Here is a 113,961-nt window from a genome sequence, read left to right on the forward strand (position 1 = left end):
GGGCGGGCGGGGGGGTGGGGGCCCGCTCCCCGGCCACGGCGACCACCCTGCGCTCCAGCGTTGCCGGCCCGCGCGGCGGGGGCACGGCCCCTGGCAAGGGGCGGGGCGCGCCCCGGCAAGAGCGCGCATGCCGAGAGCCTGGTAACGGCCTGTCCGCCGCCTTGGAGCTATATCGCCACGGCGCAAGCCTATGACGACGAGATGCGCCAGCGCATCGCGCTGCACCGCTCGCGCCGCGGCGCCGGCTGGACGACCATCGATGCGCCGCTCGACCTTGCCGGCGCGATCGGAGCGCTGCCTGACGGCCAGCCGGTGCTGATCGACTGCCTGACGCTGTGGCTGACCAACCATATGCTGGCCGACCATGATGTCGAGGCCGAATGCCGGAGGCTGGCCGATGTGCTGTCGCGGCCGCGTGGGCCGTGGTTCGTGGTGTCCAACGAGGTCGGCCAGGGCATCGTGCCGGACAATGCGCTGGCAAGACGGTTTCGCGACGCCGCCGGCCGGCTGAACCAGGACGTCGCGGCCGTCGCGGACATCGTGCTTTTGATGGTGGCGGGGCTGCCGCTCAAGGTGAAATGACATGGCTGATACTATCGATCCCAAGGACGAGGAACGCCACCGCGCCAAGATGGCCAAGCGCAAGGCGGTGCAGGACGCCGAGGTCGCGGCCAAGACGGTCGAGAAGGGGCTGCTGATCGTCAACACCGGACCGGGCAAGGGCAAGACCACGGCCGCCTTTGGGCTGGCGCTCAGGATGCTCGGCTATGGCAAGCGCGTCGGCGTCGTTCAGTTCATCAAGGGCAAATGGCACACCGGCGAGAAAGACGCCTTTGCCGCCTTCGGCGACCGTGTCGTCTGGCACGCCATGGGCGAGGGCTTTACCTGGGAGACACAGGACCTGAAGCGCGACATCGCGGCGGCCGAGGCTGCCTGGGCGAAAGCGCTGGAGCTGATGGCCGAGCCGTCGATCAGCCTCGTGGTGCTCGACGAGCTGAACATCGCGCTGCGCTACGACTACCTCGATCTCGAAAAGGTGGTCGCGGCGCTGGAGGCGCGTCGCGAAGGCCTGCATGTCGTCGTCACCGGCCGCAACGCCAAACCGGTATTGGTCGAGGTTGCCGATCTGGTCACCGAGATGGGCGTGACCAAGCACCACTTCTCCGCCGGCGTGAAGGCGCAGCAGGGGATTGAGTTCTGAGGGGTGTTGCTGGCGCCTCTTCTTCCTTCTCCCCTTGTGGGAGAAGGTGGATTGGCGCGCAGCGCCAAGACGGTTGAGGGGTGCTGGCCGGGGCGCTGTTGGTGCCAAGCTGGAATACCCCTCATCCGGCCGCTTCGCGGCCACCTTCTCCCACAAGGGGAGAAGGGAAAGCCGCACGAAGCGGCTCGCCCCTGGAATGGTAAGGGTGAGGGGCGGCGGCGACCTGACGCGATTATTTGAGGCGTAGCCTTATTTTGTTCTTGCTTTGTGCCGGCAGCTATGCTACTAATTTCGGTATGGTGCTAATTGGCTCCAACGACCCGCCGCATGGTGGGTTTTTTGTTTCGCCTGAGATCGGGCGAAGTTCACATCAGAATAACAACCACCGCGACCACGCCGAACAGCGCGATCAGCAGTAGGTCGGCGACGCGGTAGAGTTTCAGCGCCCGTCGGATGTCGGTGCTCTCGATATCATCGCGCCGGCCGCCTTCGCCCATCAATGCGTCTTCGACCATGACGCCGTCATAGGAGCGGGGGCCGGCGAGCGCCAGGCCGAGCGCGCCGGCCATCGCTGCTTCCGGCCAGCCGGCATTGGGCGAGCGGTGTTTTTTCGCATCGCGCCGCACGGCGTGCCAGGCGCCCTTGGCGTCGGCGCCCTTGACCAGAAAAGCGGCGAGTACGATCAGCAGCGCCGTCAGCCGCGACGCCGGCAGATTGATCCAATCGTCGAAGCGCGCAGCCGCCCAGCCGAAGGCTTCGTGGCGCGGGGTGCGATGGCCGATCATCGAATCGGCGGTGTTGGCGGCCTTGTAGGCGACGCCGCCGGCGAGCCCGCCGATACCGAGCCAGAAGGCCGGAGCGACGACGCCGTCGGAGAAATTCTCGGCCAGGCTTTCGATCGCGGCGCGGCAGACAGCGGCCCTGTCGAGCTTTTCCGGGTCGCGACCGACGATCCGCGAGACGGCAATGCGGCCCATATCCAGTCCGCCGCTGTCGAGGGCGTCGGCGACCGCTTCGACATGCTCGGCCAGGCTCTTCTGCGACAGCAGCGACGTCGCCAGGATTGCGGTGACCAACAAGCCGAGGGGAATGCTCCAAAGCAAGGTTTCGAGCCAGAGGGCGAGGGCGGCCGGCACCAGCACGATCACCAGCAGCGCGAAGACGCCCCAGCCGCGACGGTGGGCGTCGGAATCAGTGGCGCGGTTGAGCCTGCGGTCGAGAAAGGATATCAGCCTGCCGAACCAGGTGACGGGATGGCCAATGGCATCGAAGAGCCGGGCCGGGTAGCCGAGTACAAGTTCGATGGCCAGCGACAGGAAAGTGATCAGGATCGGCATGAAGTCTCTTGATGGAGTGACGGCGGCAGTGGACCACGGCGGAAGCCTTGGCCGGGCGAGGGCGCTTTTCCCTCACGCGCCGCTGCCTTTCGTCGACCTCTCGACCGGGATCAATCCGCACTCCTACCCGCTTTTCGATTTGCCCGCCACCGCCCTGTCGCGATTGCCGGAAACAGCGCGCAGCCGCGACTTGGCTGAACGCGCGGCAAGCGCCTATGGCGCCCCGTCGGCGGCGAATGTCGCAGCGGCGCCCGGCACGCAGATCCTGTTGCCGCGCGTCGCTTCCCTGGTCAGCCCGGGCACGGCGCTGGTGCTCGGGCCGACTTATGCAGAGCATCGGCGGTCAGCGGCGATCGCCGGCCATGCGGCGGCTGAAGTCGAGGATTTCGAAGCCTTGGCGGCGGCCGACCTTGCCGTCGTCGTCAACCCCAACAATCCGGACGGGCGCGTCGTCGAGCGCGAAAGATTGCTTCGACTTGCCGCAAAGTTGCGCGCCAGAGGCGGGCTGCTGGTCGTCGACGAGGCCTTCATGGATGTCGGTCCGCGCAGCGAAAGCCTGGCCGGCGACGTCGACCAGGGTGGCATCGTCGTGCTGCGCTCGTTCGGCAAATTCTTCGGCCTGGCCGGCCTGCGGCTTGGCTTTGCACTGGCCGATGCGCTGACGGTCGAGCGGCTGGAGGCGCAATTCGGGCCATGGGCGGTTGCCGGGCCGGCGCTCGAATATGGCATAAGGGCGCTTGCCGATACCGGCTGGCAGGCCGGGATGCGGCGCCGTCTGGCCGAGGATGCCGCGCGGCTCGATACGCTGTTCGGCCGCTTCGGCGTGCCTGTCGCCGGTGGCACCGCGTTGTTCCGCTATATCAGGCTGGCGGGCGCCGCCGGCCTGTTTTCGGTGCTCGGCCAGCGCGGCATCCTGCTTCGGCATTTCGCCGATCGTCCGGATGTGCTGCGCGCCGGCCTACCGGGAGCCGACGAAGAATGGCGGCGGCTCGAATCGGCGCTTGCCGGCTAGGCCTCGCGGCGCGACGATGATGCCAAGGGAGAAACTACCCAATGATCCACGTCTGTTCGCTGTCCAAAGTCGAGGAAACGGTAACGAAGACCGGCGCCGAGCGGCTGCTATCGCTGCTTGCCGCCGGAACGGAAGTGGTGCGCCCGGCCTCGATCACCAGGGAAAACCATCTGCATCTGGTCATGCACGACATTGCGGTAGCGCAGGAGGGCATGACGATGCCGGGCGAGGAGCATGTCCTGAACCTGCTCGATTTCGCCCGCCAATGGGATCGCTCGCGGCCGCTGGTGGTGCATTGCTATGCCGGCATCAGCCGCTCGACCGCCTCGGCCTATATCATCGCGGCAGCGCTGGCGCCGAAGCGCGACGAGGCCGAGTTGGCCGAGACGCTGCGCGCGCTGTCGCCCACGGCGACACCCAATCCGCGGCTGATCGCAATTGCCGACGCACTGCTCGATCGCAGGGGCCGGATGATCGAAGCGATCCAGGCGATCGGGCGCGGCGCGGATGCTTTCGAAGGCACGCCGTTCGAATTGAAAATCTGAGCCTAAAAACAAATTCCAGGAAAAGTGCGCAGGAGTTCTAGGACACGGCCAAGGGGCGAATGATGATCGGGAGAATTTTGGCCATCGTTGTTGGCGTGGTCTGCGCGACAGGCAGCGCCATGGCCGCGTCCATTCCGGCTCTCAAGTCGATCGACCTGGCAGCGCTCCAAGCCACTGTCGAGGGTTTGGCCAAGGAACTTATGCTGCCCGGTGCCATGGTTTTGCTCAAGACTCCGCGGGGCAACCTCGTCTTCGGCTACGGTACGACTGAACTGGGTGCCACGAACCCGCCGCGCGCCGATACCCACTTCCGTGCGGCCTCGAACACCAAGACGATGACCGCCGCTGTCATCGTGCAACTGGTGCAGGAAGGGAAACTGAGCTTCGCCGATCTGATCTCGAAATACGTCCAGCGCGTTCCCAACGGCGACGAGATAACCATTCGGCAGCTCATAACAATGCGGAGCGGCCTCCCTAACTTCACCAATGCGCCGGAACTTGCCGAAAGCCTGGACAAGTATCCTTACAAGGTATGGACCGCTGATGAAGTACTCGGCATGGCGTTCAAACGGCCGCCGGACTTCGCGCCGGGTGCCGAATTCGAGTACAACAACACCAACTACTATCTGCTCGGCCTTGTTGCCGAGAAGATCGACGGCAAGCCGCTCTCGACCATCTTCCGGGACCGCCTGTTCGGGCCGCTCGGCATGAAGAACACGGCGTTGCCGCCGAGCACGTCGAACGCCATCCCCGAGCCATACTCAAACGGATATCTCTACGGCAGTACTTCGTACGCCCTGGCTGATGCGCCCTATCCGGACGACCTCCAGGCTGCGGCCAGGGCGGGAACGCTCAAGCCCAACGACGACACATGGCAGAACCCGTCCGCCTACTTTGCGGCTGGCGGAGTCATCTCCACCGCGGATGACCTCGCGACCTGGATGCGCGCGCTGGTCGGGGGCAAGCTCTTCAATGCCGACTTCCAGCGGCAGTGGCTTGCAAGCCCTGAGGCGCCGGAGCCGGGCGAACCCGCCATGCAAAAATACGGCTATGGCATCCTAACGCTGACCTTCGGGCCTAACGAAATCTACTATCACGAAGGCGAGATGCCCGGTTACCAGTCCTTCATGGGCTACGATCCGGCCAATGACGTCACCCTGGTCATATGGACCAACCTGACTCTCGCGCTCGACGGCCAGGCGACCGCCAACACCTTGATGGTGAAGATACTGGACGAAATCTACACGGTGTCGCCGCTTCAAGAGGTGAAGTGAGGATCCTCGCGCGCGAATGGAATCGCCCCTCGTGAGCGAGGCCTGAGCTGGTGGGATCAAACACCTACGCCAACCAATCCGCCAGCTTTGCCTTGCCCACGTCCCTCAGCAGGCCGATGAAGCCGTCGGCCTGATGTTCGGCGGTGAGCCTGCCTTTTTCGGCGGTGGCAATGCTGGCGTCGCCGACCACGCCATTCGGGTTGAGATCGCTGGCGATCCAGGCGAAGGCGTGCGTTCCGGTGTGGCGCAGCAGCGAAAATTCCTTTTCGGCGCGGGCGACCTTGGACACGAAATTGTCGGCCTTCCCCATATCGACGAGGTCGGGCCGGAAGTGCAGCATCAGCGAGGTCTCGACGTCGCCGCCATGGATGCCGTGGCGGTCCTCGAGCTCGGTGTACATGCCGGCCGGCCGGCCAAAGCGCTGCCAGCTGGTCTTTACCGCCAGCATCTTTGCCCGCACACGCAATTCGCGGGTGACGATGCCCATGATCTCCTCATTGCCGCCATGCGAGTTGACGACAATCAGTTTTCGGACGCCGGCGCGCGCGACCGACAGGCCAAGTTCGGTCCACGCCTCGACCAAGGTCGTCGCCGGCAAAGTGAGGGTGCCCGGCGCATGCAAATGCTCGTTCGACTTGCCTACCGCCTGGACCGGCAGGATGCGGATGTCGAGATCGCCGGGCAGGCGCGCGATCACCGTGTCGAGCATGCCGTTCATGATCGAGGTGTCGGTCGAGACCGGCAGATGCGGCCCGTGCTGCTCGATCGCCGCCAGCGGCAGAACGGCAATGGTCGCCTCAGGATCGACGGTCGCGTATTCGGTGGTCCGGTAGTCACCCCACCATACGCGTTTTTTTGCAGCGGTCATGTCATGCCTCTTGAACCGACAAGCCCAGACCTAACGCGGGAACGATCGGCTGTCGATCATCCCGCCGCAATGACCTCGATCTCGACCTTGAATTCCGGCCGGGCAAAACCGGACACGATCATCAGCGTCGAGGCCGGCGCCGGGCTGGCGAACAGCCGGTCGCGAACCTCCATATAGGGGCGCAGGAAGGCGCGGTCGGTGACATAGGTGTTGATGCGGACGATGTCGGACAGGCCGAGCCCGGCCTCGCCGAGAATCGCCGATATGTTCCGGAAACAAAGCTCGGCCTGTGCGGCGGCCTCCTCGGGGATCTGGTCGTCCGGGGTGATTGCGACCTGGCCCGAACACAGCACCAGCCGCTTGCCGGGCGGCAGTTCGACGCCATGGCTGTAGCGGGCGAAGGGCGGCTTGATCGACTTCGGCGTGAGAAATTTGAACATGGCAATCTCCGTTCACGGCAGCCTAAAGCGGGATCGATGCGGGCATCAAGATGGCGGTGCATGTCACGAGGGCGATTGTGGACAGGCGATCAAAAAATAGGCACGATGCCTTTCGTACAGCATGACCCGTCCGGCCTTCGCGCCGCCATTGCTCAGGCGGGCATTGCACAAGCGGGCGGTCCCGGCGCAACGCGCCGGTGGCATGTGTCTTGCTTCTTGAAACAATGGTGTCGAGCCCGGCGCGTGACGCGCCGGAGCGAACAAAGGGTGGTGTGGATGTACGGAAAACTCAAGATTTCGGCGGGCGCGATCGTGCTGCTTGGCGCAGGCACGCTTGCCGCGGCAGCGAACGAAAAAGTCACCTTCGGCACCAACTGGCTGGCTGAGCCGGAGCATGGGGGTTACTACCAGGCCGTGGCGGACGGCACCTATGCGGCCTGCGGCATCGACGTGACGATCATGCAGGGCGGCCCACAGGTCAGCGGCCGGCCGCTGCTGCTGGCCGGCAAGATCGATTTTTACATGGGCGGCAATCTGCTGTCGGCCTTCGATGCCGTGCAGCAAGGCATACCGATGCGCGTCGTGGCGGCCGACTTCCAGAAGGACCCGCAGGTCATCATGTCCCATCCCGGGCAGGGGCTGGACAAATGGGAAGACCTGAAGAACGCCGAGCAGTACATCCTTGGCGATGAAGGTGCGCAGACCTTCTTCCAGTGGATGGTCACCGACCTCGGCTTCGACGCCGCCAAGCGCGCGCCCTACACCTTCAATCCGGCGCCGTTCATCGCCAACAAGAAGTCGATCCAGCAGGGTTACGTCACCTCGGAGCCATTCGCCGTCCAGAAGCAGGGCGGTTTCACGCCGAACCAGTTCCTGCTGGCCGACTATGGCTGGGACACATATGCAACGACGGTCGAGACCATGCAGGAGACGGTCGACAAGCGGCCCGAGGTGGTCCAGTGCTTCGTCGATGGCTCGGCTAAAGGCTGGTACAATTATCTCTACGGCGACAACAAGGCCGCCAACGAGATGATCAAGAAGGAAAATCCGGACATGACGGATGAGCAGATCGCCTTCTCGATCGAGCAGCTGAAGAAGTTCGGCGTGGTCGATTCCGGCGACAGCGAAAAGCTCGGCATCGGCGCCATGACCGATGCGCGCATCCAGAGTTTCTACGACAAGATGGTCAAGGCCAAGGTCACGCCGGCGGGCATCGACATCAAGAAGGCCTACACGCTGGCCTTCGTCAACAAGAGCGTCGGGCTCGACCTGAAGAAGTAGGCCGTGAAGCTGGAGAAAGTGGCGCAACAGCCAGGAAGTATACCAGGGCCGACGCTGTTGGCGCTGCGCGGTGTCGGCAAGGTGTTTTCCAACGGCGTCACCGCGCTCAGCAATGTCGAGCTGACGATCCGGGAAGGCGATTTCCTCAGCCTGCTCGGGCCGTCGGGCTGCGGCAAATCGACGGCGCTGCGGCTGATTGCCGGCCTGTCGACGCCGACCTCGGGCGTGCTCGACTGGCGCGGCAGCGGCGCCCTCGAGCGGTTGAATATCGGCGACCGTTCAAATATCGGCTTCGTCTTCCAGGAGCCGACGCTGCTGCCCTGGGCCGACGTCTTCGACAATGTCTGGCTGCCGCTGCGGCTGAAGGGCGTGTCGCGTGCCAAGGCGGCGCCGGCGGTGATGGAGATGCTGGCGCGGGTTCACCTGACCGGCTTCGAGAAGGCGGTGCCGCGCGAACTGTCGGGCGGCATGAAGATGCGCGTCTCTATCGCCCGCGCCATGGTAACCAAGCCGCGCATTCTGTTGATGGACGAGCCGTTCGCCGCACTCGACGAGATCACCCGCTTCAAGCTCAACAACGACCTTCTCGAGCTATGGCAGGATGAGCGTTTTACCGTCGTTTTCGTCACCCACAGCGTCTTCGAAAGCGTATTCCTCTCCAACCGGATCGTCGTCATGGCGGCGCGGCCGGGCCGGGTGTTTGCCGAGCTTGCCGTCGATGCATCCTATCCGCGCGACGAGGCGTTTCGCACCTCGCCCGACTATGCCGCGCTCTGCCGCCAGGCATCCGACGTGCTGATCGGCGCCATCAACTCAACTGCCGGACCGCATCATGACGGCCATTGAAGAACAGATCCCGGCGCTCGACCCGGAGGAGGCGCGCCGCGTCCGCCAGGAGCGCTTCGAGCGCATCGGCAGATGGCTGCTGCCGCTGGCGATCATGATCCTGGCCATCTGGCTGTGGGACCGCATTTGTGTCTGGAACGACATTCCGAAATACATCCTGCCGCGCCCCGGCGTGGTGCTGCAAACGCTGCACGACGATGCCGGGCTGCTGTTCTCCTCGCTGCTGGTGACACTCAGGATCACCTTCTTGAGCCTGCTTCTCGCCGTGGTCGGCGGTGTCGGGCTGGCAGTGCTGTTCGCTCAGTCGAAATGGGTGGAGATGTCGTTCTTTCCCTTCGCCATCGTGCTGCAGGTGACGCCGATCGTCGCGATCTTTCCGCTGATCAATATCTATGTCGACAACCAGACGACGAAGCTTTTGCTTTGCGCCTGGATCGTCGCCTTCTTCCCGATCCTCTCCAACACCACGCTCGGCCTCAATTCCGTCGACCGCAATTTGCGCGACATGTTCAAGCTCAACGGTGCGACCCGCTGGCAGCAATTGCGCTATCTGCGGCTGCCGGCGGCGATGCCTTATTTCCTCGGCGGGCTGAAGATCGCCGGCGGCCTGTCGCTGATCGGCGCGGTGGTGGCCGAGTTCGTCGCCGGCGCCACCGGCCAGTCGTCCGGCCTCGCCTCGCGCATCATCGAGGCCGGCTACAGGCTCAACGCACCAAGACTGTTCGCGGCGCTGATCCTGATCTCGCTCACCGGCATCCTGATCTTCCTGGTGCTGTCGCTGATTTCGCATCTTATTTTGCGGCGCTGGCACGAGAGCGCGCTGAGGCAGGAGCGGTGATGGTGGGCAGCGCCAGCACCCCCCTCTGTCCTGCCGGACATCTCCCCCTCAAGGGGGGAGATTGGATGCTATCCAGGATTTCGCTAATCGCCAACGTTGCAAGACGAGCGCCATGGGCGAGGCTGCCAATCTCCCCCCTTGAGGGGGAGATGCCAAGTAGTGGTAAAGAGGGCAGGACAGAGGGGGGTACGCCTTGATACCAGCTTCTGGTTCCTACCATCTCGCCAAGGTTCGGCTTCACGCCTCCCTGACGCCCGGCCTTGCCGCTCCTTCCGACGCCGACGGTTTTGCACTCGCAGATATCGCGGTCGCCGACGGCAGGATTTCCAGCATTGCGGCGCATCGATCCAACGCACCGGCGGACGCCCTCGATCTCGGCGGCCGCATCGTGCTGCCGTGCTTCGTCGATTGCCACACCCATATCGACAAGGGCCATATCTGGCCTCGAAAGCCCAACCCGGACGGCACCTTCATGGGCGCGCTGAACGCAACGGGCGCCGACCGCGCGGCGCGCTGGAGCGCCGACGACGTTGCCCGCCGCATGGATTTTTCGCTGCGCTGCGCCTACGCGCACGGCACCAGGGCGCTGCGCACGCATCTCGACAGCGTCGCGCCGCAGGAAGAGATCTCCTGGCCGGTGTTCGAGACGATGCGGGAGAAATGGCGCGGCCGCATCGAGCTGCAGGCGGCCTGCCTGCTCGGCATCGAAGGCGTGCGCGACAGGAAATGGTTTGAGAGGCTGGCCAAGCGGGTGGCTGCCGCCAAGGGCGTGCTCGGCGTCGTCACCTATATGGTGCCGGACCTCGAAGAACTGCTCGACCAGGTGTTTGCGCAGGCGATCAAGCATGGCCTCGACCTCGATTTCCATGCCGACGAGACCGACGATGTCTCGGCGATCTCGCTGAAGAAAATCGCCGAAGCCGCCCTTTGGAACGGTTTTGACGGGAACATCCTGATCGGCCATTGCTGCTCGCTGGCACGCCAGCCCGATCTCGACGTGCTCGACACGCTGGATAAGGTCGCCAAGGCCGGCTTGGCGGTGGTGTCGCTGCCGATGTGCAATCTCTATCTGCAGGACCGGCGAGGCGACAGGACAACGCCGCGCTGGCGCGGGGTGACGCTGCTGCACGAGATGAAGGCGCGCGGCATTGCCGTCGCCGTCGCCTCCGACAATACGCGCGACCCGTTCTACGCCTATGGCGATCTCGACATGCTGGAGGTCTATCGCATGGCGACGCGCGTCCTGCATCTCGACCATCCCGTCGCGGACTGGCCGCAAGCTGTCACCGCAACGCCGGCCAAGGTGATGCGGCTCGATAATTTCGGCACGCTTGCCGCCGGAGCGCCGGCCGATTTCGTCGTCTTCAGGGGGCGAAGCTGGACGGAATTGCTGTCGCGGCCCGAATCGGATCGCATCGTCGTGCGCGACGGGCATGCGATCGAGCGCCAGCTGCCCGATTATGCCGAACTCGATGATCTGATGGTGGAATGATGGATATTGCGGCGCTCAAGCGCGACCTGGACGGCCTCAAGGTCGATGACCATCCGGCCATCGTCCAGCAGAAGAGCCGCGACTTCTACTGGTACAGCCCGGTGCTGAAGCAGCAGCTCGAGCACGTCACCGGTGACCTGATCGTGACGCCGAAAACCGAAGACGAGGTCGTCCGCATTCTCGCCGCCTGCCACCGGCACGGCGTCCCGGTGACGCCGCGCGGCAGTGGCACCGGCAATTACGGGCAGGCGATGCCACTGTCCGGCGGCGTGGTGCTCAATCTCGCCGAGATGAACGCGGTCAAGATGATCGCGCCGGGCCGTGTCGTCACCGGCCCCGGCGCCGTGCTCGCCGACATCGACAGAGCGACGCGGGCGCATTCCGGCCAGGAGCTCCGCATGTCGCCGTCGACCTACAACACCGCATCGATCGGCGGCTTCGTCGCCGGCGGCTCCGGCGGCATCGGTTCGATCCGCTGGGGCGGACTGCGCGACCTCGGCAACGTCATCCGGCTGAGGACCGTGACGATGGAGGCTGAGCCGCGGGTCATGGAGCTCACCGGCGAGGACGTGCTGAAGGTGATGCACGCCTACGGCACCAACGGCATCATCACCGAAGTCGAGATGCCTCTGACCGCCAGCTATGACTGGATCGACGTCATCGTCGGCTTCGACGATTTCATGGATGCGGCTGGCTTCGGCAACGATCTCGCCATCCAGGACGGCATATTGGCGAAACTGATCACGCCGATCGCAGCACCCATCCCCTACGATTACTTCAAGCGCCACCAGCGGTTTTTCCGGCGCGGCCAAAGCATCGTCGTCTTGATGATTGCGCCGCATGCGATGGATGCCTTCCTCGCCTTCACGGCGCGCAGCAAGGGCGAGATCGTCTTTCGCGCCGACAAGGAGGCCGATCTCAAAGGGCTGCCGCCGGCCTATGAGCTGACCTGGAACCACACGACGCTGCGTGCCATCCGGGTCGATCCGACGATCACCTATCTGCAGACCCGCTATCCGTCGCCGGACCACCTCGGCCACGTCAAGGCGATGGTCGACCGCTTCGGCGACGAGGTGCCGGCGCATCTCGAGTTCATCCGCTTCGACGGCGCCATCGGCATCGCCGGGCTGCCGCTGGTCCGCTTCACCACGGCGGAGCGGCTCGACGAGATCATCCGCATCCACGAGGACAATGGCTGCTGGATCTTCAACCCGCACCGCTACACGCTGGAAGAAGGCGGCATGAAGCGCACCGACGAGGTGCAGCTCGCCTTCAAGCGCGAAACCGACCCGCAAGGGCTGCTCAATCCAGGCAAGATGATCGCCTGGGAAAACCCGGACTATGATTATCGCTCCGGCAAGTCGTTCCTGTTCAAGGGGCTGGAGAAGGCGGGTTGAGACGATGACGGGCGAGTGGCGCTGTACCCCCCTCTGGCCTGCCGGCCATCTCCTCAAGGGGGGAGATTGGCAGTTCCATCGTCTCGACCATCTTCCAACGTCGTCAACTGGCGAAAGCGATACTGACAGCCGATCTCCCCACTTGGGGGGGAGATGCCCGGCAGGGCAGAGGGGGGTGCTTGGTGCCGACTTGCGAGATGTTCTCCTGTGAACGTCTTCGTCCTCTACGCTCATCCTGTGGAGACCAGCTTCAACGCCGATCTGCACCGGACGATCATCGAGCGGCTGAAGGCCGCCGGCCATGTCGTCGACGACTGCGATCTCTATGCGGAGGGTTTCGATCCCAGGCTGACGCGGGCCGAACGGCTGTCCTATCACGACGAACGCAGCGACGGCGATCCGGCGTCAGCCTATGTCGAGCGCTTACTGCGGGCCGAGGCGCTGGTGCTGTCGTTTCCGGTGTGGAACTTCGGCTATCCGGCCATTTTGAAAGGCTTTTTCGATCGCGTCTTCCTGCCCGGCGTGTCGTTCAAGCTGGTCAACGGCAAGGTGCAGCCGTCGCTGCACAACATTCACAAGGTCGCGGCGGTCACCACCTATGGCGGCAGCCGGTTCCGCGCCATGCTGATGGGCGACCCGCCGCGCAAGCTGGTCAATCGGGTGCTGCGCGCCACCATCAAGCCTGGCGGGTCGGTCTCCTATCTCGCGCATTACTCGATGAACCTGTCGACGAACGAGACGCGGACGAAATTCATCGCGAAGGTCGCTGCCAAGATGGACGCGTTCTGACGCGGGAGGGGACTTTTCCTTCTCCCCTTGTGGGAGAAGGTGGATCGGCGCGTAGCGCCGAGCCGGATGAGGGGTGCTGGAAGAAACGCGGCGTGGGAAGATTGGGACGGGACCGCTAAACGCTAATTCCGTTGAGGTAGCGATCCTTCCAACACCCCTCATCCGACCGAGCTTCGCTCGGCCACCTTCTCCCACAAGGGGAGAAGGAAAAGAGTTACATCCGCACCCGTTCCGATTTTGGATCGTACATCGGCTTGAGCGAGGCCTTGGCGGCAAAGCGCTCGCCGGCGATCTCGATCTCGTAGGACGACGCCAGCACGTCCGCCTCGCTCTCGCCCTTGCAAGGCACGTAACCAAGCCCGATTGCGCCGCCGAGATGATGGCCGTAATTGCCCGAGGTGATCGGGCCGACGATCGTGCCGTCGCGCAGGATCGCCTCATTGTGGAAGAGCAGGGGCTCGGGGTCGTTCAGGCGGAACTGCACCAGCCGGCGTGACAGGCCGGTTTCTTTCTTCTTCAGCACCGCATCGCGGCCAAGGAAATCGCCCTTGGCCGTTTTCACCGCGAAACCCAGCCCGGCCTCCAGCACATTGTCCTCGTCGGTGATGTCGTGGCCGAAATGCCTGAAGGCCTTTTCGATGCGGCAGGAATCCAGTGTGTGCAGGCCGCATAGCTTCAGGCCGACGTCGGTGCCGGCCTCCACGGTCGCCTCGAAGGCATGGGCAGCCTGGTCGGTCGAGACATAAAGCTCCCAGCCGAGTTCGCCGACATAGGTGACGCGGTGAGCGCGGGCCAGCCCCATGCCGATTTCGATCTCCTGAAACGTCCCGAACGGGTTGTTCTCGTTGGAGAAATCGTTCGGGCTCAGCTTTTGGATCAGCTTTCTCGAATCCGGGCCCATCAGGCAAAGCACCGCTTCGGCAGCGGTCACATCGATGATGACGACGAACTCGTCGGCAAGGTGTTTTCTCAGCCAGGCCAGGTCGCGTTGCAGCGTGGCGCCGGGCACGACGAGGAAGAAGGCGGTTTCGGACAATCGCGAGACGGTGAGGTCGCTCTCGATGCCGCCGCGCTGGTTGAGCATCTGGGTGTAGACGATCTTGCCCGGCGTCACGTCCATGTCGTTGGCGCAGAGCCTTTGCAGGAAGGCGCAGGCGTCGCGGCCTTCGACACGGATCTTGCCGAACGAAGTCATGTCGAACAGGCCGACGCCGTTCCTGACCGCAAGATGTTCCTCGCGCTGGTTGTCGAACCAGTTCTGCCGCTTCCAGGAATAGCGGTATTCGCGCTCCTGGCCGGGTCTAGCGAACCAGTTGGCGCGCTCCCAGCCGGCGACCTCGCCGAACACGGCGCCGCGCGCCTTCAGATGTTCGTGCAGCGGCGAGCGCCTGACATTTCGCGAGGTTGCCATCTGGCGGTAGGGGAAATGATCGGCGTAGAGCAGGCCGAGCGTTTCGGAGACGCGCTCCTTGAGATAGCGGCGGTTCTTCTGGAACGGCTGGGCGCGGCGGATGTCGACCTCCCAGAGGTCGAAAGGCGCTTCGCCATCATTGATCCATTGCGCCAGCGCCATGCCGGCGCCGCCGGAGGAGACGATGCCGATCGAATTGTAGCCGGTCGCCATCCAGTAGCCGGAAAGCTCCGGCGCCTCGCCGAGATAGTAGCGGTCGTCGGGCGTAAAACTCTCGGGACCGTTGAAGAAGGTGTGGATGCCGGCGGTGGCCAGCATCGGCATGCGGTTGACGCCCATTTCGAGGATCGGCTCGAAATGGTCCATGTCCTCCGGCAACTGGTCGAAGCAGAAATCCTCGCTTATGCCGTTCATGCCCCAAGGCTTGGCCACCGGCTCGAAAGCGCCGAGCATCATCTTGCCGGCATCTTCCTTGTAGTAGGCACACTCGTCCGGCACGCGCAGCACCGGCAACCGGGAAAGCTCGGGGATCGGCTCGGTGACGAGATAGAAATGTTCGCAGGCGTGCAACGGGATGGTGACGCCGTTCTGGGTGCCAAGTTCGCGTGCCCACATGCCGGCGCAGTTTACGACGATATCGGCCTCGATCAGGCCTTGCTCGTCGCCCTGCGCCCAGGAAACCCCGGTGACGCGGCCGGCCCTGGTATGGACCTTGGTCACCTTGACGTTCTCGACGATCGTTGCACCGCGCTGGCGCGCGCCCTTGGCCAACGCCATGGCGATATTGGCCGGATCGCACTGGCCGTCGAGCGGCAGATGCACGGCGCCGACCACATCGGATACATTGAGATGCGGATACATCTGTTTGACTTCATCAGGCGAAATCTCGCGCACATCGACATCGAAGGCGCGGGCGAGAGACGCCTGCCGATAGATCTCGTGCTTGCGCTCCTCGGTCAGCGCCACGGTGATCGATCCGACCTGGCGCATGCCGGTGCCGACATCGGTCTCTGCCTCAAGCTTGACGTAGAGGTCGGCCGAGTACTTCGCCAGCCGCGTCATGTTCTGCGAGCCGCGCAATTGGCCGATCAGGCCGGCGGCGTGCCATGTCGTGCCCGAGGTCAGCTGCTTGCGCTCGAGCAGGACGATGTCGGTCCAGCCGAGCTTGGCCAGATGATAGGCGACCGAGCAGCCGGAGACGCCCCCACCGATGATGACCGCCCGCGCTTTGGGAGGAATGGCCTTGGTCGGAATGGTTTTGGTGGGCGGGGCGTTCATGCGGCCTCGCGACCATAGCTGGAGGCGAAGCGGCGCAGGCGCGTGGCAGCCTCCATCAGTACCGGCTCAGGCTGGCAGAGGCTGAAGCGGATGTGGCCGGCTGCAGCCTCGCCGAAGCTCGAGCCGGGCATGACGCCGACCTTCTCCTGGTCGAGGAAGGCCCAGGCGAATTTCTCGTCGTCCGGCTCGATCGCCGATATGTCGAGCATGACGTACATGCCGCCTTCGGAGCCGCGCACGGTGATGTTGTTCATACCGCGCATGGCATCGAGGACGACGGTGCGCCTTGCGGAATAGCGCTCGGCGATCTCCTTGACGCCGTAACCATTTTCGAGCGCCTCAGCGCAGGCGAGGCTGATGAAGGCCGGCAGGCCGTAGGTCATCACCAGATTGAGGTCGGTCAGCAGCGAGACCATCTCCTCGGGCCCGGTCAGCCAGCCCATGCGCCAGCCGGTCATGCCGTGGCTCTTGGACATCGAATTGACGACCAGCGTGCGTTCGGCCATGCCGGGCAGCGAGCGCGGCGAGACGTGCTCGCCACCACCCAGCGTCCAGTAGACCTCGTCCGACAGCAGCCATAGGTCATGCTCGCGGCAGATATGCGCCAGATCTTCCAGGCGCTCTCGCGAATAGACGGCGCCTGTCGGGTTGTTCGGCGTGTTGATCAGGATGGCGCGGGTGTTCGGCCGGAGAGCGGCGCGGACGTCGGCGGCGCGCGGCTGAAAGCCATCCTCGGCGGCGGTCTCGACGACGCTGAACTCGGCGCCCGCCGCACTGAAGGTGTTGGGATAGGTGGCGTAATAGGGCGCGACGACGATGGCATGGTCGCCCTGGTCGAGAACCGCTTGAATGGCCGCGTAAAGCGCGGCCTGCCCGCCCGGCGTGGCGATGACCTGGTCGGGATTTGTCGCAACGCCGGTGCACAGCGTCGAAGCCGCCGCCATCGCCTTGCGCAGGCGCGGAACGCCGGCAAGCGGGGTGTAGTGGTGATTGCTGGCGCGAACCGCCGTCACGCAGGCTTCGATCGTCTCGCTCGGCGTGTCGAAATCGTGGTCGCCGACCGACAGCATGATGATGTCCTCGCCGGCCTGCTTGCGCGCCCAGGCAGCGGAATGAACCTCCCAGCCATCCTTGCCCGAAGGCACGATGCCGGAAATGCGCGATGATGGCCTGGGCATTATGCTGCTCCCGAAATTTCATAACCGGCCTGTTCGAGCCGGTCGCGCAGCGCGGCGATGTGGGCCGGTCCGACTTCGCAGCAGCCGCCGACGATGCCGGCGCCGGCCTCGACCCAACCGACCGCCTGGCCGGCATAGGCATCCGGATCAAGGTCGTGGCGGGCGTGCAGCACTTCCACGGTACCGCCATGCTTGAGCGCCTCAATCGAGGTGAAGCCGTTGGCATAAGCGCCGACCGGACCGCCGAGAGCGATCAGTTCGGGCAGCGCTGCAGCGATCGCTTCGGGCCGGCAGCAATTGATCAGCCGGGCCGCGACGGGCAGGCCGGCAAGAGCGCCCGACGCCGCCGCAATGGCTTCGCCGCTGCGCAGGCGCGGCGTGCCGTGGTCGGCAAGCGTCCACGACACCCATACCGGCTTGCCGCTTTCCGACGCCGCGGTGACGGCGGCGCGCGCCTCTTCGGCCGACGCCATGGTTTCGCACAGAAACAGATCGACGCCGTCCGCCTGCTCGGCAACGATACGGCGATAGATGTCGAGCGTATCCTGGAAGGATATCGTCAGCGCCGGCGCATAGCTGCCGAACAGCGGCGACAGGCAGCCGGCGATCGCCGCGTCGCCGGCCTGGTCGCGGGCTTGCCTTGCCAGTTCGATGCCGCGCTTCTGCAGCGGCTTGAACAGGTCTTGCGCGCCTTCGCGTGCCAGCCGCTCCGGCGTGGCTGAATAGGTGTTGATGGTGATGACGCGGGCGCCGGCGCGGATGAATTCGGCATGCAGGTCGCGCACCAGATCCGGTTCGTCGATCAGCACCCTGGCCGACCACAGCGGCGTCGGCTCGGAACTGCTACGGCGGACCAGCTCCTGGCCCATGCCGCCATCGGTGAGGATCACTTTCTTCATGCTCTGAGCCTCTCGTTCTTTGGATCCCATAACGGCTCATCCTTCTGCACGACCGCCCGAAAATGTTCGCCGAAGATCTCGATCTCGACCGCGGTTCCCGGCTCGGTGAGGTCGGCGCGCAGCATGCCGAGCGCGATCGACCTGTCGATGCGATGACCCCAACCGCCGGATGTCGTCTCGCCGACGATCCGGCCGTCATGCCACAGCGTCGACATGGTGGGCGCATCGCAGTCGCCGGGGTTTTCGACAACCAGCGTGACGAAGCGCTTCTTGATGCCCTGCTGCTTCTCGTTCTGCAGCGCCGCCTTGCCGCGGAAGTCGGGCTTATCCCATCTGGCGAAGCGCTCCAGCCCGCCCTGCAGGATCGAGTAGTCGGTCGACAGGTCGCCCTTCCAGGTTCGGTAGCCTTTTTCGAGCCGCAGCGAATCCAGCGCGTACATGCCGAACGGTTTTAGTCTATGCCTCTTCCCGGCCGCCCAGACGGCGTCGAAGATGGCTGCGGTATCGTCGACCTTGCTGTGGATTTCCCAGCCGAGCTCGCCCGCGAAGGACACGCGCACCAGCTTTGCCCAACGTCCGGCGATACTGGTCTCCTGATGCGTCAGCCAGGGCAGGGTGAGGTCGGCCGCGCAGAGTTCGGCGAGGATTTTTCGCGAGTTGGGGCCGGCGAGGATCTGGGTGGAGTATTCCTCCGTCCGGTCGACCAGCTTGAATGTGGCGTCCTTCGGGATGCGCGATTTCAGCCATTCGAAATCATGCCACTGAGCCACAGCGGCGGTGATCAGCGTCATCAGGTTCTCGTCGTGGCGGACCACCGACATTTCGGTGACGATGCGGCCCTTGTCGTCGGCAAAATAGACGAGGCCGATGCGGCCGGGTTTCGGAACCAGGCCTGTCACCTGGAGGCTCAGCCATTCGGCGGCACCCGGACCGTCGAGATTGAAACGGGAAAACCCCGGCAGGTCCAGAATGCCGGCGGCATCGCGGACGGCGAGGCATTCCTCGCGCACACGATGCTGCCACGGCCCGTCGCGGCGGAAAGTCAGCGTGGATTGTTCGGAGATGTCGTCGCCTGGCTTCGCATACCAGGTGGCGCGTTCCCAGCCATTATAGGCGTCGAACCGGGCGCCGAGTGCCTTGATGCGGTCGTGGAGCGGCGACAGCTTGCGGTCGCGCCCGGCCGGCCAGGCATGGCGCGGGAACTGGATGGCATATTCGTTGCCATAGATCTCCATGCCCTTGGCGACGCAATAATCCGGGGCCGAGGCAAAGGCGGTGAAACGGCGCGGATCGCACGACCACATGTCCCATTCGGTCTGGCCCTCGGTCACCCATTCGGCCAGCACCTTGCCGGCGCCGCCGCCCTGGGCGATGCCGAAGGTGAAGACGCAGGCCTCGAAGGCGTTGGGCACGCCGGGCATCGGGCCGATCAGCGGGTTGCCGTCCGGCGCATAGGGGATCGGCCCGTTGATGACCTTGGACAGGCCGGCGGTGCCGAGGATCGGCACGCGGGCGACAGCATCGGCCAGGTAATGTTCCAGCCGGTCGAGATCGTCGGGAAACAGCTGGAACGAAAAGTCGTCGGGCATTGGGTCGTTGTGGCCGACCCAGTGGGCGCGGCAATTGCGCTCATAGGGGCCGAGATTCATGCCGTTCTTTTCCTGGCGCAGATAATAGGACGTATCGACGTCGCGCAGCAGCGGCAGCTTCTTGCCCTGTTCCTTCGACCATGCGGCCAGTTCGGGGATTTCCTCGAACAGGATATATTGATGGCTCATCACCATCATTGGCACCTCGCGGCCGAACATCCTGCCGACTTCGGCGGCGCGGTAGCCGGCGGCGTTGACGACGATCTCGCAGCGGATCTCGCCTTGCGCCGTCTCGACTACCCACTCGTGATTGTCTCGGCTCACGCCGGTGACCGGACAGAAGCGGATGATCTTCGCGCCCATGTCGCGCGCGCCCTTGGCCAGTGCCTGGGTCAGCTGCGCGGGGTCGATATCGCCATCATTCGGATCGTAGAGCGCGCCTTTCAGCTCATGCGTCTCGATGAAGGGGTAACGGCGCTTGATCTCGTCGAGCCCGACCACGTCGATATCCATGCCCTGGTAGCGGCCCATGCCCTTGGCGCGCTGGAATTCCTGCATGCGCTCCGCGCTATGGGCCAGCCTGAGCGAGCCGGTGACGTGGTAGTTCATGGGATAGCCGACCTCGTCGGCCAACCGGCGATAGAGCTCGGTCGAATAACGCTGCATGTTCATCAGCGACCATGACGAGGAGAAAGTCGGCACGTTGCCGGCGGCATGCCAGGTCGAGCCGGAAGTCAGCTCGTTCTTCTCCAGAAGCACGCAGTCGGTCCAGCCCGCCTTGGCGAGATGGTAGAGCGAGGAGGCGCCGACGGCACCGCCTCCGATGATCACAACGCGTGCCGTGGTCGGCAAACCGGCCATGTTCTTCTCCGACTATTTGTTTTGATGCATGTCGTTGTCCCAAAACCGCCACGCACTTTGGGCGACATGCATTCGTTCAATAGACAGGCGGCGAAACCACCCAGATGACGACAGCCGGCTCGGCTCCAGGATTGCGCCAGCGGAACGGCTTGCCGTCGAAGCGGAAGGAATCGCCTTCGCCAAGCCGGTGCCAGACGCCGGCAATCTCGATATCGAAGCTACCGGAAGCGACGTAGCCGGCTTCCTCGGTCGGCCGGCGCGACTCGGTCTTCATCTCGGCACCCGGGGCGAAGACCGAACGCAGCATCTCGAAGCTACCGCCGAGATCGGGCGACAGAAGCTCCTCCACCAGGCCAGAATCGCTTGTGCCAAGCGTGCGCCGGCTGCCGGCGCGCACGACCACGCCGCGTTCGGTCTCGACAGGCACGTCATGGCTGAAGAACAGGCTGACCGGCACGCCGAACAATTCGGCGAAGGCCCTGAGATCGCCGAGCGACGGGACCGACAGACCGCGCTCGACCTGGCTGACCCAGCCGACGGAACGGCCGAGCTTCAGTGCGATTTCAGCAAGCGTCAAGCCGCGCGCCTTGCGCAACGCGCGAATGTCGCCGGCCAGCAGCCGTTCGCCGCTGTCCTGTTCCGATCTGGCGGCGGTTGAGGGCAAAGCCATCCCTGTCTCGGTGAAAAATTCCCAGTAAATTTCATTTGATGGCGGGTTCATGAAAAAATCAAGAGGATTTTCACGCAACCACAAGATTTACTTGCGCCATTTTGACGGTTCGGGCAAAGGCTCGGCGCACGAGCGGCGAGTGGGGCGTCCGGTCGAGGCGGGTAGGCTATCGGGCGTTCAAAAAGACGCGCAAGGATGCTCCATCACTTCTAGTCGGCGCATGATCCTTCCGGAATATCGGGTTCGGGATCATACGCAAAAGGACGGCCCATGCTGGAAAACAACTCCCGGATTGCGGCGGCGATCGTCGATGACGCGATCACCTCGCGGCGGTCGGTACGCGCCTTCTTGCCCGATATGGTCGACGACGAGACCATCCGCGATATTCTCGCCGTTGCCGCGCGCGCGCCCTCAGGCACCAATATGCAACCCTGGAAAGTCTATGTGACCAAGGGCGAGGTCAAGCAGCGCATCACCGACGCCATCCTCAGCTCGGGCATCCGCGCCGAAAAGGCCGAGTGGGACGAGTACCGCTACTATCCCGACCAGTTCTTCGAACCCTATCTGACGCGACGGCGGGCCAACGGCTTCGGCCTCTACGGCGTGCTCGGCATCGGCCGGCGCGAGGTCGACAGGATGCGTGCGCAGCACGACCGCAACTTCGTCTTCTTCGACGCGCCGGTCGGCATGATCTTCACCGTCGACCGGCGGCTGAACAAGGGGTCGTGGATCGACTACGGCATGTTCCTGCAAAACATCATGGTCGCCGCGCGGGGCAGGGGCCTGCACACCTGTCCGCAAGCCGCCTTCGCGCCCTATCACCGGCAGATCAGGCCGGTGCTCAACATTCCCGACGAGGAGATCGTCGTCTGCGGCATGGCGCTCGGCCATGAGGATACGTCCAAGCCCGAAAATGCCTTCCGCACCGACCGCGCGCCGCTGGAAGAGTGGGTGACGTTCGCGGAGTGACGTGAAGCGCCGTCCGGCTCTACTGCACTTCGTAGCCGACTTCCTCGCTCGCATGGCAGAGCGCTTTCCAGAACGAGCGGGCAAACGAGCGGAACACATAGATGTCGAACTGATCGGCGCCGGTGCGCTGGATCTGCGCGAAGATGTCGTGATGCATGGTCGAGCGGCCGGCGCCGATCGGGAAGGCAGGCAGCGCGAAGTCGATGGCGAAGAATTTCGCCAGCACCCACTCGGCCTTCGGCCCGGCGATACGGATCGCGGTGCGGCCGTGCGAAAGGTCGGTCACCGTACCGATGGCCGAAGTGACGACATCGGCAAAGGCCGGCGCCAATCCCTCGGCTTCATCGACCACAGTGAACTTTCCCGGCGCAAAGCCGAACACCGACCTGGCGCCGTTCGTCACACCGCCACCGGCGCCGTCGGGCAAAGCCAGGCCGGTGACCGTATGGATGCCGGCCATCAACTTCTTCTCCTCGCCGGGCCAGGCGGCGAGCTGCAGGATCGAACCCGGCCTGGTTTCGGAGAGGATGATTTCGACACCGTGCTCGAAATTGCCATGCGAGCCTGGATGCAGCACCGGCTCAAGTGGTGATTGGCGCTCAACCATGCATGCGGCTCCCGTCCGGATCGAAGAAATGGTTGGAGACGATCTCGACCGGCCCGAACCGGTTGCGCAGCGGGTCCGAGACATAAGCGCGTGAGCCTCGCCGCGCCTTGCCGCCCTTGACCAGGGCAAGCGCGATATATTTGCCCAGCGCCGGCGAATAGCAGCAGGCGGTGATGTGGCCAAGCGAGCCGTGCGGATTGGCTTCGTCAAGCTCCTCGACGATGTGCGCGCCGCCGTTGAGCGGCTGGTTGTCGAGCGAAACAATACCGACGAGTTCCAGGCGGTCGGGCGCGATCAGCCCCTCGCGGTCCATCATCGCCGAGCCGATGAACGGCTTCTTCTTCGACAGCATCCAGTCGAGATGCAGGTCGCGTGCCGTGGTACGGCCGTCGATCTCGGCACCGGTGACGTGGCCTTTCTCGATGCGCATGGTGCCCAGCGCCTCCAGCCCGTAGGTCACCAGCCCGAACGGCTTGCCGGCTTCGATCAGCGCCTCCCAGACATGGGTGCCGTAGCCGGCGCCGGAATAGACCTCGAAGGCCATTTCGCCGGAGAAGGACAGCCGGCAGATCATCACCGGCACGCCGGCGATTTCGCCGTGGACGATGCCCATGAAGGGCAGGGCGGCATTGTCGACGGCAGTGCCGCTGACGCAAGCAGCCAGTATCTGCCTTGCCTTCGGCCCGCCGATGGCGGCACCGGCCCATTGGTCGGTCACCGAGGTGACGTGGACCTTCAGCGCCGGCCAGATCACGTCGAGGAAATATTCCAGATGCTGCATCACCTTGCCGGCATTGGCGGTGGTGGTGGTCATCAGGAAATCCTGCTCGCCGAGGCGCCACGTGGTGCCGTCGTCAAAGGCGAGACCGTCCTCGCGCAGCATCAGCCCGTAGCGCGCCTTGCCGACGGCCAGCGTCGAAAACATGTTGGTGTATACGCGGTCGAGGAATTCCGCCGCGTCGGGGCCTTGCACCGCGATCTTGCCCAATGTCGAGACATCGACGATGCCGGCGCTCTCGCGCGTGGCTCTCGCTTCGCGCACATAGGCCTGCTCGATCGTCTCGCCGGGATGGCCGTAGATCATCGGCCGATACCACAGGCCGGCGGAATACATGGTGGCGCCGTTGGCGACGTGCCAGTCATGCATCGGCGTCAGCCGCTCGGGCTTCAGATCGCCGAAGCGTTCGGCGGCTAGCGAGCCGATCGACACCGCCGAAAAGGGCGGGCGAAAGCGCGTCGTGCCGACCTGCGGGATCGGCTTGCCGAGCGCCTCGGCCATGATGGCGAGGCCGGGTATGTTGGAGCTCTTGCCCTGGTCGGTTGCCATGCCGAGCGTGGTGTAGCGCTTCAGATGCTCGACCGAGACGAAGCCTTCGCGATGCGCCAGCCGCACGTCATCCGCCGTCACGTCATGCTGGAAGTCGACGAAGCTTTTTCCTTCGGCCTTGATCTCGAACACCGGCGCCGGATCGGGATCGCCAGGTGCTGCCTCGACGGCAGGCAAGGCCGCCGGCGTGGCGGTTGCGCCCGCAGCGGAAAGACCGGCGGCGCGACCTTCGGCGATCGCCTCGGCGGTGGAGAAACTGCCGGTGAAGGCGCCGGCGCCGATCCATTGCCATGTCGTCGGCTTGGGCGGCAGGAACGCTTGCAATGCTTCGTTCCATTCCGCTTTGGCTCCAGCCTGGCTGGCCAGATGAATGGTCGGCGACCAGCCGCCCGACATCAATAGGCAATCGGCGTGGATGCTGCGCGCATCGCCGGAAAGCGCGCCGTTGACCATGTCGAAGCGCTGCACCTTGAAGCCGGAAAGCGCCTTGCCGCCCTCGGTGGCGATCACCGCGTGGCCAGAAAGGATCTCGGCCTCGGTCTCGCCGGCCAGCTTGCGCATTTCGCTCGAAAGCTCAGGGCGCACGTCGATGATGGCGACGACTACGGCGCCGGCCTTCTTCAGCGCCAGGGCCGCGCGATAGGCGCTGTCATTGTTGGTGAACAGCCCGATCCTGTCGCCGGGCAGCACGCCATATTCAATGGCATAACGCTCGGCAGCATGCGCCAGCATTACGCCTGGCCGATCATTGCCTGGAAAGACCAGCGGACGCTCCAGGGATCCGGTGGCCAGCACCACCGACTTGGCGCGGATCGTCCAGTAGCGATGGCGCGATTCGCCCTTGCCGGGCGTTTCCTTGTGGTCGGTGACACGTTCGAGCGCGGCAAGCGTGTTGCCGTCATAATAGCCCCAGACGGTGGTGCGCGGCAGCAGGCGGACATTGTCACGGCCTTCGAGCTGGCCAGCGGCGCGCGCCGCCCAGTCGGCGGCCGGCATGCCATCGATCGTCTCGCCCGACCAATTGGCCGAGCCGCCGAAATGCGGCTCGAGCTCGGCCAGGATGACGCGTGCACCCTGATCGGCAGCCGCCCTGGCGGCCATCAGCCCCGCCGGGCCGGAGCCGACTACCAGCACATCGCAAAACGCGTTCATGCGTTCGTAGCGCGCCGTATCGGGAGCCGTGCCTGCCTTGCCCAGGCCGGCGGCACGGCGGATGAAATGCTCACAGAACATCCAGAAGCGAGTGCCCTTCAGCGGACCGATCACTGGTCCCATGAAGGTCTTGTAGTAGAAGCCGGCCGACAAAAGCTTGCCGCCGAGCTGGTTCACGGCACTGACGTCCCAGGCAAGCGAAGGGAAGCGGTTCTGGCTGATTGCGGCCAGTCCGTCATAAATCTCGACCATTGTGGCGGGGATGTTCGGCTCGCGAATCTCGCCCCTCAACACTGTGACCAGCGCGTTCGGTTCCTCGACGCTGGCGGTCAGCACGCCGCGCGGGCGGTGATATTTGAACGAACGCCCAAACAGGGTGACGCCGTTGGCCAGCAGCGCCGAAGCCAGCGTGTCGCCGGCATGGCCGGTATAGAGGGCGCCGTCGAAGGTGAAACGGATGGTCCGCAGCCGGTCGATGCGGCCGCCGGCCTCGGTACGGCGCGGGCTCATGGCTTGTCCTCGGCCCGGTGCCGCGCAACCGAGTTGTGGTCGCCGCGCGCGAACGCGGTGCTGGAGATCTCGTGCGTCAGCGTGTTGCGCACGACTCTGAGATGGGCGCGGCAGCCGCCGGAATGCTGCCAGATCTCATTGTGGTCGCCGGCCGGGTTGAGTCGGTCGTAGACATAGGCGTTCCAGGCGTCGAGGTTCTGCGAGGCGGGCTGTGGGCGCTGGCGATTGCCGTCGCCCTGATAGGTGAATTCGATCACGTCGCGCGGGCCGCAATAGGGGCAGGTGATGAGCATGGATCTCTAACCTAATGCAGCCGGGGCGTGGCGCCCTGGCCCTTGTCGTCGATCACCAGGCCACGGTAGAAGCGGTCGAGCGTGAAGGCCGCGTTGAGACCGTGCGGCTCGTCCTTGGCAATGGTCCAGGCAAAGCACCAGCCGGAAGCCGGCGTCGCCTTGAAGCCGCCATAGCACCAGCCGCAGTTGAGATACATGCCCGGCAGCGGACCGGTGGTGATGATTGGCGAGCCGTCCATCGACATGTCGCAGACGCCGCCCCATGAGCGCAGCATGCGGACACGGGCCAGCCCAGGGAACAGCGCCAGCATCTCGCTCATCACCTCATCGACGATCGGCAGGCTGCCGCGTTGGGCGTAGCTGTTGTAGCCGTCGAGATCGCCGCCATAGACAAGGCCGCCCTTGTCCGATTGCGACATATAGAAATGGCCCATGCCGAAGGTCAGGACCGTATCGATGAACGGCTTTAGCGATTCCGTGACGAAGGCCTGCAGCACATGGCTCTCGATCGGCATCGTCTCGATGCCGGCAAGCCGCATGACCCGCCCGGTGCTGCCGGCAACCGCGACCGCTACCTTTTTTGCGCGGATTTCGCCGCGCGTTGTCGTGACGCCGGTGATGCGGTCGCCGTCGCGCAGGAAGCCGGTGACCTCGCAATTTTCGATGATGTCGACGCCGCGGCGATCTGCGCCGCGCGCATAGCCCCACGCGACGGCGTCGTGGCGGGCGGTGCCGGCGCGCCGCTGCATCAGGCCACCGACGATCGGGAAACGCGCCGTGGCTGAGACGTCGAGCGCCGGCACCAGGCGCGCGATTTCGGCCGTGGTCATCAGTTCGGCGTCAACGCCGAGATGGCGCATGGCGTTGCCGCGCCGGGCATAGTCGTCGAGCTGAGCAGGTGTGTGGGCGAGGTTCAGGCAGCCGCGCTGCGAGAACATTACGTTGTAGTTGAGGTCATGGGCCAGGTTCTCCCACAGCTTCATCGAATGCTCGTAAAAGCGCGTGTTGGCCGGCAAGAGATAGTTGGAACGGACCGCCGTGGTGTTGCGGCCGACATTGCCGGAACCGAGCCAGCCCTTCTCCAGCACCGCGACATTGGTGATGCCGTGCTCCTTGGCGAGATAGTAAGCGGTCGACAGGCCATGGCCGCCGCCGCCGATGACGATCACGTCGTAGGACGCCTTCGGGTCGGGCTTGCGCCAGGCCGGCTTCCAGTCCTTGTTTCCGGTCAGCGCGTTCTTGAGAAGCGAAAAGGCCGAATATTCCGCCATTCTTATTGTCATCCATTTCAGGCTTTGCGGCAGACTATAGAGCAGGCCGCCAACGCAAAGCCAAGATTGCGCCATCGCTTTTCGACTCCCCGACTTCGACCGGATTGGCCGACTTCGACTGGATTGGCCGACTTCGACTGGATTGGCCGACTTCGATTGGCGGACTTCGAAAACGAGCCGCCTGGCATGACTTGCCCCGTGATATGAGCGTCTTTATCAAGGACGTGCTTCAAAACTGCCTCTGCCGCCCGCGAGTCGCCAAAAAAATCATGTTCTTTCGTTTACTCCGCCTGGTCCTGATCGCTGCACTTGTTGTCTCGGCGCCGCCGTCGTTCGACGCGATGGCGCAGGCGCTCGGGCAGGGTGCCGCCGGGCTGGTCACAGACCAGCAGAAGGTCATCCAGAGCCTGACGGCCAAAACCGACGATCTCGAGAAGAAGATACAGCAGGACGGCCAAGACGATGCCACCCTGGTGGAAATCCGCCTGCAATTGGAGGATCTGTCGCGGGCGGCGCTCACCAGCGCGCTGGCGTTCCGCTCGCGTCTCGGCGATATCAACGATCGGATCGAGACGCTGGGACCTCCGCCGGCCGCGGGCCAGCCGGCCGAGCCCGACATCGTGACCGGTGAACGCCAGGCGCTGGCTTCCGAAAAAGCCGAGATTAACGCCGTCATTGCCAGCGCGCAGAACCTGTCGATCCGCATCAGCGGGCTGATCGAGAAGATCGGCAACATGCGCAGCGAGCTGTTCCGCAATCAGCTCACCAAGCGCTACGTGCTGTCCGATGCATTGAGCCCGGAGGTCATTTCCGACGCCAACGACGAATTTACCAGTTTCTACAAGGCGGTGTCGTCCTGGCTGAGCTTCGCCTTCAAGTTCAAGTTCCAGGCAATTCTTGCCGCGACGTTGATGGCGCTTGCGCTGGCCGCTGTGCTTTTTGTCGGCGGGCGGCGCCTGTTCGGCCGCGTCTTCGAAGCCGATCCTTCCGTCGAAGATCCATCCTATCTCAGCCGCCTGTCGGTGGCGTTCTGGTCGACATTGCTGCCGTCGCTGGCGGTTGGCGCCTTCCTTATCTCGACGGTCTTCTTCTTCAATTATTACAATGTCTTGCGCGGCGACATCGGCATCTTCCTGAATTCGCTGGTTGCCGTTATCGCGGTGGTGTTCTGCGTCAACCGGCTGACCAATGCGGCGCTGGAACCGCGATTGCCGAACTGGCGTCTGATCCCTGTCGAAACCGGCCCGGCGCGCTGGCTGGTGCGGCTGACGACTGCCATGGCCGTCGCCATCGGCATCAATTATTTCCTGTCGGTCGTCAACGACAAGATGGGCTCGCCGCTATCGCTGACCATCGCCAGAAGCTTTGTCGCCACCATCAGCGTCGGCGTCATCCTGATCCTGATGGGGCTGCTGAAGCCGTTCAAGGCTGCCGACGGGAGCTGGCGCCCGTGGCCGGCATGGCTGCGCTACACCGCCGTCGCGCTAGGGCTATTCACCATAGCGTCGGCGCTGCTCGGCTTTATCGGCCTTGCTATTTTCGTCTCGGTGCAGGTCGTGGTTACCGGCACTATCCTGGTCACCGCCTATATCGGCTTCCTGTCGGCGCGGGCGATCGGCATGGAAGGTGGTTTCGCCAACACTTCAATCGGGCGCTGGCTAGCGGCCAATTCAAGCTACGAAGAGACCGCGCTCGACCAGCTCGGGCTTGTCGTCAGCGCCGCCATAAACATCATGATCGTGCTGGTGTTCCTGCCGCTGATCCTGTTGATGTGGGGCTTCCAGCCCGGCGACATCCAGGCCTGGGCCTACAAGCTGGCGACGGGCCTCACCATCGGCTCGGTGACGATCTCGGTCACCGGCATCCTCACCGGCGTCGTCGTCTTCATCATCGGCTATTTCCTGACGCGCTGGTTCCAGGGCTGGCTCGACGGTTCGGTGATGGCGCGCGGCCGGGTCGACACCGGTGTGCGCAATTCGATCCGGCTGGCGGTCGGCTATGCCGGCGTCGCGGTCGCGGCACTGGTCGGCATCTCGGCGGCCGGTATCGACCTCTCCAATCTCGCGTTGGTCGCAGGCGCCCTGTCTCTCGGCATCGGTTTCGGCCTGCAGAATGTCGTCTCCAACTTCGTCTCGGGCCTGATCCTTTTGGCCGAGCGGCCGTTCAAGGTCGGCGACTGGATCGTTGCCGGTGACATCAGCGGCACCGTCAAGAAGATCAGCGTGCGCGCCACCGAGATCGAAACGTTCCAGCGGCAGTCGGTGATCCTGCCCAATTCAAACCTGATCAACAATGCGGTCGGCAACTGGACACACCGCAACAAGCTCGGCCGCATCGATATCAAGGTCGGCGTTGCCTATGGCAGCGACATCAAGCACGTGCATGGCGTCCTGTTGGAGATCGCGCGCAGTCATCCGCTGGTGCTGAAAAACCCCGAACCCTTCGTGCTGTTTTCCAATTTCGGCCCGGCCGCGCTCGAATTCGAGATTCGCGTGTTCCTGGCAGACGTTCTTAGTGGCAATATCGTCCAGAACGACATCCGCTTTGCAATCTTCGATGTGTTCGCCGACCAGCATATCGAAATTCCGTCGACGCCGCGCGCCGTCGTCGAGACCAAGAAGCACGAAGCGTGGCCGATCGACGACGACAAGATCGAAGTCGAATTCGCCGAGCGGGAACAAGCAAAAGCCTTGGCGGCGGTCGAGGCGAAACGTCTCGCCAAATCAGCACGCAAGGTGCGGAAGCCCGATCCTGACTAGCTGTTTGGAGCTTGCCTTCAAGCCTTCGGAAACCAATTGCGGCATGAATGCGGCATTCAGTTGCCGTTCAGCTTGCATTGCATATAAGCTCACCTGCAAACGGCGAGAATGCCTTGCGAAATGCAACAGAGGCGGTGGCAACACCGATACTACAAAATGTGGAAGTCTCTCGTCGCCGCCGTCGCTTTTCTGGCCGTGGGCGGTTCGGCCCATGCCGCCAGCGCGGTCAACAAGGACGCCGAGACCCGCACGCTGATCGTGACGGAAGGCGGCGGCAAGACCGAGCTGGCGCTGGCCGCTGGCGAAACCGTGGAATTTTGCCCGAGCGGCTGTTTTGTTACCTTGCCGAATGGCGACCTCGAGGCGCTGACCGGTTCGGAGACGATTGAGATCTCGGGCGGCGTCGCGCGCATCAAGTAAAGTCGACGCCTGATTTTTGAAGGCCGGGCAAACGCCCGGCCTTTTATTTGCTTCCGGTAATCGGCGATGAAGGTATGCACTTTTCTTCGAAGCTGCGCAGGACGGGCTCTAGCAGCGCCTTCATACCGAGCAGGGCGAAGGCGTAGGTCTAACTGCATTCGACGGGCTGGTGGCGCGGGCTTTTTTGGCGATGTCGCAAACAGGCTGCAAGCGCGGCGCCGCGCCGCCCTATAGTCTGCTCGCAATAGCATCTTGGAGTCGCGGGCAATGGCAGGGTTTCCGGAAAAGGCGAAGGTCGTCATCGTCGGGCTGGGCGGCATCGTCGGCGCATCGGTCGCCCATCACCTGATCGAGCGCGGATGGGACGATATTGTCGGCATCGACAAATCGGGCATCCCGACCGATATCGGCTCGACGGCACACGCTTCCGATTTCTGCTACACGACCAGCCATGACTTCCTGTCGTGCTGGACGACGCTCTACTCCATCGATTTCTACGAAAAGATGGGTCACTATGCGCGCATCGGCGGCCTCGAGGTTGCCCGCGTCGGCGACGACGCCCGCATGGCGGAGATCAAGCGCAAGATCGCCTCGGCGAAGGCCTTCGGCACACGCGCCCGCCTGATCGATCCCGCCGAGATCAAGGAAAAATTCCCGCTGATCGAAGAACAGATGGTACAGGGCGGCCTGTGGGACCCCGACGCCGGCCTCGTCATCCCGCGCTCGCAGACCGTCGCCGGCAAGCTTGTCGACCAGGCGGAAGCTTCCGGCAAACTCAGGGCGTTTGCCAATACGTCGGCCAGGTCGCTCGTCATCGAGAACGGCCGCATCAAGGGCGTGGTGACCGACCGCGGCACCATCGAGGCCGACTATGTCGTGGTCTGCACCGGCATCTGGGGACGGCTGATCGCGGAAATGGCGGGCGAGGACCTGCCAGTCATGCCGATTGACCATCCGCTTACCTTCTTCGGGCCGTACACCGAGTTCGCCGGCACCGGCAAAGAGATCGGCTGGCCGCTGCTGCGCGACCAGGGCAACTCGGCTTACATGCGCGATACCGGCGACCCCAAGACCGCCGAAGGCGGGCAGATCGAATGGGGTTATTACGAAGAGACCAATCCGCGCCTTTGCCATCCGCGCGATATTCTCGAGAAAAACCAGGCACGGCTTTCGCCGTCGCAACGCGATCTCGACATGGAACAAATCCTGGCGCCGCTCGAGCGCGCCATGGAACTGACGCCGATCCTGGGCGAGCTGGGCTACAATGAGAGCCATTCCTTCAACGGCCTATTGCAGGTGACGGCGGACGGCGGCCCCTCGATGGGCGAAAGCCAGAAGGTCAGGGGCCTCTGGTATACCGTGGCCATCTGGGTCAAGGACGGCCCCGGCATGGGCAAGCTCATCGCCGACTGGATGACGGACGGCCGCACGGCGATCGACCACCACGCCATCGACTATTCGCGCTTCTATCCGCACCAGACGAAAGAACAGTTCATCTGGGACCGCTGCACCGAAACGGCGATGAAGGTCTACAACCCGGCGGTGCATCCGCGCGAGCCCTTCTCCAAGGCCCGCAATGTCCGCCGCTCGCCCTTCTGGGAGCGCGAAAAGGAACTCGGCGGTTATTTCATGGAGCTCGGCGGCTGGGAGCGCGCCCACGGCTACGCCGCCAACGAGCATCTGCTCGAGAAATACGGCAACCGGGTGCCGGTGCGCCAAAACGAATGGGATAACCGCCACTTCTGGCGCGTCTCGAACGCCGAGCATCTCGCGATGAGCGAGGATTGCGGCATCGTCAACCTGTCGCATTTCGCCATGTACGACGTGGAAGGCCCGGACCATGTCGCGCTGATGGAATGGCTGTGCGCGGCAAAGATCGGCGGTGACGGCAATATCGGCAAGGGCATCTATACCCATTTCCTCGACGAGGAAGGCATGGTGCGCGCCGACCTGACCGTCATCCGCATGGCCGACCGCTGCCGCGTCATCGACGGCGCTGATGCCGGGCCGCGCGACTTCCAGTACATGCGCCGGACGGCAGAGGACAAAGGCTTCGACGTTACCGTCACCGATGTGACCGAGAAATATGTGACCGTCGGCATCTGGGGTCCGAACGCGCGGGCAACATTGGGCGAGGTCGTGGAAAACCGCGACGGACTGACGTCTGAGAATTTTCCCTTTGCCGCGATCAAGCCCGTCAGGATCGCCGGCAAGGACGTGACCGCCTTCCGCATCTCCTATGTCGGCGAGCAAGGCTGGGAACTGCATATGCGCTACGAGGACGGCCTGGCTGTCTGGGACGCGCTGCGGTCGACCGGCGTGATGGCCTTTGGCGTCGAGACCTATGCCAACAGCCGCCGCATGGAGAAGAGCCTGCGCCTGCAGAATGCGGACCTCTTGACCGAATACAATCTGCTGGAAGCCGACCTTGCCCGTCCGAAAGTCAAGGAGGCCGATTTCTGCGGCAAGGCAAAGCATCTGGAATATCGCGCCCGGGTGCATCAGCCGGCCATGCTTTGCACGCTTATCATGACGGACAATACAGATTCGAATGGTGTTCCCCGCTATCCGGTCGGCACGATGCCGGTGGTGGACCCGCAAACCGGTGAGACGCTCGTCGACGAGCTCGGCCGCCGCTCCTTCACGACCTCGGTGGCCTATGGTCCGACCCTCGGCAAGAACATCGCGCTCGCCTACCTGCCCTGGGCGTATTGCCAGGAGGGCCGCAAGCTGAGCGTCGAATATTTCGGCGAGAAGTACCCGGTCGAAGTGGCCGCCGTCGGCTACAGGCCGCTCTACGACCCGGAGAACCTCAATCCGCGCAGCTAAGCGTTGCTTGCCTGCCGATTCTCCACACAGGCAAGCAGAGCAGTGCCAGCAGGACCTGAATGCAGAAGCCCGATTCATCGTCGGGCTTTTCGCTTTGTGGAGCGATGATTCTCGCTTACCGTCGCGCTGCGATTGGGGGGTGCCTTTGCGGCGGATCGGCTGGGACAGAAAAAACGATGCGCTAGTGTTTCAGCTGAACCGGAATATCCCGGTTCGCGTCAGCTGGACCTTCGCAATTCCCATTGTGCTGCCCTTCCTGAACGAGTGGGCGAGCCGACCCAAGGATGCACTGATCCATACCTCTATCTTTGCAGCGCTTCTGTTTGCGTCGATATTTCTGCACGAACTGGCACACGCCTGGATCGGACGCCGACAAGGCGTCGCCACCGACAGGATAGAATTATATCTCTTCGGCGGGCTCACGCGTTTCAAACGCGCCGCAGCGCCATCGCCTGCCTGGGCGCGGATTGCGATAGCGGGTCCCCTGGCGAACGTCGCGCTCGCCGCGTTTTTCGATGCGGCCTTTTATCTGGTTTTTGGAGAACTCATCCCAGTTGCGCCCGAAACGCCATTCGGGTGGCTGCCGTCAAGGTCGGCCGGTCCTCTGGAATGGACGCTTTGGATTGGCGCATTGTTGAACGTGTCACTTATCGTTCTCAACATCCTGCCCGCCTACGATCTGGATGGCGGCGTGATTGCAAGACATTTGTTCCTGAGACGCTTCGGCGTCCGCCGGGCCGCGCAGATCGTCGGCATCTGCGGCATCGTACTTTCAATTCTGCGTTTTGCGATCATCTTGCCTGCCGCGGTTGCAGGTATTCTGTTGTGGCTTCCGCCGTCATTCAAGCCGAACTGGAGGGCAGCGCGCGGGGTCGGTGCTAGAAAACCGAAGCCGGACCCATCCTCCGAGACGGATGTCGAGAAGGCCGTGGAGTGGCGGGGACGGGGCGGGCACCGCATCCACAAATGAAATTCGTTTTCCGGCGGTTCGCAAAAATGTGACCGAATGAGCCCGGCTCTCCACCAGGCTTTTCTCTTTGTCGATCGGCGATTTTCGCTTACCGTGCGGCATGTCTGGTTTTGCCCGTGCAAGACATCTCGTCTCGGGTGCCGCCGCGCTGGCGTCGGTGCTATGGCTGACTGCAAACTCCCGCGCCGCCGAGCCGGTCGACGTCGAACTGGTGCTGGCAGTCGACGTTTCGCTGTCCATGTCGCCGGACGAGCTCGAAATCCAGCGTCATGGCTATGCGGCGGCGCTGACGCATGACGATGTCCTGCAGGCAATCGGCGAAGGCGCTCATGGCAAGATTGCCGTCACCTATGTCGAATGGGCTGGCGCGACCTGGCAGCAGGTCGTCGTGCCGTGGACGGTGATCGCCAATCGTGCCGACGCCGAGCGGCTGGCAGCGCAGCTTTCCGCTCATCCGCCGGCCAGTGCCAGGCGCACCTCGATCTCCGGCGCGCTGGAATTCGCCAGCGATCTCTTTGCTGAAAGCGGCTTCCAGGGCGTCAAGCGGGTGATCGACATTTCGGGTGACGGCCCCAACAACCAGGGCGCACCTGTCGATATCACCCGCGACGCCGTGATCAAGCAAGGCATCACCGTCAACGGCCTGCCGCTGATGACCAGGGGCGGGTTCAGCAGCGCTTACGATGTCAACAATCTCGACCGCTACTACAGCGACTGCGTCATCGGCGGGCCGGGCTCCTTCATGATCCCGGTCAATGACTGGACGCAGTTTCCGGAGGCCATCCGCCGCAAGCTGGTGCTGGAGCTTGCCGGTCCGGCCTCGCCGCAGCGAGCGGCGGAAGGGGCGGCGCATCCGCCATTGGTGCTGGCACAGGACATCCCCGTCACCGACTGCCTGGTCGGCGAAAAAATGTGGCGCGACCGCAGCTGGATGTACAACAGCCGCTGATGGCGGAGTTTGCTGTCGATGGTGACATACCGCAGTGCAGCATCTGCTTCATTGACAAGCCTGCGGGCGTCTGTGACACAATTCCCCATCCGAACACATAAAAGGGGAACCGACATGAACAGGATCGGAATTCTTGCCGCAAGCTTGACGCTTGCCGTCGGATTGTCCGCGCCGGCGATGGCCGCCACATCGGTCAGCATCGGCATCAGTGGATGGACCGGCTTTGCGCCGCTGACGCTCGCCAAGCAGGCCGGCATCTTCGAAAAGCACGGCCTCGACGTCACCTTGAAGAAGGTGCCGCAAGCCAGCCGGCCGCTCGCCATCGCCAGCGGCGACCTGCAATGCGCCGCCACCACGGTCGAGACCTGGCTGGTCTGGAACGCCAATGGCGTGACCACCAAGCAGATATTCCAGCTCGACAAATCCTACGGCGCCGACGGCATCGTCGCCCGCAACGACATAAAGACCGTCGCCGATCTCAAAGGTAAGTCGGTCGCGTCTTCGGCGCCGGGCACCTCGCCCTATTTCATGCTGGCCTGGGTGCTCAACAAGAACGGCATGTCGACCAAGGACGTGACGGTCGTTAACCTGGAGCCGGATGCGGCGGCGCAGGCGTTTCTCGCCGGCCAGAACGATGCGGCGGTCACCTATGAGCCGTTCATCTCGGCGGTGCGCGAAAAGTCCGACCAGGGCCATATCCTTGTGACCACTCTCGACTATCCGATGGTGCTCGATACGGTCGGCTGCACGCCGGAGTTCCTCAAGGCCAATCCGGATGCGGGCAAGGCGCTTGCCGACAGCTATTTCGAGGCACTCGACCTGATCAAGAGCGATCCGGCGAAATCCTATGAGACGATGGGTGCCGACGTGAAGCAGTCGGCCAAGGAATTCGAAGAGTCGGCCAAATACCTGAAATGGGCCGACAAGGCTGAAAACAAGCAGTTCTTCACCAAGGAATTCCAGGACTTTTCCAAGACCGCCGGCGAGCTTCTGCTGCAGATGGGTTTGATCAAGGAAGCGCCTGACGTCTCGACATTGGCCGACACCAGCGCCGTCGCCGACTAACCGGCAGGATTGTCGCCCGGCGGCGGCGCGTGCGCCGCCGCTTTTTCATTCAGATCAGAGGACGGTCGAAGATGCCGCGCCCCTTGCATCCGGTCTCGCCGGGCATTCGAACCGTGCTCGGCATTTCGTTCTTCGTGCTGTTCGTGGCGTTCTGGGCGTGGATCACGCTTGGCGGCCACGTCAATCGCATTTTCCTTGCCGATCCGCTGTCGATGGTGAGAGACGGTTGGCGGCTGCTGGTCGAGGACCGCTTCTGGCTCGACATCCTTATCACCATCTGGCGCGTCTTCGGCGGGTTCCTGATGGCGGCCATCGTTGCCGTGCCGCTCGGCATCGTGATGGGTGCCTGGAAGCCCGTGGAGGCGTTCCTGGAGCCGTTCGTCTCCTTCGCCCGCTATCTGCCGGCATCGGCCTTCATCCCGCTGCTCATACTGTGGGCGGGCGTTGGCGAGCTCGAAAAACTGCTGGTGATCTTCGTCGGCTCGGTGTTCCAGATCATCCTGATCATCGCGGTCAAGGTCGGCGGCACACGGCGCGACCTGGTCGAGGCGGCCTACACGCTTGGCTCGTCCGACAACGGCATCGTGCGGCGCGTGATCATGCCGGCCAATGCGCCGGAGATTGCCGAGACCCTGCGGCTGGTGCTCGGCTGGGCCTGGACCTATGTCATCGTCGCCGAGCTGATCGGCTCGTCGTCGGGCATCGGCTACATGATCATCAACAGCCAGTCGCGGCTGGCGACAGGGCAGATCATCTTCGGCATCATCGTCATCGGCCTGATCGGGCTGTTGTCCGATTTCGCCTTCAAGGCGCTCAACCGTTGGCTGTTTCCATGGAGCCTGGCGTGAGCAAGCTGCTCATCGAAGGCGTCTCGCGCACCTTCGCCGGTGTCGGCGGTGGGCAGCCGGTCAAGGCGCTGATGCCGATCGATCTGGCGGTCGCCGCCAACGACTTCATCACCATCCTGGGGCCATCCGGCTGTGGAAAGTCGACGCTGCTCAGGATCGTCGCCGGCCTCGAAGCGCCGAGTGGGGGACGTGTTCTGCTCGACGGCAGGGTGGTGGACCGGCCCGGTCCAGACCGCGGCATGGTTTTCCAGTCCTATACGCTGTTTCCGTGGCTGACGGTCGCCGAGAACATCGCCTTCGGCCTGCGCGAACGTGGAATGGCCGAGCACGAGCGCAGCGAAATCGTCGCTTCTTACGTCGATCTCGTCGGGCTGAGAGGTTTTGAAAACCATTGGCCGAAGCAGCTTTCCGGCGGCATGCAGCAGCGCACCGCGATTGCCCGGGCACTGGCCAACGATCCGGAGATCCTGCTGCTCGACGAGCCGTTCGGCGCACTCGACAACCAGACCCGCGGGCTGATGCAGGAACTGCTTCTCGGCATCTGGGAGCGCCGGCAAAAAACGGTGCTGTTCGTCACCCACGACATCGAGGAGGCGATCTTCATGGCGTCGCGCGTGGTCGTGATGACGGCACGGCCGGGCTGCATCAAATCGGACGTTGCCGTCGACCTGCCGCATCCGCGCCACTACACGCTGAAGACCAGCCCGGAGTTTTCGGCACTGAAGGCGCGGCTGACAGAAGATATCCGCGTCGAGGCGATGCGCACGGCGCAGATATAGTCGGGTCAGCAAGGCGCCTGAACGGCTCAGAGACTTCGTAAGTCCTTGATAAGCACGTAAAGATGCAGCGGGTCCGTCGGCGATTGCGCGAATCCGTAGCGCTCGTAAAACGTGCGGGCGCCGTCGTTCTTGGCGTGGACGACGACCGCGCGGATACCTGCAATATCGGCCGCCTGCAAACTGCGCAGGACGGCATCGCGCAACAGTCCGCCGCCGACGCCTTTGCCTTGCCAGTCCAGACCGACCGCAAGACGCGCCAGCAGCATTGCAGGCACCGGATGGCGTGCGAGCCCTTTCGTCGATCGCTCGGGCGCACCCTCATATTTAACTTCATCAACGACCAGGGTATAAAAGCCGATCACATCTTCGCCAGAGAGACCAATGTAGGTCTGCGAAGCATTGGCTTGCTGGTTTTGGAATGCATAGCGTACGAGAAAGTGATTGAGCGGTTCTTCACCGCAGTCGAACATGTCCAGCAAATGCTTGCGGGCCAGTTTCTCGATCTGGAATTCGCTCACGCTGGATCGCGACCGGAAAAGATGCTTGGTTCGTTCAATAGGCGCTTGAGGCGGGGGAGATCACGCGTTGGCGCGTCGAGCGCTGCCATGAACGCGACCCATTTTTCGGCGTCGAGATGAAAGCTGCGCCGGTCACATTTCGCCAGACAATGTCATGACAATTTCGGCCGCGCCCGCGAAACGTGCTGGATCAAGCCGCCAGAAGCTGCTTGCGGTCGACGCGTTCCTGTTGCGGCGAGCGGGCGTACAACTCGCGATAGCATTTGGAGAAATGCGAGGCGGAAACAAAGCCGCAGGCGACCGCCACTTCGACCACCGGCAACGACGACTGGATCAGCAGGTGCCGGGCGCGGTCGAGGCGGATCTCCAGATAGTAACGGGCAGGGGAGCGCCCCATCTCGGTGCGGAACAGGCGCTCAATCTGCCGGCGCGACAGGTCGACATGGTCAGCGACCTCGATCAGCGAGAGCGGCTCGGAGAGATTGGCTTCCATCAGCTCGATAATGGTCAGAACCTTGGAATTCTGCACGCCAAGGCGGGCGCGCAGCGGCAGGCGCTGGCGGTCGGTCGGGCTGCGCACGCGATCAGTCAGCACCTGCTCGCAGACGCGGTTGACGAGGCTTTCGTCGAAATCGTCGCCGATCAGCTTCAGCATCATGTCGAGCGCGGCGGTGCCGCCGGCGCAGGTGTAGATGTTCTGGTCGATCTCGAAGAGGTCGGCGAAGACATTGGCCTTGGGGAACGCCTCGGAAAAGCCCGGCAGGTTCTCCCAATGGATGGCGCAGCGCTTGTTGGACAGCAGGCCTGCGGCGGCCAGGATATGCGCGCCGGTGCACAGGCCGCCGACGGCAACGCCGCGATTGTACTCCTCGCGCAACCAGGCAAAGGCCGATTTGTTCTGGTAGCGCTCGACATTGATGCCGCTGCAGACGATGGCCATGTTCGGCCGGTCCGGTCCGGACATTTTCTTGCGCTCTTCCTCCAGCGAGGTGTTGACGGCGCATTCGACGCCGTTCGAGGCGCGCACCGGCTTGCCGTCGATGCTGGCGAGCCGCCAGCGATAGGCTTCATAGCCGAGCATGCGGTTGGCCGAACGCAACGGATCGAGCGCCGTCGCGAAGGCGATCATGGTGAAATCGGGGACCAGGAAGAATACGAACGATCGCCGGATCGGGTGCTTTACGACGTTCACGGGTAGATCCTCACGCTGCAATGGCGCGAACAGGATGTCGCGATTAGCATAGCGACATCAGGAAAGACGTTTCCTGTCAATTGGCTAGATCGCAACGGAACGACTTTATTTGCGACACGGGTCGCAAATGGGCGATCGCTATGCGGCGAAGGACGCGACATGCCGCCGGATCGACCAAACGAGCCTACGCAGGCTGCGCACACGAAAACGCCGCCTCGGCAAAACCGAAGCGGCGCTGGATCGACTTCGAAGCAGCGCTAGGCTGCTTCCGCCGGGATTGCCGCGTCTCAGGCGACGAAGCCGAGGCGCGCGGCAGCCATGGCACCGGTCTGGCCAGGCATGGTGTTGGCCAGGCGCTGGCGCTCGAGCGCGGTCGTCAGGTTCATTTCGCGACGGGCAAAGAGGCGGGCAAAAAGCTTCATGATCATCTCCATTCGGTTGCTCAGACGGGTCGCCTTCGCTTGATGGAGTGGGGCAGCTCGTTTGTTGATGATGATATAGGCTTACGTGAGGGGAAACTAAATCGCAAAAGCGAAGCACTTGATATGAAAAGCGACACGGAATGCGACAAATTTGGGCATTCTGCCCAGGATTTTCGATTATTTACAATGTGTTGATTGCCAGTGCGGGCTGCTATGCGACTTGCTCATATGCGGCATGCGAAGGCAACATGGCTCGGGAAAATCATTGGAGTACAAACAAAAAGGCCTGCCGGGCTGATCTGCGCGGCAGGCCTTCAGCTGTTGATACACACGGTTTACTTTGCTCCAGCCCAGGATCCCACACCATGGCGAGTGCCGGCCTTGGCATCGGCAGCTTCGGGCCAGCCGATATCCTTCTGCAGTTCAATCGGCAGCGCGCGGATGGCGCGTTCCGTCTGGTAGCGGGCACGGGCCTCGCTGAACTCGGTCGCGATCCGACCGATGGATGACAGGATAGACATCTCATTCTCCTTCGCGTTGGGCCGGGTTGTCCCGGCGCTTGCAGCGTCAGGCGGTACACCGGGTTTGTTTCAGCTTCATTTCGTGTCGATTGCAGGTCCGTGTCATGGTTGTTTCGGGACCACTTCGATGCGTCCTGCCTTCGATGGAGTTGACTATCCTCCCAAACTGATGTTCAATCAAACGAAATGGAATGATGGTTTGCATCAGAAAAATTGAAGGTCGCTTGCCATGAACGCCCCACTCAATCATCCGCTGCCGCTGCTCGATCTCGATGTTCTGCGCACTTTCGTCGCAATCGCCGAGACCGGCAGCTTCACCACTGCGGCCAATGCGGTCTTCCGCACGCCGTCGGCCGTCTCCATGCAGATCAAGAAGCTGGAGGACATTCTCGGCCGCTCGGTGTTCGCGCGCGACGCCCGTTCGGTGACGCTGACCACCGATGGCGAGATGCTGCTCGGCTATGCGCGCCGGCTGCTGTCGATCAATCGCGAGGTGGTGTCGAAGTTCATCATTCCAGACATTGTCGGGGTGGTGCGGCTCGGCTCGCCGGACGATTACGGCGAACGTGTGCTGCCGCATGTGCTGAAGCGGTTCGCACAGTCGCATCCATCGATCGCGGTCGACGTCACCATCGACCAGAGCGTCAATCTGCGCCGGCGCATGGACGACCGGGCGCTCGACATCACGTTGCTCACCAACTCCTACAAGACCAGCGCGATCGGCGCCGAAGTGCTGCTCACCGAGCCGATCGTCTGGGCCGGTGCCAAGGGCGGTTGCGCGCATCTGCGTGAGCCGCTGCCGGTCTCATTGTGGGAAGAGGGGTGTGCCTGGCGGGCAGGGGCATTGGAGGCGCTTGGCCGCGAGGGCCGCAACTACCGTATCGCCTATATGAGCGCACACACGGCCGGCCAGCGCGCCGCGATCATGGCGGATCTTGCGGTGGCGCCGCTGCCGAAATCCTTCCTCGGCAGCGACATGGTCGAGCTGTGCCCGAAGGACGGCATGCCTGACATCGGCACCTACAATCTGGCCATGGTGGTGACGCCGGACGCCAGCGCGCCGGTGAAGGCAGTCGCCGATCATATCCGCGCGACGTTTGAGATGTTCAGGGAAACTGGGAAGTTCTGACCCAAACTACGACCTGAGCGGCGCAACCAGATCGCGAGGGGTTCCGTCGCGGTCTGTCCTCTGCAGCGACAACTCTCCTGCCTTGGCATGGTAACTGTCAGTTTCGTTGGTCAAGAAGGCCACTATACTGTCCCGCGCGCGTCGCGCCTCCGGCATGTCGATCAACGGCCAGACATGGAACATGCCTTGCTCGTGGACGATCTCAATTTCGACGCCGGCCGCGCGCGCCTTTTCCGCGAAGATCAGATTGTCGGGGGTGAGCAGATCGCGTGAACCGGTCAGCAGCAGCGTTTTGGGCAGCACCGACAGGTCGCCGTAAACCGGGCTGATCCGCCAGTCGGTGGGATCTATGCCGGCGCTGTAAAGTCGGATCGCCTCGCGGCCGCCGGCAATGCCCAGCCACGGATCGTTGCGTTCGGCCTCATACATTTCTGGGTTGGCGAGCGACACGTCGAGACCGGGCGAAATCAGCACGTGGCGTGATGGCAAGGGCAGGCCATTTTGCGCAGCCATCATCGTCAGCACGACGGCCATGTTTCCGCCGGCGGAATCGCCCATGAAGATGATGTCATTCGCGCTGGTTTCGCCGAACATCAGGCGGTAGACGGCGCCGACCATACCAAACATGGCGTGGAAATCGTGTTCGGGAGCAATGGGATAGATCGGCACAGTGATACCGAACCCGAGACGGTCGGCCATGTCGGCGATCAGCCGCCAATGATAGGGGGTGATTTCGAAGACGTAAGCGCCGCCGTGCAGGTAGAGAATCCGCTTCCGCTCGCCAGCCTTGGGCGCGATCTCGTAGACGGGAAAGCCGTTGATCGTGCGGGTTGTGATCTCCAGGCGTGACCGCAGCGACGCAGGCGGCTGATGGTTTTCCGTCTTGCGCGCATAGGCGATCCAGCGCTGCAGGTTCTCGGGGCTGGAAAACGCCTTCTTGCGGCTGTACCTGAGGACGAACGACACGACGTGGCTTTTGAGACTGGGCATGCAGATACACGGACTTCGGCTGAGCCGATTAAGAGAACCCCCGACTATTTCGAAGATTGTGTCGCCACCAAAAAAGTCAAGATTGATGCAATCTCAACACGGTCGTTTGATCCCAGCTGTCGACAAAGCGTCCGGCCATGAAGTCTCTGGCCTACCGGCGCAGCTCAACGCCGCGGCAGCAACGCGGCGCGCAGCCAATTGCTGGGTGCAGCCGGAGCCGCATTGCGGCTCCGGCGAATACCGAGCAGCTTGCATTTGTCGATGAATTTCATCCGCGCTGCATGTCCCATCCGACCGAAAGCTGCCTTTCGCTCGAACGCGGCGACACCGGCCAGCCAATGTCCTTTTGGATCTCAGGCGGCAAGCTGTTGAGGATGCGCAGCGACTTGCGCGCTTCGCGTGTTTTCTTGAAGGCCGCACCATAGCGGCCGAGGCTTTCGAACATCGACATCTTGATCTCCTTGGAGCGTTGCGGTGGCCGAAAACTGTTTCCGCCTGCCGTTCGATGTCGGTTAAATGCTCCGCCTATGTATCTGGCGGATTTCACGAAAACGCGATTTCGTTTCCAGATCGGCGCGATCTGGAAACATTTGCATACAAATGAAAATGGAAGGTCTGACAGCCTAGCGGAGGCGAGTCATCCCCGCCCGCGCCGCGCGGCGTGGCCTTCGCGCGAACGCCGCCGCGGGGCTGCGTCGCCGGCAATGCCGTCTTCGCTCACCGTCTTGCGCGGCGGCAGTTTCACCGCCGCCGACAGCTTGGGAAACGGGTCGATCTTGTTCGGGAGCGCCATGGCATAAACGAAATGTTCCTGGAATTTCGGCTCCAGCGCCGTCTCGATCTTCTCGATCTTGCTAACGGTTTCCTCGATCTCGCGGCGATAGCCACGGTTCAACAGCGCCATGCGGGCGCCGGCGCCGGCCGCATTGCCAACGGCCGAGACCTTGTCGAGGTCGCAATCCGGAATCAGGCCCAGCACCATTGCGTATTTCGGGTCGATGAACGAGCCGAATGCGCCGGCGAAGTGGATGCGGTCGATATGATCGGTGTGCTGCTTTTCCATCAAAAGCTTGGTGCCGGCATAAAGGGCGGCCTTGGCAAGCTGGATAGCGCGCACATCTGTCTGGGTGATGGTGATCTTGGGCTCGCCTTCCTTCAGCACATAGGAGAAGGTGCGGCCATTGGCGACGACGCGAGGCGAGTGGTCGCTCAGCGATCCATCGACGACGCCGTCCTCGGAGATGATGCCGGCGAGATACATCTCGGCGACCACCTCGATGATGCCGGAGCCGCAAATACCGGTGACGCCGGTCGCCTGCACGCTGTCGAGGAAGCCCGGCTCGTCGGACCAGAGTTCCGAGCCGATGACGCGGTATTTCGGTTCGAGCGTTTCAGGATCGATGCGGACGCGCTCGATGGCACCCGGTGCGGCGCGCTGGCCACCGGAGATTTCCGCACCTTCGAAGGCCGGGCCAGTTGGCGATGAGGCCGCCACGACCCGCTGGCGATTGCCGAGCACGATCTCGGCATTGGTGCCGACATCGACGATCAGCATCATCTCGTCCTGGCGGTGCGGCCCTTCCGACAGCGTCACTGCGGCAGCGTCCGCGCCGACATGGCCGGCAATGCAAGGAAGCATATAGAGCCTGGCGCCCTGGTTGAGCTTCAAACCGATATCCGATGCCTTGATGTGCACGGCGCCGGAGACGGCTAGCGCGAAGGGGGCGCCGCCGAGCTCGGTCGGATCGATGCCGAGGAACAGATGGTGCATGATCGGATTGCCGACGAACACGGAATCCAGGATGTCGTTGCGTTGGACGTTGCCATCGGTGCAGACCTTGTCCACAAGCCCCGAAATGGCCTCGCGCACGGCGACCGTCATGCCCTCGCGGCCGTCCGGGTTCATCATCACGTACGAGACACGGCTCATCAGATCCTCGCCGAAGCGGATCTGCGGATTGGATGTGCCCGACGAGGCGGCGACGCGGCCCGACAGCAACGACACCAGATGCATGGCGATCGTGGTCGAGCCGATATCGCAGGCAAGTCCGTACGCCTCGTTCTTGAGGCCGGGCCACAAAGCGATGACTCGTGCGGTCTCGCTGTCGGTGTCCTTGTGGATGGCGGCGGTCGCGGTCCAGTTGCCTTTGCGCAAAATGCCTTGCACCTGCGGCAACAGATGGAAATCGAAATCGAGGCTCTTGAGGCCCCAGTCCTTCATCAGCGCGATCTTCAGACGGTCGAGGTCGCCGAGCGGCTTGTGCATGTCGGGTTCTTCGATCTCGACATAGCACATGCGGATTGCCGCATCGCGGGCGATGACCCTGGTGTCGGCGTCCTTGCGGATGGTCTGCGCGTTGATGACGGTGTCCTGCGGCACGTCGACGACGAGATCGCCGAGAATCTGCGCCGAGCAGGACAGCCGGCGGCGCTCGGGCAGGCCGCGTACGCGTTCGTAGCGCTCTTCCTTAGCGCCCTTGGGCGAGAGGTGATCGTTGGAGGAAACGATCTTGTGCTTGGCGAAATTACCTTCCTGCACCTCGATCTGGCAACGCCCGCAAGTGGCACGCCCGCCGCACACGCTCTCGACATAGACACCGAGCTGGCGCGCGGCGTCCAGAACCGGCGTGCCGACCGGAAACCGCCCGCGCTTGCCCGACGGCATGAACAGCACGAGCGGATCGGTGATGTTGACGGGAGAGTTCATACGTTCCAGACTTTACTTTCTACGCAGCTCGGGTCTTGGCTACGGCAGCGATGCCCCTATGTCTCGGTTCCTCCCCAGTCCTAGGCCCCATATCGTGTCGGCCAAGACCTGGCTCAACCCCGGGCCATACGCGCTTCACGGCCGCCGCGCCTGCGTCCGCCATTGCCATTGCCATCGCCCGGCGCGTTGACCTGCGTCCGGGCGGCAACGGCCTGGCCGCCTTCAGCAGGCTTGTAGTCCTTGTAGGTCCTGATCCAGTTGGTGCAGTTCTCGTCGGTGCCGTTCAGCACGTTGGCGCCACGCACCGCTTCCATTTCCTGCGGCCGCACCGGGTTCATGATCGCCGAGGTCATGCCGGCGCCGATCACCATCGGGATGAAGGCGGCGTTGATGCCATGACGGTGCGGCAGGCCGAATGAGATGTTGGAGAGGCCGCAGGTGGTGTTGACCTTGAGCTCCTCGCGCAGCCGGCGTAGCAGGGCAAATACCTGGCGGCCGGCATCGCCCAGCGCGCCGATCGGCATGACCAGCGGGTCGACGACCACATCATGCGCCGGAATGCCGAAGTCGGCACAGCGCTGAACGATCTTCTTGGCGACGGCGAAGCGCACATCGGGGTCCATCGAAATACCGGTCTCGTCGTTGGAAATGGCGACGACGGGAACGTTGTATTTCTTGATCAACGGCAGGATGGCTTCGAGCTTTTCCTCCTCGCCGGTGACGGAATTGACCAGCGGCCGGCCTTTGGCGACCTTCAGCGCCGCTTCGATTGCCGCAGTCACGGAGGAGTCGATCGACAACGGCAGGTCGACTAGGCCTTGCACGATCTCCAGCGTCTGCACCAGCAGCGCCGGCTCGGTGGCGTTGGGATCAACTGCAGTGACGCCGGCATTGACGTCGAGCATGGTCGCCCCACAGGCGGCCTGTTCCAGCGCATCCTTGATGACGGTCTCAAAATTGCCGGCGATCATTTCGGCGGCCAGTTTCTTACGGCCGGTCGGGTTGATGCGCTCGCCGATCACGCAGAAGGGCTGATCGAAGCCGATGATGATTTCTCGTGTCGCCGAGGCGACGATGGTGCGGGTCATGAAATCTCTCCATCGTGATATAAAGAGTTCTTTATATCGTTATCTGTTTCTGATCAAGCGAATGCTGACGATTCGCGCTGTCAATGCGCGGTCTTGACCATGTCGACCTGGGTTTCGGTGAGGTCGTCATGCAGTATGTGGTCGAGCCGGTCGGCAACGAGCTGGTCGTCGCGGCGGATTTCGCGTTTCCACGGCCGGCGACCCTTCAGCACGCCAGATTCGTCGACGATCTCAGCGACGTATTCTTCCTGGCGATAGGCCATCACATGGACGCCGGACACACCGGGAATTTCCTTCACCTCATTGATGATGTCGATGCAGAGCTGCTTGCCTTCCTTCTTCTGATCCTGAGCGCCTTCCAGGCGCTTGACGATCTGATCGGGAATGTGAATGCCCGGTACGTTGGAGCGGATCCATTTGGCCGTCTTGGCCGAGGCCAGCGGCCCGACGCCGCACAGGATGAAACATTTCTCGGTATAGCCGAGATCGCGGACCTTCTGCATGTAGGTGCGGAACATCGGTACGTCGAAGCAGTACTGGCTCTGCACGAACTGTGCCCCGGCGGCGATCTTCTTGCCCAGCCGATAGGGCCGGAAATCGATCGGCGGCGCAAACGGGTTGATCGCCGCGCCAAGGAAAAGCTGCGGCGGAGTCGTGAGTTTGCGGCCGGACAGGAATTTGCCGTTATCGCGCATAACGCGGCAGGTTTCGAGCAGCGACATGCAGTCGAGATCGAACACCGGCTTGGCGCCGGGCTGGTCGCCGGCCTGCACGCCGTCGCCGGTCAGGCACAGCATGTTGGCGACGCCCATCGCAGCACCCCCAAGCACGTCGCCCTGGATGGCGATGCGGTTCCGGTCGCGGCAGGCGATCTGCATGATCGGGGCATAGCCCATGCGGGTCAGCAGCGCGCAGATGCCGACCGACGACATGTGGCAGTTGGCGCCGGAAGCGTCGACGGCATTGATGGCGTCGACCCAGCCGTCGAAAATCCTGGCGCGGTTGTAGACGTCTTCCGGATCGGCGCTGTCGGGCGGATTGAGCTCGGTCGTCACTGCGAACTCGCCGCGCCTGAGGACGCGTTCCAGCCGGCCACGCGAGGTGTGGCCGGGCAGGGGATCGAGCGGCAAATGGATGCCGGCCGGATTCTCGTCTGGCTGACGGCCGATCATGCCGATGCTCCGGTCTTCGTAGTATTCCGGGCCGCATTGCGGGCGGCCGCGGCCTGCGCGGTGACCCGCAGCCAGGCGGAAGTTTCGCGCAAGGACTGATCCACCGGCTTCTGCACTTCCAAAATCTTGTCGCCATGCACCATGTTCCGCGAGCCTTCCCAGGCTTTGACCCAGACGCAAGGCATGTCAGGCTCGACCTCGCAATTGCCGTTGGCGCGGACACCGCCACAAGGGCCGTTGCGCAATTGCTTGGGGCAGTTCATTGGGCACGACATGCCGGTCGAGGAAAGGATGCACTGGCCGCACATGCGGCAGTCGAACATGAATCCCTTGACGCGCTTTTCGACGAATTTCACAGGCCCTTCGACACGGCTGTAGCCGATGCCCTTCCACAGCGGATGGAGGAGCAGGAACATGTCGGCGAATTTGCCGTAGAACCATTCGAGCAGCCGCGAATGCCGCACAGACCAAAGGCGCACCGCGAAAGAGCGCTGCACACGCCGCTGCGGCGACACGTCGGCCGGCTTGTAGTCGGATTTCGGCGCCGCCTTCTTGACGATGGTCGCCTGGGTCACGCCGGCTTGAGCCGTCGTCGCCGGCATTGATTGGGGATCAGACATTCTCTTTGCCCCCCGCCTTGACCAGAGCGACCAGCCGCTCACGGTCGTATTTCGCATCAAGTTCCTGAAGAGCCTTCTCGGCCTCGGCTTCAAGATCGTCACTGACCGGGAGGGGTTCTGCCTTGTGCCATTCGGCAAGATAGTCGTCGGTGCCGCCAGCGCCGGTGCGCATGGCGCACATGTCGATCGCCTCGGTGAAGCGCAGCGGCAGTTCGCGCTTGGCGTTCTGCCGGCCCTTCTTGACGATGACCTGGGCGGGGATGTCGCGCCAGTAGACGACGATCAGATCGGCCACAATTTCCTGCTCCTGCAGAGCGCCGTGCGTCCAATCGGACGCACAAACGATGCTCTACCATTTAACTCCGCTGCATCGTGCTCTCCGAAGATCGATTCCGATCTTTTGGCCAATGCAGTGGTTTCGAGCATTGCCGGAAGCGCTGTTGGGCTGCTTGTTATGGGACGACGCGGGGGCCTTCAAAAGCGACGCAATCGACGGCCGCGGTTGAAAGCGGAGTTTCTTCCAGCACTGGTCAGCCGGCGCGGCCATCGTAGCTGCCGACCAGCTTCCTGTGGAAGCGCACGTAACCTCGTTCGGTCGTGCGTAAATGCTCCGCGACGATGTCATGGAAGCGCGGCAGGCGGTGGAAGGGAACGGCCGGATAGGAATGGTGCTCGGAATGGTACGGCATATTCCAAGCCACGAAGCGCACCAGCCTTGTGGTGAAGGTGGTGCGGGTGTTCTCGAGCATGTTGGCGACATGTGGGCACAACGCGTGCTCGGCCAGCAGGTAGGCACGCAAAAACGGCTGTCCGACCAGCACCGGCACGATCCAGACCCACAACAGCAGCGCCGACTGCGCGGCGAGCGATGCGGCCAGCAATGCCGCATAGCCGATCAGGAACTGCCGTGCTTCGGCAACCACCTTGCCGCGGCGCTTTTCCGGCACAAAGCCGTCGCGGTTGCGGCCCGCCGCATTGGTTGCGATCACACGGCCCATGGCGATCCAATAGGGGCCGCCTGACAGATAGCGCAGATATTGGCTGATGGTCTCCGGCTTCGGGGCCATCAGTTCGGGGTCGTTGTCCGGGTCGTGCGTATGGCGGTGATGGGCGAAATGGAAATAGCGGAACCATGCCGGCGGCAGCAGGATAAGGAAGCCGGCCACGGCGGCGATGGTGCGATTGAGCCGCGCCGTTCTGAACGCAGTTTCATGGATGGTCTCGTGCAACGGCGTGAAGAAGAAGACGATCAGGATTCCCTGCGGCAAGACGAGCGCGGGCCAGAACGGGATGCGAGCGGCGATCAGCGCGCCTAGCAGGATAACCAGCCCGGCATGGACCGCCAGCCGGACAATGCCTGGCCGGTCAACCCTGGCGGTGAGGTCGCGACGGTCCTCGACCGAAAGGCCGGCAATGATGGTGCGGTGGTCGATGTCGCTCATGATGCAATGTTAGTGGCGGGTGGCTGTCCGGTAAATCGGCGCGTCACCAGACGCCGTTCCTTATCCCCGTCCAGAGATAAAACCATATCGTCGGATGATACCATTGTGTCGAAGGTAGGCCGGGATCCACCGTGCCGAGCTTGCCGGCCAGCGCATCCCTGACCGCTTCGACGCAGATGTCGCGCGAGAAGGCCGCCTGCCGCAACGCGTAGCTCGAAACTGTGTCGCCCGGCTGCGGTTTGCCACGCGTCTGCCGCAGCACGCCGCCAGTGTCGACGCCGGCGTCGACCAGATGCACGGTGGTGCCGAAGTTCTCCGCATCGCCTGAAGCCAGCGCCCAGTAACCGCCGTTCATACCACGATATTTCGGGGCGATGCCGGCATGGTAGTTGAGGACCGGGCAAGGGATTTTCGCCAGCGTCTGCCGCGACAGCAAGCGGCAGCCGGCGAGCAGCACCACACCCGGCTGGATTTCCGCAATCGCCTGCAGGCACTCCGGCGCGTTGGCCGACGAGACATAAATGATCTTTTGCCCAGGCTTCGGTTCGGTTTGCAGCTTCTGCCCGGCGGCAAGCCGTGCTGCGTGGCCGGCGAAGAAGCGCTTGCCGAGGCGCGTCAGCACCATCGTGCCGAGTTGACCGATGGCCGAGGTCCAGCCTTGCCGCCGCGCCCGCGCGAGGAGCAATTGCTTTTTGGATTCAGGAGCTTCGAGGATGACGCTGACCGGGCCGAGTTGATCGGCGAGGGCGTTGACGATCGCCCAGATATGCGGGCCGCCTTCGGTGACGACGACGATCGGCCGTTGGTTTGTTTTCGACAGTGCCATGCTCTGCGACTCCCCGCAAAGAACCTGTTCTTTGCGCGCGAATGCTAGGCTGACCGGGTTAACCCCTGGTGATCGGGCTCAGCGCTTGAATTCGAGGATATCGAGCTTCGATTCGTAATAGGGCGCCGGGAACTCGATGCGCCATTCACTGGCGCTGTTGCGGAAGGCATAGCCGACCTGATCGCTTTCCGGGCCGCTGCCGTAGGGCTTTGCCGGATCGTCGTTGACGTGGAAGGAACCGAGATAGATCGCGCGTTTCTCGCCATCGTCGAAGAAGCGGCCCTTGGTGCGTTGCGAGCCGGTGATCTTTTCCAGTCTCCAGCCAGAACCGTCGTCGCTCACCTCGCATTTGAACCAGCCATAGATGACGAGCGGGCTCAATCCGCCGGCCTTGATGGTGCGGCATTGCCATTTGCCGGTCAGGTCCCTGTCAGAGAAGGGAACCAGCGGCTTTGCCAGCAAAGCGTCGAGCTGCTTGACCTCGGCGGGATCGCCGGCCTTCGCCTCGTCAAGCGCTGCCTTGCGCGTCTCGCCATATTTGTTGAGCCGCGCCTTGTCGGCAGCCGTTATCAGCGTCTGCACCTCGCCATCGGCGAACGCGGGCATGGTCAAGCAGAGGACAGTTGCTGCGGCGAACATGAGGCGAGCGATCATCGGTGGCGTTTCCTTTTTGATGGCTGGAGCAGGCTGTTTTCTTGTCTGGCGCATACCTTAATGTTTCGCCGCGTTCTGTCATCCGTGCCTGAGCATCGACAGCAGAAACGAGGTGGAAAGAATGCGGATCTTGCTGACGGGATCGTCCGGTTGGCTGGGCAGCGCCTTGGCGCCGCGCCTGCGGGCTCTTGGCCATGACGTCACCGGCCTCGATCCCGTTCCGTCTTCGGAAACGCCGATCGTCGGCTCAGTGGCCGATCGCGACCTGGTCATGAGGGCGGTCGAGGGGAACCGCGTCGAGGCCATCATCCATAGCGGCGCGCTGCACAAGCCTGACATCGAACGTTATCGCAACGAGGATTTCGTCGAGACGAATGTGCGCGGCACGCTCAACCTGCTCGACGCGGCGGCAGCATTCGGCGTTCAGCGTTTCGTGTTCACGTCGACGACGTCGCTGATGATTTCCCAAACCATTCGCGCCGGCTTCACCGGCGGGACGCGCAAGGCGGCATGGCTGACGGAAGACATGTCGCCTGAACCGCGCAACATCTACGGCGTCACCAAGCTTTCAGCCGAACAGCTCTGCCGGCTCTATCATTTGCAGTTCGGCCTGCCGGTGATCGTGTTGCGCACCGCCCGGTTTTTTCCCGAGGCGGACGACATGGCGCACGTGATCGAACAGTCGGATGCCAACACCAAGGCCAATGAGCTGTTGTTCCGCCGGCTGACGGTGGAGGACGCAGCCGACGCCCACATCGCTGCCCTGGAGAAAGCGCCGCAATTGGGCTTCGACACTTTCATCATCCCGGCACCGACGCCTTTCCAGCCCGAAGATTGCGCGGCCTTGATCGCCGACGCGCCGTCGGTCGTGGCGCGCTATTTTCCGGATTATCCGGCGCTCTACGCGAAGAAAGGCTGGACGATGTTTTCGTCGATCGACCGGGTCTATGATGCGTCGCGGGCGCAGGAAGCGGCTGGGTTTCATCTGCAAGACGAGCTTTGCCGATGTGCTCGCCCGGCTTGTGGCGGAATAAGAGCGCGGGTATTCGTCAGGAATGCGCGTCACTGGGAGAGGTAGTTGGGAGTAACAATCTACTTTGAAGGACAGTTACGGGGTCACGAGCAATATGCTGCTTTGCTGCACGAAGCCAAGGCGTTCGCCATTGCGCGAGACTGGCCGGTGCGCGAGATCGATGAGCGCGAGAAGACGCTCAATCGAGTCATTGATGAACGAAACGTGGACTATATTGGCCCTGTGTTTGGAATAGAGCTTCAACCGCATCCCAATTCGGAACCGCTGCGGCTTGAGTTCGACAAGCACCTCTTCGTTCAACAACACTGTAAAACTCAGTTTTCAGGTGCAGGCGCTCATATCGAGATCATCAGCTTTCTTCGCGAAATTACTCGCTTGTTCTCCAGTCTCAATGTCGTCGATGAAGGGGAGTATTGGGAGCTAAGTGATCCGTCAATTCTGCAAAGTAATTTTGACAATGTCGATGCAATGCTTGCCGAAATATTGCTTAAAGATCCAACCGCGCGGGGACCGATCCGCCTTGAAACCGGGCGCATTATCGATGTCATATCGGATCGGTGAATCGGTGGGCGAAAATGAACGGCAGCCTCCGGCAAACGCTTAGAGGACGCTATTTCTTTTACGAATGTGCTGAGGCGCTGGCCAGTTCCTTCGTCAGGTCACCATAGCCGGTCGAGCGGCGCTCATAGGCGAGGCCGAGCATTTTCGCCGCCTTTTCGGCGACCTTGTCGAGTTCCGGGTCGTTGGTCTGAGCGATATAGATCAGCTTCTCGTAGTTGCCGAAATAGTCCTTGATCAGCTCCGGGTGCTTGTCGAGGCCGAGCGGCTTCATGAAGAAGGCATCGAATTGCCGGCAGAGGAAGTCGGTCATGTAGAACGACATCATGTCGTCATCGACGACCTTCGCATAGGCATCCATGCCCTGGTAGAAAGCAAAGCAATGCGGCCCGGCCATGCGCTCGACGCCATGCTTCTCGCAGATCCGATCGAGCAGGCCACCCGTGCCGCAATCGGCATAGCCGACGAAGATGTGTCTGTAGCCGTCGGTCTTGGCCTTCTCGATAGCCTTGTCCATGGCCGGCGCGATGCGGTCCGGATAGAAATGGAACTCCGCCGGCAGGCAGGTCAGGTCGAGATGGTCGAGCCCGAGCTGCTCCTTGACCGCCAAAACTTCGCGCGCGATCATCCCGCAGGCGATGACGAGCAGCCTGTCGCCTTGATCGGATTGTTGTTTTCGCGCGGTAGTCATGGAACCAGTCTAATCGATCTTCGTTGCTGTCCAGCGAATTTATATGCTGAGGGAGACACCATTCATGAAATTGTTCCGCGTCGCGCCAATCGCTATTCTCGCCTGCGCCTTGGCTGTTTCGGCCTGCGCCAACACGGTGCGCGGCGTCGGTAAGGATCTCAAATCCACCGCGAAGGCAGTTGACGATACCGTCAAGAAACCCTGATCTGCACGGCTCTAAACATTTGGGAATAAAAAAGCCGCACTGCAAGGCGCGGCTTTTCTCGTTCGTGCCGGACTTATTGGCTCAGGCCGAAGCGCGCACGTTGTGCTTGCGCTTCATGAAGTCCTTGGCGGTCTCGACTGCCACCGCGGCGTCGCGGCAATAGGCGTCGGCGCCGACGGCTTTGCCGAATTCCTCGTTGAGCGGCGCACCGCCGACCAGCACGACATAGTCGTCGCGAATGCCCTTTTCCTTCATCGTATCGATGACGACTTTCATGTAAGGCATGGTCGTCGTCAGTAGCGCTGACATGCCGATGATGTCGGGCTGGTGCTTTTCGATGGCATCGAGATATTTTTCGACCGCATTGTTGATGCCGAGGTCGATGACATCGAAGCCGGCGCCTTCCATCATCATGCCGACTAGGTTCTTGCCGATGTCGTGGATGTCGCCCTTGACGGTGCCGATCACCATTTTGCCCTGCTTCGGCGCGCCTGTGGCGACAAGCAGCGGACGCAGGATGAACATGCCGGCCTTCATCGCGTTGGCCGACAGCAGCACTTCGGGAACGAACAGGATGCCGTCGCGGAAATCCTCGCCGACGATACGCATGCCCTCGACCAGAGCCTCGGTCAACACCTTGTAAGGCGCCCAGCCGCGCTCGAGAAGGATATTGGTGCCTTCCTCGATTTCTTCCTTCAACCCGTCATAAAGATCGTCGTGCATCTGCTGCACCAACTCGTCGTCGGAGAGTTCCGAAAGGATGATCTCGTCGTCGGCCATTTTTTCTCAGGCTCCTTGCCGGCTACAACTATCGCGGCAGCTTAAAAATATCGCGTCAATACCTAACCCGCACGGGCCGGTTGTCCATAGCTGATTTGCGACTTCCCGCAAAACGAAAGCGACCGTAAATCTCTTGGAATTCTTGTCGATTTTGCGACAGGCGTTGGCGCTGGCGGGCCGTTTCGAATAGGGTGCATGGCTACGATCCGGCCAGAGACCGCAATATGCGGCCGCAAACGGATTTCAGGCCGGTACAACAGCCCGGCCGGAGTAAATCAGGCCAGAACGAAAGCCAGGGAAGAACGATTATGAGTGAGAACGCGCCGGTCGATCAGGAAGCGTCAAACGCACGGCGCGGGCGCGCTGCCAGCGGTGGCGCCGCAGCCCGACGGGCCGCGCGTTCGGGCGGCGGCCCCGGCACACAGCTCACCTATATCAAGCGCAAGATCAACGTCTATGAAGTGCTGGACGAGGAAGGGCTGGCGCTGATCGAAAAGAACACCGACACGGTGCTGGAGGAGATCGGCATCATCTTCCGCGACGACGCCGAGGCGCTGCAGCTTTGGAAAGAGGCGGGCGCCGACGTCAAGGGCGAGCGGGTGCATTTCCCCAAGGGCCTCTGCCGCTCGCTGTTGAAGACCGCTCCGTCCGTCTATACCCAGCACGCCCGCAACGGCGAGCGCTCGGTGCAGATCGGCGGCAACGCGACAGTGTTCGCGCCGGTCTATGGACCGCCCTTCGTGCGCGATCTCGACGGCGTCAGGCGCTATGCGACGATCGAGGATTTCCGGAATTTCGTGAAACTCGCCTATATGGCGCCGTCGATCCACCATTCGGGCGGCACGGTTTGCGAGCCGGTCGACGTGCCGGTCAACAAACGGCATCTCGACATGGTCTACAGCCATATCAAATATTCGGACAAGCCGTTCATGGGCTCGGTGACCGCGCCCGAGCGCGCGGAAGATACGGTGGTGATGGCCAAGATCGTGTTCGGTGACGATTTCGTCGAGAACAACACGGTGCTGACCAGCCTGATCAACGCCAACTCGCCGATGGTCTTCGACGAGACCATGCTGGGAGCGCTGAAGGTCTATTCGCGCCACAATCAGGCCTGTATCGTCACGCCGTTCATCCTTGCCGGTGCGATGAGCCCGGTGACGGTCGCCGGCACGCTGACCCAGGTTTTAGCCGAGGTTCTGGCGGGAGCGTCGTTCACCCAGCTGATCCGGCCGGGTGCGCCGGTGCTGTTCGGCACCTTCGCCTCGTCGATCTCGATGCAGTCGGGCGCGCCGACCTTCGGCACGCCGGAGCCGTCGCTGGTCTCGTATGGCGCCGCACAGCTTGCCCGTCGGCTCGGCCTGCCGTTTCGCACCGGCGGTTCGCTCTGTGCTTCAAAAATCCCCGATGCGCAGGCCGCCTACGAGAGCGCCAACACGCTGAACTCGACGATCCTCGCCGGCACCAACTTCGTGCTGCATTCGGCTGGCTGGCTCGAGGGCGGTCTCGCCTCCTGCTACGAAAAGTTCATGATGGATATCGACCAGCTCGGCATGACGCAGAAGTTCTCTGAGGGTGTCGACCTGTCGGAAAACGGCCAGGCAATGGACGCCATCCGCCAGGTCGGCCCGGGCAGCCACTATCTCGGCTGCGATCACACCCAGGCCAATTTCCAGACCGCGTTCTACCGTTCCAACATCGCCGATAACAATTCCTACGAGCAATGGCTGGCCGAAGGCGAAAAGACCGCGCCGCAGCGCGCCAACGAGCTCGCCCGCCGCTGGCTGGAGAGCTACGAGGCGCCGTATCTCGACCCGGGCATCGACGACGGGCTGAAGGACTTCATCGCCAGGAAGAAGGCGTCGATGGCCGACGCCTTCACCTGAAAGGAGCCCGAATCAGGCGGGGCTAAAGTCGCCAACATCATCCACAAGGAAGTCTGGCGGAGCGCCTTCTCCGACCCGGACAAGAAGGGGTGATCCCGAGCGCGGCATGACTCAAACAATCGCGGCGGCACTTTCCGTCCATGGCCTTATGCTTCGCGGCGGCTTCAATTTTGCAGGTGCTGAGGAGACACCTTCCGGTCTCTCCGGCGCTGCCGCCAGATCCGTTCTGCTGGTGGGGCAGGCGGGTGCCGCACCTTGGCCGCACTTCCTGCGCTGGCTGGAGAGACAGTCACAGCCGATCGACGATCCGCTCGACAGATGGTCTCGCGAAGTGATCGGCGCGGTGGCCGAAAGATTCGGGGCACGCGCGGTGTCGCCGTCCGACAGGCCTTATCTGCCATTCCAGCAATGGGCGATGCGTGCGGAGGGGCTGAAGCCGTCGCCGCTCGGCGTTCTCATGCATCCGCAATATGGGCTCTGGCATGCCTATCGCGGCGCGCTGCTGTTCGAAGACGAAATTGCGCTCCAAGAACCCCGCGACGTGATTCACCTTTGCGACACATGTGCCGAAAAACCTTGCCTGAAATCCTGTCCGGTCGAGGCTTATTCTGCGAATGGTTTTGCACATGAAACCTGTCTGGCCCATGTGCGCGGGCAAAACGGCGCGCCCTGCCGGACCGGCGGCTGCCTTGATCGCAACGCCTGTCCTTACGGCACCGATTATCGCTATCCGGCCGAGGTTCAGGCCTTTCACATGGCAGCATTCGCGCGTCTGTAGCGTCGCCGAATGCCGCACGAAATCTTGAAGCAGATCGCCTCATTACAGCTTGCGGCGACGGTCAGCGCGGATATCTATCGCACGACACGTCAACGGAGCGGGCGATGGCCAAGCAAGCGATCCAGATCAAGACGAGTGACGGCATGGCCAAAGCCGGGCTGTTCCGCTCGGCAGCCCCAGCCAAGGCAGCGATCATCCTCTACATGGACGCTTTTGGCCCGCGACCGGCGCTCGACCAGATGGCGGAAAGGCTTACCGACGAAGGCTATGCGGTGCTGGTGCCGGACCTTTTTTACCGCAACGCGCCCTACGGCCCTTTCGAAGCCAAGACTGCGTTCAGTGACGAGAGGAGCAAGGCCGCAATCACAGGTCTCGTCGGCGGCACGACCCAGGAGATGACGATCCGCGACAGCGGCGCGTTCCTCGATGCGCTCGCTGCGCAAGGCCTGACCGGGCCGGTCGGCATTGTCGGCTACTGCATGGGCGGAGCGCGGGCGCTGAACGCGGCGGCCAGCTATTCCGACCGCATCGCCGCTGCTGCCAGTTTCCACGGTGGCAATCTGGCCGGTGACGCCGCCGACAGTCCGCACCGGAAGGCCGCCTCACTCAAGGCAAGGGTCTATATCGGCACCGCCGGTGTCGACCGCAGCTTTCCGCCGGAGCAATCGGCGCGGCTGGCCGAAACACTGCGCGCCGCCGAGGTCGATCATGTCATAGAGAACTATGCCGGCATGGCGCATGGCTGGTGCATGCCGGACCATAGTGCCTTCGATGCAGCCGGCGCCGAACGCCACTGGAAGCGGCTGACGATGCTGTTTGCGGAGACGCTCGGCCAAGGCACGCCAACCATTACGACGTGACCGCCCGCCAAAAAATTCTTTCCATCGCCCCAAGGAACCGCCATTAGCCTTCGTCCAACAGGCAAATGATGGCGATGATGCTGGACGAAAGCGAAGCCTCCGACGCCGAACTGATCGGACGGGCGAAGGGCGGAGACCGGGGTGCTTTCGGCAAGTTGCTCGAAAGGCACTATGGTTTCGTCTATCGCGCCGCCTATCGCTGGTGCGGGAAAAAGGCCGACGCCGAGGATATCGCCCAGGAAGTCTGCGTCCGGCTCGGGCGGGCGATCCGCGACTATCACGGCAGCGGTGCCTTCACGACGTGGCTCTACACCATGACGCTGAATGCGGCGCGCGACATGATGCGCAAGACCGCCCGCGAGACGGTCAAGACCGAGGCCTATGGCGCCTATGCGCTGATTTCGGGGGAAATCTCGGCCGAGCCGGAAGACCCGGCCGAGGCGCTCTGGGCAGCGGTACGCAAGCTGCCGGACAAGCAGCGCGACGCGGTGCTGCTGGTCTATGGCGAAGGGCTGAGCCACGCAGCCGCCGCCGAGGCGATGGCGATCTCGGAGACGACGGTTTCCTGGCACATCCATGAAGCGAAGAAACGGTTGAAGACGCTGATGCGTTCAGCCGGGGAAGTGTGACCATGGTCGACGACAACGAACTGAACAGACTGCGCGACATCGCAGCACCGGCGCCGGACGCGGACGCAAAGGCGCGTGCCCTCCAGGCCGCGCTGCGCGCCTATGACATGGAAGAAAAAACTTTGCCTGCCGCCCAAGGATCGGCAGGCGGGGTTCGTCTCACAGAGCGAGCACAAAGGCTCTGGAGCGAAATCATGCAAAAGAAACTCTTCGCCACGCCGGCCATTGCCGGGCTCGTTGCCCTGCCGATCGCCGGATACGCTACCATTTACATGCTGGGGGAATCCAAATTCGGCGGGCCCGAATTCGGCAGGGATAAGATCACCGAAACGCTGGCTGACAAGCCGACGACCGTCAAACCGCCGGTCGTTGCCGAAGCGGACAAGCAGAAGAAGGCGGACGCCGACAGTGAAAGCCGCGACACCGGCGAGGCGCTTGTGGCGCCGACATCGCCGCCGAAGGCGGAATCGACCGCAGTCGGCGGGCTGACGCAGCAGGATGTGCTCAGCCGCAATGCACCCGAACCGCAGCCGAGCAGCGAGCTTGCGTTGAACGGCGACGCAAGCTCCGCGGCCCCTTCAGCCGATGGCGGCGCGCGGGTCGGCCGCATGCCTGGCACGGTTGCCGAGCCCAAGCTGATGGCACAGCAGCCCGCCGCTGCGCCGGCCGACCAGATGCTGCCGCAAGAGGAAAACCGCGACCGCGTCGAGAATTTCAAGACCAACCCGGTGCATGCCGCACTTGAAGACCCGGTCTCGACCTTCTCGATCGATGTCGACACCGCTTCCTATTCCTTCGTCCGGCGCTCGCTGAAGGAAGGCTTTATCCCGCAGGCCGACACGGTTCGCGTCGAGGAGATGGTCAACTACTTCCCCTATGACTGGAAAGGCCCGGACTCCGCCTCGACGCCGTTCAACTCGACCGTCAGCGTCATGCCGACGCCGTGGAACGAACACACCAGGCTGATGCATGTCGCCATCAAGGGTTTCGACGTGAAGCCGGCCGAGCAGCCCAGGGCCAATCTGGTCTTCCTGATCGATGTGTCGGGGTCGATGAACGAGCAGGACAAGCTTCCGCTCCTGCAGTCGGCCTTCCGACTGCTGGTCAACAAGCTGAGACCTGACGACACCGTCTCGATCGTCACCTATGCGGGCGATGCCGGTACCGTGCTGGAGCCCACCAAGGCTTCGGAAAAGGACAAGATCCTCGCTGCCATCGACAATCTGACATCCGGCGGCTCGACGGCAGGCGAGGCCGGCATCAAGGAAGCCTACAGGCTGGCGCAGAAATCCTTCGTCAAGGACGGCATCAATCGGGTGATGCTCGCCACCGATGGCGACTTCAATGTCGGCCAGACCGACGACGACGACCTGAAGCGGCTGATCGAAAAGGAGCGCAAGACAGGCGTATTCCTGTCGGTGTTCGGCTTCGGCCGCGACAATCTGAACGACCAGATGATGCAGACCATCGCCCAGAACGGCAATGGCACTGCTGCCTACATCGATACATTGGCGGAGGCCGAGAAGGTGCTGGTCGAGGATGCCTCCTCGACACTGTTCACCATCGCCAAGGACGTGAAGATCCAGGTCGAGTTCAACCCGAACAAGGTCTCGGAGTACCGGCTGATTGGCTACGAAACCCGCGCCTTGAATCGAGAGGATTTCAACAATGACCGGGTCGATGCCGGCGAGATCGGCTCAGGTCATTCAGTCACCGCGATCTACGAGATCACGCCTAAGGGCAGCGGCGGCGAACAGATCGACCAGTTGCGCTACGGCCAGGCCTCGGTGAACAATGGCGGTGTCGCCAATGCCGACGAATATGCTTTCGTCAAGATCCGCTACAAGCTGCCGAACGAGGACACCTCGAAGCTGATCACCACGCCGGTAACGTCAGCCAATGAGGTGGCGTCGTTCGACCAGGCCAGCACCGACCAGCGTTTCTCTGTTGCCGTTGCTGCCTTCGGCCAGAAGCTGCGCGACGAGGATGCTACCGCGAAGTTCGGCTACGACAAGATCATGCAGATTGCCACCGCCGCCAGAGGAGCCGATCCGTTTGGATACCGGTCCGAGTTCCTCTCGCTTGTGCGCCTTGCCTCGGCGCTCGGCGGTAACCGGTAGTGGCAATGACGGCCGGTTTCTTTCAGATGGGATCGTTCTGATAGGGGGAGCCGGCCTACGGGCGAGTGAGGCAGGCCGGCGAGGGAAACCTTGCCGGCCTTTTTTCGCGGCCGCACCGCTTCGCGCGGACCATGTCGCAGACGAAAGCGTCAGGCGCGTCCGCGGCGCCGCTCGCGGCGGGCTTCGCTGGTCTCGGCGACATTGACCGTAGCCTGCTTGTTGCGCATCGGGCCGATGCGTTCGACGATCTGCTCGACGGTCGGGCGATCCGACTTGGTGTGCGCATCGAGCGCCTTGCGCATTGCGGCGAGGTGCTGGAACGAGGTGCCGCAGCAGCCGCCGACGATTTTGGCGCCTGCATCGACGGCGAGGCGCACATAGTCGGCCATCAGCTCGGGTGTGCCGGAATAGTAGATCTCGGCACCGCGAAATTCGGGAATGCCGCAATTGCCCTTGACGATCACCGTTGCTTCCGGCTTCGCCTCGGTCATGTCGAGCAGCGACGCGAGAATGTCGGAGGCGCCGACACCGCAATTGGCGCCGACACCGAGCGGTGTCTGCGACAGGCCATCGACGACGCCGTGGATGTCCTTCGGCAGCAGTCCCATCATGGTGCGGCCGGCGGTGTCGAAGGAGCCGGTATAGGTATAGGGCAGGCCGACGCGGATGGCGGCTTCGGCGGCGGCGCGGATTTCGTCAGGCGCCGACATGGTTTCGATCCAGGCGACTTCGGCGCCGCCGGCCTTCAGCCCCTCAATCTGCTCGGCAAAGGCTTCGACCGCCTCGTCATAGGTCATGGCGCCGAGCGGCACCAGCAGCTCGCCGGTCGGGCCGACGGAGCCGGCCACGATCACCTTGCGGCCGGCGTTGCCGGCGACGGCGCTTGCGATCTCGGCCGCGCGCTTGTTCAGCGCATAGACCCGGTCCTGCGCGTGGTGCAGCTTGAGCCGATGGCGGGTGCCGCCAAAAGAGTTGGTCAGGATGATGTCGGCGCCGGCATCGACAAAGTTCTGGTGCAGGCTGGTGATGGTGTCGGGCGCGGTCTCGTTCAAGAGCTCGGGAGCCTCTCCGGCCTCAAGGCCCATGGCGAACAGATTCGTGCCGGTGGCGCCATCGGCGAGCAGGACGCCCTTTTCGGCAAGCAGAGCGTTGATCGGATTGGTCATGTGAAATACGCCTTCCCGGAAGAATAACTGAGATAAGGATATAAAGAATTCTTTATGTGCCGTCAATGTCGGCACGTAGAGCAACCGGTCAAAATCGCATCTCCGCCAGCTTTCGTGTGAAGCTGGCCGCTTCATGCGCGTTGACGTCCGCGGCACGGATCAGATTGTCGAAATGGCTGGTCAGGATGCGGATCGGCTGCGTGGCGTTCAGAACCAGATACATGTCGCCGACGTAAATGGCGGCGCGATAGGGCCCGAAGATGGTGTAGGGGATCGAATAGCGCATCCGCCCGTCATAGAGAAACAGGCGGAAGGTGGGATAGAGGTCGTCGAGCAGCGTCGCCATGTGCAGGAGCTGCTGGTGGCGGTCGGCCTCCGGAAAGCGGTCCCACACGCCCAGCCCGCGCGCGAAGATCTCCAGCGTGTGGCGCGGCATACAGACTTCCATGTCGGTTTCGGGCCGTCGGTTGTAGTCGATGCGGTACTGCGTTTCGCCGGCCTGTGCCTCGCGGCTCTTGTTGGCGATGACGGCTTCGTAGTCGACAAGCGCCTCGGTGCGCAGAAGATCGGGAATGCCGGCCGGCACGTAGCGGATTTTCGTTCCCGCCGCCTCGGCATGCCAGCGAGCCAGCAGCGTGCGGTCGAAGCCGTCCGGCGCCTCCTCGATCTCAAGGCTCTCGCGGATTTCGCCGGTAACACCCTCGTCGTGGCTGAGGCCGAGCAGCCAGTCGAGCGAGACTTTGAATTCGGCGGCGATGTTGAGCAGCGTTTCGGCGCGGGGAAGGCGGGTCGAGGCGCCGGAGAGCAGCTGCGACAGTGCCGAACGGTCGATGCCAACCGCGGCGGCGAAGGCTGATTGGTTCAAATCGGACCTTGTCAAGAGCATTTTCAGGCGCTCGCGAAAGATCGTCGACAGGTTGCGCTTGTCCAAATCGCCGCCCCATTCAATAGGAGGAAAAATTTGCGCTGAAAGCCGCGAACGCGGGCTTCAGGCGTAAATGAATCCTGTTGGTTGTTTACAATACATAACATATGCAGCTGAAAATGCGCAATCGCAACAGGTTGTGCGCTTTATCGCGTTGCGCCGACGCAACGCTCCTGACACAATGTTGTCAGGAATCAAACGGGTTCCGGCGACTGGAAGGCAGTGGTCGATAGCATGACGAGCATGGGCAACAGGCGACACGGCGCAGCGACCATCGAATGGCCGACCGTATTTCTCGCACTTCTCTGCTACGGCGGCTGGCTCGCTACCGGCTTCCTGCTCTGGCCCTCTTACCCGCTGCTGGCACTCGCCTTTCTGACCCTGATTGCGGCGCTGCAATCCTCGCTGATGCACGAGGTCCTGCACGGCCACCCAACCCGGAATGCGCGGCTCAACGAAGCCTTTGTGTTCCTGCCGATTGGCCTTGTCTGGCCGTTTCGCCGGTTCAAGACCATTCACCTGCGCCACCATGCAGACGAGCGCCTGACCGATCCGCTCGATGATCCCGAAAGCTATTACAAGGCTCTCTGGCAGCACGAGGAGCTGCCGTCGGCGATGAAATTCCTGCTGAAGGTCAACAACACGATGATCGGGCGTTTGGTGCTAGGCCCGTGGCTTTCCTGCATCGGCTTTTTCATCGACGACGCCAGGCAGGTTGCCGCGGGCGACAAGTCCATCCGCAAGGCATGGCTGCTGCATGCGATCGGCCTCGTCGTGGTGCTGCCTGTCGTGCAGTTCGGCTTCGGCATGCCGTTATGGCTCTACATACTGGTGCCGGTGTGGCTTGGGCAGTCGCTGATTTCGATCCGCACCTACGCCGAGCACCAATGGTCTGAACATCCGGAAGGCCGCACGATCATCGTCGAGCGCTCGCCGCTGTCCTTCCTGTTCCTCAACAACAATCTGCATTTCGTCCATCACAAGAGCCCGACGGTGGCCTGGTACAGGCTGCCGAAGGTGTTTCGCGACCGCCGCGACGAATGGCTGCGGATGAACAATGGCTACGCCTATCCGAACTATTTCGCGCTGCTCAAGGCCTATGCCTTCAAGGCGAAGGAGCCGGTCGTCCATCCCGTGCTGCGGCGCATGCCGGAACCAGGACGCGCATTCAAGCCGCGCGTCAGGGCACGCAGCCTCAATGGGCTTGGCAGCGCACCGGTACCCGCCGAGCCGCCGAAAGAATGATTCTTGCGTTGTTGCAGGCGGTGCCGCGCGGACGACGCTTTCCTGACCTTGCCAATTTCCCCGCATAACGGTCAAATCCCGGCATGAGCGAATTCATTGCGGCTTTGCCGATGTACGACTGGCCGGAAGCGCGGGACGATGTCGACGCGCAATGGGCGCGGCTGCGCGATGCTTTCAGACAAAAAGGCATCGATGCGCCGGAGACGATCATCCGCCGCACCGGCGATTTGCCCCCCGTGCCTGGCGGTATTCGCGACGATCAGGGAAAACCCATCGCGCCCGATCCGGCGACATTGCCGCCGGACGAACTGGATTTTCACCAGCTCTGGCTGCATCCGGCGCTGCTCTTTGCGCAAACCTGCTGGGGACCGATGGAACTCGGCCTGTCGCAGCGTGTCCAACTCGTCGGCCAGCCGCGTTACGACGCCTTCGAAGGTGGACAGGGCGAACTCTATTCGAGCGCCATCGTCATGAGGGCGGGCGAGGCACCGCCGGCAAGGGCGCCGGCCGACGGCGGTGCCGTCATTCCGCTCGATCAGCTTCGCAGCAAGCGCTTCACCTTCAACAGCCTCGATTCCATGTCGGGCATCATCGCGCCAGCCCGCGACCTGCAAGCATTGGGCGAGAGTCTGGATATCTTTTCCGCGCTGAGCGAAAGCTGTGGGCACCGTGCTTCGATCGTTGCCGTTGCCGAGGGCAGGGCGGACGTCGCGGCGATCGATTGCGAGAGCTGGGCGCTGGCGCAGAGTTTCGAGCCGGCGGCGCAGAAGGTGACGGTCGTCGGCTGGACAAGGCGGCGCAAAGGCTTGCCGTTCATCACGGCCAGGACGACGCCGGAAACGATCGTCGCTGCGATGCGCGAGGCGATCGCGGCGCTCACGTAAAGCGCGTCGCGTTCGGTCGGCCTCATGCGACGCGCTTTAGATTCTTGTTTTATGCATGTCGTTATCGCAAAGCCGCTGCACACTTTTGCGCGACATGCATTAGCGTCGCTCAGCCGCCAAGCAGCCGATTGTCGAGCGGGTAGGTCGAAAGCTTCTCGTTGCCGGTTTCAGTGATCAGGATCTGTTCTTCGATCTTGACGCCTTCGTAGCCGCCAAGCCGACCGATATAGCTCTCGACGCACAGCACCATGCCAGGTTCGAGCACTCCGTCCGGTGTGTCGTCGGTCCAGTCGCTAGCATGCGGCAAAGTCGGGTATTCGTCGGCAAGGCCGACGCCGTGATAGAGCACCCCGTAACGGGCCGGGAAGCAGTCTCCCGGTGGCACTGACGAGCCCTCGACGAGGTCGCGGAACGATATGCCCGGCCGCATCAGCTCGGTGTTGTGGGCGATCTGGTCGGCGGCGATGCGGAACAGGTCGCGCTGCTCCTGCGACGGCGGCGCATCACCGCAAAGCCAGGTGCGCGAAAGGTCGGCGCAGAAGCCGTAAGGACCGATCAGGTCGGTGTCGAAAGCGACGAGCTCGCCGGCCTCGATCGTCCGCGACGAACACTCCTGGAACCATGGATTGGTGCGCGGGCCCGACGACAGGAGCCGGGTTTCGATCCATTCGCCGCCGCGCGCGATGTTGCCGCGATGGAGTTCGGCCCACAATTCGTTCTCGGAGATGCCAGGCCTCAGCGCCTTCTCCATCTCGCCCATTGCCGCCTCGCAAGCGGCGATCGCCCGGCGCATGGCAAGGATTTCGTCGGGCGATTTGATCAGCCGCGCATTTTCCATCACCGCCTCGCCATTGCCGGTCGAGATGCCGAGGCGGGCGAGCTCTTCGATGCCCTCGGGATTGATGTGGTCGACGGCGATGCGGCGATTGCCGCCGCCATGTTTCAATACCAGGTCGGCGATGCCGGCTGCCCAGCGGCGGACTTTTTGACCGGTCAGCTCGCCGCTGTACAGATAAGCCCACGACACCGCCGGCCGCACCTCGTCGACGACGCCGGAATGATCGGAAAGGTGCTCGCAGGAGAAATAGTCGAACAGCACCACCGGGCCATCGGTGGCAACGAAACAATGCCTGGTCCGATTGTGTGCGACCCAGAGCTGCATGTTGGTTGCGTCGGTGGCATAGCGGATGTTGACCGGATCGTAGAGCAGGGCTCCCGCATAGTCGCGGCGCTTCAGCTCGGCGCGGATGCGCTCGAGCCGGTATCGGCGCATGGCGGGCAGGTCAGGAGCAGCAATGCCCGCCGCCTGCCATTCGGCTTCCGCCAGCGCTCCATAGCCCAGCGCATGCTGGTTGAGTTCAGCGGCCTTCAGCCGCGATTTTTTGTGCAGCACATCATTCGAGCCGTCGGGCTCGAACGGCATGATCTTGCGGTGATGACGGGGCCGGTCAGTCGGGTTCCTGTCCACCCTCGGGTCCTCCGCTAACGCCTTCCTTAGGCGCCGTGGCTTCTCCCACCGCCATTCTCTTCAATCTTACATAGGCGCCGGCCCGGGCGGACTTGCCGGTGCCGCGCAACAGCGGAACCATCATTTGCCGTGGTTGGCCGTCCGGCTCATAGCCGGCCGCTTTGAGCTGCTCCAAAATGACCGGCCGCGGATCGTCGCGGTCAAGCCAGACGAGTACGGCCGGCTCCTTCATCAGCGTTTCGAAATTAGGCACTTCCTGGTCAAGTGCGACCAGTTTTTCGTCGACCAGCCGCAGGTTTCCGACCCATGCACCATCAGATATTGCGGTTTTGACCGGTCCGTCCGCAGTCAGTTGGCGATAGAGGGCGGGGTAATCCACGCGGATCATCCGCGAGAGGCCACTGGTCCCGTTTACCTGGACGTACCAGGTGGCGGGCGCGAGCAGCACGGCGATGATCGCTCCAGCCGCGATCACCAGGAGCTGCGCATTCCTGCCGCGCGGCGCCAGCCGTTCCATAGTGGCGACGATGGCCAGCGGCAACATGAACAGGACGGGCAGCAGCCAGCGGTCCTTGACCACCGTCACGCCGGTGGCAAGTACAAGTATTGCCAGCATGGCCAAGCCGAGCGCCAAGGTACGCCACAACAGAATTTCCCGGGCCGGACCTTCCGGATGCCGCTCCGAGAAACGGAACTTCGCCAGCCAGAAAGCCAGGGCGGAAACGAGCACGGGCAAGACCGCGAAATTGAAGGTGCCCATGATAAACTTGCCGGCGCCGACAAAGGCCGCCGCCACGCGCCCTTGTTGCGCGTCTATTCCGAACTTTTCGCCTCTCGACAATAAATCGGCGGGATGCATGAGGCTCCAATAGGTGGTTGGCGCCAGCACCAATATCGCGACCGCTATGCTGATGGCGAACTTCGGATCGAGGATCGCGCTGCGCCATTCGCGCAGCGACAGCACGGCCGCAACAAGGGCCACCACGAGGAAGACATCATTATATTTGGCAAGAATTGCCGCCGCGGTGGCCAGGCCAAACGCCGCATAGGCGATCATGCTTCGCCGCTCGAGAAGATAGGCCATGGCCAGCAGGAGCAGCGAGCAGAAGCCGACGACGGCGACGGAATGCGACAAGGCGCGCTGCGATTCCCAGACGATCTGCGGGATCGTAAACAGGCCGAACATGGCCGCCGCCGCTGTCGCTTTGGTGTAGCCGAACCGCCGCATGGCGGCGAACACGCTGCAGGCGGCAAGGAACAGCACGGAGTATTTGACGAGCTTCAGCGTGAAGATACTGGTGCCGAAAACATGCGCGGCCAGCCAGTTGATCCAGGTGTACAGGGGTGGTTGCGAGCCGCCATATCCAGCCCAGAGATACGGAACATAGATCAGCTGCTCCGCATCATCGATGCCGACGCCGGTTCCCGCCCAAGAGCTCAACAGGGACAGTATGATGGTCTGCAAGGCAAAGTAAGCCGCGACCATGACGATCGCCGCCGGGAAGGGGCCGATCCGTCCCTCGGCCAGCCACTCGGCCCATCTCAGATTGTACTTCAATGAAATCTCATCGCCCTTGCCAGCAGAGTGTTGCCGGCTGCGCTAGCATGAAGAGTATGCTCCGCACAATGCGACCGGCTGGCTGCGCCTACGTCCTCATCTTTTCGCCGCTCGGGTCGAAGGGCGGCTCGACATTGATGCGTGCCGGCCGCCGTTGCCCGAGGATTTCGATCTCGAACAGCCCGGCGCTCTCGTTCTCGGCAAGCGCTGCCGGTACATAGCCTTGCGCCATCGACTTCTCGACATAATGCGCATAGCCGCCGGAGGTGACCCAGCCGACCACCCGCCAGTCGCCGTCGACAATGCCGCGCACGGCAGACGCGCCTCCTTCGGCGGCGTTCGAGCCGCGCACTTCCTTGCCGCCCGCGTCGAAGCGCGGCGCGCCATAGCCATGCGGCTTTTCCACGGTGCCGTAATCCTTGCCGCCGACCTTGGCCCAGATCGGCTCGTCGCCCATGACGTCTGCATCTGCGGCATCGACGATGAAGGAGACACGGCGCAGTTTCGGCCCTTCTGCCTGTTCCTTGGCCGCTGCTTCCCGGCCGATGAAGTCGTTCTTCTCTAGCTTGATGAAGCGGTTCATCGAGCCTTCGAACGGTCCGTAGATCGGACGTAACTCGCGGAACCAGGTCGGGAAGTTCTTCTCAAGGCGCATAGAGAGCAAAGCCCGCATGCCGAAATCGACAAGCCCAAACTCTTCGCCAGCCTCCTTGATTGCCTTGTAGACCAGGCGCTGGTAGGCAGGCGCCATCCAGATCTCGTAGCCGAGGTCGCCGGTGTAGGTGATGCGATTGACCATGCAAGGCGCGCCGCCGACCGCCATCTCGCGGAAATCCATGAAGCGGAAGGCCTTGGTCGAGATGTCGACATCGACCAGTTTCTGCAGCAGGTCGCGGGATTTCGGCCCGGCGATCGACAACCCGACCAGCGTCTGGTCGAAGCGGTGGATGCGGATGCTTCCATCCTTTGGCAGATGCTTCTCGAACCAGCGCATGTGGTATTTTTGCGCTGCCGAAGAACCCCAGATCATGAAGCGTTCTTCCCCACCCCTTGGGCCCGCCTTGGCGATGGTGAAGTCGCCGATCAGCCGGCCGAACTCGTTCAGCATGGGCGTCAGCACGATGCGGCCGGTCTTCGGCATGCGATTGGTCATCAGACGGTTGAGGAAGTCCTCGGCCCCTGGCCCGGAGACTTCGTATTTGGCGAAGTTGGCGATCTCGGTGATGCCGACCCTCTCGCGGGTGGCGCGCACCTCCTCGCCGATCGGGCGGAAATCATTGGAGCGGTGGAAGGACACGACGTCCTTCGGCTCCGAGCCTCTCGGCGCGAACCAGAGCGGGGTTTCGAGACCCCAGCTGTCGCCCATGACGGCGTTGTTGGCGAGCATGGTGTCGTAAAGCGGGGTCGTCTGCGCTGGTCTTGCCGCCGGTAATTCCTCGTTGGGAAAGCGGATGGAGAAACGGCGCGAATAATTTTCGCGGACCTTTGCGTTGGTATAGCGCAGCGTTGCCCATTCGCCGAAGCGCGCAACGTCCATGCCCCAGACGTCGAAGCCGGGGTCGCCATGGACCATCCAGTTCGACAGCGCCAGGCCGACGCCGCCGCCCTGGCTGAAGCCGGCCATGACGGCGCAGGCGCACCAGAAATTGGTCAGGCCCTGCACCGGGCCGACCAGCGGGTTGCCGTCCAGCGCGAAGGTGAAGGGGCCGTTGATGATCTGCTTGATGCCGGCCTTTTCGATGCCGGGGAAATGCTTGAAGCCGATCTCGAGCGACGGCGCGATGCGGTCGATGTCGGGCTGCAGCAGCTCGTGGCCGAAATCCCACGGCGTGTTGACCGGCGACCACGGCTTGCAGGCCTTTTCATAGGTGCCGAGCAGGATGCCGTTGCGTTCCTGGCGGGTATAGATCTCGCCCTTGAAATCGAGCACGCCAATCATCTCGCGGCCGGTCGACTTGTTGAATTCCTCGACCTCCGGCATCGGCTCGGTCAGGAGATACATGTGCTCCATGGCCAGCACCGGCAGTTCGACGCCGACCATGCGGCCGATCTCGCGCGCCCACAGGCCGCCGCAGTTGACCACATGCTCGGCTTTGACCGTGCCTTGCTCAGTGACGACGTTCCAGGTGCCGTCGACCTCCTGCGTCAGTTCCACGACGCGGTTGCGCAGTACGATCTCGGCGCCTAGCTTCCTGGCGGCCTTGGCATACGCATGGGTGGTGCCGGAAGGGTCGAGATGGCCCTCGACTGGATCCCACATGGCGCCGACGAAATTCGTCTCGTCCATCAGCGGGAACATCGCCTTGGCTTCGGACGGCGTGATCAGTTCGGTGTCCATGCCGAGATAGCGGCCCTTGGCGTGGGCGAGCCGCAAAAAGTCCATGCGCTCGGGCGTGTCGGCCATCATCACGCCGCCGGTCAGGTGCAGCGAGCAGGATTGGCCGGAAATCTCCTCGATCTCCTTGTAAAGCTGCACCGTATAGGCCTGCAGCTTGGCGACGTTGGGATCGCCGTTCAGCGTATGGAAGCCGCCCGCCGCATGCCAGGACGAGCCGGAAGTGAGCTCCGAACGCTCGATCAGCATGATGTCGGTCCAGCCAGCCTTGGCCAGATGATAGAGCACCGAGCAGCCAACGACCCCGCCGCCGATGACAACCGCTTTTGAATGAGATTTCATGAAGATAGATCCGTTTTTGAAGAGATTGAATCGAGTGAGCGGGGCGCGAAAACAAAGCGGAGATCGGATACAGCGATGTTTCCGGCCAGCCTGCCATCAAGACGGAGTGGGGGTCGACTACTCATCAGATGATCAGAAATCGGTCGGCGCGCCGCCTTCGGCCCGGCGCTTGTCGACGAAGGCGTTGAGCTCCTCCCGGATTGCCGGATCCATGTAAGGCTCTTCATAGGAGGCCAGCCGTTCCTTCCAGACGCGATTGGCCTTTTCGAGCGCCGTCGGCGACCCGGCCTCCGCCCAACTCTCGAAATTGCGCCAGTCCGAGATAATAGGCGCATAGAACGCGGTCTTGTAGCGGTCCTGCGTGTGCTGGGTGCCGAAGAAATGGCCGCCGGGGCCGACCGACTGTATGGCGTCGAAACCGAGCGCTTCCTCGGAAAGATCGAGCGGCGTCAGGAACTCGGCGACCATCTGCAACAGGTCTATATCGAGGATGGTCTTCTCGTAGGAGCAGCGCAGGCCGCCTTCGAGCCAGCCGGCCGCATGCATCATCAGATTGCCGCCGCCCTGGATGGCGCCCCACAGTGAGAACACGCTTTCATAGGCGGCCTGCGCATCCACCGTGTTGGCGGCGCAGGTGTTGGAGGTGCGGTAGGGGATATTGTAGCGGCGGGCGAGCTGCCCGCCGACCAGCTGCGCCTTCATATATTCCGGCGTGCCGAAGGCCGGCGCGCCGGACTTCATGTCGACATTCGAGGTGAAGCCGCCGTAGCCGACAGGCGCGCCCTTGCGCACCATCTGCGCGAAGGCGATGCCTGACAGCGCCTCGGCATTCTGTTGCACCAGCGCGCCGGCAATCGTCACCGGCGCCATAGCGCCGGACAGGGTGAACGGCGTCACGATGACCACCTGGCCCTTGCTCGACATCTGGATGATGCCTTCCATCATCGGCACGTCGAGCTTGAGCGGCGAATTGGTGTTGATGATGGTGAATACCGACGGCTCTGCAAGCAACTGCTCATGGCTGATGCCACGTGCGATCCTGGTGATCTCGATGCCGTCGACGTTGCGCTCCTTGCCGAGCGAATAGATGTGGAACATCTTGTCGGTCAGCGTGGCGAGGTCACGAATGCATTCAAGGTGGCGGACGGACGGATGGATGTCGATCGGCTCGACCGGATAGCCGCCCGTGCAGTTCAATATGTTGTGCATCTGCGCAAGCTTGAGGAAGTTGCGGTAGTCCTGCTGGTTGCCCGGCCGGCGGCCGCGGTCGACGTCGGAGCAATTGGGCGCCGACGCCATCATCGAGATGATCAGATTATCGCCGCCGAAGCGCACGTTGTGCGCCGGGTTGCGGGCGTGGATGGTGAATTCCGGCGGGCAGTGCGCAACCAGTTCCAGGATCATGTCACTGTCGAAGCGCACCCGCTCGCTGCCTTCGCGGACATCGGCGCCATGCGCCTTCATAATGCGCCGGGCTTCGTCATGCAGCACGTCGACGCCGATTTCCCGCAGCACGCGCAGAGAGGCGAGGTGGATAGATTCCAGCTCGTCGTCGGAAACCAGCCGGGTCGGCGCCAGCGGGTTCTTCAACTGCCGAAACGGCGGCTGCTCGAACGCCGCCGATCCGCCGGCACGCTTTCCCGCGCGGCCGCCGCGACGGGCGCGGTCGTTTGCCAATGCAGGTTCGGCGGGCTGAAGGGCGGCGGTCATGATAGTCCTCGTACGCTGCGGCAATGCGGCGGCATAATGGACTGCCGGCCGGCCAGCCATTGCGGAGGCGGCGACCACTAGGACGAGGGAAGCGACATGCCTGAAGGGCAGCCGGAGGGATCGTCAGGCTCTTATCTCTTCCGGCTGGCGCAAGCGGTTTTCGTTGCCGGTGCTTACCGCGATGAAAGCGAAACGCTAGTCCTGCATCATGGACCGGGCGAAACAGGACAGCGGCGAGACAGTGCAATGGGCGGCGATCACCGGCGTGATCGCCACCGTCTCGGTGTTCGCCATCGCGCAAGGGCTGAGCTATCCGCTGTTGAGCTTCATCCTGCAGCGCCAGGGCGTCTCGCCGGCCATGATCGGCCTGTCGGCGGCAATGACGCCGATCGGCTTCATCGTCTCGTCGCCGCTGGTTCCGGCGCTGGCACGGCGTTTCGGGGCAGGGCGCACCGCGCTTACTTGCGCGGCACTTTCCGCGCTGGTGCTGGCGCTGATCGGCTGGACGCAAAATGTCTATCTGTGGTTTCCTCTGCGCTTTTTGATCGGCGCCGTCACCAACCCGCTCTACGTGCTGAGCGAAGTCTGGGTGATCGCACTGGCGCCGGCGGCACGCCGCGGCCGCGTCATGGGCATCTATTCGACCATCATTTCGGCGGGCTTTGCGGCGGGGCCGCTGTGCCTGCTTGCGGTCGGCACCGAGGGATGGCCGCCGTTTCTCGTCGGCATCGCCGCATTCCTGTTTTGCGGCGCCTGCCTCGCCTCGGTGCTGGCACGGCTGCCCAAGGTCGACGAGAGCGGGCACCGCGTTTCGGTGCTGGGGTTCGTGCCGCAGGCGTGGCTGCTGTTATCGGCGGTGATCGTGGCCGCCGGTTTCGAACAGGCGGTGCTCGCCTTGCTGCCGGTCTACGGAACACATTATGGCATTGCGGAAGCGCGCATGTCGGCGCTGCTGTCGGTGATGATCGCCGGCAACATCGCTATGCAGGTGCCGCTCGGCCTGCTGGCGGAACGGCTGACGGCGCGGCTGGTGCGGTTCATCTGTGTTTCGATGACGGTGCTCGGATGCGTTCTGTTGCCGGTTCTCATCGAGACGCCGCTGATCTGGCCGTGCGTCTTCATCTGGGGCGCGGTTTCCTACGGCATTTACACGATGTCGATCATTGAACTCGGCGAGCGGTTCACCGGCTCGGCACTGGTCGCCGGCAACGCCGCCTTCTCGCTGATGTGGGGCGTCGGCGGCATCGCCGTGCCGCCGCTGGCGGGCAGCGCCATGGGTGTTGTTGGCGCCGGCGGCCTGCCAATGACGCTCGGTGCCATTTGCCTGGCGCTGGCAGTTGTAACGGTCATTCGAAGACGGATGGTGTGAATGCCAGAAAGCCGCCGTTTCTGACGAATGACTTGAATGTAAGCGGCCCCATGTCGATCTTGGCTATGTCGCCACCCGAGTCAACCGGAGACCTCATGACCAAATCGAATACCAAGGGCCAGCCGGGTTCGGCGGCCGAAGACCCGTTTCTCTGGCTTGAGGACAGGAGGGGCAAGCAGGCGCTCGACTGGGTGCATCACCAAAATGCAGTTACGGTCGGGGAGCTGCAGGGTGATCCGTCCTATCAGATGTCGTTCGAGACCGCGCTCGACCTGATGACAGCCGAGGATAACATCGCCGTCGGGGCCGCTATCAACGGCTATGTCTATAATTTCTGGCAGGACCGGACGAACGTACTCGGCCTTTGGCGGCGCACCACCGTCGCCTCCTACAAGACCGACAAGCCGGAATGGCAGACGATCATCGACTTCGACAGTCTGGCGGCGAAAGAGGGGGTGAAATGGGTGTTCAGCGGCGCCAGCCGGCTCTACCCCGACTTCAGCCGCTGCCTGCTCAACCTGTCGCCGGATGGCGGCGATGCCAGCGAGATGCGCGAATTCGATATCGAAAGCAGATCGTTCGTCGATGGCGGCTTTCGCGCTCCTGCCTCGAAATCGAGCTTTAGCTGGCTGGACGAGGACACGGTTACCGTTTCCGCCGCCTTCGAGGAGGACGACAAGACCCAGTCCGGTTATCCGCGCGTGGTCAAGCTTTGGCGGCGCGGCACGCCACTGGAAGCGGCGATGCCGATCTTCGAGGCGCTGAAGCAGGATCTTGCCGCCGGCGGGTCCGTCGAATTCGACAGCGACAAGCGTCATGTCTTCCTCGCCCGGACCATCGACTTCTTCGCCTCGCACAGTTTCCTGCGGCTGCCTTCCGGCGAGAACAGGCGCATCCCGTTGCCGGACGACGTCACCGATACAGCGCTGTTCAAGGGCCAGCTCGTCTTCGGCGTGCGTACCCCGTGGACTGCGCCGGACGGCACGCTGTGTAAGCCCGACGGGCTCTCTTCACTCGATTTCGAGCGCTGGATCGAAACCGGGCTATTCGGACCCCTCGATACCGTGCTCGAGCCGGCGCACCGCGTCTCGATCGCCGGCATTGCCCGCACGCAGGACCGGCTGTTCATCAATTTGATGGACAATGTGCGCGGCAAGGTCATCGCCGGCGAGCGCAGCGACAGCGGCTGGGAGTTCAAGCCCGTGGCGTTGCCCGAAAACGGCAATGTCGGCATCAGCCATGCCGAGCATTTCGGTTCCAGCGTCTCCTTCTCCTTCACCGATTTCCTGACGCCGAGCTCGATCATCTGGTCGGACGACAACGCCGCGGGGCTGGCAACGGTGAAGTCGCAGCCGGCGCGTTTCGATGCATCGTCCCTGGTCTCCGAACAGTTCGAGGCGCGCTCGAAGGATGGCACGATGATCCCGTACTTCGTCGTCAGGAGGCGCGACTTGCATGGACCCGTGCCGACATTGCTTTACGGCTATGGCGGCTTCGAAGTGCCGCTGCTGCCCGGCTATGCCGGCGTGCGCGGCAGGCTGTGGCTGGAGAAGGGCAATGCCTATGTGCAGGCCAACATCCGCGGCGGCGGCGAGTTCGGCCCGAACTGGCATCAGGCGGCGCTCAAGGCCAATCGCCAGAATGCCTTCGACGATTTCGCCGCGGTCGCGCAAGATCTGGTCAAACGCGGCATCGCTACGCCCGCCACGCTGGGCATCCAGGGCGGATCGAATGGTGGCTTGCTGACCGGCGTCTCGCTGACCCAGCACCCGGAATTGTTCGGTGCAGTGATCATCGACGTGCCGCTGCTCGATATGCTGCGCTACACCGAACTGCCGCCCGGCGCGTCGTGGATGGCCGAGTATGGCGATCCGGCGAAGCCGGAAGAGGCAGCCTGGCTCGCCGCCTATTCGCCCTACCAGCATGTAGACACGGATGCAGCCTATCCGCCGGTGTTGCTGACGACCTCGACCGCCGACGATCGCGTCCATCCCGGGCATGCCCGCAAGATGGCGGCACGGCTGCAGGCGGCCGGCCACGGCAAGACGCTGTTCTTTGAGGAGACCGAGGGCGGCCATGGCGGACGCGGCGATCGGCGGCCGCAGGCCGCACAGGCGGCGATGAAGTACGTCTTCCTGCAGCGGGCCCTGACTGGCACCAATTGACCGGCGTCGCTTGACCGGCACCGCTTGAACTGAGGGCTCGAGGCAGCCTAAGGTGCATGCATGGCTCGGCTGGCGAAATCGGGTTGCGCATTTGGGGTGGCGGTGACGCCGTCGTCGCGCACGCTACGCGCCGAGCTGTTGCGGCTCTGCGCTCGCATCGGCTATTCGCCGCCCGCTGTCCTCTGACGAATCCGCCCCGGCGCGAAAGCTGCCGGATTGGTTCAAGAGGAAAGACCAGACATGACCTACCAGAATTATTCGCTGAAGCAGCTTCAGCAGATCGATGCCGCGCATCACCTTCATCCGTTCACCGACCACAAAGAGATGCGCGAGACCGGCTCGCGCATCATCACCCACGCCAACGGGCCGTTCATCTATGATGCCGAAGGGACGGAAATCCTCGACGGCATGGCTGGGCTGTGGTGCGTCAATGTCGGCTATGGCCGCGACGAGCTGGCCGACGCCGCCTACGCCCAGATGAAGGAATTGCCCTACTACAACTCTTTCTTCAAATGCTCGACGCCGACGCCGGTTCTGCTGTCGAAAAAGCTGGCGGAGATCGCGCCAAGGCACATCAACCAGGTGTTCTACGGCTCGTCCGGTTCGGAGGCCAACGACACGGCGCTGCGCCTGGTCCGTCACTATTGGGTGCTGGAAGGCAGGCCCGAGAAGAACCGCATCATCTCACGCAAGATGGGCTACCACGGCTCGACCATCGCCGGCGCCTCGCTCGGCGGCATGGATTTGATGCACAAGCAGCTCGGCGGCGCCGTGCCCAACATCGTCCATGTGATGATGCCCTATGCCTATGAGCTCGCACTGCCCGGCGAAAGCGACCATGATTTCGGCCTGCGCGCGGCAAAAGCGGTCGAGGACGCGATCCTCGAAGCCGGCGCCGACAAGGTGGCCGCCTTCATCGGCGAGCCGGTGATGGGGGCAGGCGGGGTGAAGATCCCGCCGATGAGCTATTGGCCGGAGGTGCAGCGCATCTGCCGCAAATACGATGTCCTGCTGATGCTGGACGAGGTCATCACCGGATATGGCCGCACAGGCGAGTGGTTCGCCGCACAAGCCTTCGATGTCGAGCCCGACACCATCACCACGGCCAAGGCGCTGACCTCTGGCTATCAGCCGCTGTCGGCGCTGCTGGTCGGCGACCGCATCGCGGCGACGCTGGTCGAAAAGGGCGGCGAATTCTATCACGGCTACACCTATGCCGGGCATCCTGTGGCCTGCGCGGTGGCGCTAAAGAACCTCGAGATCATCGAGCGGGAAGGCCTGGTCGAGCGCGTGAGGAACGACACCGGGCCTTACTTCGCCAGGGCGCTGCAGGAACGCCTCGGCGGCCACGATCTGGTCGGCGAGGTGCGCTCGTTCGGGCTGATGGGGGCGATCGAGATCGTCAAGGACAAGGTGACCAAGGAGCGCTTCCTGCCGGCCGGCAGCGCGGCGGTGATGGTTCGCGACCACGCGATTGCCCAGGGCATGATGCTGCGCGCCACCGGCGACACGATGATCCTGTCGCCGCCGCTGATCTGGACGCGCGAGACGATCGACATGGCCTGCGACCGCATCGCCACGGCGCTCGACCTGGCGCAAGCAGATTTGCGCAAGCATTAGGGAGGCGATCGCCGGGCGCTCCATGTCGGGCGGGCGCCCGGCGTTTGAATGGGCGCTCGCCAGGCGAGGATGCGAAACGCAAAAACCGCGCTCCATCGGAACGCGGCTTTGCCAGATACGCATGGCGCTTCGCCAACAATACACTTGCGAAACTAACGGCGAAACTTACGGGCTCCGGTACGCGAGACCTGATCCGGAGCGCCGGGCGGATGTCCGCCTCGCAATCCGTTTTAAACGCATATCGTTACTGCAGGGTTAGCAAGAGCTTAAGCAAACCTAAATTTGCCGACTTTCCGCTTTGGGCAGATCGAAAACCTGTGAACTTGGAGCTTACGCCGGGTTACCACGGAGGAAATCAATGATGCCGGAAAAATCCGCGCCGGCATTCCCTTGTGCGTTGAACAGCGCATAGAGCTGGGCTGCCTCGGCGCCGAGCGGCGTTGCTGCACCGACGCTCTGTGCGGCCTCCTGCGACAGTTTCAGGTCCTTCAGCATCAGTGCCGCCGCGAAGCCAGGCTTATAGCCATTGTTGGCGGGCGATGTCGGCACCGGGCCGGGCACCGGGCAATAGGTGGTCAGCGACCAGCACTGGCCGGACGAGGTCGAGGCGACGTCGAACAGCGCCTGGTGCGACAGGCCGAGCTTTTCCGCCAGCACGAAGGCCTCGGCAACGCCGATCATCGAAATGCCCAAAATCATGTTGTTGCAGATCTTCGCCGCCTGTCCGGCGCCGTCGTCGCCGCAATGAACGATGCGGCCGGCCATCGGCTTGAGGATTGGTTCGGCCTTGGCGAAGGCATCCTTCGAACCGCCGGCCATGAAGGTCAGCGTGCCGGCCGCCGCACCGCCCGTGCCGCCGGAGACCGGCGCGTCGATCGACAGCAACCCGTGCTTGGCGGCGATGGCATGGGCCTTTCGAGCCGACTCGACATCGATGGTCGAGGAATCGATGAACAGCGCGCCTTTTTTTGCCTTGGACACTATGTCTGCGTAAACCGACAGAACATGCTTGCCGGCTGGCAGCATGGTGATGACCGCATCGGCGTCCTTCACCGCTGCAACGGCGTTGGCCATAATGACGACGCCGTGTTCCCTAGCGATGACGAGGTTCTCCGGCACCAGGTCGAAGCCGTGCACGGCATACCCGGCCTTGACCAGGTTGGCGGCCATCGGATTGCCCATATTGCCGAGGCCGATGAAGGCGATGGTGGTCATAATGGCGCTCCGTGGTTTGGGTAGGCAGTAGGCAGTAGGCAGTAGGCAGTAGGCAGTAAGCGACCTATTCGGGCGCAAGTTTGCTAATAAGTTGGCGAAGCATTTTCCCGATGCCCTCGGTCGCTAAAAGCACGTGATAAGCTTGATCATGCGTAGCAAGGCCAATGCGTTCAGCGATCTGGAGGTGTGTCTCGAACTCCTTCAGCGATCCCTGGGCAATCCTGAGAAATTGCTGATAGGAGCCTCTGTTGTCTCGGCCGTAACCTTCCGCGATGTTTGCAGGAATAGAGGTTGCTGAGCGGCGGATTTGGCTGGTCAACCCATACAATTCCTCTTTTGGCCATGCCTTGGTCAGGGAGTAGGTGGTGACGGCCAGATCCATCGCCTGCTGCCATACGATAAGATCCTTGTACGAATTGATCTTGCCGGTCATCTTTCTGCCTACTGCCTACTGCCTACTGCCTACTGCCTACTGCCTACTGCCTACTGCCTTCTGCCTACTGCCTTACCGTCCGATCAGCCCGCGTGCGATGATGACGCGCATGATCTCGTTGGTGCCTTCGAGGATCTGGTGGACGCGCAGGTCGCGCACCAGCTTCTCGATGCCGTAATCGTGCAGATAACCATAGCCGCCGTGCAGCTGCAGGGCGTCGTTGGCGACATTGAAGCCGGTGTCGGTGACAAAGCGCTTCGCCATCGCCGACCATTTCGAGGCATCCGGCGCGTTGCGGTCGAGCTTCGAGGCGGCGGTGTAGAGGAAGATGCGTGCTGCCTGCAATTCGGTCTCCATGTCGGCAAGCTTGAACTGCAGCGCCTGGAACTGGTTGATCTTCGAGCCGAAAGCCTTGCGCTCGGCCGTGTAAGCGAGCGCCTTGTCGAACGCCGATTGCGCGCCGCCGAGCGAACAGGCGGCGATGTTCAACCGGCCGCCGTCGAGCCCGGCCATGGCGATGCCGAAACCGGCGCCTTCAGCCGACAAAAGATTTTCGGCCGGCACCTTGCAATCCTCGAAGACGACCTGGCGGGTCGACTGCATGTGCCAGCCCATCTTGTGCTCGTTGGCGCCGAAGGAAAGACCGGGCGCATCGTTCGGCACGACGAAGGTGGAAATGCCCTTCGGCCCGTCGGCGCCGGTGCGCGCCATGACGACATAGAGGTCGCTGTCGCCGGCACCGGAGATAAACTGCTTGGCGCCGTTCAGCACATAGTCGCCGCCGCTTTTGACCGCGCGCGTCTTCAGCGCCGCGGCATCGGATCCCGAACCCGGCTCGGTCAGGCAGTAGCTGGCCAGCCATTCCATCGAGGTCAGCTTCGGCAGGAAGCGCCGGCGCTGCTCGTCGCTGCCGAAGCGGTCGATCATCGATGCCGCCATGTTGTGGATCGAGATGAAGGCGGAAAACGCCGGATCGGCCCGCGAAAGCGCCTCGAAGATCAGCACGGCGTCGAGCCGGCCGAGCCCTGAGCCGCCGACGTCGTCGCGGACATAGATGCCGCCAAGGCCGAGCGGGCCCGTCTCGCGGATCACATCGGCGGGGAAATATTTGTTGCGATCCCAGTCGAGTGCGTTCGGCGCCACACGGTCGGCGGCGAAGGCCTCGGCCATCTCCTGGATGGCGCGCTGGTCTTCGTTGAGTTCGAACTGGCTGGTGCCCGCATCGACAGCGGCGTCCATGGCGTGCTCCCTGATGTTTCCGGCCTGCTGGCCTGTCGTTTTTGGCTTTGCGCGCAGTCCAATCTAGACCAATGATGCCGCCGCGCAACCCGATCGTCTCCATCCAACCATCTGGGCAGCGGCTGTGTGCGAATGCGCTTTGGAGCAAAGTGTGACGACAAATTTCGACGAACTGCTTGGACGCTTCCATGCCTATCTCCAGACGTTCGACGATGCGCTGGTGCGCGACGCCGTGGCCCGGATCGGCTGGGACATGCCAGGCCGGCCGCTCGAACCGCATGCACTGCCGTGTCTTGTCCAGCTCGACCGTGTCGTAGAACTCGCTCCCGCTGCCGCCAAGCCGCTGGCGCGGCTGGTTGCGGAGTGTCGCGGCGATCTGCGCTGGGGGCAGACCTATAGCGAGGCGGATTTCGGCAAGGTTTTCATCGACAATTACGGCTGGCTGGAGGTGTTCGGCACGCGCGGCCATTTCGTCAATGAAGAGGTCGCGGCCGGCCTGCTGATCCTTGGGCCCGACATCGTCTACCCCGATCACCACCATGTCGCGGAGGAGATCTACATCCCGCTGACCGGCGGCACCGAATGGCGCATGGGCGACGGCGGTTTTCGCCTTCGAGCGGCGGGCGAGGTGATCCATCATGCCCCTGATATCAGCCACGCCATGCGCACCGGCAGGGAGCCGCTGCTGGCGCTCTACATCTGGCGTGGTGGGCCACTGGCGGCCAAGTCGACGATCACCGGAACCGTTGCGCAGGGCAGGGGCTGATATGGCCAAAGCGATCATGCTGCAGGGCACGGGTTCCGATGTCGGCAAGACGGTGCTGGTTGCCGGCCTCTGCCGCGCGGCGAAGAAGCGCGGCTTGAAAGTGCGGCCGTTCAAGCCGCAGAACATGTCGAACAACGCCGCTGTCGCCGATATTCCAGGCGATTCAGGCGGCGGCGAGATCGGCCGCGCCCAATGGCTGCAGGCGATCGCCTGCGGCGCAGCGCCGACCGTCCACATGAACCCGGTGCTGCTCAAGCCGCAGACCGATGTCGGCGCTCAAGTCGTCGTGCAGGGCAAGGTGTTCGGCGAGGCGCGGGCGCGCGACTACCAGGCGCTGAAGGGCCGGCTGATGGATGCGGTGCTGGACTCCTGGTCAAAGGTCGGCGAGGGCGCCGATCTGGTCATTGTCGAGGGCGCCGGGTCGCCGGCCGAGATCAATCTCAGGAGCCGCGACATTGCCAATATGGGCTTTGCGACGCGCGCCGGCGTGCCGGTGATCCTGGTCGGCGATATCGATCGCGGCGGCGTTATCGCCTCGGTCGCCGGCACCCATCTGATCCTGCCGGAGGAGGACCGGCGCATGATCGTCGGCTACCTCATCAACAAGTTCCGCGGCGATGTCTCGCTGTTCGAAGACGGCATCGAGGCGATCGAAAAATTCACCGGCTGGCGCTGTTTTGGCGTCGTGCCGTGGCTGAAGGCGGCGGCGCGGCTGCCATCGGAAGATTCCGTCGTGCTCGAGCGACTGGCGTCCGGCGAGAAGCGAGCGCTGAAGATCGCCGTGCCGGTGCTCTCGCGCATCGCCAATTTCGACGATCTCGACCCGCTCAAGGCCGAACCGCAGGTTGAGGTGGTGTTCGTGCCGCCTGGTGAGCGCTTGCCCGAAGATGCGGGTCTGGTGGTCATTCCCGGCTCGAAGTCGACGATCGGCGATCTCCTGAAATTTCGCGAGAACGGCTGGGACCGCGACCTTGCCGCGCATAGGAAACGCGGTGGTCATATCGTCGGCATTTGCGGCGGCTTCCAGATGCTTGGTCATATCGTGCGCGATCCCGACGGCATCGAGGGCAGCGTTACAGAAACGCAAGGCCTCGGGCTGCTCGACGTCGAAACGGTGATGGAGCCGGGTAAGACGGTGCGCAACGTCAGCGCGCGCTCGGTGCCGTTCGACCTGCCGCTCGAGGGCTACGAGATCCATCTCGGCCGCACCACAGGTCCGGACACGCTGCGGCCGTCCGCCGTTATCAACGGTATCGATGACGGCGCTATCTCGGCCGACGGCAAGGTGGTGGGCACCTATATGCACGGGCTGTTTTCCGCCGATGCCTTCCGGGCGAAATTCCTCGAAAGCCTCGGCGTCAAGGGCGGCGGCATCGACTACCGCGCCGAGGTCGAACGGGCACTGGACGAGATCGCAGCCGAACTGGAAACCCACCTCGACTGCGACACGATTTTTGGGCTGGCGCGTTAGATACTTTGCCTGAGCATGATCTTGTCCGAAAACCGGTCTCCACTTTTCGGGATCATGCTTTCTCGTCAGCCTTCGGCCAGTAGGTGCCGAACGACCAGACGTTGCCTTCCGGATCGCGGCAGATGAATTCGCGGCTGCCATAGTCGCGGTCGGTGAGTTCTTCCAGAATCTCGGCGCCGGCGGTCTTTGCCCGCGCGTATGCCGCGTCTGCGTCAGCGACCGCAACGTAGATCGACTTGCCGCCACCCGAACCCGGCGCGCCGACCATCTTGCCATAGGCGTCGTCGCGCGCCGTGCCGAGCATGACGATCGAAGAGCCGAAAGCGAGTTCGGCGTGGTGCACCACGTCGCCTTCGCCATAGCGGGCGCGAACGCTGAAGCCGAAGGCCTCGCACAGCCAATCGATCATCTTGCCGGCATTCCTGTAGCGCAGCGCCGGATAAAGCCGCGGTGGTTCGGGGGTGTTCGGCATGGCTGATCTCCTTCAGCGGGTTGGTCGATCAACCCAGTCTGCGCGATGGCCGGTTGCGCGTCTTGAAGAAATGTTACCTCGCGGCAAGCGCCGTCGGCGCGACGCCTGCCAGGTCGCGAAACTCGCGTACCAGATGCGCCTGGTCGGCATAGCCGCAGTCGGCGGCGATGTCGGCCCAAGCGCTGTTCGCCTGTCTCGACAGGCCAAGCGCATGATTGAAGCGGACGATGCGCGAGAGCGTTTTTGGGCCGGTGCCGATAGCGTCCGAAAATTTTCCGGTAAGATGCTTGCGGCTCCAGCCAAGCTTTTCGGCCAGCGTCGAGATGCGGGTCCGCCCACGCGTCGAGACGATCGTCTCATAGGCCCAGACCATTTCGGCCTGGGTGCGGTCCGCGGTTGCCAACCGATCGCCAACGAAGGCTTCGGCGATGGCAAAGCGTGAGCTCCAATCCGGTGCATTGCCGAGCCTTTCGCGCAGCGCGATGCCTTCTACGCCGAGCACGTCATCCAGGCCGACCATGCGGTCGGTCAGTTCGATCATCGGGCGGCCGAAGAAGCGACGAGCGCCGAGCGGGCTGAAATTGATCTGCACACAGCAGGCGCCGCCGAAGGATTCGATCACTACCGGCCCGGCATAAAGGCCGGCGGCAAAACTGGCGAAGCGGTCATTGTCGCCCGGGTCATGGCCGAGCCCGATGGCAAAGGGTTCGGCAAAGCTGATGACCAGCGGCACGGTCAGCGAGGCATATTCGACGGCGCGGAAATGGCCTGGCATGGTTTCGCGAAAGCCGCATATGTCGGTGACGGCGCCCTGAAGCCGATGGCTCGGCGCGCGCCGCACCATCTCGAACCGATCGAGGCCTGGGCTTTCGTGGCGGCTGCCGTCTTCGCTGTCGGGCATGCGCTTTCCTTCCGCCACGCGACTTTAACAGACCATTCGTCGGAATCAAAAGCGCCCGGCTTTTGGCCGGGCGCTCCGAGTTGCCTGAGATTCTGAATTGTCTGGACGTGTTTAGGCGCCGCGCATCAGGCAGCCGGCGGCCAGCACGATGTAAGCGATGACGACAATCCACACAGCAGCCAAAGGGATGAACGCAAGGACGCCAAGCGCGGCGAGAACGCCGATAATGGCGATAACAAGGGATATAATGAAAATAAGCTGGGTAGGCGCACTGAGATTCATGTTCGGTCCCTCCTCAACATGATTCGTACAACGGCATACTATCAGTCGCGCGGTCACACACCAATGAGTGCACGCAGGCGGCTTTTCCACCATCGCACCCCGTTTGCGCCAAGCCGATTCCGCGCTACCTTCCCGACGAATCGGAAGGGGCTGATGGCGATGGGATTGCTGGACCAGATACGCTCGATCTTCGACGGCGACCCCGGCGTGCGCAAGGTCGCGGACGATCCGGTGCTGTCGGCGGAATTGCTGATGCTGTTCCGTATGATCCTGGCCGACGGTTCGGTCAGCGAAAGCGAAATGACCGCCTTCAGGCGTATCTGCCGCGACGCCTTCGGCATACCCGAAACCAGCGTCGACAGCGTCATCGAATATCTCAACGATTTCGGCTACGAGACCAACAGCTCGCAGGCCGTCGCCCAATTCCGCGACCTCGACGTCGAACGGCGCAAGCTGCTCGCCCGCCACATGGCCGAGATCGCCAAGGCCGATTCGCAACTTGCCGGGAGCGAGATGCAGCTGTTGCGCCGCACGCTCGACCTGCTCGACATCAGCCCGGCCGATGTGGTCAAGCCGCAAGGCTGAGGCATCGGCAGGATTGTTGAGTTACAGCAATTCAAGGTCAATCTGAGATGAATTCAGTATAAACTTGTGGTAAAATAAAATAACTGTGCATTGGTAAAACATATATATCGCAATCGGATCTTGATGATCCGGTTTTTCCTTATATTCTTCGGTGTCGTATACTACGTCGAAATATTTTCCAAATAAATCGTCGTCAGACCAAAGATCGTATTGCTTGACCATATTTGGTTCATCGGGCTTACCGAGATAGGCCCAAATCCGACTTCTTCTAATAGTTTTTATGTCACCAAATTGTGCGGTCAACTTTTCACGCGATAGCGCGTCCTCCCATCTGGGCGAAGGGCCAGTGATTTGCTGATAGAATATAAGCAAGACCAATACGGCAGTCGCAGCACTCAGCACAGCGGCCGAAAGTAGGCACTGCTTACTAATTTTCATTTCAGCCACCTATTTCTGATATCAATATCAATCGGGATCAAGCGACCGGAGAGAGGGCGCCCCGGTGGCGTCATCGAATTTTGCACTCGACTAAACAACATCACCGACTTTAGCTTCTTTTTGGGAAACAATCTTGGAACCGGGAAGATCCTTCATTGGCACTCAAGCGGATGCTCAAAGTACTATCATAGCGCTACCTGTTTCTCTTATGCAGTGTAAAAGAAACTGAAATCAAAGAGAATGCAGCCATAATTGCGAGATACGCGACAGCCAATCCGCTTTCACTTAAGGCGCCCGAAATCATAAAATGAATGGCAGTAATTAAAAGTAATATATAGTGATACTTTTGGATAATACTCAAATTATATATCATTTTTATGCTTGATTTTGTATACTTCCATCCGGTCCAGTCATTTTTGAAATTCCTCTCCAGATAACCGATGGGGTGTTCGAAACGATTGAGAAGCTCCGCTAACCTTCTTGGAAAGGCAAAGGAGGCAGCAACTATCGCGCCAATAAAAACCGCCATCCAGGCGGATTCACCCCAAATCAGCGAAACAGGGATGGTCGCGGCCGATGTCCATATGGCTGTTACTGAGAATATCTTCTCAAGGGTTCCGTCCATATCCATAATCTCTGCACCTCCGATCTTCCGGGGCATTTCCAACTACCGAAAGAATCCTCCTCTTCCGGGGCGGCGATGCCGCCTGCCAGGAGCCGGTCGATGCTTGATCCTGATCTGGCGCGGTGCGAACGCAGCTGTCAACCGAGAACGGGTGCGGTTCAAATGCTGGGCACTGAATTGGATTGGCAGTTCGCGCTGCCAAAAAAAATGCTCTGCACTCTTGACGCGCGGCCGGCTAATGAGTGTCACCGTAATTCCACAATTCCTCCAACGGATCGGAAAATTTGTATGCCTTGCTGCTATTGGTAGTATCCTTTCTGAAAGATTAGCACTGTCTCGACAGGCGCCATGGAATCTTCTTTTGCCAACGGGGCATAAATACTGACCCCAAGGCCAAAAGCGATTGCCCCATCAATTTCTTCTTCGATTTCTTGGCCCAATGAAATAAGTGCACGTTTTGCGGATTCAAATCCTGTTCCTAGAAATCGAACCCCATTCAGAGAAGGAGCGGCAGGACTCGTGAATTCGACCGCGTTCAATTTTCCTGATTTACTATAGTAACAAAATACCCCAATATTTTCGAAATAGTCGCAAGGAAACGTATCCCTGATAGATCGTTTGAATGTTCGAAAATTTGTCCCAAGACGCCGTCTAATCTGATTCAGGGACATTCCAAACTCTATTTCCCCGGCGCCAGTGAAAGGTATGATCTTGAACTCAGTCATCAAAAACCGTGCCCTACGGCTTCGTGCTCTTGACGAGCCGCCGGCTAATGGGTGTCACCGTAATTCGTAATGCGACCGTAGTGCGTAATTCCGGATCATGTCGTAATTCGGAGAGGAGATATGGAAAAGAGTGCGCTGTAATTCCTTACACAGCAATCAGTACGAACTGGTTTGGAAGTAAGGCTAATTGAGCGATGGTCTTCCCATTTTCGCTACTGAATTCAATCTCGTATGCCTCCTCGGGATAAGAATGCTCTTCAACAACGACTCCTAAAGCTCCGGCCTGAAGGGATTCTCCCAGCATATCACAAATCAATCTCACAACGTCGTTGATCTTTGGTTTCATAGCGGGACTCTACTTCACGAATAGTGCCATCAGCGACGGGACGTTTGAACCGGGGGCTAAAAATCCCCCCGGTGCGAACCTCAACGGTGGCGGCCGGACCTGTAACAGTTACGTCCACCGTATATCGAGCTCCGTATTTATCAACAACCCGTCTGGCCGGAGGCATCGCGCACGCTGGTCGTGGTGTGGGTCAGCGTGCCCAGCGTGACGTCCCGGCGGGCGAGCTTGCCAAAGCCGTCATACTTGTTGCCTTGCGTTGCCCCAGGGTTGGTGGAGGTGAGCTGGCCGATGTTGTAGAAGCCGGACGCCGCTATGCGGGCAAGGCGGGCCATGTGGTCAATCTACGTGCAATGATAGCCGGGCGAACGCGATAAAAGTGCACCGAAATTGCGAAATTCTCTCCAGTTCCTGCCGCACAATAGCGGCCACTAAGTAATGAGCCGCGTCATAATTAGGATCTGTGAATGGCAACTAACGACCTTGTGCACTGGCCCGATAATCCAACAACTCTTGCATTTCTACAATCTCTTCCCCGTATTGTCCCGTGACCTTAATGGTGTTGGTGTCAAGATCAACCAGACTCTTCAGGAACAAAATGGTGGGCCGCGCGTGCTCAATTGGAACTAAACCTAAAAGCCTTATCGCATAGAGCGAATTCGCATCCCCGCCTCCTTTTTGGGCCAAAGACATTTTCAATTCTTCCTGCAATTTTTCAATATCGTCGTAAATGCCAACATAAGAGTCCGTAAGCGATCGAGTTACTTGATCAAAATCTTTCGTTCTCTCGTCCAATTGCAATGGAGTCGCAAGATTCTTATCAATCAATCTCGTCCATATAAAAAGGTAAAGTGCACCAGTATCCTCATTAAATTCTTCATACTTCGTATTCCAGTCCATGAACTCCTTCGCAATTTGCGAGGTTACGCGTGATATACATTTCTCCTCAACTGCTCGCCAAGTGAACGGCCAATTATCGGCAAAGATTCCATTTGAACAGTTCAGTATCTCAGGAGTTGATGGCACAGTACAGGCCGATCCTCCGAAAACAAAAATTGCAACAAATCCGGCAAGTTTCAATGCTATTTTAAAATGCATGATGGCAACTCCTCACGAACCAATTGGGAAATCATTTACCTGTAAACTCGCACTACCCAGCTTATTCGGGCCGATTACATTCATAAGCGAGTTATAGTCTTTATTGTTATCCACCAAACAACCCAGTGACATCCCTCCTTCACCAGTCGTGGGGCTCCTCCCCGGATGAATAGTCCGCCCGATGCAAATTAGCCGCTGACGCCGCCAAAAAAGTCCGCGCGGCATTGACGAGAGGCCGGCTAGTGGGAGTCACCGTAATTCGTAATTCACATCGTTACCGTCATTCCTTGATCAATGGGGTTTCAGCTGCTCGATCAGAATCAATTCGACGGCTTGATATCCGTGTAAACCGTCCTGCTCCAAATCGCCCGCCGAAGCTACGCTAGTTTGGCTCTCTAGCTTCGATGGGTCAGACTCTGAGTATTTTCGAATAAGAATTCGGTTGGAAAGGCTTTCTTTGTGAACGAAGGTTGGCATAGGCCATTTGTCTTCTGCCCAGCTCTTCATTTGGCCAATAATTGGCCAAGTTCCATTTATTAAACCGAGATCGCCACACCGTAGGCACCTGACTGCATTATCTGGACTAAGGTCATTTAATTCATCCGCCTTTGGCAATTCCAGACGCATTGGTCCAAATAGATATGCTAGAATAATCTTTCCCATTGGGGCCATATGAGCTACCAAGCCAAGCCCGTAGCCACCTGATCTCAACGGAATGGCAAATAGGGTGCCTTCCTTGTAGGGTAGTTGTCTCACTTTAAGGTTCCCTTTACTACAGATGCCGGCGTGATGCGGAAGGCGCGAGTGGTGATTAGTTACGGCTTTGTTGGAGCGCCAAGCTCTCGTGTGTTTGGGGGCTATCCGTTGCTGCCAGTCGTTTTGCTTAGCTTAAGCGCGACGATGCGGAGAATACGCGGCAGGACAAAGCCGAACGGGCGAGGCAGAAAACATACATTAATACCGTAATTTCCAAACCTAAGTTCGCTAAATCTCCTTCGCGCGCAAAGGGACGATCAGGTCCGGGTTGCGCGATCGGCGATCGGCCCAATGGCCCCATATTTTTTCTACTTTCATAGGCTGGCCACAAACAGTCGTCTCCACCACGTCGCCAACCACCGGAGCCTCCTCGTGGGGCGAGCCACCGGTCTCGCCCCGTCCTTCGGACCCCACAGTGGGAGAACGGAAGGCCCGTGCCCCTTGCCGCTCAGCCCTGTTCGCGCAGCCGTTTTGCAATCGTCCGGTGCAGGTCTGGAGCAGCAGTGACCAGCGCTTTGGCCGCCTCGGACTGCGGGTGGTCGAGCACTTCGCTCGTCCTGCCGCGCTCGACGATCTTGCCGTCATGCATGACCATCACCTCGTCGGTGATGGCGCGGGCGACGGTCAGATCATGGGTGATGAACAGATAGGCGATGCCGAGCTTCTGGTTGAGGTCGGCGAACAGATCGAGGATCTGCGCGCGGATCGAGACATCGAGCGCCGAGACCGGCTCGTCGGCGACGACCAGTTTCGGCCGCGTGATGATGGCGCGGGCGATCGAAAGGCGCTGGCGCTGGCCGCCCGAAAACTCATGCGGATACTTGTCCATGTCGCCTGGTGAGAGGCCGACCTCGTGCAGCGCATACGCCACCATCTCGCGCCGCGCGGCGGGCGCCGGCTTCTTCTCCAGCACATGCAGCGGCTCGGCCACCAATCTCTCGACCTTCTGGCGTGGGTCGAACGAGCCGTACGGGTCCTGGAACACGACCTGCATGTCGCGCCGTGCCGGCTTCAGCTCCGCCTCGCTCTTGTCGGTGAGGATATCGCCGCGGAAGCGGATGGTTCCCGATGTCGGCTTGTCGAGTGCCAGAACCATGCGGGCAAGCGTCGACTTGCCGCAGCCGGAACGGCCGACGAGCGCCACCGACCGGCCGGGCGCCATCGAGAAGGAGACATCGTCGACGGCGCGGATGGCAGCCGCGCGTTTAAACAGGGATATGCGCCGTCCCGGATAATCCCGCGTTACGCTCTCTACCTGAAGCAGCGGTTTGGCCGATCCGCTGTCGTGTGTGCGGGCCCGCGCCGGCACATGCATCGAGGCCTGCGCCAGCTGTCGCGTGTAGGGATGAAGCTGTTCGGACAGCGTGCGCGCGGTATCGCCGGCCTCCATCACCTCGCCATGGCGCAGGATGGTGATGCGGTCCGCCATCTCGGTCACCACGGCGAGTTCGTGCGAGATGAGCAGAAGACCCATGCGGTTTTCCGCTACGAGGTCGCGCAGCAGGTCGAGGATCTGCGCCTGCAGCACCACGTCGAGCGCCGTCGTCGGCTCGTCGGCAATCAGCAGCTTGGGTTTCAGCGCACAGGCAATGGCAATGACGACGCGTTGGCGCTGACCGCCGGAGAGTTCGTGCGGATAACGCGACAGCGGGAATTGTGCCGCCGGCAGGCCGACCCGGTCGAGCATCTTTCGCGTCCGTTCCTCGGCGTCGGCGCGGCTCGCCCTGGTGTGCCAGCGAATACCCTCGGCGACCTGCTCGCCGATGGTCTTGACCGGATTGAGCGCCGTCATCGGCTCCTGGAAAACCATCCCGATGTCGTCGCCGCGCAGTGCGCACATCTGGTCCTCGCTGGCGGCAAGGATGTCGATGCCGTCGAAGGTGATGCGTCCGCTGGTATGCGCCGCCCAGGGCAGAAGCTGCATCACCGTAAGCGCCGTCATCGATTTGCCGGAGCCGGATTCGCCAACCAGCCCCATCACCTCGCCCGGCGCCACGGAAAGCTCGATGTCTCTGAGGATACGGGTGCTGCCGATGGTTAGTGACAGCTTGTCGATCTCGAGCAGGCTCATCGCTGCCGCCGCGATTTCGGATCGAGGATGTCGGCAATGCCGTCGCCAAGCAGGTTCAGGCCAAGCACGGTGACGACGATCGCCATGCCCGGGAAGATCGCCATCCACGGCGCCACCACCATGCGGGTCTGGGCGTCGAACAGCATGCGGCCCCAACTCGGCATCGGCGGCTGCGTGCCGAGCCCGACATAGGACAAGCCCGCTTCGGCCAGTATGCCCAGCGCGAACTGGATGGTGCCTTGCACCAGCAGCAGCGTGGCGATGTTGGGCAGCACATGTTCGATGCTGATCAGCGTCCTGCTTTTGCCGGCGGCGCGGGCGGCGAGGATGAATTCGCGCGGCCAGATCGCCAGGGCGCCGGCGCGGGCGACGCGCGCGAACACCGGGATGTTGAAGATGCCGATGGCAATGATGGCGTTGAACGCGCCGGGCCCGAAGATGGCGGTGATCATGATTGCCGAAAGCAGCGCCGGAAAGGCGAAGACCAGGTCGTTCAGCCGCATCAGCACGTCATCGGCGATGCCGCCGCGCGCCGCAGCGAAGGCGCCGAGCGGCACGCCGACGCCCATGCCGATGCCGACCGCCACCAGCGCCACGGCGATCGAGTTGCGGGCGCCGACCATGATCATCGACAGGATGTCGCGACCGAAATGGTCGGTGCCGAACCAGTGCGCCAACGATGGCGCCTGGGTCTTGTCGGAAATGACCAGCCTGGTGACGTCGTAAGGCGTCCACACGAAGGAGAGGATCGCGACCGCAGCCACCAGTGCGGTGACGACGAAGCCGGCGAGGAACGAACGGTTTCGAAACGCCTTGGCCAGGATGCCGGCAAGGTTCTCGTCGGGGATGTCGATGTGCAGCGTCATTGCCTGCCTCTCAGGCGCGGATCGACCACCGCATAGGAGAGATCGACAACGAAATTGACGATGATGACGGCGGCAACCAGCAGCATGACGACGCTCTCGACCACGATCAGGTCACGCTGGTTGATTGCCTGGAACACCAGCCGGCCGAGGCCGGGCAAATAGAAGACGTTCTCGATGATGATGGTGCCGGCAAGCAGGAAGGCGAATTGCAGGCCTAGAATGGTGACCACCGGGATCAAGGCGTTGCGCAGCGCATGCCGCCACAAGACAAGACGATAGGGCAGGCCCTTGGCGCGGGCGGTGCGGATGTAGTCCTCATTCAGCACTTCAATCAGCGCCGAGCGGGTGACCCGGGCGAGGATCGCCGCCTGCGGCAGAGCGAGGGCGACCGCCGGCAGGAGCAGCGACTTCAGCGCCGGCCAGACGCCGGCGCCCCAGCCGGGAAAACCGCCGCCCGGCACCAGCCGCAGCCAGACGGCGAACAGATAGATCAGCATCAGCGCAAACCAGAAATTGGGCACGGCGACGCCAAGCTGGGCGGCGCCCATCGCAATCGTGTCGCCGGCGCGGCCGCGTCTGCTGGCGGAAAACAGCCCGACCGGAATGGCAATGACTGTGGACACCGCCAGCGCCATCAGTGCCAGCGGCAGCGAGACGACGAGGCGCTCGCGGACCAGATCGATGACCGGCACCGAATAGGTGTAGGAACGGCCGAAATCGAGGCTCAGCAAGCCGCCGGCCCAATGCAGGTAGCGCAGCACGACGGGAGCGTTGAGACCCATCTGGTTGCGCAGCAATTCGATCTGGTCGGCACTGGCGTTCAGGCCAAGCATCAGCCGCGCCGGGTCGCCGGGAATGATCTCCAGCACGGCAAAGACCACCATCGAGGCCAGAATCAGCGTGACGACGGCGATGGCGAGCCGCTTGAGGAGAAAGGCGGTCATGAGGGGACCGGTGCGGACGCAAAGATCGGGCTAGGGTATCGTTCCCGCCCACCCCCCTCTGCCCTGCCGGACATCTCCCCCTCAAGGGGGGAGATTGGCAGTTTCCACGCCGGCACTGTCCCTGCAACGCTAGTGGTTAGCGAAAGCGGCGGTGAGGGCTCAATCTCCCCCCTTGAGGGGGAGATGTCCGGCAGGACAGAGGGGGGTGTGACGGAGTGCAACTTTCGCCTTTCTGTCAGCGATCAATCCGTCCACTTCACCTTGGTCAGGTCGTTGGCCTGGATGGGGGCGTTTTCCCATAGGCCCTGCAGTTTGGCGTCCCAGACGCCGACCTTCGGCAATTCGTAGAGGAAGCCGACCACGGCGTCGTCTGCCAGGACCTTCTGCGCCTCGCCGAGCAGCGTCATGCGCTTGGCCTCGTCGGAGGTAAGGTTCAGCTCGTCGATGATCTTGTCGAAGGCCGGATTGTCGTAGTTGAAGTAATAGTCCTTGCGCGAATAGATATCGATGTCGTTGGGCTCGGTATGGGAAACGATGGTCAGGTCGTAATCCTTCTTGGTGAAGACCTGGTCCAGCCACTGCGCCCATTCGACCGGGATGATCTCGAGATCGATGCCGATTTCGCGAAGCTCGGAGGCGATGATCTCGCCGCCAAGCCGCGCATAGGAGGGCGGCGGCAGCTTGAGCGTCGCCTTGAAGCCATTCTCCAGGCCGGCTTCCTTCAGCAACTCCTTGGCCTTCTCCACATTGTGCGGATAGAGGCCGGTGAGGTCGACATAGGCCTTGCTGGCGGGCGACATGTGCGAGCCGATCGGCACGCCTAGGCCGGCCGAGGCGCCGTCGATGATCGCCTTGCGATCGAGCGCAAAGGAAATCGCCTGCCTGACCTGCAGCTTGTCGAAGGGCGGCTTCTTGTTGTTGATCGACAGGATGGTTTCACCCTCGGTCGAGCCGATCACCACCTTGAAGCGCGGATCGTCCTTGACCTGGGCGACGCTGTCGGGGTCGAAGAACGGAAAGGCCTGAACGTCGCCGGAAAGCAGCGCCGGAACGGCGGCGGCGGCATCCGGAATGATGCGGAACTCGGCCTTGTCGAGAAATACCGGGGCGCCCCAGTAATTATCCGACTTGACCAGCGTGATCGATGAGCCCTTGGCCCAGTTCTGGAACTTGAACGGGCCGGTGCCGATCGGTTTTTCCTTGTTGGTGTCGGCTGTCTCAGGCGCCACGATCACCGCGTCGCCCCAGCCCATATTGTAGAGGAACGAGCCTTGCGGGTTCTTCAGCGTGACCTTCACCGTCGCGGGATCGACGACCTCGACCTTGTCGATGGCGGCAAACAGGGCCTTTTGCGCGTTGACGGAATTGTCGGCGCGGGCACGGTCGAGCGAGAATTTCACGTCGTCGGCGTTGAAGTCGGTGCCGTCATGGAATTTCACGCCTGTATGCAGCTTGAAAGTGTAGACCTTGCCGTCGTCGGAAATGCTCCAGCTTTGCGCGAGATCGGGCAGCACCTCGCCGTTCGGGCCGATGCGGGTCAGGCCCTCGAAGACATTGGCATAGAGTACCTCGTCGATTGCCGCGGCGGCACCCGCGGTCGGGTCGAGATGCGGGGGTTCGAGCGTAATGCCGATGACCAGGTCGGTGCGCGCGGCCATCGCTGAGGTCCCGGCGGCCAACGCCAGCGCCGCGGCGGCCAGAATGGTTTTCCACAATTTCATCGTGCAACTCCCCATGTCTAAAACACGTGCTCAAACCCGGGCGGATAGAAGCGTGAATTCGCCGCCGAGTAAATTGCGTTTCGTACCGTGTGCCGACGCCGGGAGGAATGTTTTTCCGCCCATGGCCGGATCATGGCGGGCCGGCGCCCCTCAGCAGCACGCCGAGGCCAATCGCCATCACCTTTGCCGAGTCCAGCATGTCGGCAATGCCGACCCATTCGTCGGGCCGATGGGCGAGATCGAGGATGCCCGGGCCATAGGCGATGCAGTCATAGATGTGGCCGATACGGGCGATGTGCTTCTGGTCGTAGGTGCCGGGCGAAATCACGTAATCCGGTTCGCGGTCGAATATCTCCATGATGCCTTGCGCGACCGCCTTAACCACCGGCGCGTCGCGCTCGGTCATCAGCGGCAGCACCTCTACCAGATCGCGGATTTCGTAGTCGAACTTTTTGCGCTCGCGCTTCAGCCGTTCGAGGATATCGGTCACCTCGCTCTTGACCGCAGCGAGATCCTCTTCGAGCAGGAAGCGGCGGTCGATGGTCAGCCGGCAGGAATCGGGCACGTTGGGCGAGGGCAGGCCGGGCCGGAAATCCTCCGTCTGGCCGCCATGGATCGAGTTGATGTTCATGGTCGAGCGTTTTGCGCCTTCGGGCACGACCGGCATGCGCGTCATCTTGCGGTCGAGCGCCGGAAACAATTCGTCTTCGAAGGCCCGCAGCACGGCGCCCATATGGCGCACCGCATTGTCGCCGAGGAACGGCATCGAGCCGTGCGCGATCTCGCCCTTGGTCTCGATCTCGGCCCACCAGACGCCGCGATGGCCAAGGCAGATGCGGTCCTTGTTGAGCGGCTCGGGAATGATGACGTGGTCGACCTTCGGCCTCGAGAAATAGCCGAGCTTGGCCAGATGCGCGACGCCGCCAAAGCCGCCGGACTCCTCGTCGACCGTGCCTGAAATCTCGATGGCGCCGGGAAAATCGGGAAACACCTCCATGAAGGCTTCAGCGGCGATGATCGAGGCGGCAAGCCCGCCTTTCATGTCGCATGCGCCGCGGCCATAGACCTTGCCATCCCTGACGATGCCGGCGAACGGATCGAGGCTCCAGCCGTCGCCGGGCTCGACGACGTCGATATGCGAATTGAAGTGCACGCAAGCACCCGGCGCCCGGCCATCGAAGCGGGCGACGACGTTGACGCGCGGGTAACGGTCAGTGTCGCCGGGCGTGCCCTCGGCACGGATGAATTCGATCTCAAAACCACGCTTCTTCAGCCGCGCGCCGATATATTCGGCACATGGCCGATAGGCTTCGCCGGGCGGATTGATGGTTGGAAAGCGGATTAGATCCGCAGTCAGTGCAACCAGATCATCGGCTCGGTCATCGATAGCCTTGAGGAGCCGTTCGTTCGGTTCGTTCATTCGGCGAATTGAGCAGCGGATGAGGGGGTTTTGCAAGCCCGATGGCGAATTGCGAGGCGATTGCGTGTCGTTACGGCAACTATTGCGGGAAATCGTTCAAATTCGCTGCTTTGGATTGGTGAAATCGTCAGGGAGTAGGTGTTAGCTCGCTGGCTTGCCATCAAAACGCTGGAGAACAGCGTGAGGGCAGGCAAGCAAGGGGCATCAAAGGGGTTTGATTGCATGAAAAACACTGTTCTCATGGCAGCGGCATTGATGGCGATGCTGTTCGGTTCGTCGTTCGAGAGCCGGGCGGCCAGCCTGGTCGCGAACATCGATATTTCCTCACAGACGATGACGGTAAGATACGGGCTTTCGTATTACCGGTGGAGCGTTTCCACCGCCCGCAAAGGCTACATCACGCCGCGCGGCAGCTATCGGCCACAGCGGACGGCCCGGATGTGGTATTCGCGCAAATACGACATGTCGCCGATGCCCTATTCGGTGTTCTTCCGCGGCGGCTATGCTATCCACGGCACCGGCGCGATCCGGCAATTGGGGCGCCCGGCATCGCATGGCTGTGTGCGCCTCCACCCCAGCAACGCCGCCGCGTTCTATTCGATGGTGCGCAAAGCCGGCTTCGGTAATACGCGGATCCTCGTGACGAATTAGGGCCTGCTCGTCGGCCCGCAATAAAAAACCCGCCGGAGCGGCGGGTTCGTCGGGGCCAAATAGCACCATACCGAAATTAGTAGCATAGCTGCCGGCACAAAGCAAGAACAAAATAGGGCCGGTGCCCCAAAAAGATCGTTCCGCTCAGGCGGGTTTGTCGCGCATTGTCGCCGGCCGACGCTTTTTGCGGCCGCTGATCTCCCAGCGCTTGTGGAACCACATCCACTGGCCGGGGTCTTCGCGCACCCAGCGCTCGACCACGTCGTTGAGAAGCTGGGTGGTGGCGCGGACGTCGACACTGCCGCCGGCGGTGCGCGGCAAGGTGAGCTTGTCCTCGATCTCGAGCCGGAAACGGTTGTTCGGCAGGCGTACGCAGCGCGCCGGGTAGACATCGCAATCGTAGTGCCGCGCCAGGGTGCCGAGAACCCGGTTGCTCTCGCAGGGGCGGCCGAAGAATGTCGTCTCGAGCCCGGCGGTGAATTTTTGGTCGACCAGCACGCCGATATTGCCGCCTTTCTCGAGGATGGCCGCAAGTGCGAACGAGGCACCGGTCGAAGACGGCAGCAGCGATCCCATGCTCGAGCGGCGGGTCGAGAGGATGTACTCGGCGAGGTAAGGGTTGTTGGGCGGGCGAAACAGCGCCGTGATGTTCATGCCGAAGGTCGCCGCAGCCACCGGCAGCAGCTCGAAATTGCCGAGATGCCCGGTGAAGACGATATGCGGCTTGTCCTCGCCAGCGATGCGCACGAAATGCTCCACGCCCTTGACCTCGACACGGCCCGGCTTCGTCGCAGCGGGATCGTAGTCGAACAAAGCATCGAGAAAGATGTATTCGGTGGCCAGGCGGGCCATGTTGCCCCACATATCGGAAGCGATCGCCTCGATCTCGGCATCGCTTTTTTCCGGATAGGCCTTGCGCAGATTGTCGACCGCAACCTGATGGCGCGCCACCCAGGGGCCGATGCGGCGGGCAGCGCGGTCGGCGAAATTGAGCGCCCTGTCGGGCGGCAGCAGGCGCAGCGCGGAGATGATGATCATCGCGACGCGCGCGACCAGCCAGTAGTTGAACTGGCGAAGCCGCCTGCCATAGCGGAATCCCACGTCCCTGCGGATCTTCCTGAAGGCGTTGCCGATCATTTCAGCCGACGCGCAGGATGATCTTGCCGAAGACGTCGCGGCCTTCCATGCGCTTCAGCGCCGCATCGATGCCGTCGAAGCCGACCTCGGTGTCTATCACCGGCGCGACCAGGCCCGCCGCCATCTTCTGCATGGCGTCGGCCATGTTTTCCATGCGGCAGCCGAACGAGCCTAGCAGCTTCAGCTGCTGCTGGAACAACTGCATCAAATTGATCTGCGTCGACACGCCGGAGGTCGAGCCGCAGGTGACCAGCCGACCGCCGCGTTTGAGGCACAGCATCGAGGCGGCAAATGTGTCGGCGCCGACATGCTCGAACACCACGTCGACGCCCTTCTTCTTGGTCAGCTTGCGCACGACGCCTTCGAAGCGGTCGTCGCGGTAATTGATGACGTGGTCGGCGCCGAGCGCCTTGGCCTTGTCGATCTTGTCGTTCGAGCCGACGGTGGTGATGACCGTGCAGCCCATCTTCTTGGCCAGCTGAATCGCGGCGGAGCCGATGCCGGAGCCGCCGGCATGGACCAGTATCGTCTCGCCGGGCTGCAGCCGGGCATTGTCGAACAGCATGTGCTCGACCGTGCCGAAGGTGACAGGCGCCACCGCCGCCCCGATTTCGCTCACGCCGGGCGGAGCTGGGACCAGAAGGCGCGCCGGCAGGTTGATCTTTTCCTGCGCAAAGCCGTCGAGATGGAAGCCGTGCACGCCCGAAACATGCTCGCAGAGATTGTCGCGGCCTTCGCGGCAGGCGCGGCAAAGACCGCAGGTGCGGGCGCCATAGATCGACACCAATTGCCCGGTCACAAGGCTGGAAACGCCTGGGCCGACCGCCTCGACCTCGCCCGAGGCCTCGGCGCCGACGACCAGCGGCAGCTTGCGCTTGGCGAAGGCCATGCCGCGCCAGCCCCAGACGTCGATATGGTTCAGCGCCACGGCCTTGATGCGCAGCGTCACCTCGCCGAGCAAAGGCGGTGGCGGCGGCGGCAGGTCCACCGTTTCAAGGCGGCGGTCCTCGATAAGTTGCAATGCGCGCATGGTGCCTGTCGGTTCAGTCTGGCTGAAAAAGGTCGCTTAGACCGGTTCCCGCGCCATGACAAGGCAGGTGTTCTGGCCGCCAAAGCCGAAGGAGTTCGACAGGACGGTGCCGACCTCGGCATTGCGCTTGGTGTTCGGCACCACGTCGAGGACGATTGCCGGGTCGGGATTGTCGTAGTTGATGGTCGGCGGAATGACGCTTTCGCGCATCGTCATCAGCGAAAATGCTGCCTCGACGGCACCGGCAGCCGATAGGGTATGGCCGATCATCGACTTGTTCGACGAGACCGGCATTGACGAGATCCGCTCGCCGAACACCGTCGACAGCGACAAATGCTCCATCTTGTCGTTTTCGGGCGTCGAGGTGCCGTGGGCGTTGACATAATCGATCCCGTCCTCGCTCAAGCCGGCATCGGCAAGGGCGGCGCGCACCGCCGCGATCGCCGGCGAACCGTCCGGCTTGGAGCGGGTGCGATGGAAGTCGTCGGCCTTTTCGCCGCAGCCGCGCAATATGCCGAGAACGGTGGCACCGCGGGCAAGTGCTGCCTCCAGTGATTCCAGCACAAGGGCGCCCGAGCCTTCCGCCAGCACGAAGCCGTCACGATCCTTCGAGAAGGGTTTTGAGGCCTTTTCGGGGATGTCGTTATGGGTGGAGAGCGCCGATAGAAGCGAGAAGCGGATCAGCGCCTCGGCGGTCGCCGAGCCATCGGCGCCGATCGACAGCGCCCTGTCGCATTCGCCGCGGCGGATCGCCTCGACGCCGAGTTGGATCGCCGTGGCGCCCGAAGCGCAGGCGGTCGACAGCGTGATCGGCAGGCCGCGCGTGCCGAAACGGTCGGCAAGCCGGTCGGCGATCGAGCCGAACTGGGTGGTTTCGAAGATGTCGAGTTCCCTGAGGCTGCGCGCTACCCGCAGCAGCCTCTCGGCACCGGTGTCGTGCGCGTCGGAATTGTAGAGCGAAAAGCGCTCGCTCCAGTCGAGCTCGACCGGCGGCGACGCGAGGAAAAGCGGTCCGCCGAAATCGCCGGCATCGAGGCCCGCCTCCGACATCGCTTCCTGGGCGGCGGTTTCGGCAAGCTCATAGGTGAGGAGACTGGCGCCCTTGGAACTCGACGGCAGGAAATCGACCATGCCGGAGATGCGGGTGTTGAGATGATCGACCGGGAAGCGGGTGATCGGATGGATGCCGGATTTGCCCGACGTCAGTGCCGCCCAATTGTCGGCTTTGCCGACACCGAGCGACGTCACCACGCCGATGCCGGTGACCGCGACGATGGGCCTGCCCATATGGTCGTTCAGATTGGCCATTTGTTGTCCAAAAACCTGTTTCTCTTGGAGCGTCGGATCGCCCGAAAATCGCGTCACACTTTTCGGTCCGATGCTCTAGGCGGCTTTGATCAGCGCCATGCCCTCGAATTGGTGATAGCCGATCGCCGTTGCAAGGACGGTCTTCGGGACGCCGGCAAACGGTTTTTCGACTGTGGCGTCGAAGACAGGGTAGGCGGCCTTGCGGTCGACAGCGAGGGCCGCCAGCGCAACGGCAAAGGGGAACTGCGCTTCCTTCATGTGGCCGGTCAGCGTCGAAAAGCCGCGTGCGGCGATCGCCGGATTGGCGTCGAGCGCCGATTTCTCGGCGGCGGTCGCGGCATGGGCGCCCGAAGCGCCGGAGATCGCCAGCAGCTCGCCATTCGGCAATGCGGCCTGCTTCAGCAGCGTGTCGATCTCGCCATCGAGTTCGCCCCGCCGGCGCCTGGCGCGGCCGGACAGGATCGGGCCGAGTTCCGCATAGATCTTCCGGCCACGGCTTTCCGCATGCTCGCGCTGCTCCAGGACGAGAAACGCGCCGCCGGATCCGGTCACCACGCCGCCGCCCTCGGCGCCTTGCCTCTGCCAGACCGGCCGCCACGGACCGCGATGCAGGTAGCCGGCCAGTTCATAGCCGAGCAGCATGTCGGAATGTTCGGTCTGGAAAGCGCCGCCGACCAGTATATGCGTCGACTGGCCGGAGCGGATGCGCGCGGCCGCCGTCTCGACAGCGGCGACGCCGGCACCTTCCTCGCCCATGAAGGTGCGCGACGATCCCGTCACCTTGTGGACGATCGAGATGTTGCCGGCCAGCAGGTTGGAGAGCTGTGCCAGAAACAGCGTCGGGCGCAATTCCGTGGTCAGCTTCTCGTTGAGCAGCACGTCGCGATCGTTGCGGCTTTCCGATGCCGCGAGAATGGCCGCGTCGACCGCCTCGTCGCGCTCGCCGCCGCCGGCGGCCACCACCATGTCCATGGTCGCGCAGAGTTCGTCATTGCCCTTGATGCCGGCATCGTCGAGCGCAAGGCCGGCCGCATAGGTGCCGAGCCTCTGCCAGGTCTCCATCTGCCGCTGGTCGCCACGCTTGGCGATCTGCAGGTTCCAGTCGATCTCCGGCAGCGGGTGGACCGTATAGGGCGAGAAGCGCGAGGCCTCCAGAACCGGTTCAAGGCGCGGCTGGACGAGCTTTTGCCAATGCGCATCCGGACCCTCGCCCAGTGACGAGACAAGGCCGATGCCTGATATGACGACGTCGCGGGGGTTCATGGGCGGCTGTTGTGGGTGAGGGCGCGTCAAGGGCTGTGCTTAGATGGCGTTCTTGGCGGCGACGAGCGCGTCGATCTTGGCGCACAGGTTCTTCATGACGAAATAGTCGTCGGTCGAGGCCTTGCCGTCGTTGACCTCTTGCGTCCACTTTTCCAACGGCACCTTGATGCCGAATTCCTTGTCGATGGCAAAGACGATGTCGAGGAAGTCGAGGCTGTCGATGCCGAGATCGTCGATGGTGTGGCTTTCGGGCGTGATCGTCTCGATGTCGATCTCGCTGGTGTCGGCGATGATCTTGGCGACTTTGTCGAACGTGGTGGACAAGGGCTTTTCCTTCGATTGCGGGCGGAATCTGTCCGCACGTGTTTTGGGCTGTCTAATCGGTTTTTCCGGGCAGGAAAAGGCCTCATACGCCGGGCGCAGATGGGATTGCTGCCCAGGCGGAGCAAGATGAGATCGGAATCCAACCACGGCTTCTCGTGGCAGTGGCATTTCGGCAACACCTATCTCGCTCGACGCGAGGAGCGACCGGCGCGGTCAGAAGGTAACGCGGCCGAGCACGCGCAGTCCGTCGCCTTGCGGCTCGACGACCACGGCCTCGCCTTCGCGCGGCGAGATGCCGGTCAATTCCTTGATGTCTTCGAGATGCGTGACCATGACCAGATTGTCGGAGCCGGAATAGCCGCGGATCTCGGCCAGGATCGCAGCGATCTGGGCGGCCTTCTCCTTTTCGTCGGTCTTCAGCAGGTCAAGCGGTGCGAACGGCTCCGGCTCGCTTTCGAAAGCGATGCGGGCGGTCTCGAGGCAGCGGCAATAACGGCTGGACAGCACGCGCTCGACCGGTGCCGCGCGGGCGCCAAACAGCGCGCCGATCTTGCGCGCCTGTTGCTTGCCGCGCTCAGAGAGATTGACCTGGGTGGCGCATTTGCCGAGGTCGAAATTGGCCGCATCGGTGGTGCCTGTGACCATGGCATGACGAAGCAGCACCACATGCCCGCCGTCGCGCAGCAGCGCCCAGCCGGCTTCCGTCGCATGGGCTGTGGCGGAAACGGCAAGCAACAGCAGCGCCAGCACAAATCGAAGCATCAGACATCCTTTTCGGGTGACCGGCAGGCAGGTCCCCGGTGACCGGCATATAGGGACGGCAAAGCCGGCTGAAAGACAAGCCGAGTGCAACCTGCGGCCGAGACGCCTATTTCTTCGCTATCTGCTTCTTCACCAGATCGATCTTGCGGTCGGTCAGCGGGATCGGGAGTGTGTAGCCGGCTTCGGTAAAGCCCTGCTTGGCGTTCTCGAAGAATTCGATCGCCTTTTCGAATTCGACATTGCCACCGCCATAGCTGCCGCGGTTCCAGTGGACGTCGCCGAGATTGTTCTGCTCGAAGGCCCATTGCATCGGCTGGCTTTCGCGGGTGAAGACCTTGAGCGTTGCCTCGAAGGCGGCTTCGGCTTCGTCCAGATATTTGCCGGTGCGTTCGAGATTGCCGAGATTGATCAGGCTCATGCCGATGCCGTTCTGCGCGTTTGCCCAGTCGACCGGCGAGGTCTCGAAGGTCAGCACCTCCAGCGCTGCCCGGCGCGCGGCGATCGAAGCGGCCAGTTTGCGGGGATCGGCCTCGCTCATGCTTAGCCATTGCAGCGCCGAGCCGAGGCCGGCCTGCGCCAGTGCCCATTGCCGCGGCGTGGTCTCGCGCTTGTATTCCCGAAGTGCATCGCGATAGGCCTCGATCGCGTCCTCGTAATGCACCGGCTTGTCGGTCACGCCGCCGAGCAGTTGCAGCGTGTTGCCGAGATTGTAGTGGGTCATCGCCCAGTCGAGCGGAAACTCCTTTTTGGTATAGACGCGCCGTGCCGCCCGGTATGCAGCGGCCGATTGCTCAAGCCTGGCAGGATCGCGCGTGCGCTGGCCAAGCGTCTGGTAGATCGAGCCGAGATTGTTCTCCGCGGAAGCCCAATTCGTCGGAAAACGTTGGCGTGTGAATATGGTCAGCGCGTCGCCATAGGCGGCAGCCGCCTCTTCGAGCAGGCCGGTGCCGAAATCGAAACGGGCAGCACTGCTCAGCGCGTTACCGAGATTGAGACGGCTGCTCGCCCAGGAGAGCGGGAAGGTGTCGCGGGTGCGGATTTCGAGCGCCGCGCGGAATGCCGCGGCTGCCTCGTCGATTTTTGCCTTGTCGTTGCGTTGCGTGCCGAGAGACACCAGCGTGTTGCCGAGATTGTTCTGGACCATCGCCCACTGAACGGGGGCTTTTTCGCGCGTGTATTCTTCAAGCGCCAGCCGGTAGGCGGCCTCGGCCTCGGTCAGGCGCTCGCCGCTCGGTTCGCGCTCCGAAAGCGCGTAAAGCGCAAGGCCAAGGTTGCTTTGCGAGGCGGCCCAGTCCAGCGGGACTTTGTCGCGCGGCCGCTTCTCCAGCGTGGCGCGCATCGCCACCACTGCTTCGTTCAGGCGTTTCGGGTCGCTCTCGCGTTCGCCGATCTTCAACAGCACATTGGCCAGGTTGTTCTGGGCCGCCGCCCAGTTGATGTCGTCCTTCTCGCGCTCGAACACGGCAAGCGAATCGCGAAAGATTTTCGCTGCCTCTTCCAGCCGGTCGGTTTCGCGCTCGCGCTCGCCGATCGTCTGCAGCACCACCGCCATGTTGTTGCGGGTGATCGCCCAGTCGCGGTTCTGCTCGCCATTGGGGATGAAGTTCAGGATGACGCGGTAGGCGTCGATGGCGCGCTGCAGCGCTTGCCTGTCGCCGGTGGCGCTGCCATGCGCGTTGAGCGCTTCCGCCTCCTGGTTCTTGTAGTTCCAGCGCAGCCTGTCGTCCCATTTCTCGACCAGCGAGAAGGCCTTGCCGTAATCGTTGGCGGCCGACAGATAGTCGAAGACCAGCGCCGAAGCGTCGGCGCGCCTGGCATAGATCGCCGCGTCGGCAAGACGCTTCTGCCTGACCAGTTTCTCAGCCTGGTCGACCGCGCCGCTGGCCTGCTCGACCCGGCCCACCGCCTTGTCGAGGAAGTTGCGCGCGGTGACGATGGCGCCCTGGCCGATCGCCTTGTCGGCCGAGGCGACGAGGCGGCTGATCTCGGGGTCGTCGGTGCGCAGCGCGTTGCGCTCGGAGATCATCTTCTTCAGGCGCTCGGCCTGGGCGTCGAGCAGCTGTTGCAGGTCGGTGGGGTCCTCCGGCATCTTTTCGGTGCCGAGCGCCTTCAGCACGCCATAAAGCGCGTCGAGCGGCACGCCGTCCTGCAGCGAGGCCAGTTCGACCTGTGCCCGCTTGGGGTCAGGCAACTCGGCGATCGTCAGCAGCAATTGCCGCCGCTCGCCGGTGATCAGGCCGTCGTCGCCGGTCGGTTCCTGCGGTGCTACGCCGAAGTAGAGCAGCCGGCGCAGGCTTTCATTGACCCATGGCCGCTGCTTGGCCTTGGTGTCGAGATAGACCTCCTCTGTCACCATGCGCATGACCGAGCCGAACTCGGTGCCCTTCATCGCCGCGAGATGGCGCAGAAGTGCCGCTGCGTAGGGGCTGTTTTCGCCGACGATGCCATCGAGTGCCGGCCGCCCCGGCTCGGCGGCAAAGCCGATCACCGTTCCCAGATTTTCCGTCGCGGTCGCGTTTGCCAGTGCCCTGGCACCGCGCACCGGCTCCAATCCGCCGGCGCTGATCGGCGAGGCCGAGGCCGTCGGCGCCCGGCGCAGCACCGCATCCGCCGGAAACGGGTTGGTGCGGCAGGCATCGAGCAGCATGATCGTTACCGGCACGGTCGTCTTCAATTCGTCCATGACGGCGGAGATCGGCACCAGGGCCTGATCGGCGTCCTTCAATGAAGAAATGTCGGCGTCGACCGGCACCAGATAGTTTTCGCCGCCGGCCTCGATGCCGTGGCCGGAATAGTAGATCAAGGCGACGTCGGCGTCCTCTGCGTCCTCGGCGAAACGCTCGAGATCGCGCTTCAGTTTTGCCGCATCGCGATCGGTTACACTGCGCGCGTCGAAGCCGAGATCGGTCAGCATCTTGGCGATGTCGCGGGCGTCGTTGGCGGGGTTGGGAAGAGCCGCTATGTGCTGGTATTTCGACTGGCCGACAATCAGCGCCACGCCCTTGAGGCTCGCCGGCTCCGCGGCATGAGCCGAGGTCACCACGAGGCAAAGCATGGCGCCGACGAAAGCCGTCAGCCACGCCTGCTTGAAGAAGTGCTGATTTCCGACAAGGCCCATTCGCCGCGTGTCCCCCGACAACCCTGTATAGCGCTGGCATCCAACCATGAGCAAATTCGGGCAAGATCCGAGCGGCCGGATTGTTGGCCGGTACATTCGCGAGGGAAGGGCGATTGCGCCGCCGCCGAGCCTCGCCTATCACGGGAAAAATGTCTCCGCTTACCGAAACCGTCCTCTTCGTCTTCAGTCTCGTCGGGCTCGGCTATCTTGCCGGGTTGACCGGCTATTTGAAGCCGGCGAGCGGCGAGGGCGTATCCGAATTCGCCATCAACGTGGCAATGCCGCTTTTGCTGTTCCAGACCATGGTAAAGGCTGATTTCCACGGCGTGGCGCCGTGGTCGCTATGGGGCGCTTATTTCGCGGCGGTCGCGCTCACCTGGGCCACCGGCCATCTGGTTATTACGCGCATCTTCGGGCGGGACGCCCGCGCCGGCGTCGTCGGCGGCGTGTCGTCGTCCTACTCCAACGTCGTCCTGCTCGGCGCGCCCTTCATCATCGGCGTGTTCGGGCCGGCGGGGTTCGAAGTGCTGTCACTGCTCGTCTCCATTCACCTGCCGGTGATGATGATGGCCTCGATCATCCTGTTCGAGATGTTCGGCCGCGGCGGCAGCGAGCCTGTACATCCGCTCCGCGTCGTCAGGAGCTTTCTCAGGCGGGTATTCATCAATCCGCTGATCATCGGCATACTGGCCGGGCTGGCGTGGCGCTTCACCGGTGCGCCGCTGCCGGTGCTTGCGACACGGCTGAGCGACGCGCTGGCCGGCACGGCCGCCCCGGTGGCGCTGTTTGCCATGGGGCTCAGCCTGCGCCGCTTCGGCATTTCCGGCAATGTAAGGCCGGCGCTGGCGCTGTCGGCGCTGAAACTGTTCCTGATGCCGGCGCTGGTTCTCGGCCTGGTCTGGCTGATCGGCCTGCCGCCATTGACGGCCAAGGTGGCGGTCATGGTTGCGGCGTTGCCGTCCGGCATCAACTCCTATCTCATCGCCGTGCAGTTCAACACCGGCCAGGCGCTGGCATCGAACCAGATGACCATCGCCACCGCCTGTGCGGTCGTCACCACTGCGTTTTGGCTGACCGTGGTCGTCCATGTTTTTGGATAAGAACCCGGGTTTTTGGATAAGAACCCGGCTGCATCGCTCTCGCTTTGGCTGGCCCAAACCCTATATGCCATCTTGTGATTGCTTGCGGGGCTTGCCCTGGGCTAAGAGCAGTGGCTCTAGCGATGCTATCGCGCACGTCCATTCACGAAATCAGCGACCGGCCCGCCAGGTGCCGAACGGAGGCGAGATCATGCTTCAGAAAACCAGCCATTTCATGCGGCAGGCCAATCTCATCAATGGCGAATGGGTGCAGGCCGATTCAGGCCAGACGGTCGACGTCAACAATCCTGCCACCGGCCTCAAGATCGGCACTGTGCCGAAGTCGGGCAGGGCCGAGACCCGCCGCGCCATCGAGGCCGCCGACGCTGCCTTCAAGACATGGCGCAAGACCACCGCGCTCGAACGCTCGAAGCTGTTGCGCAAGCTGCACGACGCGATGATGGACAATCAGGACGTATTAGCCGAATTGCTGACCATCGAGCAGGGCAAGTCGCTGTTCGAATCGAAGGGCGAGATCGGCTCGGCCGCGTCCTACATTCTGTGGTTCGCCGAAGAGGGCCGCCGCACCTATGGCGATGTCGTTCCGTCACCCTGGGCCGACCGCCGCATCCTGGTGACCAAGGAGCCGGTCGGCGTCATTGCCGCCATCACGCCATGGAATTTCCCATCCTCGATGCTGGCCCGCAAACTCGGCCCAGCACTTGCCGCCGGCTGTACCGCCGTGGTCAAGCCGGCGTCGCAGACGCCTTATTCCGGCCTTGCCTGGGGCGCGCTTGCCGAGGAAGTCGGCTTCCCCAAAGGCGTGATCAATATCCTGACCGGTGCCGCTGGCGAGATCGGCGACGAGATCTGTGCCAACCCGCTGGTCAAGAAGATCACCTTCACCGGCTCGACCGAGGTCGGCAAGATCCTGATCCAGAAGTCGTCGGTGACCGTCAAGAAAGTGTCGATGGAGCTCGGTGGCAATGCGCCGTTCATCGTCTTCGACGACGCCGACGTCGAGCGGGCCGTCGCCGGCGCCATCACCGCCAAGTACCGCAATTCCGGCCAGACCTGCGTCTGCACCAACCGCTTCCTGGTGCAGGCCGGCATCTATGATCAGTTCGTCGAAAAGTTGGCTGCTGCGAGCAACGGGCTGAAGGTCGGTTCCGGCCTCGAGGAAGGCGTCCAGCAGGGGCCGCTGATCGACGAAAAGGCGGTGGAGAAAGTCGAGGAGCTGATTGCCGACGCTACTGCCAAAGGCGGCAAGGTCGTCGCCGGCGGCAAGCGCCACGCGCTCGGCGGCTCGTTCTTCCAGCCGACGGTGATCGCCAATGCGACGCCGAAGATGCGCTTCATGAAGGAAGAAATCTTCGGCCCGGTGGCGCCGGTATTCAAGTTCGAGACCGAGGAAGAGGCCGTAGCACTCGCCAACGACACCGAGTTCGGCCTGGCCTGCTACTTCTACACCGGCGATCTCGGCCGCGCCTTCCGGGTCATGGAAGGGCTGAAATACGGCATGGTCGGCGTCAATGAAGGGCTCATCACCACCCCTGAAGCGCCGTTCGGCGGCGTCAAGGAATCGGGCCTCGGCAAGGAAGGCGGCCATCAGGGCATCGAGGATTATCTCGACACCAAATATGTCTGCATCGGCGGACTTGGTCTCTAGAAGCCTGATGCGGTAATACCGAAAAAGACCCTGAGCCGCTTCGAAAGGCCAGGCTGGCATCGATCAATGAACTTGCGAGCATGGCAATGAAGGACGGCGAGGTTTTCGGCACGACGCAGGCGGGCGAGGCCGTCCGCCACTTCACCATCCGTGGCGGCGGCCTCACCGCCAACATCATCGGCCTGGGTGCGATCATCCAGGATCTGCACCTGGCCGGGCACGAGGCGCCATTGGTGCTCGGCTATGATCGTTTCGAGCACTATGAGACGGATACCGCCTTCTTCGGCACTGTCGTCGGGCGCTATGCCAACCGTATCCGCGACGGCCGCTTCACGCTTGCCGGCAAACGCTACCAGACCGAGCGCAATTTCCTCGAAAAGCACACGCTGCATGGCGGTTCGCAAGGTTTTTCGCGCCGTGCCTGGGCGGTTTCGCTGCATGGCAGGGATTTTGTCACGCTGACATTGCACGACCCCGACGGCACGATGGGCTTTCCCGGGGCGCTCGACGTGACCTGCACCTACCGGCTCAAGATCCCCGGCACGCTCAGCGTCGAACTGACCGCCACCTGCGAGGAGCCGACGCTCTGCAACCTCACCCAGCATTCCTATTTCAACCTGGACGACGGCGGCGCCGGCGACATTCTCGATCACCGGCTGATGCTGAATGCCGGCGCCTATCTGCCGGTCGACGCGGATCTCATTCCGACAGGCACGGTAAAGCCGGTCGACGGCACGCCCTTCGATTTTCGCCATGCGCGGCCGCTGCGCATGGAGACCGAGGGCGAGCAGCTCCCTTACGACCAGAATTTCTGCCTCGCCTCAACGCGCGGGCCGCTGAAGCAGGCGTCGTGGGCGCAAGGCGCGAATTCCGGCGTCGAGATGGAACTCTGGACGACCGAGCCGGGTGTCCAGCTCTATACCGGCCAGTATCTGGCACCGTCCTCGCCTGGACTGGGCGGACGCCAGTACAAGGCGTTTTCAGGCTTCTGCCTGGAGCCGCAAATCTGGCCGGATGCGCCCAACCGGCCCTATTTCCCGCAAGCCACGCTGTGGCCCGGGCAGATCTACCATCACGTGACGGAATACCGGTTCCGGCTGCCTTAGGGCGGGACCCCCCGGAAACCGGCATGGTTTTGCTGCGCTGACCTCCGGTTCGGAAAGGATCATGCAAAATTCAAAGTGTTATAGCGTCCTTTGCGCGTCCAATGACGCGCGGCGCTCTGGAGTCAAAACGCAATCACTCTGAACGACCGACTTCGAACCCTCTCGGACCTTTGACGCCGAGAGCCCTGACGACGCAAGTTGACCCGTTGAAGACGTTCATCCGCACCCGGTCGAAAGTCAGGAACGGCTGACGAGCGGTCATTCACCGCGCGGCCAACGGCGCGTTCTGGCTCCGATGCTTCCATGGGTGTAGGGTTGTGCCATAAAGAGGCGCATATGGCGGTTCCCCCTCTCAATCGGAAGCTGCTGGCGATCCTGGCGGCCGATATGGTTGGCTACTCGAAGGCGATGGAGGCCGATGAGGCCGGAACCATTGAGCGATTGAAAACCGTTCGTTCCGAGGTGTTCGACCCCGCCATCTCCCAGCACCATGGCCGCGTCGTCAAGTTGATGGGCGATGGCGCGCTTGTCGCCTTCGAAAGCGTGGTCGACGCAGTCGCCTGCGCAGCGGAAATCCAAAGCGCGGCGGCCGCGCGCAATGAAGGTCTGCCAGAGCCTGAGCGCATCGTGTTCCGCATCGGGGTCAATCTGGGCGACGTTGCGCTGGTTGACGGCGATGTCTATGGCGACGGCGTCAATGTCGCCGCGCGGTTGCAGCAACTCGCTGAGCCGGGCGGCGTGATCGTATCGGGCACGGCCCTTTGACCATCTGCAGGGCAAGCTTGATTTGCCCCTCGATTTCGCCGGCGAGCAGCAGGTCAAGAACATCAGCCGCCCCGTGCGGATGTACCGACTGAGGCTCGATGGCAAGCGGGTGCGTTGGACCTTACGCAAGGCGATGCCGCGCTGGACCAGGACGACTGCAGCGGCCATCGTCGTGCTGGCTCTGGCGGGTGGAGGGACCTGGTGGTTCTTTCAGCCCGCGCCGCTGGGGGCCAAGCCATCGGTCGCGGTGCTGCCCTTCAATAACTATGGCGGCGACGAGGCCACCGGGCGTTTGGCCGATGGCTTGACTGAGGATATCATAACCGACCTCGCGCGGTTTCCCGAACTTGAGGTCGTGGCCCGGAATTCGACGGAAGTTTACAAAGGCAAGCCGGTGGATGCCCGCCAGGTAGCAAGTGCGCTCCATGTCGGCTTCGTACTAGAAGGCTCTATCCAGCGGCAAAATGGGCGGGTGCGGGTCACCGCGCAGTTGATCGATGCACAAACCGGCAACCATCTTTGGTCGGATCGTTGGGACCGGCCTGCTGAGGACGTTTTCGCCGTCCAGACCGAGATCGCAGAGCAAGTCACCAACCGTCTGGGCGGCGGCGTAGGGTTGATTCAGGCGGCCGGGCGGGCCGCGGCCAAACGTAAACGACCTGAAAACCTGAATGCTTATGATTATTATCTGCTCGGGACCGAGAAGATTGAAAAGATCACCATAGCGGATGAGGAGGAGGCCATCGCGCTTCTCAACCGCGCCGTTGAGCTGGACCCCGGGCTGGCCCGGGCCTGGGTAGAACTTTATCATGCTCATGGTATATTGGCTGGCTTCGGTATCAATCCCGAGAGCGAGATCAAGGCGGCTGCCGATGTGGCCGAACGCGCGGTGCGGCTCGATCCAAGTGACGCTGAGGCACACGCCGTGTTTGGTATGAGCCTCAGCCAGAAGGGCGACAACGCCCGCGCCAAGGCTGAGCTGGACACGGCCCTTCGTCTAGCTCCCGGTTCGTCCGAAATCCTGACATTCTATACCGGCTTTGCGGCACGCTTCAATGAACCCGAACGCGGCGCTCAGATGGTCGACCAAGTAATGCGGCTCGACCCGAACTACCCGATGTGGACGTCCAACTTCTTCGCCCCTGCCTATTTTATGGCCGGCCGATATGAGGACGCGTTGAAGATGCTGGAGCGCATGACGCCTAACAACTACGACAAGTGGAAGTGGGTGGTGCTTAGCAGCTCCCTTGCGGCTCTGGGTCGAATGGATGAGGCGAATGCTTCGGTTAGGGAAACTCTCAAGCAGTACCCGGACCTGACCGTCGAGAGCATGATTAATGAAGTGGGCTTGAGCACTAAAGAGCGCAGCCGGTTTATTGAAACAATGCCGCTCGCCGGCTTTCCGGCTTGCGCCAAGCCCGAGGCGCTGGCGAAACTCGCCAAACCTGTGCGATTGTCGGAATGCGAGGCGGGGGAGGCGAAGCCTCTCGGGCAGCCATAGAACACCCCTGTGCAAAGAAAGGCGAGGGCCGCTGCTCGCCAGCGCGCGAACGGCGCGCGTTGCCAGGAACGACCGCTGTGCATCGAAAGCGACAGTTCACTGGCCAAACGATGAATGGCGGCAAGTGGCGCTTAAATTTGGATCCCGATCGGCTGCCGGAGAGCCAATCGCTCTCGAGTGCAGGCACTCCAGTGGAGTCCAGACGTTGGATTGGACCCTCGACCTCTACAAAAGCTCACTGAGCTTCGGGTCGGGCTACGACGGCATTCCGAAGCGATCGCTTCGGCGAGAAGTCGTCGTTCTCAATCGGGCGAAGGGGGAGACATCGGCGAAGACGGCATAAGGGAGGATGGGCCAGACCGAGCCGACGGAAAGGTCGTAGCCATTGGAGCGCATAGCGCCTGGCCGGGAGGCCGCCGCCAGCCAGACTTACGCGGCGCGTCGTTGAGCGAGGTGGAGACCCGAACGGGCTCGACGAGGGTCCACGGCGGTCACAATGTGGTGGTGGTGATCGCAGTAGACGCGATCCGGCGAAGTTGGCCCAGCACAAAAACGATAGCCGCCGGGTACTGACGGGTCTTCGCTCACCGGGAAGCGGCACTGATAGAGGCCTAGCTGAATGAGAGGGACGTCTCTCGAAGTTAGTCTGATATTTTCAGGCATGATGGTTTCCTAGTTCACAGCAATTGCCGGCTGACGGCCGCAGTGCGACCCGTCGGGGCGAGCTTCTCTCGTTTGGGAGGGCTACGGACCATATGGTGTTGGTAGCACCGTTAATGAAGGCCGACGCCCTGCTTCTGAAGCCAATAGTTTGCGACTTAAGGCCACACCCGCGAACGCATTGGCAATCTACCATCGTGTCCCCGAGGCACCCGCCCGCCGGTGTTTGTCGGCGGTGGGGCACTGGCTTGTGGCCCCCTATGAGACGCGCTCTGCCGACACCCTCGTTCACAGTCCGGACCACCTCATGCCGGGTCGCTCTAGCCGCCAAAACCCAAATCACTCTAAGACGACCGAGTTCCGACCCTTGCAGTCGATCAGTTGCGAGCGTCGCATGACGCGATCTGACCCTGAGCTGCCCTTCGTCAGCCCATTTCACTGCCCGATAGCCGACATTCGCGGCACTCGGCACTGACCCCTTGCTGACCTTCTCCAAGACGAGCCCCAAGCGCAAGTCGTGGCCCCAGTGGGGACAATCGACAGGCGCGATCACCCTATGTAGCTGCTTGGCGATCGAGCCTCGAAGTCAACCTGATAGACTTTTGAAATGGGCGGCATAAAATTCGCTCTTCTGCTTTCAATGAAAGCAACGCGAAATGGCCGAAGAACGCGCCCAACGCCGCCTTGCCGCCATATTGGCTGCCGACGTGGTGGGCTACAGTCGACTTCTGGACCTGGACGAGCAAGGAACGTTGGCCGCTTTAAGGAGGAGGAGGAAGGAAATCCTCGAACCACTCGTCCGCGACCGTCATGGCCGTATTGTGAAAGTGATGGGTGATGGCGTTCTGGTCGAGTTCGGAGGCGCGGTGAACGCCGTGTCATGCGCCGTGGACCTTCAGAAGCGGATGGCGGCCGCAAACGAGGGTGTGACCGCCGACCGGAGAATCTACCTGCATATCGGCATCAATCTGGGCGATGTCGTTGTCGAGGACGGCGATCTGTTCGGCGACGGCGTCATTGTCGCAGTGCGGCTCCAGGCAATGGCCGGGGCAGGAGATGTCTGTGTGTCCGGCAGCGTCTACGACCAAGTCAAGCGGAAGCTCGATTGCGGCTTCGACGAACTTGGTCCGCAAGCGATCAAGAACGTCACCGAACCAGTGTCTGTCTACCGGATCCGGCTGTCGACCGCATCGGACGATGGCGGGTTCGCGGAGAAAGCGCCTCTGCAGCTCCCCGCCAAGCCCTCCATTGCCGTCCTCCCCTTTACGAACATGAGCAATGATCCGGAGCAGGAGGCATTTGTCGATGGCCTCACCGAAGACTTGATCACGGATCTGTCGAGGACAAGCGAGTTGTTCGTCATCGCCAGCAACTCGGCATTTGCATACAAAGGCAGGCACGTGGATGTGCGTCGCATCGCGCGAGAACTGGGAGTTCGCCATCTTCTTGAAGGTAGTGCACGGCGGGCCGCTGGACGGGTGCGTATCAACGCCCAACTGATCGACGCGATCGCGGGTGACCATCTTTGGGCCGAAAGATTCGACCGGAGCCTAGAAGATATCTTCGCCGTTCAGGACGAGGTGACCGGCAAGATTGTCGAGGCTCTGGTTGGCCGCCTGACCACCGCGCCGGCGCGCAACAGACCGAGCAACCTGGAG

102 protein-coding genes and 1 pseudogene (1 of these 103 only partly in view) are annotated in these 113,961 nt (G+C 62.5%); 43 read left to right on the forward strand and 60 right to left on the reverse strand.

Annotated elements, in window-relative coordinates; genetic code table 11:
* Positions 1-90: 90 nt before the first annotated feature.
* The gene (gene cobU, locus NKJ23_RS08325; RefSeq protein ID WP_352680146.1) at positions 91-582 is read left to right on the forward strand and encodes a bifunctional adenosylcobinamide kinase/adenosylcobinamide-phosphate guanylyltransferase; all 492 of its coding nucleotides are present in this window, start codon (positions 91-93) and stop codon (positions 580-582) included.
* Between the two features lies 1 nt (position 583).
* On the forward strand, positions 584-1,201 hold the full coding sequence (gene cobO / locus NKJ23_RS08330) for a cob(I)yrinic acid a,c-diamide adenosyltransferase (protein ID WP_352679890.1): 618 nt from the start codon (positions 584-586) through the stop codon (positions 1,199-1,201).
* A 365-nt stretch (positions 1,202-1,566) separates the two neighbouring features.
* On the opposite strand, the gene cbiB is transcribed toward cobO, so the two are convergent.
* The gene (cbiB, locus tag NKJ23_RS08335) at positions 1,567-2,538 is read right to left on the reverse strand and encodes an adenosylcobinamide-phosphate synthase CbiB (protein ID WP_352679893.1); all 972 of its coding nucleotides are present in this window, start codon (positions 2,536-2,538) and stop codon (positions 1,567-1,569) included.
* Between cbiB and cobD the strand changes: the two genes are divergently transcribed.
* From cobD to NKJ23_RS08350, 3 genes are all read left to right on the forward strand, one after another.
* On the forward strand, positions 2,537-3,550 hold the full coding sequence (cobD, locus tag NKJ23_RS08340; RefSeq protein WP_352679896.1) for a threonine-phosphate decarboxylase CobD: 1,014 nt from the start codon (positions 2,537-2,539) through the stop codon (positions 3,548-3,550). The two genes, cbiB and cobD, sit on opposite strands and share 2 nt — an antisense overlap.
* Before the next feature lie 41 nt (positions 3,551-3,591).
* Positions 3,592-4,095, forward strand: coding sequence for a tyrosine phosphatase family protein (locus tag NKJ23_RS08345; protein ID WP_352679899.1), 504 nt, complete (start codon positions 3,592-3,594; stop codon positions 4,093-4,095).
* A gap of 119 nt (positions 4,096-4,214) precedes the next feature.
* The gene (locus tag NKJ23_RS08350; RefSeq protein ID WP_352679902.1) at positions 4,215-5,369 is read left to right on the forward strand and encodes a serine hydrolase domain-containing protein; all 1,155 of its coding nucleotides are present in this window, start codon (positions 4,215-4,217) and stop codon (positions 5,367-5,369) included.
* A 64-nt stretch (positions 5,370-5,433) separates the two neighbouring features.
* On the opposite strand, the gene NKJ23_RS08355 is transcribed toward NKJ23_RS08350, so the two are convergent.
* Positions 5,434-6,237: a creatininase family protein gene (locus tag NKJ23_RS08355; protein ID WP_352679905.1), complete on the reverse strand. Its 804-nt coding sequence runs from the start codon at positions 6,235-6,237 to the stop codon at positions 5,434-5,436.
* 56 nt (positions 6,238-6,293) lie between these two features.
* Positions 6,294-6,677: a RidA family protein gene (locus NKJ23_RS08360; protein ID WP_352679907.1), complete on the reverse strand. Its 384-nt coding sequence runs from the start codon at positions 6,675-6,677 to the stop codon at positions 6,294-6,296.
* Positions 6,678-6,953: 276 nt separating this feature from the next.
* Here NKJ23_RS08360 and NKJ23_RS08365 point away from each other — a divergent pair, with 276 nt between their 5' ends.
* The 6 genes from NKJ23_RS08365 to NKJ23_RS08390 all read left to right on the forward strand — a co-directional run bounded on the left by NKJ23_RS08365 (position 6,954) and on the right by NKJ23_RS08390 (position 13,320).
* Complete coding sequence (locus tag NKJ23_RS08365; protein ID WP_352679910.1) at positions 6,954-7,958, forward strand: ABC transporter substrate-binding protein; 1,005 nt, start codon at positions 6,954-6,956, stop codon at positions 7,956-7,958.
* Positions 7,959-7,961: 3 nt separating this feature from the next.
* Positions 7,962-8,804, forward strand: coding sequence for an ABC transporter ATP-binding protein (locus tag NKJ23_RS08370; protein WP_352679913.1), 843 nt, complete (start codon positions 7,962-7,964; stop codon positions 8,802-8,804).
* Positions 8,791-9,642 carry an ABC transporter permease gene (locus tag NKJ23_RS08375; RefSeq protein ID WP_352587607.1) on the forward strand — a complete coding sequence of 284 codons (852 nt, stop codon included), beginning with the start codon at positions 8,791-8,793 and terminating at the stop codon, positions 9,640-9,642. Before NKJ23_RS08370 ends, NKJ23_RS08375 begins: the two co-directional genes overlap by 14 nt.
* Positions 9,643-9,835: 193 nt before the next feature.
* Positions 9,836-11,134, forward strand: a complete 1,299-nt coding sequence (locus NKJ23_RS08380; RefSeq protein WP_352679916.1) for a cytosine deaminase — start codon at positions 9,836-9,838, stop codon at positions 11,132-11,134.
* Complete coding sequence (locus NKJ23_RS08385) at positions 11,134-12,531, forward strand: FAD-binding oxidoreductase (protein WP_352617684.1); 1,398 nt, start codon at positions 11,134-11,136, stop codon at positions 12,529-12,531. The genes NKJ23_RS08380 and NKJ23_RS08385 overlap by 1 nt, the downstream gene beginning before the upstream one ends.
* 207 nt (positions 12,532-12,738) lie before the next feature.
* On the forward strand, positions 12,739-13,320 hold the full coding sequence (locus tag NKJ23_RS08390; RefSeq protein ID WP_023676544.1) for an NAD(P)H-dependent oxidoreductase: 582 nt from the start codon (positions 12,739-12,741) through the stop codon (positions 13,318-13,320).
* Positions 13,321-13,534: 214 nt separating this feature from the next.
* Here the strand turns inward: NKJ23_RS08390 and NKJ23_RS08395 are convergent, their stop codons facing one another.
* The 5 genes from NKJ23_RS08395 to NKJ23_RS08415 all read right to left on the reverse strand — a co-directional run bounded on the left by NKJ23_RS08395 (position 13,535) and on the right by NKJ23_RS08415 (position 21,206).
* A complete protein-coding gene (locus NKJ23_RS08395) occupies positions 13,535-16,009 on the reverse strand; it encodes a GcvT family protein (protein WP_352679919.1) in 2,475 nt (824 codons plus the stop codon).
* Positions 16,006-17,187, reverse strand: coding sequence for a pyridoxal phosphate-dependent aminotransferase (locus NKJ23_RS08400; protein WP_352679921.1), 1,182 nt, complete (start codon positions 17,185-17,187; stop codon positions 16,006-16,008). Before NKJ23_RS08400 ends, NKJ23_RS08395 begins: the two co-directional genes overlap by 4 nt.
* The gene (locus tag NKJ23_RS08405) at positions 17,187-18,086 is read right to left on the reverse strand and encodes a homocysteine S-methyltransferase family protein (RefSeq protein WP_352679923.1); all 900 of its coding nucleotides are present in this window, start codon (positions 18,084-18,086) and stop codon (positions 17,187-17,189) included. Before NKJ23_RS08405 ends, NKJ23_RS08400 begins: the two co-directional genes overlap by 1 nt.
* On the reverse strand, positions 18,083-20,536 hold the full coding sequence (locus NKJ23_RS08410; protein ID WP_352679926.1) for a GcvT family protein: 2,454 nt from the start codon (positions 20,534-20,536) through the stop codon (positions 18,083-18,085). The genes NKJ23_RS08405 and NKJ23_RS08410 overlap by 4 nt, the downstream gene beginning before the upstream one ends.
* A 76-nt stretch (positions 20,537-20,612) precedes the next feature.
* On the reverse strand, positions 20,613-21,206 hold the full coding sequence (locus NKJ23_RS08415; RefSeq protein ID WP_352679929.1) for a helix-turn-helix domain-containing protein: 594 nt from the start codon (positions 21,204-21,206) through the stop codon (positions 20,613-20,615).
* Between the two features lie 270 nt (positions 21,207-21,476).
* On the opposite strand from NKJ23_RS08415, the gene NKJ23_RS08420 reads away from it, so the two are divergent.
* A complete protein-coding gene (locus NKJ23_RS08420; RefSeq protein WP_352452121.1) occupies positions 21,477-22,175 on the forward strand; it encodes a nitroreductase in 699 nt (232 codons plus the stop codon).
* Positions 22,176-22,194: 19 nt separating this feature from the next.
* On the opposite strand, the gene NKJ23_RS08425 is transcribed toward NKJ23_RS08420, so the two are convergent.
* The 4 genes from NKJ23_RS08425 to NKJ23_RS08440 are packed head-to-tail and all read right to left on the reverse strand — an operon-like array spanning position 22,195 to position 27,335.
* Positions 22,195-22,782 carry a sarcosine oxidase subunit gamma gene (locus NKJ23_RS08425; protein WP_352679932.1) on the reverse strand — a complete coding sequence of 196 codons (588 nt, stop codon included), beginning with the start codon at positions 22,780-22,782 and terminating at the stop codon, positions 22,195-22,197.
* Positions 22,775-25,771, reverse strand: a complete 2,997-nt coding sequence (locus NKJ23_RS08430) for a sarcosine oxidase subunit alpha (protein ID WP_352679935.1) — start codon at positions 25,769-25,771, stop codon at positions 22,775-22,777. The genes NKJ23_RS08425 and NKJ23_RS08430 overlap by 8 nt, the downstream gene beginning before the upstream one ends.
* The gene (locus NKJ23_RS08435; protein WP_023676536.1) at positions 25,768-26,064 is read right to left on the reverse strand and encodes a sarcosine oxidase subunit delta; all 297 of its coding nucleotides are present in this window, start codon (positions 26,062-26,064) and stop codon (positions 25,768-25,770) included. Before NKJ23_RS08435 ends, NKJ23_RS08430 begins: the two co-directional genes overlap by 4 nt.
* A gap of 11 nt (positions 26,065-26,075) precedes the next feature.
* A complete protein-coding gene (locus NKJ23_RS08440; protein WP_352680147.1) occupies positions 26,076-27,335 on the reverse strand; it encodes a sarcosine oxidase subunit beta in 1,260 nt (419 codons plus the stop codon).
* Between the two features lie 269 nt (positions 27,336-27,604).
* Between NKJ23_RS08440 and NKJ23_RS08445 the strand changes: the two genes are divergently transcribed.
* The 8 genes from NKJ23_RS08445 (at position 27,605) to NKJ23_RS08480 (ending at position 37,954) form a co-directional block, all read left to right on the forward strand.
* Complete coding sequence (locus NKJ23_RS08445; protein ID WP_352679938.1) at positions 27,605-30,094, forward strand: mechanosensitive ion channel family protein; 2,490 nt, start codon at positions 27,605-27,607, stop codon at positions 30,092-30,094.
* A 156-nt stretch (positions 30,095-30,250) separates the two neighbouring features.
* Positions 30,251-30,514: a hypothetical protein gene (locus tag NKJ23_RS08450; protein ID WP_352452117.1), complete on the forward strand. Its 264-nt coding sequence runs from the start codon at positions 30,251-30,253 to the stop codon at positions 30,512-30,514.
* 267 nt (positions 30,515-30,781) lie between these two features.
* On the forward strand, positions 30,782-33,343 hold the full coding sequence (locus tag NKJ23_RS08455; protein ID WP_352679941.1) for a GcvT family protein: 2,562 nt from the start codon (positions 30,782-30,784) through the stop codon (positions 33,341-33,343).
* 7 nt (positions 33,344-33,350) lie between these two features.
* On the forward strand, positions 33,351-34,313 hold the full coding sequence (locus NKJ23_RS08460; RefSeq protein WP_352679944.1) for a site-2 protease family protein: 963 nt from the start codon (positions 33,351-33,353) through the stop codon (positions 34,311-34,313).
* Positions 34,314-34,413: 100 nt separating this feature from the next.
* On the forward strand, positions 34,414-35,262 hold the full coding sequence (locus tag NKJ23_RS08465) for a DUF1194 domain-containing protein (RefSeq protein ID WP_352679947.1): 849 nt from the start codon (positions 34,414-34,416) through the stop codon (positions 35,260-35,262).
* Between the two features lie 114 nt (positions 35,263-35,376).
* Positions 35,377-36,327, forward strand: a complete 951-nt coding sequence (locus NKJ23_RS08470; RefSeq protein ID WP_352452114.1) for an ABC transporter substrate-binding protein — start codon at positions 35,377-35,379, stop codon at positions 36,325-36,327.
* 71 nt (positions 36,328-36,398) lie between these two features.
* Positions 36,399-37,175 carry an ABC transporter permease gene (locus tag NKJ23_RS08475; RefSeq protein ID WP_023676527.1) on the forward strand — a complete coding sequence of 259 codons (777 nt, stop codon included), beginning with the start codon at positions 36,399-36,401 and terminating at the stop codon, positions 37,173-37,175.
* A complete protein-coding gene (locus tag NKJ23_RS08480; RefSeq protein WP_352679950.1) occupies positions 37,172-37,954 on the forward strand; it encodes an ABC transporter ATP-binding protein in 783 nt (260 codons plus the stop codon). The genes NKJ23_RS08475 and NKJ23_RS08480 overlap by 4 nt, the downstream gene beginning before the upstream one ends.
* A gap of 26 nt (positions 37,955-37,980) precedes the next feature.
* Here NKJ23_RS08480 and NKJ23_RS08485 read toward each other — a convergent pair whose 3' ends face one another.
* The 5 genes from NKJ23_RS08485 to NKJ23_RS08505 all read right to left on the reverse strand — a co-directional run bounded on the left by NKJ23_RS08485 (position 37,981) and on the right by NKJ23_RS08505 (position 40,607).
* Positions 37,981-38,472, reverse strand: a complete 492-nt coding sequence (locus NKJ23_RS08485) for a GNAT family N-acetyltransferase (RefSeq protein WP_352679952.1) — start codon at positions 38,470-38,472, stop codon at positions 37,981-37,983.
* Positions 38,469-38,618: a type II toxin -antitoxin system TacA 1-like antitoxin gene (locus NKJ23_RS08490; RefSeq protein WP_352680148.1), complete on the reverse strand. Its 150-nt coding sequence runs from the start codon at positions 38,616-38,618 to the stop codon at positions 38,469-38,471. The genes NKJ23_RS08485 and NKJ23_RS08490 overlap by 4 nt, the downstream gene beginning before the upstream one ends.
* A 44-nt stretch (positions 38,619-38,662) precedes the next feature.
* Complete coding sequence (locus tag NKJ23_RS08495) at positions 38,663-39,601, reverse strand: GlxA family transcriptional regulator (RefSeq protein WP_348625928.1); 939 nt, start codon at positions 39,599-39,601, stop codon at positions 38,663-38,665.
* 350 nt (positions 39,602-39,951) lie between these two features.
* Positions 39,952-40,086, reverse strand: coding sequence for a hypothetical protein (locus NKJ23_RS08500; RefSeq protein ID WP_013894968.1), 135 nt, complete (start codon positions 40,084-40,086; stop codon positions 39,952-39,954).
* A 335-nt stretch (positions 40,087-40,421) separates the two neighbouring features.
* On the reverse strand, positions 40,422-40,607 hold the full coding sequence (locus NKJ23_RS08505; RefSeq protein ID WP_352452109.1) for a hypothetical protein: 186 nt from the start codon (positions 40,605-40,607) through the stop codon (positions 40,422-40,424).
* Positions 40,608-40,836: 229 nt separating this feature from the next.
* Here NKJ23_RS08505 and NKJ23_RS08510 point away from each other — a divergent pair, with 229 nt between their 5' ends.
* The gene (locus NKJ23_RS08510) at positions 40,837-41,736 is read left to right on the forward strand and encodes a LysR substrate-binding domain-containing protein (protein WP_023676521.1); all 900 of its coding nucleotides are present in this window, start codon (positions 40,837-40,839) and stop codon (positions 41,734-41,736) included.
* Between the two features lie 6 nt (positions 41,737-41,742).
* Here NKJ23_RS08510 and NKJ23_RS08515 read toward each other — a convergent pair whose 3' ends face one another.
* From NKJ23_RS08515 to NKJ23_RS08560, 10 genes are all read right to left on the reverse strand, one after another.
* Positions 41,743-42,726: an alpha/beta hydrolase gene (locus NKJ23_RS08515; protein WP_352635637.1), complete on the reverse strand. Its 984-nt coding sequence runs from the start codon at positions 42,724-42,726 to the stop codon at positions 41,743-41,745.
* Positions 42,727-42,994: 268 nt separating this feature from the next.
* A complete protein-coding gene (locus NKJ23_RS08520) occupies positions 42,995-43,177 on the reverse strand; it encodes a hypothetical protein (protein ID WP_352679955.1) in 183 nt (60 codons plus the stop codon).
* Between the two features lie 186 nt (positions 43,178-43,363).
* Positions 43,364-45,433 carry an ASKHA domain-containing protein gene (locus NKJ23_RS08525; protein ID WP_352679956.1) on the reverse strand — a complete coding sequence of 690 codons (2,070 nt, stop codon included), beginning with the start codon at positions 45,431-45,433 and terminating at the stop codon, positions 43,364-43,366.
* Between the two features lie 113 nt (positions 45,434-45,546).
* The gene (locus NKJ23_RS08530; protein WP_023676516.1) at positions 45,547-46,521 is read right to left on the reverse strand and encodes a methyltetrahydrofolate cobalamin methyltransferase; all 975 of its coding nucleotides are present in this window, start codon (positions 46,519-46,521) and stop codon (positions 45,547-45,549) included.
* Between the two features lie 80 nt (positions 46,522-46,601).
* On the reverse strand, positions 46,602-47,693 hold the full coding sequence (locus tag NKJ23_RS08535; protein ID WP_023676515.1) for a methylenetetrahydrofolate reductase: 1,092 nt from the start codon (positions 47,691-47,693) through the stop codon (positions 46,602-46,604).
* Positions 47,690-48,313: a methylenetetrahydrofolate reductase C-terminal domain-containing protein gene (locus NKJ23_RS08540; protein ID WP_352454616.1), complete on the reverse strand. Its 624-nt coding sequence runs from the start codon at positions 48,311-48,313 to the stop codon at positions 47,690-47,692. The genes NKJ23_RS08535 and NKJ23_RS08540 overlap by 4 nt, the downstream gene beginning before the upstream one ends.
* Complete coding sequence (locus NKJ23_RS08545) at positions 48,306-48,608, reverse strand: virulence factor (RefSeq protein WP_352470289.1); 303 nt, start codon at positions 48,606-48,608, stop codon at positions 48,306-48,308. Before NKJ23_RS08545 ends, NKJ23_RS08540 begins: the two co-directional genes overlap by 8 nt.
* Positions 48,609-48,843: 235 nt before the next feature.
* Entirely contained in the window at positions 48,844-49,755 is a 912-nt protein-coding gene (locus tag NKJ23_RS08550) for a fatty acid desaturase (RefSeq protein ID WP_352679959.1), read from the reverse strand.
* A 43-nt stretch (positions 49,756-49,798) separates the two neighbouring features.
* Positions 49,799-50,581, reverse strand: coding sequence for a formyl transferase (locus NKJ23_RS08555; protein WP_352679962.1), 783 nt, complete (start codon positions 50,579-50,581; stop codon positions 49,799-49,801).
* A 78-nt stretch (positions 50,582-50,659) separates the two neighbouring features.
* A complete protein-coding gene (locus NKJ23_RS08560; RefSeq protein WP_352470292.1) occupies positions 50,660-51,235 on the reverse strand; it encodes a DUF4893 domain-containing protein in 576 nt (191 codons plus the stop codon).
* A 121-nt stretch (positions 51,236-51,356) separates the two neighbouring features.
* Between NKJ23_RS08560 and NKJ23_RS08565 the strand changes: the two genes are divergently transcribed.
* Both NKJ23_RS08565 and NKJ23_RS08570 read left to right on the forward strand, forming a co-directional pair.
* The gene (locus NKJ23_RS08565; RefSeq protein ID WP_352679965.1) at positions 51,357-52,313 is read left to right on the forward strand and encodes an NAD-dependent epimerase/dehydratase family protein; all 957 of its coding nucleotides are present in this window, start codon (positions 51,357-51,359) and stop codon (positions 52,311-52,313) included.
* Positions 52,314-52,829: a hypothetical protein gene (locus tag NKJ23_RS08570; RefSeq protein ID WP_352679966.1), complete on the forward strand. Its 516-nt coding sequence runs from the start codon at positions 52,314-52,316 to the stop codon at positions 52,827-52,829.
* Between the two features lie 58 nt (positions 52,830-52,887).
* Here NKJ23_RS08570 and NKJ23_RS08575 read toward each other — a convergent pair whose 3' ends face one another.
* A complete protein-coding gene (locus NKJ23_RS08575; RefSeq protein ID WP_352679968.1) occupies positions 52,888-53,517 on the reverse strand; it encodes a DUF1638 domain-containing protein in 630 nt (209 codons plus the stop codon).
* 64 nt (positions 53,518-53,581) lie between these two features.
* On the opposite strand from NKJ23_RS08575, the gene NKJ23_RS08580 reads away from it, so the two are divergent.
* Positions 53,582-53,722 carry an EncA/B family entericidin gene (locus NKJ23_RS08580; RefSeq protein ID WP_292654758.1) on the forward strand — a complete coding sequence of 47 codons (141 nt, stop codon included), beginning with the start codon at positions 53,582-53,584 and terminating at the stop codon, positions 53,720-53,722.
* A gap of 81 nt (positions 53,723-53,803) precedes the next feature.
* On the opposite strand, the gene NKJ23_RS08585 is transcribed toward NKJ23_RS08580, so the two are convergent.
* On the reverse strand, positions 53,804-54,502 hold the full coding sequence (locus NKJ23_RS08585) for a cobalamin B12-binding domain-containing protein (RefSeq protein WP_023676506.1): 699 nt from the start codon (positions 54,500-54,502) through the stop codon (positions 53,804-53,806).
* Positions 54,503-54,810: 308 nt separating this feature from the next.
* Here NKJ23_RS08585 and NKJ23_RS08590 point away from each other — a divergent pair, with 308 nt between their 5' ends.
* The 5 genes from NKJ23_RS08590 (at position 54,811) to NKJ23_RS08610 (ending at position 60,772) form a co-directional block, all read left to right on the forward strand.
* Positions 54,811-56,385 carry a trimethylamine methyltransferase family protein gene (locus tag NKJ23_RS08590; protein WP_352679970.1) on the forward strand — a complete coding sequence of 525 codons (1,575 nt, stop codon included), beginning with the start codon at positions 54,811-54,813 and terminating at the stop codon, positions 56,383-56,385.
* 106 nt (positions 56,386-56,491) lie between these two features.
* Positions 56,492-57,163, forward strand: a complete 672-nt coding sequence (locus NKJ23_RS08595) for a hypothetical protein (RefSeq protein WP_352679972.1) — start codon at positions 56,492-56,494, stop codon at positions 57,161-57,163.
* Between the two features lie 104 nt (positions 57,164-57,267).
* Positions 57,268-58,023 (forward strand): dienelactone hydrolase family protein, encoded by a 756-nt coding sequence (locus tag NKJ23_RS08600; protein WP_352679974.1) that lies wholly within the window; start codon positions 57,268-57,270, stop codon positions 58,021-58,023.
* A 68-nt stretch (positions 58,024-58,091) separates the two neighbouring features.
* The gene (locus NKJ23_RS08605; RefSeq protein ID WP_352452095.1) at positions 58,092-58,652 is read left to right on the forward strand and encodes an RNA polymerase sigma factor; all 561 of its coding nucleotides are present in this window, start codon (positions 58,092-58,094) and stop codon (positions 58,650-58,652) included.
* 2 nt (positions 58,653-58,654) lie between these two features.
* Positions 58,655-60,772 (forward strand): vWA domain-containing protein, encoded by a 2,118-nt coding sequence (locus NKJ23_RS08610; protein ID WP_352679975.1) that lies wholly within the window; start codon positions 58,655-58,657, stop codon positions 60,770-60,772.
* A gap of 149 nt (positions 60,773-60,921) precedes the next feature.
* Here NKJ23_RS08610 and bmt read toward each other — a convergent pair whose 3' ends face one another.
* Together bmt and NKJ23_RS08620 are read right to left on the reverse strand one after the other, a co-directional pair.
* Complete coding sequence (gene bmt, locus NKJ23_RS08615; RefSeq protein WP_352470298.1) at positions 60,922-61,938, reverse strand: betaine--homocysteine S-methyltransferase; 1,017 nt, start codon at positions 61,936-61,938, stop codon at positions 60,922-60,924.
* A gap of 88 nt (positions 61,939-62,026) precedes the next feature.
* Positions 62,027-62,869 (reverse strand): helix-turn-helix domain-containing protein, encoded by an 843-nt coding sequence (locus tag NKJ23_RS08620; protein ID WP_352679976.1) that lies wholly within the window; start codon positions 62,867-62,869, stop codon positions 62,027-62,029.
* Between the two features lie 228 nt (positions 62,870-63,097).
* Here NKJ23_RS08620 and NKJ23_RS08625 point away from each other — a divergent pair, with 228 nt between their 5' ends.
* Both NKJ23_RS08625 and NKJ23_RS08630 read left to right on the forward strand, forming a co-directional pair.
* Entirely contained in the window at positions 63,098-64,108 is a 1,011-nt protein-coding gene (locus tag NKJ23_RS08625) for a fatty acid desaturase (RefSeq protein WP_352679978.1), read from the forward strand.
* Between the two features lie 83 nt (positions 64,109-64,191).
* Positions 64,192-64,992 carry a phosphate/phosphite/phosphonate ABC transporter substrate-binding protein gene (locus NKJ23_RS08630; RefSeq protein WP_352500944.1) on the forward strand — a complete coding sequence of 267 codons (801 nt, stop codon included), beginning with the start codon at positions 64,192-64,194 and terminating at the stop codon, positions 64,990-64,992.
* Positions 64,993-65,101: 109 nt separating this feature from the next.
* Here NKJ23_RS08630 and NKJ23_RS08635 read toward each other — a convergent pair whose 3' ends face one another.
* From NKJ23_RS08635 to NKJ23_RS08650, 4 genes are all read right to left on the reverse strand, one after another.
* The gene (locus NKJ23_RS08635; protein WP_352680149.1) at positions 65,102-66,415 is read right to left on the reverse strand and encodes a M24 family metallopeptidase; all 1,314 of its coding nucleotides are present in this window, start codon (positions 66,413-66,415) and stop codon (positions 65,102-65,104) included.
* A gap of 25 nt (positions 66,416-66,440) precedes the next feature.
* Positions 66,441-68,018, reverse strand: coding sequence for an ArnT family glycosyltransferase (locus NKJ23_RS08640; RefSeq protein WP_352500943.1), 1,578 nt, complete (start codon positions 68,016-68,018; stop codon positions 66,441-66,443).
* An 88-nt stretch (positions 68,019-68,106) separates the two neighbouring features.
* Positions 68,107-70,695, reverse strand: coding sequence for a GcvT family protein (locus tag NKJ23_RS08645; RefSeq protein ID WP_352679981.1), 2,589 nt, complete (start codon positions 70,693-70,695; stop codon positions 68,107-68,109).
* A gap of 132 nt (positions 70,696-70,827) precedes the next feature.
* Positions 70,828-72,405, reverse strand: coding sequence for a trimethylamine methyltransferase family protein (locus NKJ23_RS08650; RefSeq protein WP_023676493.1), 1,578 nt, complete (start codon positions 72,403-72,405; stop codon positions 70,828-70,830).
* Between the two features lie 208 nt (positions 72,406-72,613).
* Between NKJ23_RS08650 and NKJ23_RS08655 the strand changes: the two genes are divergently transcribed.
* From NKJ23_RS08655 to NKJ23_RS08665, 3 genes are all read left to right on the forward strand, one after another.
* Positions 72,614-73,774 carry an MFS transporter gene (locus NKJ23_RS08655; protein WP_352679983.1) on the forward strand — a complete coding sequence of 387 codons (1,161 nt, stop codon included), beginning with the start codon at positions 72,614-72,616 and terminating at the stop codon, positions 73,772-73,774.
* 95 nt (positions 73,775-73,869) lie between these two features.
* Positions 73,870-75,939, forward strand: coding sequence for a prolyl oligopeptidase family serine peptidase (locus NKJ23_RS08660; RefSeq protein WP_352679985.1), 2,070 nt, complete (start codon positions 73,870-73,872; stop codon positions 75,937-75,939).
* 240 nt (positions 75,940-76,179) lie between these two features.
* Positions 76,180-77,559 carry an aspartate aminotransferase family protein gene (locus NKJ23_RS08665; protein ID WP_352568934.1) on the forward strand — a complete coding sequence of 460 codons (1,380 nt, stop codon included), beginning with the start codon at positions 76,180-76,182 and terminating at the stop codon, positions 77,557-77,559.
* A gap of 330 nt (positions 77,560-77,889) precedes the next feature.
* On the opposite strand, the gene mmsB is transcribed toward NKJ23_RS08665, so the two are convergent.
* From mmsB to NKJ23_RS08680, 3 genes are all read right to left on the reverse strand, one after another.
* Complete coding sequence (gene mmsB / locus NKJ23_RS08670) at positions 77,890-78,774, reverse strand: 3-hydroxyisobutyrate dehydrogenase (protein ID WP_352500937.1); 885 nt, start codon at positions 78,772-78,774, stop codon at positions 77,890-77,892.
* A 64-nt stretch (positions 78,775-78,838) separates the two neighbouring features.
* On the reverse strand, positions 78,839-79,207 hold the full coding sequence (locus NKJ23_RS08675; RefSeq protein ID WP_023719958.1) for a four helix bundle protein: 369 nt from the start codon (positions 79,205-79,207) through the stop codon (positions 78,839-78,841).
* Between the two features lie 72 nt (positions 79,208-79,279).
* Entirely contained in the window at positions 79,280-80,446 is a 1,167-nt protein-coding gene (locus tag NKJ23_RS08680) for an isobutyryl-CoA dehydrogenase (protein ID WP_352679988.1), read from the reverse strand.
* 151 nt (positions 80,447-80,597) lie between these two features.
* On the opposite strand from NKJ23_RS08680, the gene NKJ23_RS08685 reads away from it, so the two are divergent.
* Positions 80,598-81,212, forward strand: a complete 615-nt coding sequence (locus NKJ23_RS08685; RefSeq protein WP_352679990.1) for a dimethylsulfonioproprionate lyase family protein — start codon at positions 80,598-80,600, stop codon at positions 81,210-81,212.
* Between the two features lies 1 nt (position 81,213).
* Complete coding sequence (locus NKJ23_RS08690; RefSeq protein WP_352679992.1) at positions 81,214-82,683, forward strand: cobyric acid synthase; 1,470 nt, start codon at positions 81,214-81,216, stop codon at positions 82,681-82,683.
* Positions 82,684-82,735: 52 nt separating this feature from the next.
* Here NKJ23_RS08690 and NKJ23_RS08695 read toward each other — a convergent pair whose 3' ends face one another.
* The 3 genes from NKJ23_RS08695 to NKJ23_RS08705 form a co-directional block, all read right to left on the reverse strand.
* The gene (locus NKJ23_RS08695) at positions 82,736-83,155 is read right to left on the reverse strand and encodes a VOC family protein (protein ID WP_352451986.1); all 420 of its coding nucleotides are present in this window, start codon (positions 83,153-83,155) and stop codon (positions 82,736-82,738) included.
* A gap of 73 nt (positions 83,156-83,228) precedes the next feature.
* Positions 83,229-84,056 (reverse strand): helix-turn-helix domain-containing protein, encoded by an 828-nt coding sequence (locus tag NKJ23_RS08700; protein ID WP_352470313.1) that lies wholly within the window; start codon positions 84,054-84,056, stop codon positions 83,229-83,231.
* Between the two features lie 111 nt (positions 84,057-84,167).
* On the reverse strand, positions 84,168-84,338 hold the full coding sequence (locus NKJ23_RS08705; RefSeq protein WP_352451984.1) for a hypothetical protein: 171 nt from the start codon (positions 84,336-84,338) through the stop codon (positions 84,168-84,170).
* A gap of 153 nt (positions 84,339-84,491) precedes the next feature.
* Here NKJ23_RS08705 and NKJ23_RS08710 point away from each other — a divergent pair, with 153 nt between their 5' ends.
* Positions 84,492-84,923, forward strand: a complete 432-nt coding sequence (locus NKJ23_RS08710) for a TerB family tellurite resistance protein (RefSeq protein WP_352490694.1) — start codon at positions 84,492-84,494, stop codon at positions 84,921-84,923.
* A gap of 21 nt (positions 84,924-84,944) precedes the next feature.
* Here the strand turns inward: NKJ23_RS08710 and NKJ23_RS08715 are convergent, their stop codons facing one another.
* The 12 genes from NKJ23_RS08715 to NKJ23_RS08770 all read right to left on the reverse strand — a co-directional run bounded on the left by NKJ23_RS08715 (position 84,945) and on the right by NKJ23_RS08770 (position 95,930).
* Complete coding sequence (locus NKJ23_RS08715) at positions 84,945-85,361, reverse strand: hypothetical protein (RefSeq protein ID WP_352500932.1); 417 nt, start codon at positions 85,359-85,361, stop codon at positions 84,945-84,947.
* 193 nt (positions 85,362-85,554) lie between these two features.
* Positions 85,555-86,022 carry a hypothetical protein gene (locus tag NKJ23_RS08720; RefSeq protein ID WP_352500931.1) on the reverse strand — a complete coding sequence of 156 codons (468 nt, stop codon included), beginning with the start codon at positions 86,020-86,022 and terminating at the stop codon, positions 85,555-85,557.
* 263 nt (positions 86,023-86,285) lie between these two features.
* Positions 86,286-86,711 carry a hypothetical protein gene (locus NKJ23_RS08725; RefSeq protein ID WP_352679994.1) on the reverse strand — a complete coding sequence of 142 codons (426 nt, stop codon included), beginning with the start codon at positions 86,709-86,711 and terminating at the stop codon, positions 86,286-86,288.
* 145 nt (positions 86,712-86,856) lie between these two features.
* A complete protein-coding gene (locus NKJ23_RS08730) occupies positions 86,857-87,057 on the reverse strand; it encodes a DUF4926 domain-containing protein (RefSeq protein ID WP_023676476.1) in 201 nt (66 codons plus the stop codon).
* Between the two features lie 140 nt (positions 87,058-87,197).
* On the reverse strand, positions 87,198-87,389 hold the full coding sequence (locus NKJ23_RS08735; RefSeq protein WP_023676475.1) for a hypothetical protein: 192 nt from the start codon (positions 87,387-87,389) through the stop codon (positions 87,198-87,200).
* Between the two features lie 139 nt (positions 87,390-87,528).
* Positions 87,529-88,152, reverse strand: coding sequence for a DNA polymerase Y subunit UmuC family protein (locus tag NKJ23_RS08740; protein ID WP_352679996.1), 624 nt, complete (start codon positions 88,150-88,152; stop codon positions 87,529-87,531).
* 291 nt (positions 88,153-88,443) lie between these two features.
* Positions 88,444-88,908: an Imm26 family immunity protein gene (locus tag NKJ23_RS08745; RefSeq protein WP_352500928.1), complete on the reverse strand. Its 465-nt coding sequence runs from the start codon at positions 88,906-88,908 to the stop codon at positions 88,444-88,446.
* Between the two features lie 448 nt (positions 88,909-89,356).
* Entirely contained in the window at positions 89,357-90,979 is a 1,623-nt protein-coding gene (locus NKJ23_RS08750) for an ABC transporter ATP-binding protein (RefSeq protein WP_352679998.1), read from the reverse strand.
* Entirely contained in the window at positions 90,976-91,845 is an 870-nt protein-coding gene (locus NKJ23_RS08755) for an ABC transporter permease (protein WP_352680000.1), read from the reverse strand. Before NKJ23_RS08755 ends, NKJ23_RS08750 begins: the two co-directional genes overlap by 4 nt.
* Positions 91,842-92,789 (reverse strand): ABC transporter permease, encoded by a 948-nt coding sequence (locus tag NKJ23_RS08760; RefSeq protein ID WP_352680002.1) that lies wholly within the window; start codon positions 92,787-92,789, stop codon positions 91,842-91,844. The genes NKJ23_RS08755 and NKJ23_RS08760 overlap by 4 nt, the downstream gene beginning before the upstream one ends.
* A 242-nt stretch (positions 92,790-93,031) precedes the next feature.
* Positions 93,032-94,510 carry an ABC transporter substrate-binding protein gene (locus NKJ23_RS08765; RefSeq protein ID WP_352680003.1) on the reverse strand — a complete coding sequence of 493 codons (1,479 nt, stop codon included), beginning with the start codon at positions 94,508-94,510 and terminating at the stop codon, positions 93,032-93,034.
* A gap of 130 nt (positions 94,511-94,640) precedes the next feature.
* Positions 94,641-95,930, reverse strand: coding sequence for an acetylornithine deacetylase/succinyl-diaminopimelate desuccinylase family protein (locus NKJ23_RS08770; RefSeq protein WP_352680005.1), 1,290 nt, complete (start codon positions 95,928-95,930; stop codon positions 94,641-94,643).
* 222 nt (positions 95,931-96,152) lie between these two features.
* Here NKJ23_RS08770 and NKJ23_RS08775 point away from each other — a divergent pair, with 222 nt between their 5' ends.
* On the forward strand, positions 96,153-96,581 hold the full coding sequence (locus NKJ23_RS08775) for a L,D-transpeptidase (RefSeq protein ID WP_023676467.1): 429 nt from the start codon (positions 96,153-96,155) through the stop codon (positions 96,579-96,581).
* 144 nt (positions 96,582-96,725) lie between these two features.
* Here the strand turns inward: NKJ23_RS08775 and NKJ23_RS08780 are convergent, their stop codons facing one another.
* The 7 genes from NKJ23_RS08780 to NKJ23_RS08810 all read right to left on the reverse strand — a co-directional run bounded on the left by NKJ23_RS08780 (position 96,726) and on the right by NKJ23_RS08810 (position 105,523).
* Positions 96,726-97,718: a lipid A biosynthesis lauroyl acyltransferase gene (locus NKJ23_RS08780; RefSeq protein ID WP_352680007.1), complete on the reverse strand. Its 993-nt coding sequence runs from the start codon at positions 97,716-97,718 to the stop codon at positions 96,726-96,728.
* A 1-nt stretch (position 97,719) separates the two neighbouring features.
* A complete protein-coding gene (locus NKJ23_RS08785) occupies positions 97,720-98,748 on the reverse strand; it encodes a zinc-binding dehydrogenase (protein ID WP_023676465.1) in 1,029 nt (342 codons plus the stop codon).
* Between the two features lie 36 nt (positions 98,749-98,784).
* The gene (locus NKJ23_RS08790; RefSeq protein ID WP_352680009.1) at positions 98,785-100,056 is read right to left on the reverse strand and encodes a beta-ketoacyl-ACP synthase; all 1,272 of its coding nucleotides are present in this window, start codon (positions 100,054-100,056) and stop codon (positions 98,785-98,787) included.
* A 75-nt stretch (positions 100,057-100,131) separates the two neighbouring features.
* Positions 100,132-101,319, reverse strand: a complete 1,188-nt coding sequence (locus NKJ23_RS08795; RefSeq protein WP_352680010.1) for a beta-ketoacyl-ACP synthase — start codon at positions 101,317-101,319, stop codon at positions 100,132-100,134.
* A gap of 39 nt (positions 101,320-101,358) precedes the next feature.
* Positions 101,359-101,643 (reverse strand): acyl carrier protein, encoded by a 285-nt coding sequence (locus tag NKJ23_RS08800; protein WP_023676462.1) that lies wholly within the window; start codon positions 101,641-101,643, stop codon positions 101,359-101,361.
* Between the two features lie 213 nt (positions 101,644-101,856).
* A complete protein-coding gene (locus tag NKJ23_RS08805) occupies positions 101,857-102,405 on the reverse strand; it encodes a histidine phosphatase family protein (protein WP_352454578.1) in 549 nt (182 codons plus the stop codon).
* A 106-nt stretch (positions 102,406-102,511) separates the two neighbouring features.
* The gene (locus NKJ23_RS08810) at positions 102,512-105,523 is read right to left on the reverse strand and encodes a caspase family protein (RefSeq protein WP_352680012.1); all 3,012 of its coding nucleotides are present in this window, start codon (positions 105,521-105,523) and stop codon (positions 102,512-102,514) included.
* A gap of 149 nt (positions 105,524-105,672) precedes the next feature.
* Between NKJ23_RS08810 and NKJ23_RS08815 the strand changes: the two genes are divergently transcribed.
* The 5 genes and pseudogenes from NKJ23_RS08815 to NKJ23_RS08840 form a co-directional block, all read left to right on the forward strand.
* Complete coding sequence (locus NKJ23_RS08815) at positions 105,673-106,623, forward strand: AEC family transporter (protein WP_352451970.1); 951 nt, start codon at positions 105,673-105,675, stop codon at positions 106,621-106,623.
* A gap of 190 nt (positions 106,624-106,813) precedes the next feature.
* On the forward strand, positions 106,814-108,271 hold the full coding sequence (locus NKJ23_RS08820) for an NAD-dependent succinate-semialdehyde dehydrogenase (protein ID WP_352680014.1): 1,458 nt from the start codon (positions 106,814-106,816) through the stop codon (positions 108,269-108,271).
* Positions 108,272-108,351: 80 nt separating this feature from the next.
* Positions 108,352-109,377: an aldose epimerase family protein gene (locus tag NKJ23_RS08825; protein ID WP_352680016.1), complete on the forward strand. Its 1,026-nt coding sequence runs from the start codon at positions 108,352-108,354 to the stop codon at positions 109,375-109,377.
* 336 nt (positions 109,378-109,713) lie between these two features.
* Positions 109,714-111,643, forward strand: a pseudogene (locus NKJ23_RS08830) (adenylate/guanylate cyclase domain-containing protein).
* Between the two features lie 1,316 nt (positions 111,644-112,959).
* Positions 112,960-113,961: the 5' portion of an adenylate/guanylate cyclase domain-containing protein gene (locus tag NKJ23_RS08840; RefSeq protein WP_352680018.1), read on the forward strand. It continues 735 nt past the right edge of the window; the window shows 1,002 of its 1,737 coding nt (coding positions 1-1,002); the start codon lies at positions 112,960-112,962; its stop codon lies off the right edge, out of view.

It is taken from the genome of Mesorhizobium sp. M0184 (assembly GCF_040322215.1).
Taxonomy (GTDB): Bacteria; Pseudomonadota; Alphaproteobacteria; order Rhizobiales; family Rhizobiaceae; genus Mesorhizobium.

What these genes read in the sequence shown, in the direction of transcription:
- NKJ23_RS08515 (WP_352635637.1), bottom strand. Translation starts at nt 42,726, where the DNA reads ATGCCCAGTCTCAAAAGCCACGTCGTGTCGTTCGTCCTCAGGTACAGC.
- NKJ23_RS08435 (WP_023676536.1), bottom strand. Translation starts at nt 26,064, where the DNA reads ATGCTCATCACCTGCCCCTATTGCGGCCCGCGCGACGTGATCGAATTC.
- NKJ23_RS08590 (WP_352679970.1), top strand. Translation starts at nt 54,811, where the DNA reads ATGAGTGAGAACGCGCCGGTCGATCAGGAAGCGTCAAACGCACGGCGC.
- NKJ23_RS08560 (WP_352470292.1), bottom strand. Translation starts at nt 51,235, where the DNA reads ATGATCGCTCGCCTCATGTTCGCCGCAGCAACTGTCCTCTGCTTGACC.
- NKJ23_RS08635 (WP_352680149.1), bottom strand. Translation starts at nt 66,415, where the DNA reads ATGCCGTTCGAGCCCGACGGCTCGAATGATGTGCTGCACAAAAAATCG.
- NKJ23_RS08575 (WP_352679968.1), bottom strand. Translation starts at nt 53,517, where the DNA reads ATGACTACCGCGCGAAAACAACAATCCGATCAAGGCGACAGGCTGCTC.
- NKJ23_RS08385 (WP_352617684.1), top strand. Translation starts at nt 11,134, where the DNA reads ATGGATATTGCGGCGCTCAAGCGCGACCTGGACGGCCTCAAGGTCGAT.
- NKJ23_RS08725 (WP_352679994.1), bottom strand. Translation starts at nt 86,711, where the DNA reads ATGACTGAGTTCAAGATCATACCTTTCACTGGCGCCGGGGAAATAGAG.
- NKJ23_RS08400 (WP_352679921.1), bottom strand. Translation starts at nt 17,187, where the DNA reads ATGCCCAGGCCATCATCGCGCATTTCCGGCATCGTGCCTTCGGGCAAG.
- NKJ23_RS08760 (WP_352680002.1), bottom strand. Translation starts at nt 92,789, where the DNA reads ATGACCGCCTTTCTCCTCAAGCGGCTCGCCATCGCCGTCGTCACGCTG.
- NKJ23_RS08415 (WP_352679929.1), bottom strand. Translation starts at nt 21,206, where the DNA reads ATGGCTTTGCCCTCAACCGCCGCCAGATCGGAACAGGACAGCGGCGAA.
- NKJ23_RS08655 (WP_352679983.1), top strand. Translation starts at nt 72,614, where the DNA reads ATGGACCGGGCGAAACAGGACAGCGGCGAGACAGTGCAATGGGCGGCG.
- NKJ23_RS08500 (WP_013894968.1), bottom strand. Translation starts at nt 40,086, where the DNA reads ATGAAGCTTTTTGCCCGCCTCTTTGCCCGTCGCGAAATGAACCTGACG.
- NKJ23_RS08450 (WP_352452117.1), top strand. Translation starts at nt 30,251, where the DNA reads ATGTGGAAGTCTCTCGTCGCCGCCGTCGCTTTTCTGGCCGTGGGCGGT.
- NKJ23_RS08475 (WP_023676527.1), top strand. Translation starts at nt 36,399, where the DNA reads ATGCCGCGCCCCTTGCATCCGGTCTCGCCGGGCATTCGAACCGTGCTC.
- NKJ23_RS08700 (WP_352470313.1), bottom strand. Translation starts at nt 84,056, where the DNA reads ATGCCCGACAGCGAAGACGGCAGCCGCCACGAAAGCCCAGGCCTCGAT.
- NKJ23_RS08405 (WP_352679923.1), bottom strand. Translation starts at nt 18,086, where the DNA reads ATGAAGAAAGTGATCCTCACCGATGGCGGCATGGGCCAGGAGCTGGTC.
- NKJ23_RS08825 (WP_352680016.1), top strand. Translation starts at nt 108,352, where the DNA reads ATGGCAATGAAGGACGGCGAGGTTTTCGGCACGACGCAGGCGGGCGAG.
- NKJ23_RS08720 (WP_352500931.1), bottom strand. Translation starts at nt 86,022, where the DNA reads ATGCCCCGGAAGATCGGAGGTGCAGAGATTATGGATATGGACGGAACC.
- NKJ23_RS08675 (WP_023719958.1), bottom strand. Translation starts at nt 79,207, where the DNA reads ATGACCGGCAAGATCAATTCGTACAAGGATCTTATCGTATGGCAGCAG.
- NKJ23_RS08730 (WP_023676476.1), bottom strand. Translation starts at nt 87,057, where the DNA reads ATGAAACCAAAGATCAACGACGTTGTGAGATTGATTTGTGATATGCTG.
- NKJ23_RS08795 (WP_352680010.1), bottom strand. Translation starts at nt 101,319, where the DNA reads ATGAACCCCCGCGACGTCGTCATATCAGGCATCGGCCTTGTCTCGTCA.
- NKJ23_RS08605 (WP_352452095.1), top strand. Translation starts at nt 58,092, where the DNA reads ATGGCGATGATGCTGGACGAAAGCGAAGCCTCCGACGCCGAACTGATC.
- NKJ23_RS08520 (WP_352679955.1), bottom strand. Translation starts at nt 43,177, where the DNA reads ATGTCGATGTTCGAAAGCCTCGGCCGCTATGGTGCGGCCTTCAAGAAA.
- NKJ23_RS08535 (WP_023676515.1), bottom strand. Translation starts at nt 47,693, where the DNA reads ATGATCGGCCGTCAGCCAGACGAGAATCCGGCCGGCATCCATTTGCCG.
- NKJ23_RS08600 (WP_352679974.1), top strand. Translation starts at nt 57,268, where the DNA reads ATGGCCAAGCAAGCGATCCAGATCAAGACGAGTGACGGCATGGCCAAA.
- NKJ23_RS08690 (WP_352679992.1), top strand. Translation starts at nt 81,214, where the DNA reads ATGGCCAAAGCGATCATGCTGCAGGGCACGGGTTCCGATGTCGGCAAG.
- NKJ23_RS08565 (WP_352679965.1), top strand. Translation starts at nt 51,357, where the DNA reads ATGCGGATCTTGCTGACGGGATCGTCCGGTTGGCTGGGCAGCGCCTTG.
- NKJ23_RS08445 (WP_352679938.1), top strand. Translation starts at nt 27,605, where the DNA reads ATGTTCTTTCGTTTACTCCGCCTGGTCCTGATCGCTGCACTTGTTGTC.
- NKJ23_RS08785 (WP_023676465.1), bottom strand. Translation starts at nt 98,748, where the DNA reads ATGCGCGCATTGCAACTTATCGAGGACCGCCGCCTTGAAACGGTGGAC.
- NKJ23_RS08755 (WP_352680000.1), bottom strand. Translation starts at nt 91,845, where the DNA reads ATGACGCTGCACATCGACATCCCCGACGAGAACCTTGCCGGCATCCTG.
- NKJ23_RS08610 (WP_352679975.1), top strand. Translation starts at nt 58,655, where the DNA reads ATGGTCGACGACAACGAACTGAACAGACTGCGCGACATCGCAGCACCG.
- NKJ23_RS08765 (WP_352680003.1), bottom strand. Translation starts at nt 94,510, where the DNA reads ATGAAATTGTGGAAAACCATTCTGGCCGCCGCGGCGCTGGCGTTGGCC.
- NKJ23_RS08540 (WP_352454616.1), bottom strand. Translation starts at nt 48,313, where the DNA reads ATGTCTGATCCCCAATCAATGCCGGCGACGACGGCTCAAGCCGGCGTG.
- NKJ23_RS08645 (WP_352679981.1), bottom strand. Translation starts at nt 70,695, where the DNA reads ATGAAATCTCATTCAAAAGCGGTTGTCATCGGCGGCGGGGTCGTTGGC.
- NKJ23_RS08525 (WP_352679956.1), bottom strand. Translation starts at nt 45,433, where the DNA reads ATGAACTCTCCCGTCAACATCACCGATCCGCTCGTGCTGTTCATGCCG.
- NKJ23_RS08365 (WP_352679910.1), top strand. Translation starts at nt 6,954, where the DNA reads ATGTACGGAAAACTCAAGATTTCGGCGGGCGCGATCGTGCTGCTTGGC.
- NKJ23_RS08350 (WP_352679902.1), top strand. Translation starts at nt 4,215, where the DNA reads ATGGCCGCGTCCATTCCGGCTCTCAAGTCGATCGACCTGGCAGCGCTC.
- NKJ23_RS08580 (WP_292654758.1), top strand. Translation starts at nt 53,582, where the DNA reads ATGAAATTGTTCCGCGTCGCGCCAATCGCTATTCTCGCCTGCGCCTTG.
- NKJ23_RS08775 (WP_023676467.1), top strand. Translation starts at nt 96,153, where the DNA reads ATGAAAAACACTGTTCTCATGGCAGCGGCATTGATGGCGATGCTGTTC.
- NKJ23_RS08710 (WP_352490694.1), top strand. Translation starts at nt 84,492, where the DNA reads ATGGCGATGGGATTGCTGGACCAGATACGCTCGATCTTCGACGGCGAC.
- NKJ23_RS08815 (WP_352451970.1), top strand. Translation starts at nt 105,673, where the DNA reads ATGTCTCCGCTTACCGAAACCGTCCTCTTCGTCTTCAGTCTCGTCGGG.
- NKJ23_RS08740 (WP_352679996.1), bottom strand. Translation starts at nt 88,152, where the DNA reads ATGCATTTTAAAATAGCATTGAAACTTGCCGGATTTGTTGCAATTTTT.
- NKJ23_RS08410 (WP_352679926.1), bottom strand. Translation starts at nt 20,536, where the DNA reads ATGGCCGGTTTGCCGACCACGGCACGCGTTGTGATCATCGGAGGCGGT.
- NKJ23_RS08665 (WP_352568934.1), top strand. Translation starts at nt 76,180, where the DNA reads ATGACCTACCAGAATTATTCGCTGAAGCAGCTTCAGCAGATCGATGCC.
- NKJ23_RS08455 (WP_352679941.1), top strand. Translation starts at nt 30,782, where the DNA reads ATGGCAGGGTTTCCGGAAAAGGCGAAGGTCGTCATCGTCGGGCTGGGC.
- NKJ23_RS08680 (WP_352679988.1), bottom strand. Translation starts at nt 80,446, where the DNA reads ATGGACGCCGCTGTCGATGCGGGCACCAGCCAGTTCGAACTCAACGAA.
- NKJ23_RS08555 (WP_352679962.1), bottom strand. Translation starts at nt 50,581, where the DNA reads ATGGCACTGTCGAAAACAAACCAACGGCCGATCGTCGTCGTCACCGAA.
- mmsB (WP_352500937.1), bottom strand. Translation starts at nt 78,774, where the DNA reads ATGACCACCATCGCCTTCATCGGCCTCGGCAATATGGGCAATCCGATG.
- NKJ23_RS08735 (WP_023676475.1), bottom strand. Translation starts at nt 87,389, where the DNA reads ATGGCCCGCCTTGCCCGCATAGCGGCGTCCGGCTTCTACAACATCGGC.
- NKJ23_RS08360 (WP_352679907.1), bottom strand. Translation starts at nt 6,677, where the DNA reads ATGTTCAAATTTCTCACGCCGAAGTCGATCAAGCCGCCCTTCGCCCGC.
- cobO (WP_352679890.1), top strand. Translation starts at nt 584, where the DNA reads ATGGCTGATACTATCGATCCCAAGGACGAGGAACGCCACCGCGCCAAG.
- cobD (WP_352679896.1), top strand. Translation starts at nt 2,537, where the DNA reads ATGAAGTCTCTTGATGGAGTGACGGCGGCAGTGGACCACGGCGGAAGC.
- NKJ23_RS08465 (WP_352679947.1), top strand. Translation starts at nt 34,414, where the DNA reads ATGTCTGGTTTTGCCCGTGCAAGACATCTCGTCTCGGGTGCCGCCGCG.
- bmt (WP_352470298.1), bottom strand. Translation starts at nt 61,938, where the DNA reads ATGACCAATCCGATCAACGCTCTGCTTGCCGAAAAGGGCGTCCTGCTC.
- NKJ23_RS08550 (WP_352679959.1), bottom strand. Translation starts at nt 49,755, where the DNA reads ATGAGCGACATCGACCACCGCACCATCATTGCCGGCCTTTCGGTCGAG.
- NKJ23_RS08820 (WP_352680014.1), top strand. Translation starts at nt 106,814, where the DNA reads ATGCTTCAGAAAACCAGCCATTTCATGCGGCAGGCCAATCTCATCAAT.
- NKJ23_RS08345 (WP_352679899.1), top strand. Translation starts at nt 3,592, where the DNA reads ATGATCCACGTCTGTTCGCTGTCCAAAGTCGAGGAAACGGTAACGAAG.
- NKJ23_RS08495 (WP_348625928.1), bottom strand. Translation starts at nt 39,601, where the DNA reads ATGATCGCCTTCGCGACGGCGCTCGATCCGTTGCGTTCGGCCAACCGC.
- NKJ23_RS08505 (WP_352452109.1), bottom strand. Translation starts at nt 40,607, where the DNA reads ATGTCTATCCTGTCATCCATCGGTCGGATCGCGACCGAGTTCAGCGAG.
- NKJ23_RS08425 (WP_352679932.1), bottom strand. Translation starts at nt 22,782, where the DNA reads ATGGTTGAGCGCCAATCACCACTTGAGCCGGTGCTGCATCCAGGCTCG.
- NKJ23_RS08770 (WP_352680005.1), bottom strand. Translation starts at nt 95,930, where the DNA reads ATGAACGAACCGAACGAACGGCTCCTCAAGGCTATCGATGACCGAGCC.
- NKJ23_RS08630 (WP_352500944.1), top strand. Translation starts at nt 64,192, where the DNA reads ATGAGCGAATTCATTGCGGCTTTGCCGATGTACGACTGGCCGGAAGCG.
- NKJ23_RS08530 (WP_023676516.1), bottom strand. Translation starts at nt 46,521, where the DNA reads ATGACCCGCACCATCGTCGCCTCGGCGACACGAGAAATCATCATCGGC.
- NKJ23_RS08395 (WP_352679919.1), bottom strand. Translation starts at nt 16,009, where the DNA reads ATGAACGCCCCGCCCACCAAAACCATTCCGACCAAGGCCATTCCTCCC.
- NKJ23_RS08780 (WP_352680007.1), bottom strand. Translation starts at nt 97,718, where the DNA reads ATGATCGGCAACGCCTTCAGGAAGATCCGCAGGGACGTGGGATTCCGC.
- NKJ23_RS08375 (WP_352587607.1), top strand. Translation starts at nt 8,791, where the DNA reads ATGACGGCCATTGAAGAACAGATCCCGGCGCTCGACCCGGAGGAGGCG.
- NKJ23_RS08470 (WP_352452114.1), top strand. Translation starts at nt 35,377, where the DNA reads ATGAACAGGATCGGAATTCTTGCCGCAAGCTTGACGCTTGCCGTCGGA.
- NKJ23_RS08695 (WP_352451986.1), bottom strand. Translation starts at nt 83,155, where the DNA reads ATGCCGAACACCCCCGAACCACCGCGGCTTTATCCGGCGCTGCGCTAC.
- NKJ23_RS08595 (WP_352679972.1), top strand. Translation starts at nt 56,492, where the DNA reads ATGACTCAAACAATCGCGGCGGCACTTTCCGTCCATGGCCTTATGCTT.
- NKJ23_RS08625 (WP_352679978.1), top strand. Translation starts at nt 63,098, where the DNA reads ATGACGAGCATGGGCAACAGGCGACACGGCGCAGCGACCATCGAATGG.
- NKJ23_RS08660 (WP_352679985.1), top strand. Translation starts at nt 73,870, where the DNA reads ATGACCAAATCGAATACCAAGGGCCAGCCGGGTTCGGCGGCCGAAGAC.
- NKJ23_RS08810 (WP_352680012.1), bottom strand. Translation starts at nt 105,523, where the DNA reads ATGGGCCTTGTCGGAAATCAGCACTTCTTCAAGCAGGCGTGGCTGACG.
- cbiB (WP_352679893.1), bottom strand. Translation starts at nt 2,538, where the DNA reads ATGCCGATCCTGATCACTTTCCTGTCGCTGGCCATCGAACTTGTACTC.
- NKJ23_RS08705 (WP_352451984.1), bottom strand. Translation starts at nt 84,338, where the DNA reads ATGAATCTCAGTGCGCCTACCCAGCTTATTTTCATTATATCCCTTGTT.
- NKJ23_RS08420 (WP_352452121.1), top strand. Translation starts at nt 21,477, where the DNA reads ATGCTGGAAAACAACTCCCGGATTGCGGCGGCGATCGTCGATGACGCG.
- NKJ23_RS08715 (WP_352500932.1), bottom strand. Translation starts at nt 85,361, where the DNA reads ATGAAAATTAGTAAGCAGTGCCTACTTTCGGCCGCTGTGCTGAGTGCT.
- NKJ23_RS08355 (WP_352679905.1), bottom strand. Translation starts at nt 6,237, where the DNA reads ATGACCGCTGCAAAAAAACGCGTATGGTGGGGTGACTACCGGACCACC.
- NKJ23_RS08510 (WP_023676521.1), top strand. Translation starts at nt 40,837, where the DNA reads ATGAACGCCCCACTCAATCATCCGCTGCCGCTGCTCGATCTCGATGTT.
- NKJ23_RS08790 (WP_352680009.1), bottom strand. Translation starts at nt 100,056, where the DNA reads ATGGCCAATCTGAACGACCATATGGGCAGGCCCATCGTCGCGGTCACC.
- NKJ23_RS08430 (WP_352679935.1), bottom strand. Translation starts at nt 25,771, where the DNA reads ATGAGCCCGCGCCGTACCGAGGCCGGCGGCCGCATCGACCGGCTGCGG.
- NKJ23_RS08805 (WP_352454578.1), bottom strand. Translation starts at nt 102,405, where the DNA reads ATGCTTCGATTTGTGCTGGCGCTGCTGTTGCTTGCCGTTTCCGCCACA.
- NKJ23_RS08440 (WP_352680147.1), bottom strand. Translation starts at nt 27,335, where the DNA reads ATGGCGGAATATTCGGCCTTTTCGCTTCTCAAGAACGCGCTGACCGGA.
- NKJ23_RS08585 (WP_023676506.1), bottom strand. Translation starts at nt 54,502, where the DNA reads ATGGCCGACGACGAGATCATCCTTTCGGAACTCTCCGACGACGAGTTG.
- NKJ23_RS08650 (WP_023676493.1), bottom strand. Translation starts at nt 72,405, where the DNA reads ATGACCGCCGCCCTTCAGCCCGCCGAACCTGCATTGGCAAACGACCGC.
- NKJ23_RS08750 (WP_352679998.1), bottom strand. Translation starts at nt 90,979, where the DNA reads ATGAGCCTGCTCGAGATCGACAAGCTGTCACTAACCATCGGCAGCACC.